This is a genomic window from Brevibacillus borstelensis (assembly GCF_037834415.1).
GTDB classification, from domain to species: Bacteria; Bacillota; Bacilli; order Brevibacillales; family Brevibacillaceae; genus Brevibacillus; species Brevibacillus borstelensis_A.
In genome coordinates this window covers 288,078-402,282 of the sequence record NZ_JAUMSJ010000001.1, presented here as the reverse complement: position 1 = coordinate 402,282, position 114,205 = coordinate 288,078, and the positions used below count along the sequence as shown (strand labels likewise).

Sequence of the window (114,205 nt, the reverse complement as noted above, 5' to 3'; positions counted from 1 at the left end):
AGGTCCCAACGGACAAAATGTGTCAAAGCTTTTCGATCTTGTCCACTGTCCGTCCTTATGCTGCAAATCTCTTGCAGTCACATCGATAGCGCATGTAAACCCGAGAATAAAGTCCTCAGCTTCCTCTGCTTTTACACGATGAGCACGCTTTTTGATGACGACAGCCAGTTCTCCCTCATAATGAAGCTGTTTCGTCAACCGCGGATAAATGATAGGTTCTCCCGGTCCAACCACCGTCGTGGACGGTTTGAGAAACATCAATGGCTCTGCGGGGATTTCCATCCCCATCTCTTCGGCGTGGTCGAAGTAGTTTACTCCAATGCAGACGACCTTGCTCGGTGTGCAGGGAGCCAGCAGGGTTACTTCATTCAGAGGCAGCTCCAAACCAGTCATGATAGGCTTGGCTGACTGGACTTTGTAAATATCGCCTTCGATGACCCTTACCTTTTGCTCCTCTTCCACCATCCAACCGTGCTTAACCTTGCCGTTGCGTTCATACCGGACAATCATCGTTCTCCCCCCGTTTTCCTCTCTGCTCGTTTCATGGAACGCACACTGATTAAATGAAGTTAAAACAAATCGTTCACCACTTCGCGAGGCTTGGAGGTAATCTCTTCAACCACTGTGCGATTGACCGCGTCTTCCACCATTGCATCCACGTCCAGTTTCTCTTCGAAGCGCTCTGCCAAATACGCCTTTGGCCTTGTGACAGGCTTTTTCGGCGTAAAGATCGTGCAGCAATCCTCGAAGGGCAAAATAGACAGCTCATACGTATCGATCCGCCTGGAAATGTCCATAATCTCCGATTTATCCATTGCAACCAGAGGTCGCAGGATCGGAATCGAGACGACATCGTTGATGGTGTTCATGCTCTCAAGCGTTTGCGAAGCCACCTGCCCCAGGCTTTCTCCTGTCGCCAGAGCCAAAGCGTTGTTGTCATTCGCAATCCGCTCGGAAATTCTCATCATAAAGCGGCGCATAATGGTGATCAAGTAGTCCTCCGGGCAGTTTTGGCGGATCGCCGTCTGAATATCGGTAAAGGGAACGACGTGCAGCCGGATGGTTCCGCCCCATTTGGTGAGCTTATGGGCCAAGTCCCGCACCTTTTCCAGCGAGCGTTCACTGGTAAACGGCGGACTGTGGAAATGAATCGCCTCCAGCGTAACACCGCGCTTCATCATCATCCAGCCTGCCACAGGGCTATCGATCCCTCCGGACAACAGCAGCAGAACTTTCCCTCCTGAGCCGACCGGCAAGCCTCCTGGCCCTGGAACGGTTTGACAGCTGATGTACGTTCCTTCCGCGCGTATCTCAATATTGACGACAGCTTCCGGTTGATGGACGTCCACTTTTATGGCAGGGAGATTGCGCAGGATGTGAGTCCCCACCATCCGGCTGACCTCCATCGAGGTTTTCGGAAACCGCTTGTCGGCCCGCCGCGTTTCTACGCGAAACGTCTTGGGCTCCGGCTGAATTTGACGAATCATTTCCAGAGCTTTTTCTTTGATCAGCTCTTCATCCTGTTCCACCTGCACAGTCGGACTGAAGGACGAGATACCAAAAATCCGCTTGAGCCGCTCCATGACGGCCTGGGCGTCTTCTCCGTGAAGCTCCACGTACATTCGCCCGTAATTGCGGCGAACCTTGATCTTGTAAAAGGAGCGCAATACACTTTTTACGCTCCGCACCAGCGCTTCTTCAAACAAATCGCGATTCTTGCCTTTTAGGGCCAGCTCGCCGTATCGAATCAAAATGACATCGTAATTCATTGTCGGCTCCTTTGCATCGTTACACTTTTTCTTTCATATATGAGCGCATGCTGCTGACATCCCCCACTGCAGCAATGAACTGTTTGATTTCTTCGGCAGTGTTCTCTCTTCCAAGGCTGATCCGAATGGCGGACAGCGCCTGCTCCCGGTCCATTCCTGTCGCTGTCAGCACCCTGCTCGGCTCGTCCGCCTTTGATGAGCAAGCCGACTTGGTCGAGACGAGAAAACCGCGTTCCTCCAAGGCGTGCAAGACAACCTCCGCTTTCATTCCGGGAAACGAAACATTGACAATGTGGGGAGCGCTTCCCTCTTCGGGGGTGTTGATCACGCAGCCGGATATAACGGAAAGACCGGCACGCAACTGACGAGTCAGCTCAGTCAACCGATCAGCATCCCGTTTTCCTTCCTCAGTCAGTATCCTGATCGCTTTAGCCATGCCGGCAATCGCCGGGAGGTTTTCGGTTCCCGACCGGAAACCTCCTTCTTGGCCTCCCCCCATCAACAGCGGCTGGATAATCAGTCCTTCACGCTTGAACAGAATGCCTGTACCGCGGGGGCCGTGAAATTTGTGAGCCGATATGCTGGCCAGGTCAATTCCCCACTCTTTCACCCGGAGCGGAAGCTTTCCGAAGCTTTGCACCGCGTCGACGTGAAACAACGTTTTGGGGAATTGTTTGAGCCATTCTCCAATCTCCGCGATCGGCTGGATTGTCCCAAGCTCATTGTTGACATGCATGACAGACACGAGAATCGTATCTTCCCGCACCGCTTTCTTTACATCCTCGACAGACACCCGCCCTGCATGGTCAACTGGCACGAAGGTGACGGAAAAACCGAACCCCTCCAGCTGTTTGCAGACATCGTACACGGCAGGATGCTCGACGCTTGTCGTCACAATATGCTTGCCTCTGGTCTGATATTGGAACGCCACTCCTTTGATGGCGGCGTTGTTGCTTTCCGTTCCTCCGGAGGTGAACAGGATTTCCGACGGTTTGCAACCGAGGTACTGAGCGGCTACCATCCGAGCCTGCTTCAGCACATTTTCTGCCTCCAACCCTTTTTGATGGAGCGACGAGGGGTTGCCGTAGTAGCTTTCCATCGCTCGTTTGACCACCTCAATGACTTGAGGATACGGTCGGGTCGTGGCGCTGTTATCCAAATAAATCACCAGTCCACACCTTCCTGTTTGGCGATTGCCCAAAGTCTACCTTTCATCATAACACGACTTGTTTCTTTCCACATAGAGTGAAAGGCGCTACTTTATTTACTTTCCCCCGTTTGGACAACTGTCACTACCGGTTTGCTGACAGTTCGCGGGAGACGTGAAGAAAACGCTCATGAGTTTCTACGGAAAGCCTGAACGATCTGCTGCATGGTCGCAAATTCCCGAAAAGTCAAGAAACCGTCACAGATACAAGCGCTTACATTCCCAAAGTGCTCTTTACATGCAAGTGCCCATTCGTTAAAATAGTCAGTAAATTTAGATAAAAGATGGCGAGAAGGAGAGAATTCATCATGACTGCACAAGCAATGCAAGAGAAGATCCGCAAAATGGAGGCCGAATTGAAAAGGCTACAAGCGGAGCTGACAAAAATGAATCATGCGAAAATTGAAAAAGCGGAAACCGCTTATCTTAACGAGGTGTACAACGGGTGACAATCCGTATAAATGATTTCTGCTAGCGTGGAAGGACGCACAGTCTGGTGCCGACTTCCACGCATTTTTTGTGTTTCGGCACTGGGTCCGTTTCCCAACCGAGGAAGCATTTATCCAATGAAAGAATCTGTTTCCTCCATTTACAATATTGTTACACTATTTGCGCAACAAGAGATCAACATCAAGGGGGAACGATCATCATGTTCAAAACATCCTGGAAACGCATGACCATCAGCTCGCTTGTGGCGCTCTCGCTTCTTCCCGTTGCCAGTGCTTCAGCTGTTACGATCACGGTCAAACCGGGGGATACATTGGGTAAGATCGCAGCCAGATACGGCGTCACGGTTGAACAGGTCAAGCTGGTCAATCACCTACAGTCTGACAAGCTTCTTGTCGGTCAATCCCTCTCGATACCGCCAGCTTCCCTGGTATACACCGTTCAAGCCGATGACGTCCTGTGGAAGATAGCCGCGCGCTTTCAAACTACGATTCCTGCCATCATTGAAGCAAACAAGCTGAACACCACCGAGCTTCTCATCGGGCAAAAGCTGTTGATCCCAACAGCCTCTTCGAACACCCCTGCTCCGCAAGACAGCAGCTCCCTTTACACGGTCGTAAAAGGAGACATGCTGTGGAAGATTGCCGATCGTTTTCAGGTGTCCATTCAGGCTATCGTCGATGCCAACGGGCTGAAAACGACAGAGCTGTTGATCGGCCAAAAATTGGTCATCCCGCGGAAAGATGCGGATGCGCCCTCCTCCCCGGCCGATACCGGGAACATGGCAGAAAAACCGACCACAGGAAAGGGAGCAGAGCCTTCCGCTTCGGACAAGCCTTGGGTCACCACTGCGAACTATACGGTTGTGAAAGGGGATACTCCCTGGACGATTTCGATTGCGCATGGGATCCCCCGGGACGAGTTTTTGCGGGTGAACAGCCTTTCGGAGAGCGACTACCTGCAGCTGGGACAAATCGTAAAAATCCCGGTTCACCACATCCCGGTCACGTCTACCCCGGGTGCATCCTACGGCGAATATCTGGACTGGTTTGAAGCAGCGCAATACCTGTTTCCGATCAATGCTGTCGCCACTGTAACCGATTTTCACACTGGCAAAAGCTTTCAAGTGAAGCGTACCATCGGCGCATTCCACTCGGATACCGAACCGCTGACGGCGAAAGACGCGGCCATCATCAAGGAAGTATGGGGCGGCACCTATTCCTGGAATGTGCGTCCGGTGCTCGTCGAAGTGAACGGCAGAAAACTGGCTGCTTCCATGACTTCCATGCCGCACAGCATCGAATACATAACAGACAATGATTTCGAAGGTCATTTCGACATCCATTTTCCAAACAGCCTTCGCCATAAGGACAACCTGATCGACCCGGACCATCAGGCAGCGATAAAAATAGCGGCAGGTCTCGGCAAGTAAGCCTGTGAATCCGAACAGCAGGAATGCAAGCTTTACACGGTAGATGGTTTGAATCGCGCTGACCGCTTACACCAGCAAAAAATCCGCCCTCGGCTTTACGCTGGAGGCGGATTTTTTTATCGGCATGGCACGCTGTCGATCAGGCTCTCATTTGACCGTCCAACATCGGGAGCGGCTCTGTGTAAACACCTTGGTACACCTCTGTCGCGGGGCCGGTCATGTATACGCGGTTGTCGCTCTCTCGCCACTCGATCAGCAAATCTCCTCCTGCCAAGTGCACGGTAACTGTCCGGTCTGTCTTTCCGCTGAGACTAGCTGCAACTGCCGCCGCACATGCTCCGGTCCCGCAGGCCAGCGTCACGCCGGAACCGCGTTCCCACACGCGAAACAACAGCTCCTGCCGGTTGAGCACCTGGATAAACTCAACATTCGTCCGCTCCAGAAACCATTCGTGCCGCTCGATGTGCGGGCCAAATACGGTAACATCCTCTTCCTTTACCTCTTCCACAAACAGGATGGCATGCGGATTGCCCATCGAAACGGCGGTCATCGCAAATGTCCGTCCCTGTACGGCAAGCGGATACTCCACGACCTGTTCATCCGGCTTTCCCGTCATCGGAATCGCAGATCGCTCAAAGCGCGGCTCTCCCATATCAATTGTCACCTGTTCTACCTTGCCGTTTTTTCCGATCTGTACCCGGGGAGCCACGATCCCTCCCAATGTCTCCACAGTAAAGGACTCTTTCCTGGTCAGACCGTGGTCGACGACGTATTTGCTGACACAGCGCAAGCCGTTGCCGCAGTTTTTGGCTTCACTGCCATCGTTGTTGAAGACTCTCATGCGGAAGTCAGCCGCCTCGGAGGGCATGATCAAAATCAGTCCGTCTCCGCCGATGCCAAAGTTTCGGTCGCTTACCCTCCGCGCCAATTCCGGCAAATCCACGCCAGAAAGCGGCTCCTCAAAGCAGTTGACATAGACGTAGTCATTTCCGAGTCCGTGCATTTTGGTAAATTTCATCGTTCGTTCCTCTCTCGTTTCGACGTTCTGATTATTCTTTCATGTTATCACAGAAACATCCTTTCTGGGACATGGTATACTACCCCTAATCACACAAGTGGAGGTTGGCTCTGATGGATTTTTCCGTGCTGAGATACGCTTTGGGCACGAAAAACGAAGCAAAGGCAAAAGCGGTGCTTATGGCTACTGGATGTGAACCGCTTTGCATGTCTGTTTCTTCCGGCATCTCCGGGCAGCCCCTTTCCGAGGAAGAGACGGTCAGAGGTGCGATCAATCGGGCGAAAGCGGCCCGAATCCAGGCAGGCGAAGGCTATGTAGGCTTGGGATTGGAAGGAGGCCTCGCCTTTGACGGCGTTCATACCCATCAGTGGTATCTGATCTCGATATGCGCCGCCTGGAACGGCGAACAGCTTTTTATCGGCAAGGGGCTTGCCTTTCCCATCCCGAATGCAGCCGTGGAACGGATCAAACGCGAAGGGATTGAGCTATCCACCGTGATTGACGAGTGGAGCGGCACTTCAGGAAGCAATCATCGCGGGGGCGCTTACGGCTTGCTAACGGAAGGCTTTATCCAAAGGGCCGAGGTATTCCGCGACGCTGTTGTTGCTGCCCTTACTCCGTTTGTATCCCCTTTTTATAAAGAATGACAGAGCGCGCAACTGCGTCTACCGCTTGCTTGTTAAAGCAAAGAAAAGCCCCTCCCGTGGGAGAGGCAATCAAGCGGGACTACCGGGCAACGTAATAGGGATACACGATCAAGGCGCCAAGAATCGCTACAGCCCCAATAATCATTGCCCACGTCCCAAGTGTACGGGCATTTCGGCGAAACGCCAGGTAGCCCAAGACGATACCAACAGGCGCAATCAGATACGGGAGCAAAAAGAGCGACAGGATGGAAAGTCCAAGACCCGTCATTCCCAAACCGCTCGCGCCGTTTTCAGGGTCAGCCTTGGTTTCGGCAGATCGGCGGGTTCCACGGATCGGCTCCGCGATTTCGGCGGCGGTTTCAACGTCGCTTGCCTTGGCAGAACGCTCAACGGTATAATGCGGGCGTTCAGTCTGCTCCTTCGATTGGATCAGCTCGTCATCGAGGTTGGCATGTTGCTGTTCGCCGTTGTACCGTTCGGTGTGCGTCAGCGGGTCGTAGTCGATGTTGCGTTTGGCGTTGCTGCTGTCCAGGTTAAACACAGCACCCATCCAGCTGTCCACAGCAAACTCCGTGTCCCGTTGATCTACCATTTTGGCGGGCCCGTTGTCTGCTTCCTTCTGCTCAGCATTCATACGCTCTTTTTCGTCGTACGCCATGTCAAGCTCAGCCCCTTTTACAAGGATTGTGGTGAAGGAAGTAGCTTTATTCTCTGCCTTGGGTGTACAATTTAAACTGGAGGCGAGAGGATGAAACCAGAGAGAACCCTAACAATTGGCATCGATATTGATGGCACTGTCACGGAACCGAGCAGTATCGTGCCCTTGATGAACGAGAGCTTTGGCAAACATTTGCGTTACGAAGACTGTTTTGTCTACAATTTGGCCAAGGTGTACGACATTAGCGATGAAGCTTTTGCCGACTGGCTGGACAAGCATGGTGAACGGCTGTACGATGAAGCCCCTGTGCACGGAACGGCCGATTCTATCTTGCGCAGCTGGTTTGGCCGCCATCGCCTGATCTACATCAGTGCCCGGGAGGCTCGCCACCGCGACGTCACGCTCAATTGGTTCTCCCGGTACCAAATCCCTTTTCACGAATTGGACTTGATCGGTTCTCACGACAAACTTGCCGCTGCCCAAAAATGGAGGGTCGACTTGTTCCTCGAGGATCGTTTGGAGAATGCCCTGCAGCTTTCCGAAGCGCTGGAGATTCCTGTACTGCTGTTCGATACCCCGTACAACCAGGGAACACTGCCCGAGCTCGTCCACCGGGTTCATTCCTGGGAGCAGGTAGACGCCTTGGTGGAGTCTCTGCCGATCAAACGCCTCCTCGGCTCAACACGACCATAGCGAAAGAAAAAGAAGACGTCTTGAACTGCACTCTTTACACGGCGGGCAAGAACAGGAAAAGACGTATCGCCAGCGCGGGATACGTCTTTTTTCCTTGCTCCATGAGTTACTTTTTTTCCGTTTTCTTCGGTTTGAAGGTGTGACAACAGGTTTGGGAAGAGGTATCTGCCTTGTCCTTGTGTTCGCTGTCATGACCGTACTCGCCGGCAAACTCTTCCTTGAAGTCCGCATTGGCGTGAGCGTCGATTTCCACCATGATCATGTCGGCATTACAGTTGTTGCCTTCGCTCCAATACTCACAGTTGGCTACACTGCACTTTACTACTGGCATGTATATTCACCCCCTAGGGGCTATCCTTCACCACATCCCGGGCACTTATACTTTCCATATCCAGACGCCCTTTGCACGAAAATAACCTTAAAAGGGGGGAGTATTCATGGATAAACGGCAGGTTGTCGTCATTACCGGCGCCACTGGAGGACTGGGCGCCGCATTGGCTCGTCTGCATCTCGCACAAGGAGATCTGGTCGTTGCCACCGGACGATCGGGAGCGGGACTGCAAGCGCTTCGTGAAAAGCTGGGAAACCCGGACAGCCTTGCCAGTCATCAGCTCGATGTCACCGCCGCCGACATGTGCGCGCAATTGGCCGACCTGGTGAAAAGAAACTACGGCAAGTGCGATATCCTTTACAACAATGCGGGCACGGCCCTGTTTGTTCTCTTTGCGGAAATGAACGTAAGCGAAATCAAACAGACGGTTGACGCCAATCTTTCCGGCCTCCTCTACGTGACTCACGCCTTTTTGCCGATGATGCTGGCAGCCAAGTCTGGCCATATCGTCAATATCGGTTCGCTGGCGGGACAAGCAGCGTCCGCCAAAGCCGCTGTTTACGCCGGCAGCAAGGCGGCCGTCATCCGCTTTAGTGAAGGTCTGCGCCACGAGCTGGCCGATGCCGGCATATACGTCACGTGCGTGATGCCCGGGCCGATCGACACGCCTTTTTTGAATCGGGCTGACAAGTCGGGCGCTTATCGGGGCAAGGTTGAACGTTACCTGATCACCCCGGAGCAAGCGGCGAAGCGCATTCTGCGCGCCGTCCAAAACAAGCGGGACGAGGTTGCCATGCCCCGTCGCCTACATCTGCTCTCCCTCTTTTACCGCCTTCTGCCGAGCCGGTTGAAGCGCTTGGCTGCTCCCCTCCTGAACCGCAAGTAGCCCCGGGGTATCCAGGCGGCGCAGAAGCGGAAGGGCAATAAGCCCTATCACAATACAGGCCGCAGACGCAGCGCCAAGCAGCCCTTGCAGCCCCATGCTCGGAATCAGCACACCGGAAAGGCCGGCGCCCGCCGGCATCCCCGTTCCGGTAATCGTCCTCACACTCGTCAGAACACGGCCAAGCATCTCGGAAGGAATGTTCTTTTGCAAGTAGCTGCGATACAGAATGTTGTATGGAGTGAAGCTAAGCCCGGCCAGACCCATGGCAATGACCGCAACATCCGTTCGCGCAAAGAACGCCAGCGGCAGCGTCGTGATCCCCCACAAGACAATGATCGAAGACAGCGTTACGCCAGTGGTTATCCTCCAGGTGATCGCTGAAAACAGGACGGAACCGAGCAGCGCTCCTCCCGCAAGCGCCGACCATAGCAGACCGAGTGAAAGCGATCCCCCCTCCAGAAGCTGATCGGCGTAAAGCGGAAGTGCCACCTCGACAGGGCCGTACGCCATGTTGAAGAAAAAAGTAAACAGAATGAGCCAAACGAGCTGCGCCCGTTTAAAAAGAAAGCGGTACCCTGTCAAAATATCGGACGCAAGCGAGCGAAAAAATTCCCCCGGCTTGCCCGCAGCGCTTTGCCTGGAAACATCATCCAGCGATTCGAATGGAATCCGGTAAAAGCAAAACGCGCATAAGAACATGGCGCATGCATCCACCAGGAGGACCATGCTCTCTCCGATCAAAGAGATCAACAACCCCGCCAGCGCCGGGCCGAACAATCCGGTCATCTGCCACTGGCTTTCCATCAGGCCGTTTGCTTTCACCAAAAGATTTTTGTCCGGAACCAGCCGGGGCAACAGCGCCTGCGCTCCCGAGCTGCTAAGCGGCGAAAGCAGTCCGGCCATGATGATCAAGGCGTAGACAGTCCAGAGCGGCAGCGAATCCGACTGCAGCACCAGGACGAGCGCTATGTAAATCAAGCCGCGCAATAAATTGTCCCAAATAATGAGCTTCCGCCGGTTGAAGCGATCCAGCAGCACCCCGACGACCAGACCTGCCGCAACCGATGAGAGCATGAACGCGAGAACGACGCCCCCCATTGCAACAGGCGAGCCCGTCTTTTTCATCACAAACCAGGAAAGGGCCATCCAGCCAAACGAATTTCCCAGCGAGGACAAAAACAGTCCTGTCCAGTACCAGCGAAAAGCAGAATGATTCCAAAGCTCCTTCACATGCATCTCCCTCTTTTTTCACCACTTTTCAATCATTTTAATTTAAAATATATACTTTTTCAATTACTATGTTTATTAAAATATATAAATGAATTTATTTCAAAGAAAAAACACCTTTTTGCACCGTATGAAAGGCAAAAGAGGTGTCAGTTGTTCGGCGGTTGGAAGGACTATTGCTTAACCGGCTTCTTTGCTCTGTTCTCCAAGGCTCCGAGCCGCCAGCAGCCATATGAGGCCGGCGATCACTCCAAATACCGCGAGACCTGTGGAAACAAGCGAGCTTCCTGCTTTTTCCGCGCCGTAGCCGACGATCAGGCAGCCTGCTGCAAAGCTTCCCATCGTCGCCATCTCGCGGATGGAAAAGACGCGGGCCAGATATTCCGAATCGGCCAGGCGCTGCAGTCGGGTAACCGCCATGATCGAAGAGCTGAAGGAAGCGAACGCGCAAAACAAGGTCGCGACTCCGAGCAAGATGATCGGCCCCGCGTGAAACATCCCGTATACCGAGAGACTCATGGCCACCAAAGCCCAGCCAAGAGCCGTATTCACGCCCTTCTCCCCTGCGCGGTCCGCCCACCTGCTCACGACGACACCGGCCAAAACTCCTCCAAGTCCCAGCGGAATATCGAGCAGGCCGAAGACGTACAAGCCTTCTTTCCGCTCCTGCAGGATATGAAACATCAGCATGATGTAGTAGGCACCAAGTATGCGTTCCGCCATTTGATACATCAGCACCGATTTGATTTTCGGAACCGCGCGGACATAGTCAAACCCTTCGCGCAGACGCGTGAAAAAGCCAGTACTGGTCTTCATCTCCATGCCGCTGAGAGACGGCAGCTTTAAAAGGATCAGGAGCGAGACGAAATAACAGGCGGCATCGAGGAGAAAATTAAATCTGTAGGAAAAATAATAGACCAAAAATGCAGCCACTCCCTGACAGACAATAATCAGAAAAGACGTTGTGCCTTGCATGAGCGAGTTGGCTTGCAGCCTGTCCTCCTGCTTGACCGACTGGACGATCGCCACCTGCATGGCCGGTTGAAAAAAGGCGCTGCAAACGTTGACCAGGATTAAAAGCAAAAAAACGACCCACAGGTAGGTAGGTGTCGTTATCCAGAAAAAGAGGCTGACAAGGACCCCTCGTAAAAAATTCGCAATGATCATCACTTTACGTTTGTCCCTGTTTTCAAGCAGCGCCCCTGAAAACAGACTCGTGATGACATAGGGCAGCATCCGAAAGACCGTTCCGGCCGCAAACGACAGGCCGGAGCCACTGAGATCCTGCAAGAGACCCACAACCGCGATAAAGGTAAATTCATTTCCGACGATATGAATGATGTGCGCCGTGTAAAGACGGCGAAAGACCGGATGTTTAAGTATGGATGACATGCTCCGCTCTTGTCCTTTCACCGTTTTTTCCGTATTGTAACACTATTTGTGAAAAAAAGCAGAATTCACTTGCCCTGACATCCTTTCAATTGTTACAATACGTTCAAGAAAATTTGAACGTTACGAAAATACAACACGATACTTTGTATGGAAAGGCGGATTCCATTGAAACGTTACATGGTTATTGAAAACTTGGAGCAACTGAAAGCCATCGGCGACGCGCTGCGGATGGAGATCATCAACCTGCTGGTCAGAGAAGAACAGACAGGAAAGCAGCTGGCCACTCAACTTTCACTCTCCCCCTCGAAGGTGCATTACCATCTGAAGGAGCTGGAGCATCACGGCTTCATCGAGGTCGTACGAACAGAAGAGAAAAACGGGATCGTGCAAAAATTTTACCGGTCCAAAGCGTACGACTTTAAAGTAAGCGACAAACTCTTGCCGTCCCTCAAAGACGACACCATGCTGATGCAGGAGACGATGCTGAACCATCTGCGCAGCAGCATAACCCGTCTGTACAATGCACCTGAAGAGAGCTTCCTGCTCTTTGCCGAAGAATCGAAGCGTCCGCCTCTGTTTGGCTGCAATGGCGAGGTAAAGGCATCCCGCGACGACATCAAGGCTTGGCTGGACAAGTATCGCGAGCTTTTGAAGGAGCTCGGGGATATCGAGGAAAGACATCTGCAGCGGATTGCTGCGGGAGAAATCGAAGATACGAATGAGGTATTTTATTTCGTTCACGTCGGTTTTATGACGAATGAACGCGTTTACGTATCAGACGACGAGTCGCTGCCGGACGGGTATGAAATTGTCAACGATACGACCGTTGAAAAAATTTGCAGGAGGGTTGAACGGAAGTGACGATGACGGCAAAATCATCACCGAATCCGGTTCTTTGGCGCAACAGCCAGTTTGTCCGCCTCTGGATCGGCAATCTGATCTCGGCTCTGGCTGACGGCGCTTTTTTTATCTCCTTGTCCTGGTTTATCGTCGATAAGACCGGGTCAGAGGCGGTACTCGGGACAACGCTGATGTGCATGTCCATTCCGCGCCTGCTCTTTATGCTCGTTGGGGGCGTCGCCGCCGACAAGTACAGCCGAAAGTGGATCATGTTTGCTTCCATCCTGGCACGGGGGATTGTGCTGGGCGTCTTTGGCATGCTGCTAATAATGCAAGAGACCGGTCACTGGCTTCCTTATTCCGCGTATGTGACAGCCTTCCTGTTCGGTACGGTCGACGCTTTCTTCTGGCCGGCGAGAAGCAGCGTCCTGCCCTTTGTCGTCTCCCGCGAACAGCTTGCCCCCGCCAACAGCCTTATGGAAATTGCGCAACAAATCAGCCTCGTCGGCGGACCGCTTGCGGCAGCGCTCCTGATGCGGTCGACAAGCTATCCTGCGACCTTTCTTACCATGGCTGCCGCTTTTTTTGTCGGCACCCTGATCATTTTTACCCTTCGCCTGCAACAGGGAGAGACCATAAGCCGCGACTCACAAACAAAGGCGGAGCCTTCCTTTTTCCGGCAAATTTTTGAAGGGATTCTCTTTGCCAAAACCATTCCGGTCCTGATGATCATTTTTGGAACCTCTCTGGTCGTGAATATGATGTTTTCAGGCCCTGTCAACATGGGGCTGCCTCTCCTCGTCAAGCAATTGGGATGGGACAGCAATGCTTACAGCTCTCTTAGCACTTCGCTCGGAGTAGGCACCATCATCGGCGGCATTATTACCGGCGTATGCAATGGCTTTCGCGGACGCTTCCTGCTGCTCCCGTTTCTTCTCGGCTTTATGGGCGCCGGCATCGTCGCAGTCTCCTTCATGCACGAACTCCCGTTCGGTTTGTCGATGATGCTGATCGTAGGACTGACAATGGCGATGACGAACATCCCTTTGCTCACCTACATTCAGACCATCGTCCCGGAACACATGCTGGGCAGAGTCATATCGCTATTGACGACCATGTCAATCGGACTTGGTCCGGTCAGCTATGCGATTTGCTCGTTTCTTTTGCAAAAACAGATTCTGGAAGCCGATACGCTCCTTCTCGTCGGCGGGTTCGCCGTTGGCCTGCTCGGAATGAGCCTGATTCTGTTTCGCCACTTCCGACAGGCGGAGCAGCACCCGCTGTGGGCTCAGCAAGGCATCAAAAACAAGCAGGAGCAAGAGCCGCAAACCTCGCTATCCGTCTGACCCGGCCCTGCTGCAGGCTCGCCCCGCCAGCTATCCGATAGAAAGAAAAAAGCCCGATCCGCATTGGATTGGGCTTTCTTACATTACGACGTCTTCCACTTCGCCAATTCGGATGGGAATTTGTCGTTCAGCACCTTGATGTATGTGCCTTTCATCCCGAGCGAGCGGGATTCCAGCACTCCTGCGCTGGCAAGCTTTCGGAGCGCGTTGACGATGACGGAACGGGTCAGCCCGGCCTGATCTGCCAGCTGGCTAGCTACCAGCAAGCCTTCTTTGGCATCGAGCTGCTCCATGATTTTTTCAATGGCGATCTGCTCGCTGTAGGAAAGGGAAGAAAGCGCAATCTTGGCAAAGGTTTTGTCGCGCACTTCATTTTCAATCTGTTCCGTGCGCTGACGGACTATTTTCATGCCAATGACAGTCGCGCCGATTTCGGCCAGGATCAAATCCTCCGTTTCGAAGGTGCCGTAAGCACGAAGCAATACGAGCGTACCCAGACGGCTTCCGCCCGCGTTGATCGGAACGATGGTCGTCATCATTTGCGGGAAGAGCGGCAGCAATTCCTCCGGTACCATGCTGTACGGGCTTTGCGCCCCCTCGTTCGCCAAGGACTGGTTGACTTCCAAAAGCTTTTGATTGTAGCCGTATGGCAGCATTGCGCTTGTCCTGCCCTCTTGCCCCTGTCCGATGCCAAAATCCTCGCGCACGCCATTTCCTAAAATCGTCCCGTCGGCCGTGACGATGTAGACGTTCGCGCCGATCACATCGGCCAGCAGCCGAGCCAGGTCATGGTACCCTACTCCGCTTCCTCCCATCGTTTTTTGAAGCATGACGTTAATCCTTCTTGTTTTTTCCAGTAAATTCATTCCATTTTTTCCTCCTTACGGTTATGTATAGTCGCAGTATTGTCAGAAAAATCCCGGCTTATACATGCAAATCAAAAAATAGACAATAAAAGAACAGGCCCCTTATGGTTTATGCCATAAAGGACCTGTCCGTTCCTCAAATTCGTTTCTTCATATCTTTACCCTGTGGGTGAGCCACCCATTCGCCGAGAGCCGTTTCCCGCAGGGCCCTAGGCATATTCCGCCACCCCCGTCAGCGCAATACCGAATCGCGATTGTGAAGAGGATAAGCGGCACATAATTGGCTGATGGACTCTCGTACGGACGGAGCTTTTTTCCCTTTCAGAACAGCTGCAATGGCTCGTCCGACGGTCTTCATCTCTGCTTCTTTCATGCCTCTTGTGGTGACGGCGGCAGTTCCGATTCGAATCCCGCTGGTGACAAACGGACTTTCCGGATCAAACGGAATTGTGTTTTTGTTGACGGTGATGCCTGCCTCCTCCAACAGTTTTTCCGCTTCCTTTCCTGTCAGTCCAAAGACCCGTACATCGAGAAGCAGCAGGTGGTTGTCCGTACCGCCTGAAACCAGCCTCGCTCCTTCTTCCAGCAAGGTCTCGGCGAGAGCCTTCGCGTTTTTCACCACCTGCCCCGCGTAGTCGCGGAACTCGGGCTGCAGCGCTTCTTGAAAAGAGACTGCCTTTGCCGCGATGATGTGCATCAGCGGCCCGCCCTGGATGCCTGGGAAAATCGCTTTGTTTACGCCCTTTGCCATCTCCTCGTCATTGGTCAGAATAATCCCGCCGCGCGGTCCCCTCAGCGTTTTATGGGTGGTGCTGGTCACGACGTCGGCATGCGGAACGGGCGAAGGATGCACACCTCCCGCCACCAATCCGGCGATATGTGCCATGTCCACCATCAGCTTTGCTCCCACCTGCTCGGCGATCTCCCGAAAGCGGGCGAAATCGAGCGTCCGGGAATAGGCACTGCCGCCCGCGATGATCAGTTTCGGCTTTTCCCGGCGGGCAATCGCTTCCACTTCGTCGAAATCGATCAGATGATCTTCCTCGCGCACGCCGTACGGGACGACGTGAAACCACTTTCCCGAGAGGCTGACCGGGCTTCCGTGCGTGAGATGGCCCCCATGCGACAGATTCATCCCCATAAAGGTGTCGCCTGGCTGCAATAGCGAAAAGAACACGGCCATGTTCGCCTGGGCGCCGGAGTGCGGCTGGACGTTGGCGTATGCGGCTCCGAACAGCCTCGATACCCGGTCGATCGCCAATCGCTCGACTACATCCACATGCTCGCAGCCGCCGTAATACCGCTTCCCGGGATAGCCTTCCGCATACTTGTTGGTCAGCACGGATCCCATGGCGTCCAAAACGTCCTGACTCACAAAGTTTTCCGACGCGATCAGCTCCAACGTCCCTAGCTGACGCTGGCGTTCCGCTTCGATCGCTTCGAAAATTTCTCTGTCGTGATCCCGCAAGCTCATTTTATAGTCCTCCCTTGACTCCCACCTTTCCCAAAGCAAAAAAGGACAGGGAAAGATAGATAGCGCGTAATCTACCTCTCCTCTGTCCTTTTACCTGAGAGTTTAACTCCTGCACGGGAGTCTTCCCCTTGGGTGGCTGTCCGCTCTCTCCAGAGGTGCGTCCCATTGTGGTACCTTGTACCTGAGAGATTCTTTCCCAAGGATTTTTGGGGTTTGCTCCTTCGGTGCCGGCCCAAATGTCCGGTCTCTCCCACAATCGTCATCCGCTCTTTGCAATTACTTCGAATCATACGTTATCAGATCCCCATTGTCAATAATATTTCGAATAGATTATCAATTCACCCGTATTCTTTACCCAAAAATGGGTAGGCGCCCTAACACCTAAACACTCGCCCGTCAATACGATAACAGGGAACCCACTCAAACAAAGGAGGATGCTTGCATGAGCGGTTTATTCAAGAGCGGCGGGTTTAATGGTATTGGTCTCATTCTGGTGCTGTTCATTCTGCTTTCGATTGTCGGTTGCTCAGAAGATTGCTAGCACAGGCTTAGGTATACAGCGCCGATTGACGGATGACCCTTTGTTCAAATGGCTCCCGGGTACCCCATAACGTTATAAAAACGCGGGAAGCACTGCTCCCGCGTTTTCTTGTCAAACGTTCCTAATTTAATGAAGAGCCTCTTTGATGATGAAAAGAGGCCGCCAGGACCAATCATGGTTCCATAGCGGAAATTATGTTCTATCATTTTTCTTTTTTGCGCGGTTTGCTTTTGGCTAGCGCGAATTACGGCGAATGTTTTCCTCAATTTCCTCGGCAATCGCCGAAACCGGTCGGTTCAAATCAGCCTCGGTCAACCGGAAACGGGCATAGCGTTCGTCCAAATTGAATGCTTCCTGAAAGGCTCCGAGAAAACCGCGGGCCCGTTTATCGAGTTCCAGAAGAACCTCCAGCTCTCCCTCCTTCAGATAAAAAACGGTCTCCAGCTCCTCCAAACGGCTCCGGTAGGGGCCGGTCGGTCGGAATTCAAATTCCTGCACAAACGGGTACGTACGTCCGAGATAACGATTGTACTCGCAATCGACTTTATACAATTGAAAGCCCAGGGACTGGATGGCGTCCAGCACTTTCTCCATCAGCGGATGCGGCCTTACCTCGATAAAATCTGAATCCCCCGGATCGATGGCATTTTTAATGTCCAGTCCAGTGCGCAGATAAACGGGCTGCCGGCCCATCGTAAGCGGGGTTTCGTACGGAAGCTGGAAAGAAAACGGGATCGCCTTCTCTTCCTTCGGGTTCAGCGAAAACCGATCGGAAATACGGTATTTGCCAAGTGTGCATTCTTCCTTAACCTTGCGATCATTCGTTTCGCGTTCGTAATGCGTTACGACGTACATATAAATTTCGTCAACATCCTGGGCGACATCTCCGCCTTTGATGTGGACCTCTCCCCTTACCCATTCCCCCGGAATCAACGAATCGTTCTCCAGGCGGGCATCAACTTGGGCAGCTCCTATTCCTACGCTTGCCAACAGCTTCTTAAACATCGACATGGATTCATTCTCCCCTTAACCAACGCGATCGGTTGCCCCGCTTTTTCAAGCAAGAGCGAAGCTTCTGTCCTTTTTATACGGAGAGTCGCAAGAAAGGTTTCGCTGCTGAAATAGATTTCCCGTTTGTCATATATCCTCGCGCTTTACTTCAGCTGTAACAAACAGGTGAAGAATACGGCTAATGGCTACCGTTTTGACACGCACTTCGACCATTGTTCCTTCAATAATGTATTCTCTACGGCGCAGCATTTCATGCAGCATCTCCTGAACTTCCGCCACCTGCTCTACCTTTTTTCCTTTCAACGAGGCCAAATCCTTTTCCAGCTGCCTTGCCACTTGCAGCACAATCGTCTCATGCAGCTTTTTATCCAGGACGGTGACCCGAATCTCGTCGATGACTACCTCTTGTTTTTTCCGCGCCACCTTTGCCGACTGCTTCAAGCTCTGATTTTCCTCCATCAGCTTGTCGTTCAGCAGCTGCAGACTGCGCTTGACAAGCATCATTTGCTCCATTTCCCTGCCGTAGATAAACAGCATTCCTGATCCGCCGAGAATCGCTCCGATTAGCAGAAGGGAGACATACCGCTTCCACAGCTTTACCTTCATGAACGCACCTGAACCAGCCATTGGATCGAAATCGTTCCCATATGGGCGCCGAGGAACGCGACGACGATCATCACCAATTGTTTGAACACGGGAGAAAAGTTGCCCATGAGAATTTTTTCGATTTGCAAAAAGGAATCAAACGTTCCGCCCAAGGCTCCTACAAGCCCCCATATTTTTAATTGATCCGCCAAATCATGAATGGACCAGAGCGGCGGCTTTTCATTTAAAAAGGCGCCTAGCCCGCCGCACAGGGATCCGCCGACAACGATGCCATACGCTACAAAAAAGGTAAAAATGACCTGCCCCATCCCCATCCCTCCGGCTCTCATTAGCGTTAGTCTATCCCTACGCAGAAACGTGGACAAATATGAGGGCCCGGGAGCCTTTGCATACAAAAACGGCATGTCGCGGATGACACGCCGTTTTTGTATGCAGCCCTCAGCCCTTCCTCCCTAGTTTCTTCATTCGCCGAAGCCTCTTTTGAATTTGGGTGGAGTTCATCATCATCAGGTCCACAAACAAATTGACCATATTGGGATTTTGCAAGACCTGCTGAAACACTTCCGGATTTTCCCGGAACCACTGTTCATTTGCCTTGATCCAGGATCGAAAACCATCATTCTTTTTGTAGTGGCGGTTTAACCGGCGAATTGGACGGTATGCGTTCACCTTTAATCGATCCCTTCATCGAAGAAAATGGAGAGGAGAAAAATGATCACCAAAATCCAAATCACTACTTCAAACCCTTCGTGATTTGCAAAAAAGCCTCTCACGTTTGTCCCTCCTTGTCGGTTGACGCAACCTTGAACCAAGTATGCCCACAGCTTTTTTATATTAATAGGTGTATGCCGAGAGTCGCCCGGTGGATTGGACGAATGCCTGCTATCCTTTTCAATTCCGCTTCCGCCTATAATTCGGGTGCATAGACTGGCTACGGCAACATGCATACTAGAAGAAGATTGCCGAAACGAAAGAGGAGGCGGCCCTATGACCGTTGCGGCAGGAAAGCTTTGGCGGAACAAGATATTTGCACTGCTGCTTGTCCTGGTTTTTTTCATGCATCTGGCCTCCTATCTGATCGTGCCGATATTTCCCATCTTCCTAAAAAAAGCGCGAGCCCTGTCTCTCGGGCAGGTAGGCATCATCCTCGGTGTCGGGAGTATCGCTTATCAGGCGGGTAGCCTTTTGGGAGGTCCTCTGTCCGACCGGCTTGGGCGGCGCTCGATCATGCTGGCGGGAGCACTGCTCCAGTCTGTCGCGATGCTCGGCTATCACTACAGCAGCACTTACACCGCTCTGCTGTGTTTCTCAGCTGTAAACGGACTTGGAGTCGGACTTCTGGCCCCGACGATTAAAGCAATGATCGCAGACATGGTCAACAACAGCCAACGGACGGCGGCCTTTTCCTGGAGGGGCATCTTTGCCCACCTCGGCATTATCATCGCGGGACTGACGATCACCTGGATGACCTCCAAGGATATGTATCCGTTTGTACTGGCCGCCATCGTTTTTCTGCTGCTGGCTGCCGGCATCCTGTTCACCCTGCCGAACGATCGCTGCATCGGGCCTGATTGCAGGCGGACACCTTTATCGGAATACCGACATATTATCCGCCATCGGAGCTTCTTGCTCTTTTGCGGTCTCTCTCTTTTGATTTGGGCCTTTTATGCCCAGTTCACGCTGGTGCTGCCATTGCGCGGCGAGTACGTTCTGCATTCCGCTCATTTGATCGGGCTTATCTGGACGATCAATTCCGTAAGCGTGGTGCTGCTACAGGGTCTCATTTCCCGGTTTGTCTTGCTGAAAATCAACCCATACCTGTCGCTCATCGCGGGAATCCTGATGATCGGCGCAGGCTTGTTTGGCATCGGATTTGCCGATCGCTTTGTCACTCTTAGCGCCGCTGCCGTCCTGTTCATTATTGGCGAAATGCTCCTGTTGCCTGTACAGGACAGTCTCGTCGGTCACTTTGCCAAAGAGGAATGGCTCGGTTCCTATTTTGGGATTGCCAACTTCGTATCCGGCATCGGCGGCGCGATTGGCGCCAGTATCGGCGGTATGCTCATTGAACGCCTGGGCGGCATCAAGAGCCCCTATCCCTGGATGGCATACGCTTTCACCACAATCATACTCGCTGTCGTCATGGGATTGTTCGCCCTGTACGCCATACCGCGTCACAAGCAGGGAAAGGCGGATGCTGGCCCGCTCATTTCCCGGCTACTGTCTAAAAAGGAGCGTGTCAAATAATGATGGATGAACTGACCCAGGAAGATCGTTCGCAAATTCCGGAGGAAAAGGTGCAAATGCTTCACCGCATCCCCTTGTCGTCTCTGCTCATTCAAGCGGAGGACAGCATCCGGGATCGACAGTATGCACGTTGGCAGGCCTCTACCGCCAACAGTGGATTTTTTAGGAGGGCATGATGGACGAATCGAAAAAACGCTTGTCGAACAACCAAGAGGTCAGAAGGGAGGAGACCCGACTGCCCCAGTCGGTGCAAGATGATCGTCCGGGGTACGGCAACAAAAAGCTGGAGGGGCCGAACCGCCCCTCCACATAACGAGGAAGGGATGGACAGCGCCATCCCTTCCTTGATTTTTCTGACATAATTCAGCGAATTTATTGAAGGTTAGAGCGATTTCGCCTATTATGAGGAGGAAGAATACCAAATTGCGGAAAGGACGTAGCGCCTTGCCTTCGAAAACGACGCAGACGACTATAACGCGCCTTTATCCACTGTTCCTTATGTTGCTTCCCATTCTTTTTTCCGTAATCGTGTTCTTCGGTTACTCTCAGACCAAGCTGCTCTACTACCAGAACGGCGTACAGGCGATGGACCGTCAGTTGAATTCCGTCTTCCATATCCTGAGCTTGTACGATAAAAGGGTCAAGGACAACTCGGTTTCCGACAAGGAGGCGCAAGAGAGCGCCAAGAATTTGCTGGCCGGAACCAAGCTTCCGGACGGAACCCGCAACGCCGGCGATGTTGCACTTACTTTGATTCCAGGTGATTTTTTTAGCGTCTTTAATTCGCAAGGCAAGCTGATTGTGCATCCGTATCTGGAAGGGCAAAACATGTTTCAACTGTCCGATGCCGATGGTCGCACACTCGTCCGTGAAGTGCTTCACAAGGGAAAAACTGTCATTACGTACCCATCCTTTGACCCAACTATCGGAACTCGCGACACGAAAATCGCCGTGGTGCGGTATTTTCCCGAGTGGGACTGGCATGTAAGCCTGACCACAGCCGAGTCGGACTTCTACCATCAGCTTTCCCGGTTGAAATCCTTGCTGATTATATTGGTCCTTGGCAGCTATCTGATTACCGCATTTCTTTTTTACAACACGAAGCGCAAGGACAAGGCGCTGCTCAGTTCAACCTTGCGCGGCCAGCAACTGGCCGAAACCAATCAAGGGATTTTGAAAACATTGGCCGTTGCTCTGGAAGAGCGGGACTCGTATACGTCCGGGCATTCCCAGCGTGTCGCTTTTTATATGCGGATGATTGGCCAAAACATGAACCTTGATGAAAAGACATTGGATACCATGTACACAGGCGGGCTTCTTCACGATATCGGCAAGATCGGCATTGAAGACAGCATTCTGCTGAAGCCGAGCCGCTTGACGGACGAGGAGTACGAGATCATCAGATCCCATCCGATACGCGGGGAGGCGCTGTTGAAAAGGCTGTACGCCGATTCAAGTCGGCAAAACTCCGCCGAAATTGACGCAATCTTGTGCATTACACGCCATCACCATGAGCGATTTGATGGAAAAGGGTATCCTGACCAGCTCGCTGGAGAGGACATTCCTCTGCTCGCACGAGTAGCCGCTGTCGCCGATTCCTTTGACGCCATGACATCCTCGCGAGCATATCGGAAAGGACTTTCCTATTCCAAAGCTTGCGATGAAATTATTCGGCATTCCGGCACTCAATTTTGTCCGCAAGTAGTCGCTGCCTTTATGCAGTGCATGACAGAGGAAGCGTTCTTCCACGCCCATCATATCTCGCGAGCCACCGAAATGATTGACCGGATTCATGACAACAGCGGAATGTCCTTTATCCAGCGCATAAGCAGTTGATATGATTGCGCTGATCCTGTTTTCCATCTAAGCGCGAAGAAAGCACGAAGAAGAAAAGCCATTTGGCCGACGTTAACGGCTAAATGGCTTTCGTTTTTCTCGCCAAGCTTGCATGGCTCGATACGCTTTCAGGAAATTCGCTGTGTTCTTTCCCTGTTTTTCAATCCAACCGAACTATTTTATAAGGTAATTGAAACTCTTCCAACTGCGAGAGAAAAGCCTCGGCTTCCTCATGAGGCGCAACGAGCTGCAGATAGCGGGAAAAGTAAAACACAATCCGGTCCGCCTCTCCCTCCTGCAGGCGGTAATGCGGAAAAGCGGAAACATCGTTCAGCGTATAAAAAAAATGGTAACGCTCCGGGGTCATCGGGGCCCGAAACTGCCTGCTGACAATCACATCGCCGCTTCGGTTTTCACGCATGTTTTCCCGCGAGGCGCCGAGGGAGAGCAGCCATTCCGCTGAGCGCTTGGCACCCCAGCTGTCAGCCAGCATCTGGTCATTGTATTCGATTTCCAGGTGGGTCAGACGTTGATGGACGCTTTCCAGCATGGCCATCAACACTTTCCGCACAGCCAGATTGCTCGGCGAAAACTTGTTGTCGTAGATGTTGTACTCGTACGAGGTTTCATCGCCCTGCTGTTTTACATAGAAAGTAATGGCCTGCATCGTCCTTTTCCTCCTCTCTTATCGCGGCAGAATGCTTTCATAAGTCGCTTTGTCCAGCCTCCTGACGGCAGCAAAGAGCAGCTTCCTCGCCGCCTCGTAGTCATCGCGGTCGATGATTGCCGCATGGCTGTGAATGTAGCGGGACGGAATGCCAATCACCGCAGACGGTACGCCTGTTCCGTGATACTGAACGACGCCCGCATCCGTCCCCCCTTTGGCGATGTAAATCTGATAAGGGATGTTTTCTTCTTCGCAGACAGAGATAAGGAAATCGCGCAGGTTAGGCGACATGATGTACATCGGATCGTACAGCCGCATCAAAACGCCTCCGCCGAGCTTTCCCCCGTCTTCTCTCACACCGGGGATATCGCCCGCCGGACTGGCGTCCACTGCCAGGAACAGGTCCGGGTCAATCATGCCAGCCGCGGTTTTGGCGCCGCGTGTACCCGCTACTTCCTCCTGAACGGTCGCTCCGACATAGACCACATTCGGATGATCGGGATGCTCGTGGAGCTCTTTTGCCAGCTCGACAGCGAGGCTGCAGCCGTAGCGATTGTCCCAGGCCTTTGCCATGATCCGTCTCGGATTGGCCATGACGGTGAGCGGACATACCGGAACGATTTGCTGTCCCGGACGAACCCCCGCTTTCTCCGCCTCTTCCCGGGAATCCGCTCCGATGTCAATGTACATGTTGCGGACATCCATCGGGCGGTTGCGCTGGTCGTCGCTTAGCACATGCGGCGGGATTGAGCTGATGACGCCTTCGACCGCTCCCTGCGGCGTAATCACCTGTACCCGCTGGGCGAGCAGAACCTGTCCCCACCAGCCGCCAACTGTCTGGAACGAGAGAAATCCTTTCTCCGAAATACGGGTGACCATAAAGCCTACTTCATCCATGTGGCCGGCAACCATAATTTTCGGCCCATTCTCGTTCCCGCGCATGACTCCAAACATGCTTCCCAAACGGTCGTAAACGATTTCTTCCGTGTATGCTCCTATGTATTCCCGCATGATCGCGCGTACGGGCCCTTCAAAGCCGGATACTCCCGGCGCTTCCGTCAGCCGTTTCCATAGATTCCACTGAAACTGGTTTTCCATTCCAGTACCCCCTCCTCTTGTACATCCCTTTTATTATTGATCAGGGACTTACGGGATGCAACCTGCCGTTCACATCGCTCATGCGGGCAGGAATCTTTCTTTTCGGTCGCGAATGGGTAACTGTCGATTGTTACGGATACGTTATGGAAAGGAAGAGGCAAAGATGGAGATCACCTTTCGCAAATTAAGCGAGAAAGCGGATTTGGAAAAGCTGGAGGAATTGGAGGCAGCAGTGTGGAGCGAGTCTTCCGTCGTTCCTTCGCATATGACCTTGACTTTGGCCAAGTTCGGCGGCTTGTTTCTCGGAGCCTTCGATGGCGACCGCATGATCGGCTTTCTCTACAGCTTTCCCGGCTACACGGATCAGGAGCTGCACCTCTGCTCTCATATGCTCGGCTTTCTGCCCGAATACCGCAAGCAAGGCCTGGGTGTCCGGATGAAATGGATGCAGCGCAGAGAAGCCCTTGTCGAAGGCTATCGAAGGATTACGTGGACGTACGACCCGCTGGAGACGGTCAATGCCTACCTGAATCTGGCGAAGCTAGGCGGAGTGGTTCACCGCTATATTCCCAACTGCTACGGCGAGTTGGCAGACGAAATGAACCGCGGGCTGCCGACCGACCGTTTTTTGCTCGATTGGCATATCGCAAGCGGACGGGTCGAGCAGCGCCACGCCGGCAAGAGCGTACAGCCTGACGCCGGAGGGCTCCCCGCCGTCCTTTCTTGTCAGGAAATAAACGGCGTCGTACGGCCTGCCAGCTTGCGGCTCGATCAGTCCGAAGAGCGCTTGTCACTCCCTGTTCCCGCTCATTTTCAGGCCGTAAAACAGGCGGACATGGGAGTGGCCCGTGCCTGGCGGGAAGCCACTCGCGAGCTGTTCCCGCATTATTTTTCCAAAGGGTACGTCGTAACAGGCATTTGCCGGCAGCAGTCGCTGGCCTCCTACATTTTGGAAAAGCGTTCCCTTGACGACGTGCTGCGAGGGTAGAGGCTTGCCGTCGCAAAATAGGCTCGCCTCTTTTCCTGTGCTACAATAGACTTTGCTATTATTCTTGAGAAAAAGGACGAGAACCGATGAAGGCAAGTCACTACGATGTCATCGTCATTGGCGGCGGTCCCGCGGGACTGATGACTTCCATTGCCGCTTCTTCCCAGGGCGCACGCGTCTGTCTGGTGGAGAAGGGCAGCAAGCTTGGACGAAAACTGATCATTTCCGGAGGCGGCCGGTGCAATGTGACCAATGCCAAGGAATTGGACGAGCTGATTAAACAGATGCCCGGAAATGGACGCTTTTTGTTCAGCGCGCTCTCCCAATTTAACAATCAGGACATCATCCGGTTTTTTGAAGAGCTGGGCGTCGCCTTGAAAGAGGAGGATCGCGGGCGCATGTTCCCCATCACCGATAAAGCCGTGACGGTAGCAAGCGCCTTGATCGAGCGGATCAAAAGCCAGGGTGTCGAGCTTCGCTTGAACAGTCCCGTGGAAAAAGTGCTGTACGAAAACGGCCGTACGGACGGCGTGCTGCTGAAAAGCGGAGAGTATCTGAAAGCCCCTTGTGTGGTTATCTCCGTGGGCGGATGCTCCGTTCCACAGACGGGCTCTACCGGAGACGGGTACGAATGGGCCCGGGCAGCCGGTCACACCATTACCGACCTGTATCCGACCGAAGTGCCGCTGAACGCTTCCGATTCCTTTATCCGGGACAAATCGCTGCAAGGCTTGTCGCTTCGCGAAGTGGAAATAACCTTGTACAATCCAAAGAAAAAGAAGGTCAGCACACAGGAAGGCGACATGATTTTTACCCATTTTGGCATTTCCGGCCCAGCGGTCCTGCGGCTTGGACATTACGTGTCGGTTACCCAGAAAAAACACGGCCGGGTCCCGCTCCCGCTGACGATCGACTTGATGCCCGGCAAGCATCTCGACGAAGTAGCCGAGGAAAGCTGGCGCCTGTTGGAGGAACAGCCGAAAAAGGCCGTAAAGAACGTCTGCAAGGGCTACCTGCCAGACAGACTGATCCCGGTTTTATTGTCCATGGCGGGCATTCCCGAAGAAACGACGCTCAGCCATATGCGCAAGCAGCAGTGGAGAGAATTCGCCCAACTGATCAAAGCGTTTCCCATGACGATCACTGGCACGCTTTCCCTCCAGGAAGCATTTATTACCGGAGGAGGGGTCAGCATCAAGGAAATCGACCCCAAGACCATGCAGTCCAAGCTGATGCCTGGCCTCTTCTTCGCCGGAGAAGTGATGGATGTTCATGCTCATACCGGCGGATACAATATTACCATTGCATTCTCTTCAGGATATGTGGCCGGTACTCACAGTGCTCAGGCTGCCTTGGCGGAACGCGGCTGAATCATTTTCTACAGATTTTTTTTCTTGAAGAGGTTTAGGCTTTCACAATACGGGGAAACTAGCTGGTGGGTACTCTTTTTCAATGAAGAGTGAATGGATTTCTACTCCCCCTAGCAGTAGGATTCCAATTCTCACACCTCTACTCCCTTTATCTTCCTAGATGGGCGTCGATCCAACAGTCGACGTTCTTTTTTTTGTCTCCAAACCGCTTTTCCTGTTGCCGATATACGGAAGGTGAGGAATGGGCGCTTGGATAAAAAAGCTTCGCCCACTAGAGGCGAAGCCAGGTTTCCTGCGGTTTATGAAGTTGTCACGCGATACATCAAAGCAAGTCCCGCCAAGATAAACGCAAACCCCAACAGAAAGAAGGTGTTGGCCCGTTGCTTGACCTTTTGTTCATTCCCGTTGAAGTGGGCGAGCAAACGGGTTTGCCACCGTTTCGTTCGAGGCTGGATCATCAGCAATATCCCGCCGGCAAGGAGGAAGATGGGGAGGAGCAACTGCTTCACCCCTTCTTCTTGCGCCGCAGGAGCCAGCCCGTTTCTATCTCTTCCGGTTCGCCTTCGACGACCAAACGGGCTTCTTCAGCAAGTTGGAACGCCTCGGCAAACTGCAGCTGACGAAATGCCTGTTCGGCCTTCGCTAGAAGTTCGTTTACCTGCCGATTCTGCCTTCTGTACCGGTTGGTATATTGGATGGCCCCCTCGGCCTTTTGGCAGTCGGATATCGTCCGTTCAGCCAAACGCTCTGTTTCCAGCAACAAGTCATGGGCATCGTTGATCAATATCGATACTTCCTCAATATCGTAGCGGTACGATTCCATCACCGCCTGTATGCGGGCCAAAATCTGCACCACATCTTCGAACAAATATTTAAGGTGCTCCGGCACCCCCGGCAAATAGCTTCGCTTGATTTGCTGGCGAATCCGCACCAGCGTATTGGAGATTCGCTCCAGTTCATCCAGCGCATCGTCTTCGCTCGCGATCACCAAACGCTCTGCCTCTGGCTCTTCTTCTGCCTCTTCCTCCCACGCCGGTGACATTTTCGGAATCACCAGCTCGTATTCCTCTTCGTCCTCGTCGATGTCCGGCTCTTGACGCTTGGGAGGCGCACCGCTGTCTTTTTTCCTGTCCACAGCATCGTTCAACAGCACTGCTCGCTCCGCGCCGCTGAGTTCGTTGCCCGATCCTGCGAAAAGCGCCTCGTCTGCCCGCACCTCTTGCACCGGAGGCAAATCGCGTTGTGTTTTCTCCATGACGGCTTCCAAGAAAGCGGCACCCGACGCCGCTGCCGCATGTGGCTCAAACTCTTCCAGGGTGGCTGAAGGAATTTCTTCAACGCCGCTTTCCTGCTTTGTCCTTTTTGAGTGCATCAGCTTGTCGTCTTCTTCTTGATCAGAAGCGACTGCTGGCTTCTCCAGTCCAACACCGCTCCTGTCAGGGTCAATCGGCCCTGCATCAGCCGGGTACGCCGCTGCTGCCGCCTGGGCAAAGCCTGTCCCTTCCCGGGCAGCCATAATGGCTTCTTCGATGCTCTGATAGGTGGCGTCAAGCAATACCTCGAATGCCTTCACATGCGTCTCGACCATCTCCAGATTTCCTTCCTCGAGAGCAGCCTTCGCAGCCATCATCAGCTGTTTTGCCTGCAGAAGGGAGTTGTCCAGTACACTCCGGTTCAGGTTGTAGCCGCCGCCTGCCGCCTTCGAAATCCCTTCCTCCAGCCGTCGAAACTCTTCGGGGAGCTCTTTTTGGACGCGATGGCTCCATCTGGGCATGTTCTCGATCGCATCCGTAATTTTGCCGAGGATTTTTTGCGCTTTCAGCGTAAGGTCGTATGCGGCGACATCATCGCCATCAGCCCGCACTTCCTTTATGCGTGCCCGAATGGCATAGGCCTCGTCCAAACCGGACTTCAGCTCATGGAAAGAAAGCCCGTACTCCAGACGCAAATCGGACAAACGGCGCTCCACCTGTTCCAGCTGCTTTCCGATTTCCGGTATAGCGAGCTTGCTTTCCTTCTTCGTCGCCACCACTTTGACGGTATCCTGTTTTAATTCATTCAACTCTTGTTCGATCGATGTCAGCGTTTCTCTCGCCTCGTCCAACAGGCCCAGAGCCAGCTTGAAGCGGAAGCGGTCACAGGCTTCCTCAGCGTCCAGTATCATCATGTCCACGTCAGGTATCCGATTCCGAAGCAGATTTTCTTTGCGGTCTGCGAGATACATGTACTTCTCTTCTGTTTTTCCGGAAGCGCGGCGAAGCGGCTTGTCCATCTCCATTACGCTGATTTTCTCAACCAGCTCGTCCTTCCAATCCTCCACGTCGTCCACTTGGGCAAATATAGAGCGGCGTCTGATCATCGCGTAGATCAATCCGACGGAAAGGGCAGCGAATACGGCCCCGACGGCGTACAACCACCAAGGCAGCTTGGCCCAGGATGAGGTTTCCGCTTTTTTCTCCTCCGCGTCGACGTCCGCCGCGGTGTTATCTGCGGGCTGAGCCTGGCTTTGCTGTCTGTTCAGCTCCGCCACAACCTCGCCGAGAAAGGTCTGGATGCCAGACAAGTATTCCTTTTGATTGCGAAAGGGCTCGTAATAAGCCGCAACCTTGTCGTGCAGCATCGTCATGCTGGCACCCTTCGACTGAAGAGCAGGCCCTGCAAATACACCGAGCTGCTCTGCGTTCATGTCCAATACAACCATCATCGCATCTTCAGACAAATTGTAGTTGTCGTACAGCTTTTGAGCGTATTCGTCGGGACTTTGCGCCTCTGGCTGCGTGCTTGCCACGACGACGACCTTGTATGTACCCGGCAATTGCTTGATTGCCTCAGTAAATTTCTTCTGATCATTTGCTTTCGTATACGAACCCGCGTCCTGTATGACTGCATCCGTTTTATCCGGGAAAGGCGTGGCCAATGCCGGTTGGCTATATAGCATCATTCCTGCAAGGCAGAGCAGGATCCATTTTTTGTTCACGGTTAGGACAACCCCTTAACGTCAAATTCCCTGTAGGTAAAGCTATTCTTGCTTTTGTTCATCGCTCAGGCAAACAGAGCCATGCACGCAAAGAACGCATGATTTCAGCATGGAGCCACTCGGCAAATTCCGCTGAAGCGGGCTCCAGATAGTAAACCTCCCGCACAGATTGGGGATGGAGAAAAGGATATATCAATTGGCTTGCTGTCATCAAGAGGACATGGTCTACAGACACGGGCAAAAAAACGCCGGCGGCAATCCCTTCTTCGATCGGCCTCGCGATCCCGTGCTTCCAGCGGCTTATATACAGTGTCATCACTTCGCGGGCCAGCATCGACTCGACGCTCAGCTCTCGCTGAATCAGCCTTGTCGTCGCCGCGTGCTCGCTTTGGAAAGAAAGGTACAGCCGGATGACTCCTTCCAGTCTTTCCATGGGAGAGCGGTCCATCCCGCCTTCCTCAAGCTGTTCCAACTGTTGAAACAAGGTTTCAAAGTAGTACGAAATCAGCCTTTCGAGAACACCCTGCTTCCCGTTGAAATGATAAGAAATCAGGGCGGCGTTCACTTCGGCTGCTTCGGCAATTTGTCTGACACTGGTACCGTGGTACCCCTTTTGATCGAAAAGGATTGCTGCCGCAGACAAAATGCGCAATTTGGTCTGGTCCATCCTGCCTGCCCCTTTCCTCATTCCGCCATTCCGATGAACTGGCTGAGGAAGTCTCTTACTTCATTTTACAGACCTTTCGGCATAAAAAGATAGTCTCGTAAGTAGTTCGACAAAGTTTTCCAGGATTCCTCCCAGAGAAATTCGCCCTGTGATAAAAGTATGTCAAAGGCTAACCGGAGCTTGCAAACATTTGTCTGACCGTTCCCATTTCTCACTCTCTTCCCGTCCCGCCCTGGTTGCGTGATATCGCCAGTGATGGAGAGACCGGAAGCTTTGCCATAAAGAATTACGGGGATACCCTGATCCGCGTTACATATAATGTGAGCGGCCCGGAAACAAACCGTGCAGTGATATCGCTTCTTTGCGAGGACCAGGCCACCCGCGATTTTTTTGAACATGAAAACGTCCACTCCTTGCCCATGCAAAAGAGTGAACGTTTGTCGAAAGCCGTCCGGTCCAGTCAGCTATCCTGTCGCTCCCGCCGCCGGGTCAGGAACCGGAATGACCTGCCCGTAGTTTTGAAGAAAGGTCTCGACCTGCGTATACTCGCGGACTCGCTGGTCATTCATATCGTATTCAGAGCGAATGGACATGGTCATGTTGGTCGGAAGCATCGTATTTTTGTTGTAGTAAACGGTATACTCGGCTTCCAGCTCCATCTGGTCAATGATCTCGTCCACAGGCGGTTCGGTCGACTGGATCGTCGCCCCTGTTCTCGGCCGGTTCCACGTTCCGTCAGAGAGCTTCAACGCATATTTCAAACGGGGCGGGTGAACCGCTTCCGTCTGCATCACACTGGCGCCGGCCGCAAATGACTCGGTCCGGGCGCTCGCCTGGCTTTTCATCTGCTCCGCCAGCCAGTTTTTCAGTTTCGTCGAATCCATCAAAATCCGCACGGCCTCGATGTCATCGTCAGGGGCGCGATCTTTCAAGGGCAGTACGCTCTTCTTCATTTCGTTGATCTGCTCCATCGCGAAGACGGGGTCCCAGTTGCTCATCTCCTGGCGAAAGACAGTGTCATGTCCGCTTGTATTTTTCCAATCGGGGCTGCCCTCTGACTTGACGTACAGCTGTTCATTTTTACTGAGCAGCGACAAGCTTTTCGCCTGTTTTTGCTCCGGAACGGCAAAATCGACCCTCATCAGCATGTCCCCGCCTGCTTTGCGTCCGGAAAAACTGACCGCATTGCCGCTGGCGGTATCTCCCGTCACAAGCTTTGTCCTCCCGTGAAAAGTAAACGCCTGCTGCTCGGCAAAGCGGTCGCGAACCTGCTCAAAAGCGGAATCCGCATTTTGCTTGACCCCCATCTGATTGCAGCCGGTCAAGCATCCACACAACAGGGCAAGCATCACGATGCTCCATCCTTTGCGCATCTTCGTCCCTCCTCTTCGTCGCCATTAGGGTTTCCGAGGAAGAAAAGGCTTATTCTGCTGCGGGAGCCTGCAAAAAAGCCGCTTACAAGGAGTAGTAGAGAATCCCCTCTTTTTTCCTGCATTGCACCTGATGCAAAATCATCAACAAATCGATATGTCCCAGCGTCTCAGACAGGGTCAAGGGCAGTTCCTTTTCATACAAGCCGGGGAATAGCAGCGCAGTCAGCTCATAAGCGGTCTTTTCCCCATCAGCCAGAATGCTTCGGAGCATATCGGTCCGCTCCCAATTTTTCTGAAGCCGCTGCAGGATCAGCTCGCGATGGCCCACTACCGGCCCGCCATGTCCGGACAATGCCAAATCGATTTCCATATCCGCGCACATTTGCAGAGCAGTCCGGTACTGGACGAGTGTCAGGGGGCGCGCTGTCGACTGGTCGCGTGGCGGTTCGATAAACGCGTTGGACGAGATCCGCTTGATGATGTGATCGCCTGCGATCATGACGCGGTCATCTGCCCTGTAGAGCGAAAGATGGCTTTGCGAGTGCCCGGGGGTGTACAAAACCTGCCATTCGGGAAGGCCGGGAACTGTCTGTTTGTGCTTGAGCGGCACATCAATATGGCTTCTTTCAGAAAAGGTGGTCATCAGTTTTTGATAGTTCTCAATAATGACCAGCTTGTCGTCCGGTACGCCGCTCTCTCTGTACAGCTCATAAAAAAAGCGGTCGTGAAAGGATAAAAAGTCCTGGTCCATCTCTACATAAGGAATCGCCAGCGGATGGGCGAGGGTAGCCGCTCCCGATACCCGTCGAATCCGCTCCAGCTGCCCGCAATGATCCACATGATGATGAGTCAGGATGATTTGCTCGATCTCCTCCGGCCGTATCCCGATTGCTTCCAGGCCCGTCACGAAGGCCTCCCACGCTTCATCCGTCAGCGGACCGGCGTCAACCAGAGTCAGCCGTTCTCCCTTTATCACGTATAGATTCACCGGACCAACTGAAAACGGCGTAGGAATTTCCAATGCATAAATGCCTTTTGCCGCTTCCGCCGGTTGATTGAATGGACGTCCTGTCGTCATGCTTGCCCTCCTGATTGCTGTCGTCTCTGCAAAAGAAAAGAGCCCGCACGGCTCCTACGCTAATATAACCTGGTTTCTCCCTTTGTTTTTCGCCTCGTACAAAGCGATATCCGCCTGATAAAACAGGGACTCTACGCTGATATCGCCGTTCCGTTCCCTGCTCCACTTGGCCAGACCGCAGGAGATGGTGACCCGCGGAGAGGTCTCTTTTTCCACAAATGAGCGTATCCGTTCCGCAATCGCATGGGCAGTGGACTTCTCTACACGGGGAAGATAGACAGCCAGCTCTTCGCCTCCCCAGCGCGCCGGGATATCGCTTTCCCTGATATGGCTCTTGATCAGATTGGCGACCTGGATCAGAACCTCGTCCCCTACCTGATGACCATATGTATCATTGACGACTTTAAAATAGTCAATATCCATCAAAATCAAGGAACCGAAACCGTCCTTTTCAAGCGATGCCTGAACGCATTCATTCAGATAGCGGCGCGTATACAGGCCTGTCAAATTGTCCGTGATGACCATCCGTTCCACTTCGTTATGCAGCATGGCATTGGTCATGGCTAAACTGGCGTGCTGTCCAAAAATTTCCAAAAGTTTATAATCGTCAAAACTAAAGAAATGATGGCGGGAATCAGCAACGATCAGGACGCCTCCCAGTTCGCCCTCGACGACGAGCGGAACGCCCATAAGAGAGGTGATCGGCATTTTTGACACACACGGCAGCAAGGAGAAGGACAACGGCTCGGAACCAGGCTGTACGAGCAAGAGCGACTGCTTGTTGGACAATATCTCCGAAATCGGCTTTTCCCCGGCGCGAATAATCCGCCCCTGACACTCGGGATGGGAGGAAGAAATCACTTCAAATGTATCCCTGCCCTGCTCTTTCCGCAAAATCGCGCAAAACTCGGTGGAAAAGGTCTCCAGCAGCATCTTGGTCACAAAGTCGAGGATTTCCTGCAAATTCAGACTTCGATTCAACTGTCTGGCCATCTCGTTGATCAAGCGCAATTCTCTGATCAGGTTGCGGGACTGCTGATACAGCTGTGCGTTTTCAAAAGCCTTTCCCGCCGTCTCGGCCAAAATCGAGATATATTCCATCTCATGCGGACCGAAAAAAACGGTCCGGTCCGTAACCAGCTGCAGCACTCCGTAAATGCCCTGCTTCCCGAGCAACGGGGCGGCAAGAACGGCCACTGTAGCGCCCTCCCGCTCCTCATAATCCATGACCAGGCTTCCTTCCAAATAAGCGCGGGTACTCGTGGACGAATCTTCGTCATGGAACGAGAGCGGCTTCACCGGTGTCGTCGCGTTTGTTTCAACGGTGAGGAAGAGGTCAACTGCCGCATGCGGATACAAATATCGGATGCTGCTGATGATCTCGTGCAGCACGTCATTGACATCGATGGACGCCTGGATTTTGGTCATTAATTGGTAGAGCAGGTCTTTTTTACTGGCATCCCTGCGCAGGTCGTCGGCAACCATCGTTCTCAGCAGGGCGTAGCTCGCCTTCTCGCCTACCTCTTGCAGAAAAGCCACGTCTCGCTCGTCATACACGTCTCGTTCTTCAGGCGATACATGTAAAAAAAGCGCATACAGCGGTCTCCCCTCGCAAGTTATCGGCAGGATGACAGTGCGATAGCCATCCTCGACGGAAGGCTTCACCGGCACTTCTGCAAAGCGGGAAGCCAATTGCGATATATGGGGGCCTTTTCCATCCGACGCCTGAGTCGTGAGGTGCTCCGGCAGGATCAGCGTGCCGACCTTCGTCAGCTTTATTGCGGATACATGCCCTTTCTGGATAATTTCCGCAATTTGATGAATCAAGCACTCCAGAAGGTCCCTCGTAGTTTCGTGGCGGTTCAGCTTCATGATGATGTCGCTCGTCGCATGCTGAATATAGGCGTCATACCCCATCCGGATCAACGCTTCCAGTCCCCTCATGTACGAAGCCAGCTCAAACTCGATCTCCTGCTGGGGGGCGACCATGCCAATTACCGCTCTGATACGTCCGTCATGCTCCTTTAACGGAAACGCTCCCCAGACCAGATCACCGTCTCCGGGTTTCTGAACGGAAATCTCTCCTGTAAGCAACGCTTGAGAGACGGGAGAGTGGGTATCGTTACTTAGCTTATTGCCCACCTGGAGGTTTAGTCTGTCGGGATTCCAGGATTGGCCGACCTGCATTTCCATGATCGACACCAGGATGCCGGCTGAATCTGTCAAGAATAGAATGCCCGGGCGCTTTTCCGGCCAGGATAGCAGCATGAAGTGGGCCATGTAGGAAAAGACCGTTTCCAACTTTCCCAACATTTTACTTGACACTCGATACTCCCTCTCTCCGCTTTTTGTCAATCTTTTAAATGATCCGTATTATTTACTGTTACCACTTTCCATTGCCGTTCCTCGCAATGAAACACGTTTATCCCCGTATTGTCGATCCGGGTAATCCCCGTTCCCTGCTGGCCGCAGGTCACGTGATGAAGGAAGCTGTTGATCAGTCCTCCGTGAGAAACAACGACAATCGCTTGTCCCGCATGGCGGTCAGCCAGCTCAGCCAGTGCTTTGGCCGCACGCTGCTGCATTTTCTCGAACGTTTCGATTCCGCACGCTGTCTCGTCGGCATTTGCAAAACGGACCTTGATTTCTTCATATGTCAGCCCTTCCCACTCTCCGTAGCAGCGCTCGCGCAAGGCAGACAGAGTGGAAACGGCGCATCCGACATTCTCCGCAATGCACTGGGCCGTATCCCGTGCGCGGGTCAAATCGCTGGCGTAAACGGCATGAATCGTTTCACCGCGAAAACGGACACCTACCTTCTGAGCCTGGCGCCTGCCCAACTCATTCAAGGCAATATCGCTGTGCCCCTGAATTCGGCGAGCCAGATTCCAGTCTGTTTCTCCGTGGCGAACGAGGTAGATGACTGTATGCAATAGGGTTCCTCCTCAGCCGTTGTGCTCGTGTTTACAACTCTTTATTTATTATATAAGATGAATGTTTGCAATTCCATAACGATTCGCGCTACACCGGGACAAAATTCCCATTTTTCTCCTCCTTTTGTTTTTCTTCCATTCTATTGAAACGCTGCTTTTCCTTTCTGCGTCAGATGTTGTAGTGACAAGAAGAAGCAAGAAACACCTTGGGGGGATAAACGATGAAGACACTCTTGGTTCGTTCTGGATCGATTCTTTTGACCGCCAGCCTGCTGGCTCCCGGCTCGCTCGCTTACGGGGAAACAAAGGCGGCTTTGCCTGTCGATGCGAAAGCGTCCAGCGCAGCCTCTCCGGCCATGCCCGCTTCCAAGGGATCAACTGGCCAAACGGTTACAGCACAAGCAGACAAAGCAAAAATCTCCAAGGAAGCCGCCATGAAAATTGCCAGCAAATTTGTCTCGACAGCCGGCTTCGAACTGAACAGGGTCTCCTTCCGCTCCGCCGATCCCTGGCGCACATTTCCGGAATGGACGTTTTCCTGGGTAAAAAAATCAAAGAATGACGACGACATCGAGCTTTCCTACAATGTGAGCATCAACACTGACACGGGGGAACTGACGTCCTTCTCATCGTACGACAGGAACGCGTCCAAGCCTGAGTACGCCAACCGGATTTCGTATGACGACGCCAGAAAAAAAGCAGAAGCGTTCTTCTCCGCCAACGTTCCTGCGAAGTGGAAGGAAACCAGGCTGTACCACGATGATCAGCCGGTCCAAAAGACGCCGTTGAATTCCGACTCTTCGTACACGTTTCGCTTTGTCCGCCTTGTCGACGATATACCGTTTCCTGACAACTCTGTGGACATTGCCGTTGACTCTTCCGGCAAGGTAACCAATTACTCTGTTTCCTGGAACGATGCCGTCACGTTTGAAAGCCCAGGCAAAATGATGTCATCCGAAGAGGCGGCCGAGCTTTTCCGCAAAGCGGTGAAGCCGACGCTGTCCTACACTGTCCCTTGGGAAGCGCAGGGGGAAAACAAGGACAAGCCGATCTTGATTTACGCCAATCCCTTCAACTTCTATCTGGACGAGGACGGCACTCCCTTGACGTCGATGCTGAAGCCCGTGAAGCCGGAAACGGAGCCCGTTCCGGTCAGCGGCAAGCCGCTGTCTCCCCGCCATTCCGGACAGCAGCTCAGTCAGGATGCGGCCGTATCTCTGGTCGATCAAGTATTCGGGCTTAAAGGATTTACGCTGCGCTCGGCCAATTACAACGAAGGCGACTATCGCGGCAACAAGTCCGTCTGGTTCTTCGATTTTGAAAATAAGGAAAAGCAGCTTTTCGCTTCTGCAGCTGTCGATGCCGCTACCGGTGATGTGTTCAGCTTTTACAGCAATTTGGCTGACACCATGAAGACGGCTGACACCAAAAAAGAAATCGATCCAAAAGCCATCGAAAAGAAAGCAATGGACGACTTGAAAAAATTCGCGCCTACTTGGGCCAACCGGCTTTATCTCGACCCGCCGCAAGAAGTATCAGGCGAGCAGCAGCCGGATACGTCCTATACGGTGCGCTTCCACCGATTGGCAAACGGCGTTTCGGCGGCTTCGGGATCGGCCCATCTCACCTACGACAAAAAAAGCGGCGAGCTTATGTCCTTCAACCTCGACTTTGGACGGGAAAGCTACCCATCCCGTCTCGGCGATCACATTTCAGCCGACAAGGCGGCTGAAGCCTGGCTGAAAGAAGCCAAGCCGGAAGCTGTTTACATGCTGGAGGAGCTCCCGGTCAAACCGCTCGAGCAAAAGAGCAGCGTCGAAATCGCCCCTCTGCCGGAGCGGAAGGCCAAGCTGGTGTACCGCATGACGACCACCCCGCTTGAGCAACCGTACTTCCTGGATGCCGCATCCGGGGAATGGCGCAGTATGGAAACAGGGAAAACCATTGAATTGCATCGCACTCCGCCTTCCGATCTTGAGGGTCACAAGGCTGAAAAGGAACTTCTTTTGATGTACGAATACGATGCGCTTTCCCTGATCGATGGAAAAATCATGCCGGAAAAAGAGATTACCCGCGGTGAAATGATCGAAATGCTGATGATCAGCCTGAATCAGGGACGGACGTTTGGGGTATCCGCGGAACGCAAGGCAAGCTTCGCCGATGTCGCCAATACGTCCAAGTACTTCGCTGCCGTAGAAGCCGCTGTTGACCGCGGACTTTTGGACCGAGACTCTTCCTCGCTCAAACCGGATGAGAAAATCACCCGGGAAGAGCTTGCCGACATGCTGGTGCGCGCGCTTGGCTATCGCAAGCTGGCGGATTACTCGAACATGTTCCAATCCGACCTAACCGATATATCCAAGTCCAAGCATCGCGGCGCTATCGTGATCGTCACTACGCTGGGAATCATGAAAAGCGGCGGCGAATTCCGTCCGGATAAGAGCGTTTCCCGCGCCGATGCGGCCATAGCGTTCACGGGCTTCCTGGAGGCCCGCAGCAAGCTGGAGGAGACTCCCCGATTCTGATAGCGATAAAAGGTATAGAAAGAATAGAGAAATTAGAGAGACAGCCGCGTGCTGTAAAGAAGGCAGCTCCCCATTTTTTCTTGACATTCTCCTAGCGAAACAGATAATATTGATTGTATGTGTACAGGGTGGCATTGATTGTAGGTAAAAACGGGAGGTAGACCCTCTTAGTTTCGTCCCTTGCAGGCTGCGGCTGAACTCCTGTCAAGGAGCACGATGCGGAAATGCTGCCGTCCGAAGTTCGTGTAGCTAAAGACGAAACTAGCCTCGCGGAAGTAAACACCTGCGAATCCAATTTAAAGGAGAATGAAAACATGGCACGTTACACAGGTCCACGTCACAAACTGGCTCGTCGTCTGGGCATTTCCCTGGACGGAACAGGCAAAGACATTAAACGCAATTTTCCTCCGGGTCAACACGGTCACAACAACCGTCGTAAACTGAGCGAATACGGTATCCAGCTGCAAGAAAAGCAAAAGCTGCGCCACATGTTCGGCGTAAGCGAGAAGCAATTCCGCCGCACATTCGATCAAGCCGGTAAAATGGCTGGCGTTTTGGGCGAAAACTTCATGAAGCTGCTGGAATCCCGTCTGGATAACGTGGTATACCGCATGGGCCTGGCTCCAACTCGCCCTGCTGCTCGTCAGCTCGTAAACCACGGTCACTTCCTGGTAAACGGTAAAAAAGTAAACATTCCTTCCTACCGCGTACAACCAGGCGACGTGATCTCTGTTCGCGAAAAATCCAGCAACCTGCAAATCATCAAGGATGCTGTGGAAGCACGCAACTTCCTGCCGAACTACATCACGTTCGACGACAACAAACTGGAAGGTACGTTCAACCGCCTGCCAGACCGCGAAGAAATGCCTGCTGAAATCAACGAAGTACTGATCGTTGAGTTCTACAGCCGTTAATCTTTCGGATAAAAAAAAGAGTAGCGCCAACCTTTGGCCTACTCTTTTTTGTTTGCTTCCGTTGATGATTTTGTCGTTTTGCCCGATGGAAGCGGGATTCATGTTCCCCTTAAACGAGAACAAGCCCCCATACGGAGGCTGTCCCTTTACTAAGCAGGAGACGGGGCAGAATCGATCACAAAGAAGTCCGTCAGGTGTCAGGTTGTCACTTGTGAATTGTCACTCGTGATCGGTTTGCCATTTAGCAAGTAAATTCTATCGTAAAGTTGCTCAATACGCCTGAAGCCGCGGTTGCCCACACTCGCCTGCTCCTGCTGGACAAGCCAGCTTTCGAAAGAAAAACGCCTTTGAATGCTTTTCTTCCCAAAGCCGGACTGACCGGCTATTCTTCTAGATAGCTGGCGGCATCAAACGGAATGGAAATGGAGTGGTTGGCCGCTTCGATCTTGCCTGATAACAAATTCGCCCGGCGCTCCAGTTTTTTCCCCCATTCTCTGTACACATCGGGATCATAGGTAGTCATTGTAATCAGATCGCTTCCTCCATCGTACGAACGGGAACGGGAGTGGTAATGAGATGGTGAACGCTCGATCTTTTTTCGGATCCCGAAGCGTTTATATTCGCCCGTTTCTTCTCTTAATTGCTTGGCCAGCTCAATTGCCTCGACCAATGAAATCATTTCCCCGTCCCACTCTACCACCTTCTTTAGATTCGCCTCGGCAATCAGGCTATCCAACCGGCGGTAATCAGCTCTCGCTTTATTCAATTCCCCCGTAATCAATTCGATCGTGCGCTTCGGAAACTCCGGCGTTTCCCCTTTGGCGATCGTTACGGAGGAAAACTCAAACCGTTCGTCCTTCAGATAGTCGATTTGCCGCTCAATCGCTCTCCGCAAAGGAATCGCTTGTGCCAGTGTAATCATATCTTCCACTCCATTTCTTCTAAAGCATTCTACCTATCTGACTCTATGGACGCGGAAAAGTTTCGCAGGATTTTCCAAATTTCTCAGCGGCATCCTGTACGGGATGGGAATCACTCATAAGCTGTCATTTCCAGGAAACAAAAGACTCCCGCGCCGTGTCTAGCACAAGCACAAGGCGCAGGAGCCCAAAAAATCTTTATCCCAGCTTCACTTTGGCAAACTTCCGCTTGCCGACCTGGACGACCATATCGTCCGCAAGCTTCACAGCCGCGTTGATGTCTGCCACTTTTTCCTCGTTTACCTTGACAGCCCCTTGCTGAACCATCCGTCGAGCTTCGCCTTTGGAGTCGGCCAATCCGAGATCAAAGACAAGGTTGACGATATTCGCTTCGCCATTTTCATATGCGGCCGCGTCCAGCTTTGCTTCCGGAATGTCCGTCGGCAGCGCGCGCTGTTGGAACACGGTTTTAAAGTAGTTCTCCGCTGCTTCCGCCGCTTCCGCTCCGTGGTACATCCGCACGAAGGTTTTGGCCAGATTCATTTTCGCATCGCGTGGGTGAACGCTGCCGTCTGCCACTCCCGCCCGGAGCGCCTCCAACTCTTCATTGGTAATGTCCGTAGCCAGCTCGTAGTAGCGAAGCATAAGCTCATCCGGCACAGACATCGCTTTCCCGTAAATTTCGTTGGCAGGTTCATTGACGCCGATGTAGTTCCCCAAGCTTTTGGACATTTTTTGCACGCCGTCCAGGCCCTCCAGGAGCGGCATCGTCAGAATCACTTGCTGCTCCTGACCGTATTCCTTTTGCAGGTTGCGGCCCATCAAGAGGTTAAACTTCTGGTCCGTACCGCCCAGCTCGACGTCGCTTTCCAGCGCCACGGAATCGTAACCCTGCATCAGCGGGTAGAAAAACTCATGCAGTGAAATCGGCTGTTCACTTTTGTACCGTTTTTCAAAATCATCCCGCTCCAGCATGCGGGCAACCGTCGTCTTGGCTGCCAGTTCCACAACCTCGGAGAATGTCAGCGGAGCCAGCCAGCTGGAATTGTAGTTGACCTCGACACGGCTGGCATCCAGCACCTTCCCGAATTGCTCCACATAGCTTCTCGCGTTTTCCTTTACCTGTTCCTCAGTGAGCGGCTTGCGGGTCTCGGATTTTCCTGTTGGGTCGCCAATCCGGCCGGTAAAGTCGCCAATCACCAACTGGATCGTATGGCCCAGCTCCTGAAACTGGCGCATTTTTTGCAGGACAACCGTATGGCCCACGTGGATGTCAGGCGCAGACGGATCAAGCCCAAGCTTCACTTTCAGCGGCTGGCCTGTAACGACGAAACGCTCCAGCTTGCGGCGCAGGTCCTCCTCCGGGATGATCTCCATCGCGCCGCGGCGAATGATCGCCAACTGACGCTCTACCTCTTGCTTTTGCGCTTCGGTTAGCGTAAATTTTTCGTTGGTTTGATTGGTTTGCTCACTGCTCATCACTCTTACAGCTCCTATCAGAATAAGTTTGTGAAAAATAAAAAAATCCCGCCCCAAAATAGGGACGAGATTGAACCCGCGGTACCACCCTAGTTGAAAAAATGAAGAAAAATCATTTTTTCCGCTCGAATACAGGATAACGGCCTGCACCGTCCGGTAAAACCCGGCAAGCTCCCGACGTGTAATTCGCGATGCGCAAGGGACTGGTTTTCACCTGCCACCAGCTCTCTGCGGAAACCCGGCCCGACATTCTCCGCCACTCTCGGCTGGATCATGGCCATTTTCCATTTGTCCGCTTGTCACTCGCTACTGTCGTCGTTCGACGCTATTTTACATGTTTGGACGCAAAAATATAAAGCTATTGTGACACAATGCTTACCCGGTGTCAACTCGGACCTGCTATCCTCGCGGTTCCTCCTATGGTATAATCAGGGTGCTAGGGGGTCGTAGATCATGTCGAACAACCACACTTCTTCCTCTGAATCGACAAAGAAAAAACGCCGACGAGGCCGCAGACGATTGGTGACGCTCATCGTCTCGGGCCTGTTTCTCTTAGGACTCATGGGTGGCGTTTTGGCAGGAGGAATTCTGGCAGGCTACGTTGCCGCCCTTGTAAAGGACGAGCCTGTTCGCAGCAAAGTAGAGTTGGCCGAGAAAATTTTCACCAACTATTTGACCGGCTTTGCCTACTACAATGACGGTACGCTGATCGGTCCGCTCCGTGCAGCCGAGGGCGACCGGCGTTTGGTGAAAAAGTCGGAAGTATCGCCTCATCTGATCAATGCGGTCATTGCGACAGAAGACAAAAATTTCTTTCACCACAAAGGAGTGGTCTTGCAGTCGACGCTCCGGGGAGCCTATCAGGACTTTACCAACCAGCCCGTCGTAACCGGCGGAAGCACGCTCACTCAACAGCTGGTCAAAAACACGATCCTCTCGCAGGAAGTGAGCCATTCCCGGAAGGTCCGCGAAATCTTCACCGCGATCCGGATCGAGCGCATGTTTTCCAAGGACCAGATTCTGGAAGCCTACCTGAATGAAATCTATCTCGGCAAAAACGTGAACGGCTCCGTTGTTTACGGCGTTCAGGCAGCTGCCAAGGGGATTTTCAACAAGGATGTGAAGGACCTCGATTTGGCTGAGGCCTCTTACCTCGCGGGCATGATTCAAAACCCGGGGATGTATACACCGTTTACGAGCGAAGGATACCAGCGCGGCAAGGATCGCCAGAAAATGGTGCTCGAGCGCATGCAGGAGAACGGATACATAACACAGGCACAGTTTGACGAGGCTCTCAAGACTGATCTCACTCCTCGCCTGGCCGGGCCCACAAAGCAGGCCTATCGGGAAGTGCCGTTCCTGATGATGGACATCGAGGAACGCGCAGCGAGAGCACTGGTGGATGCCGATCTGAAAGAAAAAGGGCGCGACAAGGAAACGGTCGGCCGCAACGAGTACCGCCAGTTGGTTGAAGAAAAAAGACGCGACATCCTGACACGGGGCTACAAAGTATATACCACGATCCACAAGGATATATACAAATTCATGCAGGAAATCGCAGCTGACCCGAAAAACTTCGGCCAAAACCGAACCTACACCATCCGCCGTTCCAACGGGAAGACAGAAAAGATTGAAAACGCGCTGGAAGAAGTGGGAGCAATGCTCATCCACAACAAAACCGGCGCCATTATGGGAATGATCGGCGGTCGCGACTTCAAGGTAGAGCAGACCAATCACACGACTGCTCCGCGGCAACCGGGGTCGGCGATGAAGCCGCTGGCAGCTTATGCCCCCGCCTTTGAGCTGGGCATTCTGCAGCCAGGGTCTCCGATCGACGACTCGCCGCTCGTCCTCGCAGACGGCCGCAACGGTTCGCACATGCCCATGAACTGGAACAACAAATACCAGGGCGTGGTCAGCGCCAGAGAAGCATTGCGCCAGTCGTGGAATATCCCCGCGATCAAGACTTACCTCAAAGTGGGAATCCCGACCGCTCTGGAGTACGTAAAGAAAATGGGCGTGACTACGCTGGTTGAGAACGACAATTACGCGGCCACAGGAGTTATCGGCGGTCTGAGCTACGGCCTGACTGTCGAAGAAATCACGAATGCGTACGCGACCTTTGCCAATCACGGTTCGTTCGTCGACGCTTACCTGATCGACAGGATCGAAGACAGCCAAGGAAAAATCGTCTACCGCCACGAAAGCCAGCCTGTGCAGGTGTACAGCGAGCAGACGGCTTACCTCATCACCGATACGCTTCGCACCGTAGTCAACGCAGGTACGGGGAACCACATTCGCAAATACGTGCCGCGCAGTGTAGACGTAGCCGGAAAGACGGGGACGACCAACAACTCCAATGACCTCTGGTTTGTCGGTTACACTCCCGAGGTCTCCATGGGCGTCTGGGTCGGCTACGATGAGCCGTATCCGATGCCTGACAAGGACAAATACGTGCCGATGGTCGTTTGGGGTAAAATCATCAAGGAAATCGGCGCTAAGTACCCCGAGCTGTCGCCGCCGGATGCGGCCTTCCAGAAACCGTCCGGGATCGTCAGCGCCACTGTAGACAGCAAGTCCGGGCTTTTGCCGAGCGAGCTGTCAAAAGAAACCGGGCATTTGATCACCGATCTGTTTAACCGCCGGTTTCTCCCGACAAAAGTGGACGATGCCCATCAGCGGGCGCGTATCGTGGAATACAATAATGTGCGATACCTGGCCAAGGAAGGGACGCCAGACGATTTTGTGACGGAGGGAATTTTCTTCCGCTCTCCCGACCCTGCGCCAGACGGCAAGCAAGTGCTGGAGGTCACCGACAAGAACAGGAAGACCTCGGCGAAGCCGCCTGATTGGGATCAGCGATTGCCGGAGAAAGAAGACCCCCGGACGGAAGTGGCAGGTTCACCGGCCCCTCCAAACAACGTAAAAGCTTCGAGGTCTGGCAGCCAAACGGTTCTCAGCTGGCAATCCGGCTCGGAGCCAGATCTTTTGGGCTATCGGATCTACCGAGCAGATCCGCAAATGGGCTTCGTGCAAATCGCTACCGTCAAAGATCCCGCGGTCCTTACTTACACGGACGCCGCAGGCAATGGCTACTCCGGGTACTACGTTACAGCAGTCGATATCAGCGGCCATGAATCATCGCCTTCTGTCATTGCTTCCGCCGATTCTTCTGCTGGCACCTGGGAGGTTCCTGTACCGCCGGATACCGGCATCGGACTGCCTCCTGACTCGATGCCACCGGATGTGCTGACGCCGCCAAACGGAGAGACGAACGGGGACAACGGAAGCGGGCAGCCTTCCGACGGTCTGCCTTCAGCTCCCCAATCCTTGACGATGTCCACTACGTCCGATGGCTGGAAGCTGCAATGGAAGGCAAACCGCAGCAGCGAACAGGTCATTGCCTACAACGTATACTTTAGTCCCGATCCTGCGAGCGGCTACTTCCTGATCGGCACGGTAACGGGCACCACCTACGTAAACAAATCCGGAGATGTGGCTGGCTCATACTATGTCACAGCTTTAAACAGTTACGGAGAATCGTCACAATCCAACAGTGTAACAGCGAACTGAACTGAATACAGCTAGAGATGAGAAACACAACAGAGATGGTAGCAGGCTTGCCATCTCTGTTTTCCTACTACGGGAGGTGACAGGATGGAATACACCAAGAGATACTACTCCAGGCACATAGCAGTAAACGGCAAAAACCTGCTGGTGGAAGGTCCCGTCCCTGCAGATCGCTTGGCAGCCATGCGGTTTGATGAGGGCTTGAAGGCGTTTCGGATCCCGGAGGAACAGCAGAAGGCGCTGGTGGAGATCGCAGCGCTTCCTGAAGGGCGCATCGTTCTCGTCCGGGAAGACGATCTTGTGCTCGGATACGCCACCTTTCTCTATCCGGACCCGATGGAGCGCTGGTCGGAGGCAAGGCTCCCGGATCTGCTTGAACTCGGGGCGATTGAAGTGAGCCAGAGCGTGCGGGCGGGAGGCGTTGCCAAAGCCTTGCTGGAGGTGGCTTTCTCGGATGACGCGCTGGAGGACTACATTGTCATCACGACTGAATACTACTGGCACTGGGATTTGAAAGGAACAGGCCTGGACGTCTGGCAGTACCGAAAAGTCATGGAAAAAGTAATGGGCAGTGTCGGAATGGTCTGGATGGCTACAGACGACCCCGAGATATGCTCGCATCCGGCAAACTGTCTCATGGCCCGCATCGGAAAGCGCGTGCCGCCGGAAAGCGTGGCTGCCTTTGACGCCATGCGGTTTCACAATCGTTTCTTATACTAGCTAGCAGCCTCAATCCTTCCGGGAATCTGTCCGGCTTTGATCTCACTTACGAATGGAGAGATAATCTTTCATGCGTATCGAAAGCATTATGCGAAGACAGGTCATCACTGCGAGTCCCGCCACCACAATCCGCGAGGCCTTGCAGCTGCTGCGCGAAAACCGGATTCGACACCTCCCCGTCGTAGAACACGAACGCCTCGTCGGGATTGTTTCCGATCGCGATCTCCGGGAAGCGCTCCCTTCCATTCTCTTGCCGAAAAAAGACGACGAGTCCATCCTGAGCAAACCCGTATCCGAGATCATGAAGCGCCAGGTCCTCACTGCACATCCGCTTGATTTCATAGAGGACGCGGCAGTTCAAATCTACGAATCCAAAGTAGGCTCTCTTCCCGTCGTGGAGGGGAACCGATTGGTCGGCATCATCACCGAGTCGGACTTGTTCAACAGCTTGATCGAGCTCTTTGGCGTGAACAAGCCGAGCTCGCACATCGAGGTGGAAGTGGACGACCGCGTGGGGATGCTTGCGGAAGTAAGCCAGGTGTTTCGGGAAGCCCAGGTCAATGTATCCAGCATTGTCGTTTTCCCCGGGTCCAAGCCTGCTAAGAAGAGTCTTGTCTTCCGCGCTCAAACCATTGACCCCCGTCCGATTGTCCAAAAGCTGCGCGACCATGGCTTCACCGTCATCGCGCCCGGGGAAGGAGGGACTCGCCCTTGAGCCGCAACGCTCGTCTGATCTACTCGCCGGATTACACCCAGTACTACTTTCACGATGAACATCCTTTCAACCAGCGCCGTCTTCTGTTGACCTATGATCTGATGAGCGCTCATGGCTTGTTGACTGACGCCGATATACTGCCGCCGCGAATGGCCACGGATGATGAGCTGGCACTGGTGCACGACAGGCGTTACATCGATTTTGTACGGGAACAGGGACACAGCGACAAAGAACTGCCGGCAGCTGCCAGCTACGGTCTGGGGACCGAAGACGTCCCCTGTTTTCCGCAGATGCACGAAGCCTCTGCCCGGATCGTCGGCGGTACGCTGCAAGCAGTAGACGCTGTCATGAACGGTGAGGCGAAGCACGCGTTCAATCCTGCCGGCGGCCTGCACCATGCTTTCCGCGGCCGGGCTTCCGGCTTTTGCATCTACAATGACTGCTCCGTGGCGATTGCTTACATGCGCAAGCACTGGAATGCCCGCGTCCTCTATATCGACACGGACGCCCACCATGGCGACGGTGTGCAATGGGCTTTTTATGACGATCCCAACGTCTTGACCGTTTCGATCCACGAAACGGGAAAATACTTGTTTCCCGGCACCGGCAACCTGACCGAACGCGGGGATGGAAGCGGATACGGCTATTCGGTAAACGTTCCTTTGGATGCGTTTACAGAGGACGGCTCCTATCTCGATATTTATCGGGAGCTCCTGCCCAAGCTGGCAAAAGGATTCAAACCGGATGTCATCCTGACGCAAAACGGTTGCGACGCCCATGCCTTTGACCCGCTTACGCATCTTTCCTGCTCGATGAGGATCTATCAGGAAATCCCGCGGCTGGCCCATCAATTGGCCCACGAATATTGCGACGGCAAATGGATCGCAGTCGGGGGCGGCGGCTACGATATCTGGAGGGTGGTCCCGCGGGCCTGGACGTTGTTGTGGAGCGAGATGAGCGACCAACCGCTGGCGGACGGCCCCACGCCGAAAGAGTGGCTTGCCCGCTGGCAGCCGCTGAGCGAGGAAAAGCTGCCGGACAGGCTGTTCGACACGCCGTTTCCGCCGATCCCTCGCCGGGCAGAAATAACCGAGAAAAATCGGGTGACGCTGGAGCGTGCGATGATGTACGCGCCGATTGGGGACGGGAGCTGAATTGGATAAAATCGCAAGAATAATGAGTAATTTTCAATACGGATATAAAAAAACCGGCCTCTCAGGGACCGGTTTTTTTATGCAGCTTATGAAAGTCCGTCAACCAGCTTTTCCAGCTCTGCCGGCTGGAAGCCTTTTACCGCCTTGTCCCCGACCACTGTCACGGGGACTCCCATAAAGCCAAAGCGCTCCACATCCTCCTGGAATGCCCGGCTGGTCATGACATCACGCACCTCAAAAGCGATTCCTTTCGCAGTCAACCAGTTTTTCACCATGTCGCAGTCGATGCAATTTTTCGTTGAGTACACAATGACTGCGGGGGTCATGGCTTTGAGCATGCGCCTGACGATGGAGTAGGACCGCTCGGAAGCGAGCTTGGTAAACTCCGGAAAATTCACATGTGCCGAACCGTCAGCCTTGTCCGACATCGAACGGACGACGACAAAAGGAATGCCGTTCATCGAGCATACTTGTCCGACGGCGGCACCCTCCATCTCGGTGCAATGAGCCTGAAACTGCTCGTGGAGCTGCTGAACCTTGCTGCGATCGGCGACGAACTGGTCGCCGGATAGAATACGTCCGGTCGTCACCTGAACACCGGCCTCCAGCTCCTCGCCCGCTTTCACTGCCAGCTGGATCAGACCCGGATCGGCTTCCCAGACGGATTTCTCCGTAAACGGGATTTGCCCCGGAGCAAACCCGAGCGGTGTCACATCAATATCGTGCTGGACACAGTCTGTGGAAACGACGATGTCTCCAATATTCAGCTCAGGATGCAGCGCACCCGCTACTCCTGTAAAGATGACGCTGTCCACCTTGTACTGGTCGATCAGGATTTGCGTGGTGACAGCGGCATTTACTTTCCCTACCCCTGATTTGCACAGGACGACCGTCCTGCCTTCCCATTCGCCCTCGCAATAGGTAATCCCGGCCTTTTGGGTAGCCGTCGTACCCGTCATATTTTCCATATACAGCGCGATTTCCTCATCCATGGCGCCGATAATTCCGATTCTCATCGCTGTCCTCCTCTCGCTGCAATGGTGCAGCGTTAGCTGGTGGCTGTCGCCCGCGGTCTGGTGCTTTCCCGGTATTCAATCCGGTGCGGCAGCAGAACCACATGCTGGTCGACCTGCTCGTTGTTCATGTATTTGGTGAGCAGACGCATCGCAACGGCGCCGATATCATACATCGGCTGTACGACGGAAGTCAGGCGCGGACGCACCATTTCGACCAACCGAATATTGTCGTGACCGATGACCTCGAGGTCATCGGGAACCTTGAGACCGGCATCCTGGGCAGCGTGAATCGCCCCGATGGCCATCTCGTCGTTCGCCGCAAAGACTGCCGTAGGCCGTTTTTCCAGCGAGAGAAACTGGCTTGTCGCCCGCAGGCCGGACTCATAGAACAGATTGCCCTGCGTGACCAATGCGTCATCGAGCTTCAGCCCCGCATCTTGCAGTGCTTGCTTGTAGCCCTCGTAGCGCATCAAGCCGCCAAGCGGATCGTTCATCGGTCCGGTAATCATGGCAATCCGCTTGTGGCCGTGATCGATCAATTCCTTTGTAGCGTCGTAGGCGGCCTGGAAGTGATCGATCGTGACCGATGGCAGCGTATTATCCGCATCTCGCGTAGCTGCCAGCACCGTTGGCACAGAAGAAGAGGTCAGGGCTTGCAGATGGTCCTCCTTGATCTCCGCTCCCATGAACAACAGCCCGTCCACTTGCTTTTCCAGCAGGGTGTTGATCAATTGAAGCTCTTTTTCCAGGCGCTGGTCTGAGTTGCACAAAATAATATTGTATTTGTACATCGTCGCGATATCTTCGATCCCCCGAGCCAATTCGGAAAAGAACAAACTGGAGATATCCGGAATGATGACACCGACCGTCGTTGTCTTCTTGCTCGCCAAACCGCGTGCGACTGCATTGGGACGGTATCCGAGGCGCTCAATGGCAGCCAAGACCTTTTTCCTTGTCAGCGGTTTTACGTTCGGATTTCCGTTAACGACTCGGGATACTGTCGCCATGGAGACCCCCGCTTCCCGAGCCACGTCATAGATAGTTACCGGCATCACACACCCTCACTTTCCCATTTTATGGTTTTCATCTTATTTTCAAAAATATATGCACCTATGATACGACAAGCAGTGCCCGGTTGCAATTGTTTTCCGGACACAGCCCCCCGTTATTTCATTAATTTGTTCATTGTTTTCAACAGCTCGTCGATCACTTCGTTGTCGCCTTGTTGAATCCGTTCCATGACACAGCTCTTCATGTGTCCTTCCAGAAGGATTTTCCCGACGGCATTCAGCGCGGATTGAACGGCGGCGATCTGGTTGAGGATATCGTCGCAGTAGACATCCTTCTCTACCATGCCGCGGATGCCGCGAACCTGTCCCTCTACCCTGTTCAAGCGAGAGATCAGATTCGACTTGATCTTGTCTGTCCGCGGAGTCGACCGCTCAGACGAACAGCAATGGCCCTGCTCACTCATAGTCATGCTCCTTCCCCGAAGTCCATCTGTTATGTTTTAGCTTACTGGTTGCTCCGTTTTTCGTCAAATGAAAGGATGTCCCGGCTACACTCGGGAGCGGAAGGGACGGTCATTCTTGTCGAGGTCGTCGCCCTGTCCGGCATGTTCTTCCTTCTCTTCCTTTTCCTCATGAAACTCCACATTGGTCTGTCCGGCCATATAATCGAAGGGAGTGTAGCTGTGGGTAATGCTTTGCTTCCGGACAAACGCCTTGTACCCGACGATCCCGAGCGAAGCGAGAATCAAAAGGGTGAAAGCGATCATCGCTACGTTCATGGCAAGCATATCTCGTCTCCTCCCCGGTTTTCTTCTTTTATACGTTTTAACAGGGGGGAGGTTTCCATTCCATTGTTCCCAATTTGACGAAAGACGGGCAGACTGCCCATCAAAACAGCCTTGCTTCTCGTTCGGGGTCTATTTGACACAAGAGGAATAGGGTGAACCAAAACAGAAATGGGCCAGGACCTTCCGATTTCTGCAAAAAGAGCTTTCCCGATGCGGGAAAGCTCGCTCTGCCTTTTCATAATCGCTTTCATTATCCTTGCGGCGGTTTATCTTTCTACGGCAACCTTTGCTTCTTTGTACAAGCCGGAGGCAAGCAGTTCGTCCACGATTTCATTGAACTGCGGAATGTTTACCTGCTGCTTGGCATCGGAGAGCGCGACATCCGGGTCAGGGTGGACTTCCAGCATGACACCGTCTGCTCCCACAGCGAGGCCTGCCTTGGCGGTCGGGAGCAGCAGGTCGCGACGTCCGGTGGAGTGAGTGACGTCAACGAATACAGGAAGATGCGTCTCCTGTTTCAAAAGCGGCACGGCAGAGATGTCCAGCGTGTTGCGGGTCGCTTTTTCGTAGGTGCGGATTCCGCGCTCGCAGAGCATGACCTGGGTGTTGCCCTCAGACAGGATGTACTCAGCGGCGTAGATGAATTCCTCGATCGTCGCAGACAAGCCGCGCTTCAGCAGAACCGGATGATTCAGGCGTCCCACTGCCTTCAGCAGCTCGAAGTTCTGCATGTTGCGGGCGCCGATTTGGATCACATCGATGTATTTGGTCGCCTTCTCCAGATCGGAAGGCGTCACGATCTCGCTGATGGTGACGAGGTTGAATTCGTCGCCGATCCGCTTGAGAATTTGCAGCCCTTCCTCGCCCAGCCCCTGGAAGTCGTAAGGCGATGTACGAGGCTTGTACGCGCCGCCGCGCAGCACGCGAAGTCCTCGTTTGACGTGATTTTCCGCTACCGCCCGCACCTGCTCATAGCTTTCAACCGAGCACGGTCCAGCGATCAGAAGCGGTTCGCCTCCGCCAAACTTGACTCCTTTGATGGTGAGCACAGTGTCTTCCGGCTGTTTTTTGCGGCTGACCAGCAGCACTTTTTTGTTGTCGTCCTTTTGCAGGTCGAGAGAAGCCTGGAAAATCTGCTTAAAGAGGTGACGGATGGTATTGTCGGTAAAAGGTCCGCTATTGTTTTCCACCAGCAGGTTCAGCATCTCGCGCTCGCGCTCCGGGTCAAAACGATTGATGCCCTGCTTCAGCTTTTCCTTGCCCAGGTCCTGGACAAGCGCTGCCCGCTTGTTGATTAAGCCGAGAATCTGCAGATTGATCTCGTCTATTTGTTTGCGCATGGTTTCGATTGGATCATGTGCCATTCGTCTCCACTCTCCTCTTCTCTTCTGGTTTTGTAGGCTGTTAGAAATAAATTAGGGTTATTATAATGGATCGAACCCCCTTTGTCAGCAGTTTAGCGCCAAAAAGCGCGAAAGTAAATTGTAAAGTATTTTGTAGCGTTTTCAAAATTTTCATTTATGGGCAAGAAGATTCCCTGATTCGACAGGATTCCCCCTCCCTCGAGTCGAATTACAAGTTACATTCATTTCCCGGAATTTCCACCGGTAAGAGGAGTGACATCCCATTGTCAGACCATGAACAATCATCGTCAGAAGAGCTGATTTTTGCTTTGGATATCGGAACGCGCAGCGTGGTAGGACTGATCGTGGAGCCTGCGGGGGAACAATTCCGCGTCATCGACTGCACTGTGCGCGAGCACGACGAGCGCTCGATGCTGGACGGTCAAATCCACGATGTCATCGCCGTTTCCAAAGTGATCGGAAAAATAAAAGAAGAGCTGGAAATAAAACACGGTCCGCTCAAGCAGGTAGCTGTCGCTGCGGCGGGCCGCTCGCTTCGGACAAAGCGCGTCCGAATGGATATTCAGCTGTCGCGTCACGCAGCGATCTCCCGCGACGACGTTCTGACGCTGGAGTTTTCCGCTGTCCAGGAGGCACAGGCGCAGCTGGCCCAGGAGCTGAACGAACAGGACGTGACCCGCTATTACTGTGTCGGGTACAGCGTGGTCAATTACTTTCTGGATGGAGAATTGATCGGCAACCTGATCGACCAGCGCGGTGAAACGGCCAGTGTCGATGTAATTGCCACATTTTTGCCGCGCGTCGTCGTCGACTCCCTGCTGGCCGCCTTGAACCGCTGCGGACTGGACATGCAGGCGCTCACGCTGGAGCCGATCGCCGCCATTAACGTCCTGATTCCGGTCACGATGCGCAGGCTGAACATCGCGCTTGTCGACATCGGCGCGGGTACGTCAGACGTTGCCTTGACCGAGGAGGGAGCGATCACCGCGTACGGCATGGTGCCTGTTGCCGGTGACGAGATTACGGATGCTCTCATGAACGCATTCCTGCTCGACTTCCCCATGGCCGAAGAGGTGAAGCGCGCCCTTACCGGCTCCGATTCGGTAACGTTTACAGATATTCTCGGCCTTGAGCAGACGCTTCCGAGCGAAGAGATCGTCAACGCGATCGACAAAGAGATTAACCATCTCGCCGGGAAAATCGCGATGAAAATCATAGAGCTGAACGGCAAGCCGCCGCAAGCCGTGATGCTGATCGGCGGCGGCAGTCTGACTCCCAAGCTGACGGAGCGGGTCGCGGAGGCGCTCGGACTGCCTGCCGCGCGGGTCGCGGTCAGAGGCGCCGACGCCATCCGCCAGTTTGTCGGCGAGCATCCGCTGCTGAACGGACCAGAATTTGTAACGCCGGTCGGGATTGCCGTCGCTGCACAGCGGCACCCGGTGAAATACGTGACGGTCACCGTCAACGACAACCCGATCCGCATTTTCGATCTGCGGAAAATGACCGTAGGCGACGCTTTGATCGCTGCCGGACTGGATATCCGCCGCCTGCATGGCCGTCCGGGGATGGCCATCACCTTGACTGTCAACGGCCGGATGAAGATGATTCCTGGCGGACACGGAACCGCTCCTGTCATCCTGAAAAACGGAGAGCCCAGCGGTCTTGACTCCCCTATCGCGGAAGGCGACCGGATCGTAGCGGAAGCAGGTCAGGATGGCGAAGACGCCAAAGCTCAAGTAGTCGATTTGATGGACAAGCTGGATACGCTGGAGCTGACCGTAAACAACCAGCCGCTCTCTCTGGGACCGATCGCGCTGGTGAACGGCTTGCCTCACCCGCTTGACGCCGATTTGGCTGATCGCAGCGAGGTTTTCATCCGACTTCCGCGAACGGTCGAAGAGGTTTTGGGCGAATCCGGCATGCTCTCCACGACTGCTGACGAGGCTGTCGAGACGATTCAATTCAGTGTAAACGGCCGCGAGTATGCCCTGTCTTCCGTACAGAAGATCGTGGAAATCAACGGCAAAGCAGCCGCTTTGAGCGACTTTGTCAGGCCCGGAGATGAGCTGGTCTACCGCGAGGAGCCAACCGAGCTCCCGGCGATTCGCGACGTGATTCCGCCGGAGGAATGGGTGCAAGAGTCGATTTCCGTCTCCTTTAACGGCACTCCGGTATCGATCGCGCTCGCTTCCCTGACGATAACCATGAATGGCCGCCCCGCCGAGCAGCACGAGCTGGTAGAGGATGGTGCCATCATCACAGTAAAAGCGACCCAGCCCGCCGCTCCCGTTTTCAGCGATGTCTTCCGCTATGTTGACGTCGCGCTGGAAAAGCCGGCGACGGATGGTCTCACCAGGCTCGTCATGCTCATCAACGGGGAGCCCGCTTCCTTTCATAGCGAAGTGCGGGCAGGCGACAAGCTGGAATTGTACTGGGAATAACCAGCAAAAGCGATCGGCACGAAAAGAAAAAACGGGCTGGCGTCCTGCCAACCCGTTTTTTTCCGTTACCCGTTTACAGCCTCGGCAATCGCGGCTTTGGTAATTTTCCAGTGCGATGTGTGCCATTTGACCTGACCATCCTCCAGCAGAAAAATCTGCGGAGACTCGTGCGTGATCGCAAAACGCTCGGCGACGGCATTGGATACGGGACGGTCTTCCCGTACCAGAATGACCGCTGACGGCACGTCCTGTTCACGTAAAAATGCTTGAAACTCCTCGTAGGCAGTCGTGCTGATCGGACAGATCGTACTGTGCTTGAACAACAGGCGCTTGCCCGTTTCCGCCACGAACCGGTCCAGCTCCTCCAGCGAATGAAGCTGATTTACTGACATCGATGTATCGCTCCTCTCGTCACTCTATGTGGTTCATAGTATACGGAAAAGAAAAGCGGAAGTCCATGCTCCCGGGTGCAAAGCCAGCAAGCAATTCCAAAGCACTCGTTCAGCATGTTTGAAGGATAACAAAAAGAGCCGCCCTGCCAGGAGGACAACTCTCAACCATCAAATCATGATTTTGGTCAAACGCTGCCGAAGCTCTCGCATCCACTCCTGGTCGCCCAGGGATTGCGCAAGCAAAAACAGGTCCAACAGCTCGTTCACTCTTTCTTCCAAAGCCTGCCGCACCGTTGCATCCTCTTCTTGGTTCGCAATCAATACCAGCAAATGAGAGAGCTCTGAAACGTCTTCAAATTCGATGTTCTGCCGCTTTGGATGTTGTCCCAGGTTCCCCATCAGTTCTTTCAAATCTTCCTTGACCACATCCACTACCTGGGAATGAGAGCAGCGATCATTCTGACAGACCTGTACCGGCACGTTCAAGATTTTGACTCTTTTCCGGTACACGACGTTTCGCAGCGTGATCTCCATGTCATTCCCACAGCGGCTGCATTTCTTGTGCATGTGTTCACCTCTATCCCCGCTTATGTATGCTCCCCTACGTATTCGATTCAACAGGGTTCAATCCTGCTAAAAGCGGGGTGGTACATGGTGGATACAGTGGCAGACACAAGCAAAAACGATGTCTTTTGCAAGACACCGTTTTTGTTTGATCACAGGATGCCAGCGCTCCCGTATCTTCGGTTCGAAACCCGTTGCGATCGCCTTTTCGCTGCAGCCATCAGCGGGGATGCTCCCCCCCTTGCCTCCCTTTCCCGATGCTGTATTGGCATGCAGGTCTGGGAGCAATTACCTGCACGGCTTATGCGTAAATGGCGTTCACTTTTTCGCAATGCGAGCAGACGGCGACTTTTCCGGAACGTCCTGCTTCATCTTCCACCCGGTAGCCGGTAATCCTTTCGGAAAAACAAAACAGACACTCCGTATTAAAATCCATATCGTATTGCGCTTTCCACACAATCGATTTGAAGTCTTCGCCCACGTTGATCAAAACGGGTTCCAAGTAATAATGGTCCATGCCGGACAAGGCTTTGCGCATGACAAATGCCATCCTTTCATTTCGCGTCGTACTTTCGTATCCTCTAGCTTTTCCATGTTTTCAGAATAATATACTTCGGAAAAATGGGCGTTTGCCCTTGTTACAGCATTGTGCGAAAACCCATATGTTATGGATGTAAGCACTGACGCTTAACAAACAAAGGAGGATGTTTTATGAGTAGCATCTTTAACGGCAACCTTGACGACTTCACTCTGGTGTTGATTCTGTTCATCCTGTTGGTAATTGTCGGCTGCTCTTGTGACAATTAATCAGCACTAGTGGCACATAAGGGCCAATGATTGCATATATATTAGGACCGGATCCTGAATAGCGCGTTTCATACGCATGCTGCCCTGTCGACGGGTAGCTTTTTTCTTTGTCCGCTTGCGAGCCTGTCCCAAGAGCACAACCCACCGGATCATCGCGATTCGGAAAATTTTTTTTTATAAACCCCGGGCATTTGAAACCCGCTTTCTGGCAAAGCCGGATTTTCTCATGTTACAATACACTATGAACGCAATGGAAAGCGAGGTACACTCACCCATGAAAGATCCCCGTATGGAAAAATTGGCCGATGTACTGGTCAATTACTCGACCCGCGTGCAACGCGGCGAAAACGTTCTCATCTATGCCGTCGGCTCTGTTTCCGAGCTGACCCGTGCTGTCATCAAGGAAGTGTACGCGGCAGGAGGAAATCCTTTCGTACAGCTGATCGACCCTGCGATTCAGCGGGAGCTGCTGCTTTTGACCAATGAAAAGCAGCTGGAAATCATGCGCGAGGCTGACGTATCCTTCATGAAGAAAATGGACGTCTACATCGGCATTCGCGGCGGCGACAACATCAATGAATACGCTGACGTTCCCGGCGACAAGATCCAACTGAGCTCCAGACTGCACACTCGTCCGGTGCTGGATGTACGCGTACCTGAGACCAAATGGGTCGTTCTCCGCTACCCGAACGCTTCGATGGCACAGCTTGCGAACATGAGCACGGCAGCATTTGAAGATTTCTACTTCGATGTCTGCACCCTGGATTACGGAAAAATGGATAAGGCGATGGACAGCCTCGTCGCGCTGATGGAGAAGACGGACAAGGTCCGCATCACCGGTCCGGGCACCGATCTGAGCTTTTCCATCAAAGGCATTCCCGCCATCAAATGCGCTGGAGAAGCCAACATTCCGGACGGAGAAGTGTTTACCGCACCCGTTCGCGATTCTGTCAACGGCGTCATCAGCTACAACACGCCGTCTCCCTACCAGGGCTTTACATACGACAATATCAAGCTGACCTTCAAGGACGGCAAAATCGTCGAAGCGACCGCCAATGATACGAAAAAAATCAACGAGGTATTCGACACAGACGAGGGTGCTCGCTACATCGGCGAATTTGCCATCGGCGTGAACCCTTACATCCAAAATCCGATGAAGGATATTCTGTTTGACGAAAAAATCGACGGCAGCTTCCACTTTACGCCGGGCCAAGCTTACGACGAAGCCTTCAACGGCAACAAGTCCTCGATTCACTGGGATTTGGTCTGCATCCAGCGTCCGGAGTGGGGCGGCGGCGAAATCTGGTTTGACGACCGCCTGATCCGCAAGGACGGCCGTTTTGTCGTACCCGAGCTGGAGTGCCTCAACCCGGAAAACCTGAAATAAAACACGAAAAAGCGAAAGGCTCTCATCCGGACCTTTCGCTTTTTTGCAATTTGTGCTTCGCGTTTCCTTCCCTCGCCTCCCCGCGCAATGGATAGGCCTCGCGAAATGAATCTCTGCGTACAGACAAGACCGCCTTGGTCTCAAAGGCGGTCTTTCCCCTTCATGTCGCCGTCGCTATGGCCGTCATGGCGTTTACGCCATGTACGCGTGCTCCTTTTTCAATAGCGCTGGCATTTTTTGTTCCAGGAAAGCGATCGTCATTTCCAGGTGATGAATCGTATATTCCCAGCAGAACTTTTGATAGTCGTCAAACGTGTCCTTCAATTTCGCGTAAGAATCCCGGCTTTGCTTCAGCATGTTGTGCTGAAGCTCCAGACAGCTTTCCATCAGCTCTCGCTGCTCTGCTTCCGTGCGGCTGTTGCCAAAGAAGATTTTAACCAGCATATCGGAGCGAAGAACCGGCGGCAGGATGGCTGATTGAATCTCCATGTTGAAGGTCGCCTTGCCCGCTTCTGTAATCCGGTACAAAATTTTGTTCGGCTTGCCTGATTGAATGATTTCCTGCTTGGTCACGTAGCCCTCTTCCTCCAGCTTGCGCAGAGCCGGATAGATCGCACCGAAGCTGGCGTCGTAGAAAAAGCCGATGCTGTTGGTAAAAGCCTGCTTTATATCATAGCCGCTCATTTCACCATAATTCAGAAAACCGAGTATGATTGTTTTTACATCCATCCCTCTACATCCTCCAATACCCTCAGCATTTCCTTGTGTTGGCGCGAATTCGTCAATCGGGGAACAGCGTCTGCTTCCGTATTGCGAAATCGCTTATATTGTTCGAAATATTCTTGACCTAATTATAAGCGCTTCATTATAAATATACCAATGCTAATTCTTTATTATATCAATTAAAAATATTGATATATCCCACTGATTATATTTGGGCGCTCCTTACCTCCACACTTGCCATAAGATGATACATACCTATCAGCTGTAGGGGGAGAGAGACGTGAAAAGTAAAAAGTGGAACAACTATGCCAAAGCCAAATACCCTGCGAGCAACAGTTTGCACCCCTTCAACTTCTTCGTTCCCATTATCGAACGGGTAAGGGACGGCGTTGTTTCCATCGTCACTGAAGATACGCATCAGGCCACCAACGTAGAAGACCTGATTCGCAGCCTGGTCTCCGATGAGCCGCCCTTTGCCTCCGAGCGGAGTTACGGTTCCGGCTTTCTCTTTCATCCCAAAGGGTATATCCTGACCAGCGAGCACGTCATCGGAAAATCGCGTACTATCCTCGTCAAACTATACAATGGCCGTGTCTTTGAGGCGAAACGGGTGCTGGCTGATCGCGTCCGCGACTATGCCGTTATCAAGATCGACGCCGATTGCAAGCTGTACCCGCTGCGGCTCGGCGACTCATCTCAGACAAAGGTAGGTGAATGGGTTATCAGCATTGGTTCACCGCCTGTTGCTATAGCGGCAAACCGTCATGTTTGGCCCGGCTGCGATTAGCCCTGTTTCGTTTTTTGCCTTTGCACCTTTACGCACCCGTGTTTCCAGCGCCTTTTTTCTGCCCTTGTCCGGAACTGATCAGATGAAGCGCAAAGGCGACGGGACGGGCGATGGCTTCCTCATAAGTGCGGGCATCCCCCATCTGCCTGAAGATCTCCCGGCCCGGCTTGGGATTTACTTCGATCAGCCAAACTCTCCCGGCCACATCCACGCCCACGTCCAGCCCGAATTCCATCATTTGGCCGAATTTTTCCTCCAGGACGGACGCTACCGCGTGGGCCATCCGGTGGCACTCCCGCTCGATGAGCTGGGTCCGCTCCGAGCCGAATCGCTTGCCTACGAAAGCCGCGAATGGAATGGCCCTGCCTCCTCCGTGCAGGTTGGAAATTGAGCTGCCCGTCTGCCCCAGACGCACGCCGCAGCCAGTCACATCCCACTTTCCCGCGCTGTTCTTTTGGATCAAAAGGCGCACATCCGCGACACGGCCCGGTACAAGCGACAAATCCAGCCCCTGCTGTACGAGGAAGTTCCCGTCCCGAATCCGCTGCTCCCGTACCCACTTCAAAATCCAATTCTCCAAGGCCTCCCTGCTCGCAAAGCTGGCCTGCCGTTTCTTCAGCCTGCGGTCCCGCCCAGAAGCGAGATAGCGTTTCCCTTCCTGCGAAATCTTGACAATGCTTCGCCCCCCCGTCCCGTTCCCCGGTTTTACGTAGACGATCGGGTAGCGGTCCAGCATCGTTTTTACTTTTCCTTTCGCATACACGTACGTATCCGGGATCCATTTGTTCACCCGCTCATCTCTTGCGAGCAGCTCTGTCACCCGCCACTTTTTCCCGAACGGACTGTTGGCAAACTGGAACTGTCCGCTGTGACGCAGCCGCATATACGCGTCGACTCGTTTTCGATACCGGTCTATGACGACCTGCGGCCAGTGATACAGGCGACTTTCCCACCCTCCGCCTTTTGCCGGGACGAACCCCCTGATCTTTTTCTCCGCCGTATTCACGTCCTGGTGGGAAAACAGAAAGGTCTCTGCCCCCATCCGTTTGCCTGCCGTCACCAGCCTTCGCAAATACCCGGGCTCCGCAAAGCGCTTCCCATCTCTCCAGGTAAGGATTCCGATTACCGGTTTTGTTGACATGAAGACCCACCCTCCGTCTATGTTCTCGGATAGTCTATGACGGAGGGAAAAAAGTGGAGACCCGGGGGCCGGAAACGGGCAATCGCCCGCTTTTCTTTGGATAGCATAAACATTTGCATAATCCTGCACACTCTGGATAAAACAATAGGTACCAAGACGCAGAGCGTTACTTACTTTATTCAAGTAGATATGCTACAATAAAAAGAGTAAATCAAGATGTACCACAGAGGTGACACCATCGTGGGTCAAGAATTTGGGAATGAGCAAACGTGCCCAAAATACGAAGGAGCTATCAATATTCTCGGCAAGAGATGGACCGGTTTGATAATCAACGTGCTGCTGCGCGGAGCTGTCCGATTCAAGGATATCCGGGAAATGGTTCCGCATATGAGTGATAAAATGCTTTCTGAGCGGTTGAAGGAATTGGAGGAGCAGGGCATTCTGGAACGCAAGGTGTATCCGGAAATCCCTGTCCGCATCGAGTACGAGCTGACCGATAAAGGGAAGGACCTGCGGCCAGTGATCGATTCCATTCACGAGTGGGGCCAAAAGTGGATGTAGGCTCTTTTGTTTAAATCCAGCTCGCCTGCTGCGTTTTCAAGCTTGAAACGCAGCAGGCTTTTTCTTTTCGCTGCGAGCTCGCTCTATACGGCAAAAACTTTCTGCTGTCCAGGCATATGAACCCCGGCCGGCTTGTAGACTCTAGCAATCCGGAATACGGGAGGTTGGTGCCATGAGGACTGCTGTCTACATTCGCGTCAGTACGGAGGAACAAGCTGCCGAAGGCTTTTCCATTGCCGCCCAGAAGGAACGGCTGACTGCCTACGTTCGCTCGCAGGGATGGACGCTTTGCCATGTATATGCGGATGAAGGATTCAGTGCGAAGGATACAAAAAGACCGGCGCTGCAGCGCTTGCTCGGCGATATTCAGACAGGGAGCATCGATGTCGTCCTGGTCTACCGGCTGGATCGGCTCACCCGCTCTGTTCTCGACTTGTACCGGCTGCTTCAGGAATTCGAGGATTATGGTGTGCGCTTCAAAAGCTGCACGGAGGTATACGATACAACAACCGCGATCGGCAGGCTGTTCATTACCCTGGTAGCCGCCCTGGCCCAGTGGGAGCGGGAGAACCTCGGGGAGCGGGTCAAACTAGGAATGGAGCAAATGGCGAGGGAGCGAAAACGCCCGGGCGGTCCCCCTCCTTTTGGCTACACGCTCCAGCACCATCAGCTCATTCCCCACCCTGAGGAAGCCAGGGTGGTTCGGTATATGTTTCAGCAATATCTTTCCGGCTATAGCCCCGGCCAGATCGCTGAGCGGGCCAATCGGGCAGGATATCCGGGCAAGCACGGCGGGAAATGGAGTGGCAGTACGGTAACCCGTCTCTTGCGCAATCCGGTGTACTACGGAGCGCTTCGCTGGAATGCGGAAGCGGGCGGGCAGCCAAACAAGCGCGACGCATGGATACTGGCGGAAGACGCCCATCAGGCGATAGTCGATCGGGAGACGTTTCTCAAGGTACAGGAACGGCTGAAGCTAAGACAAAGGACGCATCCCCGAATCCTGGCCTCCCCGTTTCTCTTTTCCGGGTTGCTATACTGTGGCCGCTGCAAGGCGGAGATGCGCGGCAAGAATGCGGATATACGGAAAAGCGGCGGTAGGCGGTACCGACACGCATACTACCTTTGCAAAAACAGACAGAGCGGGCTTTGCGAGGCGCCTCTGCTGCGGGAGGATCAGCTTGAGGAAGCCCTTGTCGGGGAGCTTTCCTCTGTACAGGAGGAGATGCTGGCCATCTTTCGCCGGATGATTCAGGAGCTGCTCCTCTCCCCTGTATCAAGGTTGCCGGAAAACCGCAAGCAGCTTCTCCAAAAACGGCAGCGCTGGCTGATGGCCTATGAGGCAGGCGTTATTACACTGGAGGAGCTGGCAGCCAAACAAGCAGCTTGGGAGCGATTGAAAGAGGAGGAGGCTTCGGAAGCACACGCGGCTTTTGCTCCTGAAGACATCGACTGGCAGCAGTGGACGGATTGGAGGTGGATATGGCAACAGGCTACGCGCGAGGAACGCCGGCACTTGGCCCTGCTGTTGGTGGACCGGGTGGAGGCGGAAGCTTGCGCGGTACAAGAGAAAGGGAGACAGCGTACCGTGAAGCTGCGGGCCATCTCTTTTCGGTAACGGTCGATGGCGTCTGTGGCGGACGCTCGGGCAAATCCGGATATCCGAATAGTAAGCCCTCCCGACTTTAAAGCAAGTTTGCCTCTATAGGAACAGACGGTTCACCGCTCGGTTTGGAAAACTCCGTTACGGCGGGGATTATCAGCGCAAAAAATCGCCGCCTCCACGTAGCCAAAAGGTTGTATGACGAAATTTTCCAGACCGATGCCGCCATCAATCCCGGCAACAGTGGCGGCCCGCTGATCAATCTGAACGGAGAAGTCGTAGGGCTCAACGCGTTTATCATTCAGTCCAGCCAATGCCTTGGATTTGCCATCGGAATCGACGCTTTGAAACAGCAATTGGATCAATTCGGGTTCTAAAGGGGAAGTCCCGCCATGTCCCGGCTCCGTTCTGTCGGAGCCCTCGGCCTGGCGGAACAAGAGTCAAAACAAAACCCCGTCACTTGGACGGGGCCTGTTTTTCAAAGGCGATCAGGTAGACATCTGCGCCTTCTTTGGTAATCTCCTCCTCTGCCGCTCGCAAATGCTGCAATTGCTGCTCAGACAGTTGGGCGATCGGCAGTTCGTCAAGGTTGTTTTGTTTCACCGTCATTCCTCCGTTTGGTGTACATATCAGTCTGTAGTTTGTCCACCGCAGGGGGTATGTATTTATGCTCCTTGCACCAAAGCCTTGGCGATAGCAGAGCAGGAGCGTTTACAAAACAGGATCGGCAATTCCCTGTCCTTCGCCTGACTTTTCACCGTCTTGGCCAGGTTGTGGTTGACGAAATCGGTCAGCACCAAGATCATGTGAATGCCCGCAGGAATCTTTACGCCGGTCTGGGAGTTCTTCCGACCCGTTACATGATGAATATTGGTAAAGCCCTGTTCCTCCAGAAAGTCTATAATATTTCCGAGACGGTCTCCGCCAATGACGAGAATCGATGACATGGTTTTTCCTCCTGACTTTGTTATTCGGTTTCGTTCTGTATATCTGACATGGCTTTTTCTAATTGATAATGAATATCAGTCTTATTGATAAATATTATCATTCCCAATTAGCTTTGACAATACTCTCCATGATAAGTTTTTCACCCTGACACAAACTAGATGATACATGCAGATAAAGGTTGCCGGGTTTATTTTTCCAACGGTATAATGAAACAAATCACCTGCAAGGAGGTGGCGTCGGGTGCAAGAAATGTCACAACTGCACGCCATATTTAATCGAACCAGGAGCTACATTGACCGCTTCACCGAAATCATCCAGCCGATCATTGACGCTGCACAGGACGAGCATACACGCCTGTACTACCATCACATCCTGGAGGAGGAAGAGCAGCGTCTGGGCCGTTTGCAAGAGCTGATTCCTTATGTAGGCTCGCTCGATGGGGAAAAGAAAGCGGAACAGCTCAGCGACCGCGAACTGTCCCGCCTATTGTCGGACATCAATCTGGAACGGTTTGGCTTGCACAATTTTCGCGAGCATCTCGAGCTCTCATTATACGAGTTTCAGGACGACGAAACTCGCCAGCTCTTAAGCAGCATGCGTGAAACCACCCAGGAGGATTACCTTCGCGTAAAAGAGATCATGGCTACGCTGAGCGAACGTTTCTCCGATGTGCACAGGCCTGATCTGACTGATCATGACGAAGGCCATGATATCCACCAGGTGGATCATCTGAAAGCCTCTGCTGCCCCGGCAATCGGACATACTGGCAAGGCTGCGCCTGCCTTTACGGAAAAAACAGGCAAAAAGGGCCTGACTGTAGGCAGTTTGAAAGGCATGTAACCGTTGTGCCTGCGCAATCCGGCAGGTATACAGAAACGATTTGGAGGTATATGGAATGGACAAGCTCCGCAAATATCCCGATTCCCCTTTGACCCACGACGAATGGAAACAGCTGGACGACACTGTTATTGATATGGCACGCCGCCAGCTCGTCGGCCGCCGTTTTCTCGACATATACGGTCCGCTCGGGGAAGGCATCCAGACGATTACCAACGACATTTACGACGAATCCCGCTTTGGCGGATTGAATCTGCGGGGCGAATCATTGGAAATGACCCAGCCCAGCAAGCGGGTCAGCCTGACCATTCCGATCCTGTACAAAGACTTTATGCTGTACTGGCGGGATGCGGCTCAAGCCCGGACATTGGGCATGCCGCTCGATATGAGCGCCGCGGCCAATGCGGCTGCAGGCTGCGCCTTGATGGAGGATGACCTCATCTTCAACGGCTCCCCAGGATTGGACCTGCCCGGTCTGATGAACGTAAAGGGGCGCCTCACCCATTTGAAGAGCGACTGGATGGAGTCGGGCAATGCCTTTGCAGACATCGTGGAAGCGCGAAACAAGCTGTTGAAAATGGGGCACAGCGGTCCGTACGCGCTGGTCGTCTCCCCCGAGCTGTACTCGCTTCTGCACCGCGTTCACAAGGGGACGAATGTACTTGAGATTGAACACGTCCGCAGTCTGGTCACCGACGGCGTCTTCCAATCTCCTACCATCAAAGGCCGCTCCGGCGTTCTCGTAGCGACCGGCCGTCACAACCTCGACCTGGCGATCGCGGAAGACTTCGATACGGCCTTCCTCGGAGACGAGCAGATGAACAGTCTGTTCCGCGTCTACGAATGCGCCGTGCTCCGCATCAAGCGGCCTAGCGCGATCTGCACGCTGGAGGAAACAGAAGAATAACGATAAAAAAACAGGGTGCCCGGTCTCTTAGGACTTTGGGCACCCTGTTCTTCTTGCTTTACGTCTTTCTTTATCGTCAGCGTGCGACTGGTTCGCTGTACACCGCAAGAGCTTTTCCCAAGCGGTTGATCGCCAGCTCGGTATGTTCCCGATCCAGCAGCGTATAGTTGAGACGCATCGTATTCGTTTGAGGCTGGTCCGCGTAGAACGGGATGCCCGGAACAAAGGCGACGCCTTCCTTGACGGCTTGGGCCAGCAGCTTCTCGGAGTGGACGTGCTCGGGCAGCTCTACCCAGAGGAACATGCCGCCTCTCGGCTTGTTCCACTTCATGCCGCTCGTTTGACGGCCGAGCAGCTCGTGCATCCACTCCATCCGCTCCTTGTACGAGTCGCGGATTTTTTGGATATGGCTTTCCAAATCAAACTGGGACAACAGCTCATGCAGAGCAAATTGGTCAATCGTGCTGGACTGCAAGTCGATAGCCTGCTTGGCTTTCACCATCATCTGGATCACCCGGCTGTCTCCAATCGCCCAGCCTGTCCGAAGACCCGGAGCGACAATTTTAGAGAAGGTGCTGGTGTATACGACAGCCGATCCGTTCGGATGCTCATCCAAAGAAAAGATGCTGCGATAAGACGCCTCGCCGTCGAACTGGATTTCCCCGTACGGATCGTCTTCCAGAATCAAAATATTGTTTTCCCGGCATTGTTTCAGCAGTCCCAAACGTTTTTCCAGGCTCCATACCTTTCCGGTCGGGTTTGCAAACGTCGGAATGACGTAGGCCATCTTCGGACGATATTGTGCGATTTTTCTGGCAAGGTCCTCCATATCCATGCCTTCAGCATCTCCATCCACCGGAATAGCCCGAATGCCGCGAAACTGGAACAGTTGAACGGCCGCAAGATAGGTTGGATTTTCTACCAGCACGACGTCGCCTTCGTCCAGATAGACACGGCAGAGCAAGTCGACGGCCTGCTGGGAGCCGGTAGTGATCAGCATGTTTTCCACGCCAACATTCATCTGCTTTTGTTTCATGCGGGACGAAACCCATTCCCGAAGCGGAATATACCCGTCCGTCAAGCCGTATTGCAGCGATTTTGCTCCGTGATTAAGCGCCCGATTGAAGGCCTCTCTCATTTCTTCGATGGGAAAGGAGTCCTCCGCAGGCAGGCCCCCTGCCAAAGACAAGATCTGATTTCCCTGTGTCAGCTTCAGGATTTCGCGCACGGCCGAGGAGCTGAGTGCGCTGGTTGATTTGGAAAATGAATACTCCATGTTCGGTTCCCCCTAGATTTAACTTATACCTGTTTTATCACTGCGGCCGTCATAAGTCCAATCTCACAAATCTATCGGCGGAATAGGTTTTAGCTATGTCGAGCGACGGCTCGGTCGAAATTATCGAATTTTCACTTATATTTTCCTGGTGATTGCTGTCGTTGTCCTTGCTTGAACCGAGCTTTAGCGGAGGAGATGAAACAGGAGAAAATGCTCAAGGTTCGGTGGGACGCCTGCGGGGGAGCGGTGCTGTCCGGCTCGCTTGCAGAAGCGGAAGCCGCGTCCAAAAGCAGCTGTTTCAGGGAGCATCTCAGAGTTGGACGCTAAAATCGTGCTTCCGCTTCTGCAAGCGAGCCTGGGCAGGGTCCCAAAGACTTTCGCATTTTCTCCTGTTTCATCTCTACAGCTATTGTGTTTACCGGGTTTTTGAGGGCATATTCGGGGATGGAAGAGACGCGAATGCTCTCACAGGGATGCACGGCAAAACAACGCATATATATCGCATATATATAATGAAGCCGCAAGCTTTTTAGCGCTTGCGGCCTTTGCTTTTCTCCGTTTCGTTTATCTGAACCACTCGGCCACGTTGATCATCTGTTCCAGCGTCATGTCGGAAGTCATCCTATAGGTGATTCCCTTGTCTTCCCAGAGAAGACTGTTAAAATGGGTCAGCTCCGGATTGCGGTAGCTCGACCCGGGGGTCTGGAAGCTGAAGCCCTGGATGGTTCCTATTTTGACCGGTTTGATTGTTTCCGGCTTCGTCACGGATTTCTTTATCTCTTCCAGGCTTTCTTTGCTGACGTCGATGCTTAAGAAATTACTTGTTTTCCCCGGCGTTTGATTGTAAATATCGACAGACGATGATTCTTTGCCCTTGGTGTAGCCGTAGCTTAGCGTGGTACCCGGCGGCAAAAGCGTAGGGACCTTGAACGGAGAGCCGAATTTTTCCTCTGCTTCCTCGCGTGTCAGCTCTTCGGTATTCTCTGACTGCATCTTCACTTCCGGCCATTCGGTCACAGCCGGGTCCCAGACGTCGACGGACTCGGCAATTTTTTTCAGTTCATCGCCAGACAGTCCACTGGCAAGCTCATAAACCAGCCCTTTTTCTTCCTCCCACATGAATACGGTCATGTCGTCGTATTTCTCAGGCTGTTTCCCCACATATGCTTTGCCTTTGGCAAAAGAGACCTCCTTCCACTCTCCCGGATGGATTCGCAGGAAGAATGGATTGCCCGCATTTCCGTGGTATGAGATCACCACCTGGCTGGCTGAACGCTTGTAGGCCAGGGTGGGGTAATATTTGCCCGCGGGCTGATACCTTGGAACTTTAACGGGAAATCCCGCTTGTTTTGTTGCCTCCGCCGGAGTCAAGTCCATGATGAGGTCGCCGGATGCGGGCGAGGATTGAGCCGCTGCAGGTTGGGCCAAAGCCATGGCACCTCCTACTGCCGCATTTCCCCCCAGCAATGCTGCTGTCACCAATAGTACTGTTTGAAATCGTTTCATCATAGGTCACATCCCTTTCGCATTTTGTCCTTTCACCCCTTACTACCGAGGCGATCTCCATTCCCTTACACGCGGAAAAAAATATTTAAAAAAAGGAAATAATTGTGTAACATTGACCGATAACCGCCAGTAGTAGCTAATGACACGCAGCGCTCGCTTCAAAAGAAGCAGGTTTCGTTTGTAGAATTGGAGGAGGTTTCACTTTCGGACGGGATTAGCCCGGAGACCATTTATTTACAGGAGGAGCACTCCGCAGAATTGCATGAACTGATCGATCAATTGCCGGAACCGTATCGCGTCGTCCTGCTGCTGCGCTACCTGGATGAGCTCAGCTATCAGGAGATCAGCGACATCCTGGAGATTCCCCTGCATCAGGTGCAAATCCGGCTGCACAGAGCCAAGCAGAGGTTGCGAAAATACTTCCAGTCGGCAGGGATAGGAGGCGGCTTGCATGAGGTGCTATGAAATCCGGCAAAAGCTGGAGCGCTATGTGGACAAAGAAACGAGCGTGAGCGAAAACATCGAGGTTGAAACACACCTGCTGGACTGCATGGAGTGCAAAGCCCTGCTCGAGAAGCTTGCGGCAGAAGCGAACGTCCTGAAACGCGTTGTGCCGTATTCTCCTTTGACAGATGATTTTACCGCCAGCATCATGGATCAATTGGAACCTTATCCAAGCACAAAGAGCCAGGACGTGACCGAAGCCAGTTCATTGCCGCCGCGACACTCTCGCAGAAAGACTCCGGCACAAAGGCCGAAACGATGGGCTCGCATGGCAGCGGCGTCGATCGCAGCGCTGTTCGTGGTATTTACGCTCGGCATGTTCGTCTCCCCTACCTTTGCCGCGTACATTTCGACATTTGTCAGCCGGATCGGCGGAGAGCTGGGATTGAAAAAGGCTGCGGAGCAAGGCTTCCATACGCCGGTAAATATGGCGGCAACCGACCGGGGAGTGACATTGCGGGTCAAGGAGATCATCGCAGACCCCACGCGGCTCGTCGCCACGTATGTACTGGAAGATGAAAAAGGGCAGATTCTGCCTGACCTGTTCATCCCTCATTACAACGGAAACAAAATCTACATCGCCGACAAGGAAGGAAATATCCTGAACAGCGGACCCGAAGTCTTCAGACGCGGCGACCAATATGCGGATTTTCTGTTTACTTTGAACAACCCGCCAAATGAGCTCGTCCTTCATATTGACATCGGTCATTTCGGAAGCAGCGATCCAAGAAAAGCAGCATGGAAGCTGGACATACCCGTAAATATCCAAAAAAGCATGGGGGCGACGAAAAGCGTCCCGATCAACGCGACCTACGAGACTCCGCAGGGCATTGTGTTTACCTTTGACAAGGTAATCTACGCTCCCAGTGCCACCCGGATCGACTTGACGACCAGCTTTACGCCGGAGAAGAAGGAACAGTTGAGAGAAATGGCTGCCGCGCTCATCGGGAAAACGGACGAGGAAAGCATTCGCGAGTTTGGCACTCACCGTTTCTTTTACCATATCGTAGATCGAAGCGGAAACATCGTCGCCAAGTCTGAATATGAGCCAAACGAGAAACAAAGCCGACGGATTTCCTTCACCCAGTCTCGCGACGTCCGGGGAGTCGATCCCGACGTGGTGAGGTGGCATGGCTCGTATGTACCTGCCGATCAGCCGGAAGAACTGACATTCATTCTGGACGGAGTGGAATTGCTGGAGCCAGCCGATTTTTCCATCCCCTTCTCTCCTGATAGCCTCAAGCAGCAGCCCGTCTCAAAAACATACGAAGAGTTGAGAGAGACTTTTACGATCACCGGGATGGACAAAGGCACGGACCCGGAAACGCAGGAACCCGTCTGGACGATCGAGCTGAAGGGGTTGTGCAAACTGGAGAGCTTCCCCTACTGGAATCTGTATGACGAGAGCGGCAAGCGCTTCGACGTGCGAACCGATTTTGCCAAGACGTACGTGGAGAATTCAGACAAGGGAGTCGCATTGGTCCAAACCTTGATTGTGAAAGGAATGGAGCAGCCTCCGAAAAAGCTGAAGCTTGCTTTGCAAACCATCAAAACGAGGTACATGGATTTGGACTGGCAAGTGCCGATCCCGCCGCGCCATTGACAATTCCCTTCTTTTTACACAAAAAGCCGCGCCGACTCTTCACCTGCAGACGGCGCGGTTTCCTATTAGTACCAATTTAAGAATTTATTCAGCTTACCGACAAATACGGGAGGAAAATAATGGAACGGGAGTGAGTCCGTCAATCTTGCAGGGAAACAAGTAAGTGTACGTATACCTCCCCCGCAAGGACGAGGACAATTAACTATCCAATCGAATATCAACATGGAGACACGGAAGCAGAACAAATTTATAGTTCAATGCTCTGCCGACAAATAATTTTTTACCTAAACCATGTATACGCTACTATCGCTGCAACTACATTAGGTAGTCCTACTAATGCGATTTTTAATGACCACCTTACTCTGGTCTGTCTATCTTCCTTTGTTTCAGAAGAATGATTAGCCCGAATCCTGTCACCACTGTTTAAGGCATTAGAGAAGATTGCCGAAAGCAGGATGCAAATAATTCCTACTATACCCGAATTCTGAACAATAATAAACGAGTTATTTACCAATATTGCCCATATGGAAAAAATTACAACGAACATCAAACCCACTAATAATGAACGATACATGGAAATCCCCCCTTGGAAAAATAGATCATGGTAGATTATTATCTACCATGATCAAGTCATCAAAGGAAATTGTTAGAGAATGTAAAATCCCATGTCGCTCCTGAATTTTTTCTAGTTATCGTAACTTTCATAGTCGCTCCAATAGGACCAGAAGAAATAGGTAACCATGTTGTAGGTGCTGAATAATTAAAATCATTGGACGTAGGTTTAAAATCTTTTTTCTGACCAACTGTGCTCCCGAAATAACTAAATCCACTTGCTCCTAAAGTGACTTTTCGGTTTGATAAACTATATTGAGTATCGCTTATCTCCCATGCTCCTTCGGCACTAACAAGCTTGTAATGCAAATAACCTCGAGAGTCATATACTTTATCAACATAGATTGTCGAATATCCTTTAACTCCCATCGTTTTGTCCCAATCCGAGTCATACTTTGAGGAATCAGATGCAGCAATAGCCAGCTTTGTTACTGCGAAAGTTTCAATTCGATCACCTTTGTTATTTTCCGCTACTTGCAAGAGTTGAGAGGTTTCAAATACTTTAATAGGTAATGTTTCATCGGAATAATTCGGGTCAACTCGAATTAGCTGTACAGTCCCAGAAGTTCCGGTCTTTAGCTCTCCTCTTCCCTGTTTTGCTAATTCGTACAAAACATTCAGATCAGTAATCTCCTTGTTTTTTTGTATTACTTTGTAATCTTGTTTATCGACATGGTGATAGTCAGTTTGAGCAAATGCACTACTTGCAAAAAGTGAGGAGATTAGCGTAAAAACAGACAAGTAAGAAACTAGTTTCTTCTTCATAATCTATCAGACCTCCCTTTTTCTACAATATACCACGTATATTCTTTTTTGGAAATATTTATTTTTTTGACAAAAATAAAAAAGCTCTTTAGACCTATTTTTTGCCAACGGACTTACATTTCCCCTCCTTACTGAGGATATCCCTTTACGTATATATGATCTGTCACATAGACATGCGTCACTCTACTACATACCTAGAAAATAGATCATCTTGAAACACAACTAGCATTGAGTTTTACTCCTTTCATACACGCCAAACAGGAATAACCGTCCGAGATATTCTCGTCCGGTATCCCCCTTGAAGCCTAATGGATGGAGAACCAAATAATACTTCTTACTTTCCGAACAACCCAAGCTTTTCAATCCGCCGCACTGCCTCCGCCAGCCGCTCTTCGCTGGACAAAAGCGCCGCACGCACATACCCCTCGCCCGTCGGTCCAAATCCCACGCCAGGCGCGACGACCACATGAGCCTTTTCCAGCAGCAAATCGGAAAATTCAACCGATGTAAACCCTTTGGGGACCGGCAGCCAGCTGAAAAACGAGCCCTCTGACGGCCTTGCCTCCCAGCCGATCCGGTGGAGCTCGGCAAACAGGACGTCCCGCCTGCTCTGGTAGACGGAGACGAGATCGCACACGCACTGCTGCGAGCCGGTCATGGCTTTTGCCGCCGCCATTTGCACAGCGCCGAAAAGACTGACAAAGTAATGGTCCTGAATCAAATTGATAAGGCGGACCAGCTCCTTGTTTCCGACCATTGCCCCGACGCGCCAGCCGGCCATGTTGTATGTTTTGGACAGCGTATAAAACTCCACGCCCACTTCTTTTGCTCCCGGCACCTGCATGAAGCTGACCGGCTTCTTGCCGTCAAAGCTGATCGCACCGTAGGCGAAATCATGGCAGACGACGATCTCGTGCTTGCGGGCGAAGCGGATGGTCTCTTCAAAAAATTCCACCGGAGCGTTGACCGCCGTCGGATTGTTCGGATAATTGAGGAACATCAGCTTGGCTTTTTCCAAATCTTCCGGCTTCAGCTGGCCGTAATCCGGGAGAAACGAATTTTCGGTCTTGAGCGGCATCATCACCATCCGTCCGTCAGCTACAGCCACGCCGGACCAGTAATCCGGATAACCCGGATCAGGCACCAATGCGACGTCACCGGGATTCAGCAGCACCTGACAAATCTCAACCAGACCTGTCTTGCTGCCAAACAGGATCGCTACCTCCTCCTCCGGGTCCAGCTCCACGCCGAACTCTTCCTTGTACCAGTGGGCGACGGCCTGCTTCAGCTCCAGCCTGCCGCTGAACGGCGGGTATTTGTGATGGACCGGGCGCTTGGCCTGCTCGCTCAGCTCCTCCACGATATGCTGTGGTGTCGGGAGGTCGGGATTGCCCTGTCCTAGATTAATAATGTCATGTCCGGCCGCGATGGTCTTGTTTGTTTTCGCTACCAGCGTGGCAAAAAACTGCGTCGGCAGTCGGTCCACCATAGCAGATGGTTGGATGCGCATTGGCTTTCTTTCCTTTCTTTCGCAAAAATAATTCAGACAGCGAAGCAGGCATGCAAAAAGCCCCTTCTCCTGAACAGAAAAAGGGGCGGATCATACGTCTCCACGTTCTTATCTGTCAGGATGGCTCCTGCTGGAATTGGCACAGCATCTGCAGTATTTCCTGCAGATCCGCTGCCGGGCTTCATCGGGCCAGTCCCTCCACCTCTCTGGATAAGTTAACAGGTAACTATTTACTTTGAATGTCTTCTATACTACTTGAGCAGGTTGGGAGTGTCAATATCCCTCAATTCGGCTAATTTCGGCGTTTGCCTTCACTCGTCATCATAGAGGCGTCCCTCCGGCATTTGCGTTGGCTGTCAGGACCCGAATTTTTCCGGAGCAGGCAGCGCCGTCTTGATCTCGGGACGCTTTACAAAGGAGGTGTAGACAGTAAAGCAGGCGACTGCAACCAAGGCCAAAGCAGCCATCAGGTAGACCATTCCCTTTGCGCCGAGTGCCTCAAAAATCACTGCGCCCATCAGCGGGCCGACCATTCGTCCTCCTGAGCCTACGCCGCCGATGAGTCCTTGAATGAACCCTTCGCGGCCAGCCGGAGACAGCTCTGCGGCAATCGTAGGCACAGCGGGCCACACCAGCATTTCACCCAGCGTAATGACAAACATGGCCGCGAAGAAACCGGCGTACGCCGTCGTCTGCGACAAGATCAGCATCGAGAGCGAAAATACGTAGGCCCCTAAAAGAAGCTGGGCTTTCAACGTTCGCGCGAAGTGCCTGATCACCCAGGAGATAAACGGCTGCCCGAACAAGATCAACGCGCCGTTCAGCGTCCACAGCAGGCTGTACTGTCTGAGCGTAATGCCCAGCGACTGCATATACGCCGACAGCACAGTCGTCCACTGCGAGTAAATAATCCAGCAGACCAAGAGGCCGGCCGACAGCAGCCCGAGCGCGAGCCATGCCACCGGGCGACTGGCTGCCGCAGCGGCATCTGTCGCCAATGCGGCCGGGGGACCTTTTAATTCGCCAGCAGTCTCTACAGAGCTCATTGCTGGCGACGTTGCCCTGCCACCTTCATCTGCTGTTTTCACCGCTGCAGCCATGAGCCGGTCTTCTTTTGCCTGACCGTTCTCAAGATCGACCGAACGGCTCAGAAAGATAAAGAGAAAGAGTACGGCTAATTGCAGCGCCGCATTCCCGAAAAAAGTCCAGGCAAAGGAGATACTGGCCAGCATTCCTGCCGAAGCGGAACCGATCGCCACGCCGATGTTGAGTGCTACGTAAACCGTGTTCAATCCCTTACGGCCGCCGTCTGGCCACAAGAGGCCGATCAGGGCGTTCAGTACCGGAAACATAATGCCGGAGAAAAATCCGTTCAGTAGCAGCAGGATCGTATAAGTAGAAAAGCTGGATGTGAAGCCAAGGCCGACAGCCACGGCTACCGCTCCCGCTGTCGCCACGTAGACCGTGCGCATTTTTCCCCAGCGGTCAAACAGCGCCCCGCCCGTCAGGCTGCCGATGAGGTACGCCCCCTGATTCAGCATCAACAGCACACCCGCTGCGGTGAGCGGCTTCCCGAGAAAATCGTGGATGTAAATCGTTACAAGCGGCCAGATACAGGCCATGCCCGTAGAATGAATAACGGCAGCAATGGCCAAAAGCCGAATGCTGCGCGGATAGGAATTCAAAAGTCGATTCATCTGCTGTTTACGCCTCGCTCCGATAAAAGTCTCCGCTCTTCCCGCCGGTTTTGCTCTGCAGATAGGTAGGGCCGATCACCATTTCCTTGTCCATCGCCTTGCACATGTCATAAATGGTGAGCGCCGCCGCACTGGCCGCTGTCAGCGCCTCCATCTCCACGCCGGTCTTGCCGGTCGTTTTGACGGTTGCCTCGATATCCAATGTCGCTTCGTCCGCATACGAAAAGCGGATGTCAATGCCCGTCAGCGGCAGCGGATGGCACATCGGGATGATTTCCCATGTCTTTTTGGCTGCCATCACTCCGGCTACCTGGGCTACCGCCAGCACATCCCCCTTGGCGATTCGCCCTTCGCGGATACGCTGCAGCGTTTCCGGCTTCATCGCAATTTTGCTGACAGCCACCGCTACCCGCTTGGTTACCTCTTTTTCGGAGACGTCGACCATTTTGGCCCGCTGTTGGTCGTTAAAATGCGTTAATTCGTCGTTCATTTCCCTGTTATCCTCCCATTTGCTTTCCGCCTGGGAACGCCCTTCTTTTTCGCTAATCTAACCTTACATTCAGCACTGTAGAAAATCAATCGGGAATCTGCAAGAAGCCGCTCCCGCATTTGGCAGTTAGGCGCAATTGTGTTATCGTCACAGGTAGAGAGAATCTTTTTTTCCTATTATGATCCCTTTGGAAACGAGGAGTGCCACATGCAAATATCCGTCCTTTTATTTGCCGGTCTGGCCGAGCTGGCCGGCGTGCGAACCATACAAATCACACTGCCAAAGGAAGCTTGCGTCCGGGACCTGCTGCAAGCCGTTTCCGGCCGATACCCTGCGCTTTCCTCCCTGCTCGGCAGCTGCTTTGTCTCCGTCAATCAGGAGTACGCCAAACCGGAAACGCCTATTCAGGCTGGCGACGAGATCGCCATATTGCCCCCCGTGAGCGGCGGCGAGGAGCCTCGTTTTGCCATTACGGCGGAACCGCTGAACGCGGACAAACTGGTCAAGCTCGTGTCCAATCCCCGCGCCGGCGCTGTCCTTGCTTTTGTCGGAGCCGTCCGGGAGTTCACGCACGGACAGCGTACGGTCTCGCTTGCCTACGAGGCTTACGCTCCGATGGCGGTGGAAAAAATGAAGCAGATCGCGTCCGAGATCGAAGAGCGGTGGCCCGGAACGCAAGTGGCGATGCATCACCGGATCGGCGAGCTTGCCATCGAGGAAATCGCGGTGGTCGCCGCCGTTGCGACCCCGCATCGAAAAGCCGCTTTTGAGGCTGGCGAATACGCCATCGAGCGGCTGAAGCAGATCGTGCCGATCTGGAAGAAGGAAATCTGGGAGGACGGCAGCGAGTGGAAAGGCCATCAGCAAGGTCCGTGGAATCCGACTGCGCCCCCGGACGACGCGGAAAGGAGCTGACTTTTGTGAATACGCGTTATTCCCGTCAAATCCTGTTCCCCCCCATCGGACGCGCCGGACAGGAGCGGCTGGCTCAAAGCCGCGTAGCGATCGTCGGCATGGGCGCGCTGGGAACGGTCTCGGCCAACCACATGGTTCGCGCTGGCGTCGGCCTTGTCCGGATCATCGACCGGGATTTTGTGGAACCGAGCAACCTGCAGCGGCAGATGCTTTACGACGAAGACGATGCCCGGCAGCATCTTCCCAAGGCCATGGCGGCCCGCGCCAAGCTGTCGCGGATCAACTCCGAAGTGTCGATCGATCCTGTCGTGGCTGACCTGACCGCCTACAATGCGGAGTCGCTGCTCACAGGGGTCGATCTCGTTCTCGATGCGACCGACAATTTTCAGGTTCGCTACCTGGTAAACGACGTCTGTGTCAAACACGGCATTCCCTGGGTGTACGGCGGCGCGGTGAGTGCCACTGGCACGTTTACCGCCATTCGTCCGGGCGTGACGCCATGTCTTCGGTGCCTGTTTCCGGAATCGCCCAATCCGGGTGAAATGGCCACCTGCGACACAGCTGGGGTGATCGGCCCGATCATCCACATCGTCGCTTCCTATCAAGCGACGGAAGCGCTGAAAATCCTGGTTGGGGACACGGATGCGCTGAATCCTAACGTGGAGCACTTCGACCTGTGGAACAACCGCCACCATCAGATCAAGGTCGCAAACGGCCGGCGCGATGACTGCCCGACATGCGGCCAGCGGCAGTTCACCTTCTTGCAGCCGGATTCGCAAGAGGGGCAAGCCGTCTCTCTGTGCGGCCGGGATACGGTGCAAATCTCGCCCGCCGGCCAGGCGTCGCTCGATCTCGATGCGCTGGCAGAGCGTCTCGCTCCGCTTGGACAGGTGGAACGCAACAAGTTTTTGCTTCGCTTCCACGTAGACCCCCATACGCTTGTCGCCTTTCCGGACGGGCGGGTGCTCGTACAGGGAACCGACGATGTCAGCCTGGCTCGCACCCTGCATGCCAGATATATCGGTGCTTGAGAGAATTAGATAAGCACAGCGGAAAGTCCCCTTTCTGCATGAAGGAAAGGGGACTTTCGCTGTTTTTTTATTCGCTTTTCTCTTCCGGGAGCGTAATGATAAAGGTTGTTCCTTCGCCTGGCTGGCTCTGTACGGCGATCCTTCCCTGATGCAGGCCGACGATTTTTTTCACGATGGAAAGCCCAAGCCCGCTGCCCCCCATGGCCCGATTCCGCGATCTGTCCGCCTTGAAAAACCGCTCAAATATCCGTTCCTGATCCTCCGGCGAAATTCCGATGCCGGTATCGGAAATCTGCACGACTACCTCTCCCCCTGTTCGTTGAGCGCGGACACTGATCTTTCCTCCCTGAGGGGTAAATTTGATGCTGTTGCTAAGCAGGTTGTTCCAGACCTGACTCATCATGTCCTCGTCCGCGACGAGCTCCACCTTCTCCAGCGCTACGTCCAGCTCGATCTCTTTCCCCAGCCACTGCGGTTCGCAGGCCAGGATGATGTTGCGGAGCTGATGGTCCAGACGGTACCGTTTCCGCTCCATCGGATGCTGCTTTGCTTCCAGCGATGTGAGCTTCAGCAGGTTATCGCTCAGCTTCGAGAGGCGCTTGCTTTCCGTCTCGATAATGTCGAGATAATGGAGCTGTTCATCGCGGCTGAGGTTCTCTCTACGCAAGGCGCGGGCAAAGCCGCTGATCGAGGTCAAGGGGGACTGGATTTCGTGCGACACATTGGAGATAAACTCCTGACGCATCTGCTCCATCTCATTCAATTGCTCCGCCATATGGTTGATGTTCTCGACGAGCTGTCCCCACCGGTCCTCCATTTTAATATCGAGCTTGACGCTGAAATCCCCTTTGGCGATGCGCCGCAATGCGTCGATCAGCAGTTGAAACAGCTCGACATGCCGCGGACGGACCAGCCGCGATAGCAGAAACATCGTGCAAAAGAAAATGAAAAAACCGGAAAAGGAGTTGATCAACCCCCTGACAAACTCGGAAGGCGCGATCCCGATTTTTTGATACAACGCAAACGTGAGCCAATATGCCGCAGACCAACAAAGATTGATGTAGATGAGAAAGCCGATCACGCCAAGCACTCTGAGCCAGATTTTTCTGTTAGGGTGCTTTCTCATGGACTGATCTCCAGCCGGTACCCGAGGCCGCGGACGGTGCGGATCAAAAAGCCGCACTCCGGCTCGGGAAAGCGTTCCCGCAGCCGGTTGATGTGTACGTCGACCGTCCGTTCATTCCCCTCGAAATCGTATCCCCAAATCTGTTCGATCAGCTGCTCGCGGGAGATGGTCTGCCCTGGATAGCTGGCCAGCTTGAACAAAAGCTCGAACTCTTTGGGAGGAATCGTCAGGCTTTTGCCGCCCATTCCAATTTCAAATGTCTTCCGGTTCAATTGCAGCGAACCGGCCTGCACTGTATGGGAGGCGGCGATCCGGTACCGCTTTAATAGCGCCTTGACCCGGACGACGAGCTCGGCCGGTTCGAACGGCTTGACGAGGTAATCGTCCGTTCCCAGCTCAAAGCCTTTGATTTTTTGCGCGGTCTCTCCCTTGGCCGTCAGCATGAGCAACGGTATGTCGTAATGTCTCCTGAGCTCGCGGCACAGCTCCCATCCGTCCATATGCGGCATCATGATGTCGAGGACGACCAAATCCGCCTGGTCCGACTCCATGACGGCCAGGGCATCCCGACCGTCGGCAGCCTCCAGAATATCGAAGCCTTCGTTTTGCAAAAAGACCCTGACCAGCTCGCGAATGTGCGGATCATCGTCGACAATCAGCAATTTGGCCATAAGCCTACACCTCCTGTTTCATCCGCAGCTGTTGTGTGGCAAATTCGCGGTACATCGCATGTGTTTCAAGCAGTTCTCCATGTGTGCCTTTTCCGGTGATTCTTCCTTTTTCCATAAAGACAATCTGATCGGCATCGACTACGGTAGACAGGCGATGGGCGATGACGAGCGTCGTGCGTCCCTTCATTAAATTATTGAGCGCCTGCTGCACGATGATCTCGGATTTGCTGTCCAGGCTGGAGGTCGCTTCGTCCAGCATCAGGATTTGCGGGTCCCGCAGCAGCGCCCGTGCGATGCCGATGCGCTGGCGCTGGCCGCCCGAAAGCTTCATGCCCCTTTCGCCGACCTGGGTCTCGTATCCGTCCGGCAGCTCGTCGATGAACTGGTCGGCGTATGCCATCGCGGCGGCTTTTCTCAGCTCCTGTTCGCTGACAGGCCGCGAGATTCCGTAGCAGATGTTTTCCCGGATGGTTCCCGCTATCAACGGGCTTTCCTGGGATACGTAACCGATCTTGCTCCGCCAAGACGATAGCGTAAAGTCGCTGATCGGGTGGTCGCCCAGGCGAATCGAGCCGCCAGTCGGCTGGTAGTACCTTTCAATCAGGGAGAACAGCGTCGTCTTCCCGCTGCCGCTAGGTCCGACAATCGCCGTCACTTTCCCCGGCTCGACCTGAAAGCTCACATCGTCGAGGATGGTCTCGCCGTTTTCGTAGGCGAACGTCACCCGGTCGATGCTGATCGGCAGCCCCGCGTCCTCCAGCGGCCGCCCTGACGCATGGTCTTCTTCGCCTGCTTCCAGCGTGGAGATGATCCGTTCTGTCGCGCCCATTGCCTTTTGCAGCTGGGTAAAGAACTGGGTGAACTGCCCGAGCGGCATCACGATCTGGACCAGATAGAGAATGAATGCGACGAGTTCTCCCGCAGTCAGAGCACCCGTGGAAACGCGCATCCCTCCATACCCCATGATGACGACCAAAAGCACCATCAGGACAAACGAGATGAGCGGACCGATCAGCGCCTGTACTCTGCCCTCCTTCAAGCCGAAGCGGAACAGATTTTCGATTCCCCGCTTGCCGCTGTCGTACTCGTGCGGCTCGGCGTTGGAAGCCTTTACAAGGCGGATTTCCGACAGCACCTGGTTCATGATCGTCGTAAAGCTGGCGGTCTCGTCCTGCAGTCCCTTCGAGATTTTGTACATCTGCCGCCCCAGCGGAACCAAGATGAGCAGCGACAGCGGAACGGCGATCAGCATCGTCAGCGTCATCTGCCAGTCGAGGTAAAGGAGCGTCGCAACCGAACCGATGATCGAGATGATGCCGGTGAAAAAACTTGACAGATGATCCGTGATCAGCCCTTTTACCACACCGGTATCATTCGTCATCCGGCTGATGGTTTCCCCCGTTCGGTGGTTGTCGTAGTAGCTGACAGGCAGGACGAGCAGCTTTTTCCACAGCCGGTCCCGGAGAGCGGCCACGATGCTTTGCCCCACGTGGTTCAACAGGTAGATGGACAGTCCTCCGGCGACGGCCTGGGCAATGAAGGCAGCAACCAGCAGCACGATCTGTCCGGGGGTGATCGAAGCGAGCGTAAAGCTGTCCACGAGATTTCGCGTAAACAGCGGGATTACCAGACTGACTAGCGTTGTGGCGACGCTCATGAACAAGGCGATGCCCAGTTTCAGCTTGGACGGATTTGTCTGTTTGATCAGTTCGTAAAATGCTCGCCAGTTTCCCGTTTTCGTTTGCGTATATGTTTTTTCCATAGGTAGCGATTTCTCCTATCCTGAAATATTTCCGTTTCCTCTAAGCAACACTTTACACCATTTCAGTGCTGGCTCGTCGCTTTTCGCTTGCGTCTCAGCCAGTTTCCGGCGAGGCCCCCCTGTGCTTTTGCAGGCTGGCGCTGCCGAGAATTTCCGGTCAAAATCAGATTTCTGTTCGCTTGTTTCCCGTCTGACATCCATTTTCTCTCCTTTTCCCAGTGTCGAAGCCAGGTCGCCATGGCTAGGCATTGTTCCCATCCGGTTTGTGCGTGGCAAGAGAAAAGATACCGTATGAATGTAAACGGAATGTAAACGGGATAATACAGGGAGTCAAGTTATTTTTCCTGCTTCTGCCATCAAAGCGGCATCGTGTTTTTCCGAGTGATTTGTGTATAAAGGATGAAATTTGGGGTAGAAGCCGGGAAACAAATCGAGTATAATAGGTTCGTAATGAAGAAACGAAACTATGTTTCACCAGATGAAACCCCGAAATGATTAGGGAGGTTATGCACATTGGCTACACACGATGCTTACAACGTGAAGTCTTCCCTGCAAGTGGGCGATAAAGCGTACGCATACTACCGCCTGCAAGGCCTGGAAGAACAAGGAATCGGCGAGATCTCCAAGCTGCCGTTCTCGATCAAAGTCCTGTTGGAGGCGGCAGTACGTCAGTTTGACGGCCGCGCCATTACCAAAGAACACGTACAACAACTGGCAAACTGGACAAAAGGACGCGACGGCAATCAAGAAGTGCCGCTCATGCCTGCACGTATTGTCCTGCAAGATTTTACCGGTGTTCCTGCTGTCGTAGACCTCGCGGCTATGCGCATCGCCATGAAGCGCGCCGGCGGAGATCCGAAGCGCATCAACCCGCTCGTACCGGTTGATCTCGTCATCGACCACTCCGTCATGGTTGACGATTTCGGAAACGACAAGGCTCTCGACAACAACATGAAGCTGGAATTTGAACGCAACCAGGAGCGTTACCGCTTCCTGCGCTGGGCTCAAACGGCTTTTGACAACTTCCGCGCGGTTCCTCCTGCGACCGGTATCGTTCACCAGGTAAACCTGGAGTACCTCGCTTCGGTCATCGCTACCCGCGAAGTAAACGGCGAGCTCGTCGCTTTCCCTGACTCTCTCGTAGGTACCGACTCCCACACCACCATGATCAACGGTCTGGGCGTACTCGGCTGGGGCGTCGGCGGTATCGAGGCAGAAGCAGGAATGCTCGGCCAACCGCTTTATTTCGTAACGCCGGAAGTCGTCGGCTTCAAGCTGACCGGTACCCTGAAAGAAGGCTCTACCGCTACCGACCTGGCTCTGACTGTCACGCAAATGCTGCGCAAAAAAGGCGTTGTCGGCAAGTTCGTAGAGTTCTACGGTCCTGGCCTGTCCAACATCTCGCTGGCTGACCGCGCTACCGTAGCGAACATGGCTCCTGAATACGGCGCGACCATGGGCTTCTTCCCTGTAGACGCGGAAACGCTCAACTACATGCGTCAAACCGGCCGCGAAGAATCCTTGATCAACCTGGTGGAAACCTACACCAAAGCGCAAGGCCTGTTCCGTACAGACGACACACCAGATCCTGCCTTCTCCGAAACGCTGGAACTGGATCTGTCCACGGTAGTACCGAGCCTGGCTGGTCCGAAGCGCCCGCAAGACCGGGTAGAGCTGACTTCCATGAAGGAATCCTTCAACGAAAGCCTGCGTACGCCAATCGAAAAAGGCGGCTTCGGTCTGTCCGAAGAAAAAATTGCTGCTGAAGCGCAAGTAAACTATCCGACCGGTGAAACTGCGACCCTGAAAACAGGCTCCGTCGTCATCGCGGCAATCACTTCTTGTACCAACACCTCCAACCCGAGCGTTATGCTGGGCGCAGGTATCCTGGCGAAGAAAGCGGTTGAAAAAGGCCTGAAAAAGCCTCCGTTCGTAAAGAGCTCCCTGGCTCCGGGTTCCCGTGTCGTTACCCAATACCTGATCGACGCTGGTCTGATCGACTCTCTGAACGCGATTGGCTTCAACGTCGTCGGTTACGGCTGCACCACTTGTATCGGTAACTCCGGTCCGCTGCCGGAAGAAACCAGCAAGGCAATCGCCGACAACGATCTGACTGTAGCTGCTGTCCTGTCCGGCAACCGCAACTTCGAGGGCCGTATTCACGCACAGGTGAAAGCGAACTACCTCGCTTCTCCTCCGCTCGTCATCGCATACGCGCTGGCTGGCAACGTGAACATCGACCTGACCAAAGACCCGATCGGCACTGGCAGCGACGGTCAACCAGTCTACCTGAAAGACATCTGGCCGACTCCGCAAGAGCTGAACGAAGCGATGGGCAAAGCGATGAATCCAGAGCTGTTCCGTGCGCAATACGCAAAAGTATTCACACAGAACGAAGAGTGGAACAAAATCGACGCTCCGACTGGCGATCTGTACGAGTGGGATGAAAAATCCACTTATATCCAAGAACCGCCGTTCTTCCAAAACCTGTCCGGAGACGTAGGCCACATCGACGAAGTACTGAAAGCACGCACCATCGCGCTGTTCGGTGATTCTGTCACGACTGACCACATCTCTCCTGCCGGAAACATCTCGCCGACCAGCCCGGCTGGCCGCTATCTGCAGGAAAACGGCGTAGAGCGCAAAGACTTCAACTCCTACGGCGCCCGTCGCGGCAGCCACGATGTGATGATGCGCGGTACGTTTGCCAACATCCGCATCCGCAACCAAGTGGCTCCCGGCACCGAGGGCGGGGTAACCAAATACCTCCCGACAGGCGAAGTCATGTCCATCTACGATGCGTGCATGAAGTATCAAGCAGACGGTACTCCACTGGTTGTTCTGGCCGGTAAAGAATACGGTACCGGTTCCTCCCGCGACTGGGCGGCAAAAGGCACCTTCCTGCTCGGCATCAAAGCCGTTATCGCAGAAAGCTTCGAGCGTATCCACCGCGCCAACCTGGTCGGCATGGGCGTACTGCCGCTGCAATTCGCAGACGGCCAAAGCTGGAAGTCTCTCGGCATCGACGGCAGCGAAACCTTTGACATCGTCGGCCTCTCTGACAATGTTCAGCCTGGCCAACGCGTCAAAGTGAAAGCTACTCGCCAAGACGGCAGCAGCTTCGAATTCGACGTAATCGTACGCCTCGACAGCATGGTTGACGTAGACTACTATCGCAACGGCGGTATTCTGCAAACCGTTCTGCGTCAGCTGCTCGACGAAGGCAAGCCGGTAACAGCGTAAGCTAAGCAATTTCCATTACAGCACCCACCCATAGCAGGCAGACATCGTTTTACGGTGTTCTGCCTGTTTTTTTGCAAGCCAATCGCTTTGTCCCAAAACGCAAAACGAATGTATGTTCCTCATCCGGTATGGCACCCTACTACTAAAGGAGGGACTTTGAGGATGGACCAACGCGATTTTGAACAAATTTACGAAGCGTACAAGGCTGAAGGCGAACGGCAGGCCCGGCAGGAGAATGGCGGCGGGATGGGTGCCCCTGCTTCCGCCAACGGCAAGGAAAGCATCGTCGCTGTCCGCAAAAATGACGATGGCGACCTGATCGCTTTCAAGACGAATACGGGCCGGGAGCTGGATTATGTGACAGCCCTGCAGGAGGCAAAGGCAGGGCAGCTTGCCCACGTCGATGTCTTTCACAAATACGGCCGCGACATTTTGCGGAGCGAGCCGGACGGAATCAAGGAGAACAATCTGGACAACCTGCCTCCTTTCTAAGCTTGACGGATAGATCACAGCACCACTGGCCCCTTTTTGGCGGAGTGCCGAGACCCGCACTCTGCCCGGAGGGGCTCTGTTGTGTGTTATCATAAGAAACAAGACTATTTCTATCGAGGAAGGATCAAATCCATGAGCTTTCAGTTGACCAAAGGGATCATCACGTCATTGTGCGGCCGAATCTCATCTGACAGGGGAAAAGCTTACTATCGGGCCAGAAAAGTGACGTTCACCCGCTGCGATCCCGAAGCTTCCGTCTATGAAGCCACGGTCAAAGCAGCGAGCAGCAGCTACCAGGTTGCCATCGAGTTTCATCCGAACGGGGACGTGGAGGCCGAATGCTCCTGCCCCTCGCTCGGTTCCTACGACCAATACTGCCAGCACATCGCCGCCGTGCTGCACGGCATCCAGGATATGGAGCGGAACGAGCTGCTGCAGAGCTATTCACAGGCGGCCCGGCGGCGTTCGGAAGCTTTGGCAGGTGCATATGGGGACCCTTCCCCGCAGCTTGCCCCTCGCTCCTCCACCGCCGCCGGCCAACCGACGCGGATTGCGGCGGCGGATGTGCAGCTGGCCAACCGCGTGCTGGGACTGTTTGGCGAAAGGCCGACCCGCCCCAACCATGTACGGCCGCTCTTTGACACCCGGACAGCTCTGGATGTCTCCTTTACCCTGAAACCGGTCGCGTACGGCTTTCGCAAGCAGATGTTCGGCATCGAGCTCAAGGTCGGGCCGAAACGGCTGTACATCGTCCAGAAAATAAGAGAGTTCCTCGAACGGATTGAACGCGGAGAATCCTTTGTCTTCTCCAAGCACTTCACGTACGATCCGAAGCATCACCGCTTTGGGGCGGAAGACGACGCCGTCATCAGGCAGCTGATTCACATCTTTCACAACGAAAAGCTGTACCGCGAAACCGTAAGCGCGCATCTCGCCCAAACCAGGAGCGTGAGCGGCGAACGGATGCTGTTCATTCCCCCTGTCTCATGGGAGGCGCTCCTTCGCCTGCTCGCTGCCGCTCCCAACGTGCAGGTGATGGTTGGAGAAAAGACATTCTCCGGCGTTCACCTGTCCGATGAGCTGATGCCGCTCCGCTTTGCGTTCGACCAAGCCGATGCGGAGGGCTATCAGATGGACGTCCAGGGCTTGGAAGACATCACTGTGATGGAATCGTACGGAATCGTCGTTTCCGCAGGGAAGCTGATCAAGCTGCCTGATGACCAGTGCAAACGATTGGCCGAGCTGAAGCAAATGCTTGAGGCGTCCCGCAAACGGCAAATCATGATTCCAGAAGCGCAAATGGAGCCTTTCATGGTCACCGTGGTACCCGGCCTGATGAAGCTCGGCAGCGTCAACATCGCCCGCTCCGTCTCTGACCGCATCATCCAAACACAGCTGAAGGCAAAGCTGTATCTGGATCGAGTAAAGGACCGGCTGTTGGCCGGGCTGGAGTTTCAGTACGGAGACATTGTGATCAACCCATTGGAGGGCGACGGGCAGCAGCGCGGCTCCGATCGCATCCTGATGAGGGACGGAGAGCAGGAACGGCGAATTCTGGAGCTGATGGAGCAATCCCCTTTTACGCGAACTGAGGGCGGCTATTTCATGGAGGATGAGGACGGGCAGTATGAATTTCTGTACCACGTCGTACCGGAACTGGAGAAGCTGCTGACGGTATACGCCACCTCTGCCGTAAAAATGCGCCTTCACACCGGGTACACTCCTCCCAAGGTAACCGTGAATCTGGACGAGAGGACCAATTGGCTGGAATTCACATTTGAGATAGACGGAATTCCCGAGTCTCACATCCGCCAGCTGCTCCAGTCCGTCGAGGAGAAACGCAGATACTACCGGATGCCGGACGGAGCGTTTGTGCCGCTGGAGAACGAAGCCTTTCAAGAAATCGGCCGCTTGATCGACGATATGGGCATCCGCATCGCAGAGCTGAAAGGTGCGGACTTCCGCTTTCCGGTGACCCGCGGCCTGCATTTCATCGATTCCCCCCGGCAAGGGAATGCCGTCAAGCTGGGCAAATCGTTCCGCCAGCTGCTGGAAAACATGCGCAATCCGGACAATCTCGACTTCCCTGTGCCGGACAGCCTGGCTTCCGTGCTGCGCGACTATCAGAAATACGGCTTCCAATGGCTGAAGACGCTCGCCCACTACCGGTTCGGGGGCATCCTCGCAGACGACATGGGGCTGGGAAAAACGCTGCAAAGCATTGCCTTTCTTGTCTCCGTGCTGCCGGAGATCAGAGGCCGGAGACAGCCGGCACTGATCGTCTCCCCCGCTTCGCTTATGTACAATTGGAAAAACGAGCTGAAGAAGTTCGCTCCGGACATTCAGACGGTCATCGCGGACGGGAGCAAGACCGAGCGCGGCGCTGCCTTGAGGGATGCTTCCGAGGCTGACGTCATCATTACCTCTTATCCGCTCCTGCGGAGAGACATCGAGCTGTATGCGAAAAAATCGTTCCATACGCTCATTCTGGACGAGGCCCAGGCGTTCAAAAACCACGCCACGCAAACGGCGCAGGCAGTAAAAGAACTCCAAGCCCAGTACCGCTTTGCCCTCACCGGGACACCTGTGGAGAATTCACTGGAGGAGCTTTGGTCGATCTTTGATGCGGTGTTTCCCGGGTTGTTGCCGCGTCGCCGGATATTCAACGAGATGTCCAGGGAAGCGGTCGCAAAGCGGGTCCGCCCCTTTTTGCTGCGCCGCGTAAAAGCGGACGTGCTGAAGGAGCTGCCGGAAAAGATCGAATCGCTGCAAGCCTCCGAGCTGCTGCCGGAACAGAAGAAGTTGTACGTCGGCTATTTGTCCAAACTGCAGCATGAGACGCTGAAGCATCTGAACGAGGAGACCTTCGATAAAAACCGGATCAAAATCCTGGCTGGCTTGACCCGTCTTCGCCAGCTGTGCTGCCACCCTGCTCTGTTCATCGAAGACTACGCGGGCAGCTCCGCCAAGTTTGAGCAGCTGCTGGAGATTGTAGCGGATTGCCGCAGCGCGGGAAGGCGTCTCTTGGTGTTCTCGCAGTTTACCGAGATGCTGGGGTTGATCGGGAGGGAGCTGGGCTATCAGGGAGTGCCGTTTTTTTATCTTGACGGGAAAACGCCCGCAGCCGAGCGGATCGAGCTGTGCAACAGGTTCAACGAGGGGGAGCGGGACCTGTTCCTGATCTCCTTGAAGGCCGGGGGAACCGGACTGAATTTGACCGGAGCCGACACCGTGATTCTGTACGACCTGTGGTGGAATCCCGCTGTGGAAGAACAGGCCAGCGGCCGCGCCCACCGGATCGGTCAAAAGAAGGTTGTACAGGTCATTCGCCTCGTCGCCCAGGGCACCGTCGAAGAGAAAATGTACGCGCTCCAACAAAAAAAGAAGCACCTGATCGAAGAAGTGATCAAGCCTGGGGCGGAAGCTTTGTCCTCCCTGACGGAACAGGACATTCGCGAAATTTTGATGATCGAATAGATAAATACCCTGGTCTCATGCGGGTCAAGCCCCCATCAAGCCAGGGTATTTTCCGTTTGCCCGCCGTCAGGGCGCGTCCGGCGTCGGAACGGCGGGGGCGTTTTCTCCCCCCAGCCTTCGCCGGGCGGTCTCCCTTTTGCCAACTGCCGGAACGTGCTGACCGGCTTTCGCCAATCCGTACACAGGCATATTCACATACATGCACTCGTATTTGCCCGCTTCCACCAGATACGTTTCGTGAAAAAATCCGACCTTCCCCGACTTCGCCACCTTTTGATTGAAGTCCCTCCATGCGGACAGATGCAATTCGCCGCCTCTGGCATACTGCTCCAGCTGCTCAAACGAACGCCAATACTGAATCTGGACGGGTCCCCGCGAGCCCATGAGAAAGGCGGCGTCGAGAAAACCCAGCTCCTTGTTTTGATACAGCTCGCGCAGCATCCCATTCATCGCCTTGACGACAGGCAGCCATTGATTCACCGCGAGCCAGCTGTTGACATGCAAGCCGATCACAAACACCACGAACGGACCCTCGAGATCCGCCGTATACCGTCCGGGTATAAATGTTCGCATACGGATCACCTACCTGAATAAAAGTTTGGCATGAAGCTCATAAAATCCGAGAAAGTCTTGCGATTGACAGAGGTGGGCGGTCAAATAGGCACCGTAGAAAATCGTATGCATCCCGATAACCAGTTCATCGACATTGGCATCAGCCGCAATTTCCCTGTCAGCCACGGCCTGCTCGACACAGCGCCGAAACAACACGTCCAGACGAGGGACAATCGAACCCGCCAGCTCTTCTCTCCCCGGGTAGTACAAATGGAGTTCCGCCTCCGTCAGCTCCGGCATGCACGGGTGCATTTTCACTTCGGACAAGAAGCCGATCAGGCTCAGCATAATGCCCGGGTGCCGCTTGGCGCTTTCATCCACCTTTTGAAACACGAAGCGCAGCGCCGGCAGCCCCCTTATTGACGAATCAGCCAGCTCCAACATCCGGTCTGTCACCCACAGCCGCATGTAGTAAACCAGCAAATCTTCCTTCTGCGGAAAGAACTTGAAAAAGGTCACTTTGGAGATTTCCGCCTTTTTGCAAATCTCTTCCACGTACACCTCGCGAAAGGATTTCTCTCCGATCAATTCCAGACACGCATGCAGCAACGCTTGCTTCGTTTTTGCCTTTTTCCAATCCCTGAGCGGAATGCTTCGTTCCATACGTACACCTCCTTCGCGCCAAAAAATGTACTTATATAAATAAATTAACTTGAGTTAACTTTTATGTCAACAAGTTTTCTCCTTTTCCCCGCCATTCTTCCAGCTGAAATTTTTCTTCCCCGCTCTCCGGGCATTTGCATACGTTGGTAGAGAGTGAACCTAAGGAGAGAATTTCGTGAAAATCTGTTTTTCTTGCCACCTGGAAAAATTCAAGCCAAAAGGGAATGTGCTGCAGTTTTTCATCATGCTCCAGGCGATCGACCGGGAAGTGGAACGGTTACCGGCCCAAGAGCGCGAGGGATTCATCCTGCACTGTGTCCTGCCGTTCCGATACGCAGACGGGATGGGCGGCTTTCACTTCCGCCACGTTCGCTTTTTTCAAGCGGAAGAGCTGAACAGCAAAATCATCCGCCTGGATCAGAAGCATGACTACGATTTTATTTTCATCCGCAACCGGACACAGGCCCGCGAGTTTATCAAAAAGAAGCCCTCTCTGGGCAAAAAGCTGTTGTTCCTGTCGATCCACTACAACCTGAACGATCCGGTCATCATGAACAAGGTTGACCACCTGTTCGACAACTCCCGCATGGTGTTTTTTCAAACCGTGCCCAACGCCAGGCGGTACCGTGAGTATCTGGAACGGAAAACGAGGTATTCGGCTCGGGAGCTGGATCGCAAAATTCAGGTTCTTCCCCAGTTCGTGGAAGGATACGCCGAGGAGGAGGAGCCGATTCAGCCGAACCTCCCGCTGGATTTGATCATGGCCGGGGTGATCCGCCCCCGCTACGGGCTGAAAACGGCTGTAGACGCCATCCGGCTGATTCGCAAGGAATTTCCCGGGGCAAAGCTCAACGTGCTCTATCCGTCTATCGTGATCCGCTACCGGAAAGAGGCGCAAAAGCTGCTTCAATCCCGAGGCGTACGGAATCACGGCCAAAAATCGATGTGGGAAACAAAACGGATGATTCTGCAAAGCGGAATTGGCCTTGCGCTGATATACGACAACACCTCGGACAAAAATCCGTCTCACTCGTACCTTTCCCGTGTCCTGGAGTACATGGCGCTGGGTGTGCCCGTCCTCACCACCAAAACCGTCGGCAACGTCCATCTGCTGGGAGAGAAATATCCGCTCTTTGTCAAGAATGAACACGACATTCTGGCGTGCTACAGGCGCCTGTCAGCTCCTGACTATTACCGGGAGATGTGCCAGTACGTAAAAAGCCGAGGCAAGCCATATCTCGCGGAAAACGCGGTCAAACCGTTCTGGAACCTGCTCCTGAACGAATGGAAGGCGATGAAAAAAGGGCGGTCCCCCAAGCAGTAGATAACCTGCTTGAGGGACTGCCCTTCTCTTTCGTTCATTTCAGCATTTTTCCCATGCGATATGCCGATTCCATGATCGGCTTTGCAATTTCCATCATTCTTTCCGGCGTCAGGCGGTTGGAGGGACCCGACACAGCCAGCGCAGCGACCAATTTGTTGTTCCGGTTAAAAATCGGAGCGGCCACTGCCGCTGCTCCGAGCTCCCGCTCTTCCACGCTGGTGGCAAAGCCTTGCCGCCTTATTTGTTCCAGCTGCTCCAGATACGCTTCGCGGTCGATGGATTCGGGCCAAAGCGGGTCGTTCAGCGCTTCTTCCCTGACGGCCGGCTCCGCGTAAGCGACCAGAACCTTGCTCGACGCCCCCACTGACAGCGGCATGCGCGCCCCGACAGGAGCCACCCGTCGAATAGCCTGATTGCTCTGAACGGCCTGGATGCGAATCCGCTCATTTCCGTCGCGGACGTACAAGCTGATCGTTTCCCCGACGACATCCCGCAAGCGCTCCATTTCCGGCAGCCAAAGGGTAGCCGGATCATCGGAATGCGCCAAATTCACCGACAGCTCCCACACGCGAAATCCCAACCGGTATTTTTCCGTCTGTGCGTCCCGGATTAAAAAGCCTTTGTTTTCCAGAGTAGCCAGCAAGCGGTGCACCGTGCTTTTATGCAGACTCAACCGCCCGGCGATCTCGCTCAAGCCCAGATCGGTTGCATCCGTAAAACAGAGCAGGATATCCAGTGCCCGCTCTACGGCTCGCACGTTCGCTTTCTGTTCTTCCATTCGTTCCACCTGCTTCGCTAAAATCGGTTCCGTACGTTTCATCTGATGAAATGATGTTCTATTTTAAGTATACGAAAAAAAGCGGCTAAGAGTAAAGAGCGGATTACAAGACGGACTCGTCGAGGTGTCGTTGCCCTGGCTGGTTAGCGGCGCATTTGGCGAACGTTTCGCCAAAATACGCGAGCGCTACGGCATTATGGCGGGCGCCGCTTCACCTAATTTTCTCCAGAGTGGACACCTCCCCATCGCGATGCGCTGACAGGAACATAGATTGAAAAGGAGCGCACGTTTGACTTCAGCACATGGAGGGATGACCGTTCGTGGGTAAATACAATGAAACCAAGCTGAAAAAATATCGTATCTTGCGACGAAATTCACGTTTGTCCCCTACTCTCCCCCAGACCCGTCTTTTTTCCAAGCACACGCTCCGCGAGTTTTTAAAACGGCATCAAAAAGTCATTGCCAAACCGATCGCTGGCAGCGGCGGGGCCGGCGTAATCCTGGTCACCAGCCTCGGGGACAACCGCTACCAGGTCCACCGGGGCTGCCGCCGTCGCACGATTCGCGGCAAGTCAGACACCTACCGTTTCATCCGCAGCCAAATCACAACAACGTATCTGTTGCAGAAAGGGATCTCGCTGGCCCGCGTCAACGGCCGTCCATTTGATATCCGGGTCATGGTCCAGCGCCGTTTAGGCTCACCGTGGGTCGTCACCGGAATGCTCGCCAAGGTGGCCGGGGCTGGCTACATCATCACCAACATCAAACGGAGCGGAGGAAGGGTGCTGCCGCTGCGTACCGCGATTCAGCTCTCATCGCTTGGGGCCGCATCCGCCGATCAGCTGATCCAGCGCTTGAAAGCGGTAGCCATCGCGGCCGCCAATCAACTGACTACCTACTATGCGAATCAGCGGGAATACGGGTTGGACATGGCTTTGGATTCCTCCGGACGGGTCTGGATCATCGAAGCCAACCTGCGGCCCGATATCACGCTTTTTCTGAAGCTGAAGGACAAGAGCCAGTACCGCCGCATCCGCTCGTACAAACGGTAAAGCGTCCAAAGGAGAACGGACGGAGCCTTTCGTTTTGGTACCCGTTTTCCGAAAATCTCCTAACAAAAAACGCCCCGACTGCTCTCACAGAGGCCGGGGCATTTGTCTATGCTAGAAATCAAAGTTGTCCGGGTCCGGACCAAAGCGCTTGTTTTGGTTCAAAGCGCTGATTCGCTCCATCTCTTCGCCTGTCAGTTCGAAATCGAACACGTCGGCGTTTTGGCGGATGCGCTCCGGCGTGACCGATTTTGGAATGGTGACGACGGCGTTTTGCAGGTCCCAGCGCAGGATCACTTGTGCAGGAGACTTGCCGTACTTTTGTCCGATCTCGGCCAGCACGGGCTGATCGAGATTGCCTTGCATCAGCGGACTCCACGCCTCCATCTGGATGCCGTTTTCCTTGCAATAGGAGAGCAGTTCCGTTTGCGTCAAGAGCGGGTGGTACTCTACCTGATCGACAGCAGGAACGATTTCGCTGTTCTTTTTCAAATCCTCCAGGTGATGCACATGGAAGTTGCTTACCCCGATCGCGCGCACGTATCCGTCGCGGTACAGCTTTTCCAGCGCTTTCCACGTATCCACGTACTTGCCTTGCACCGGCCAGTGTACCAGATACAGGTCGAGGTAATCGAGGCGCAGCTTTTTCATGCTTTCGTCTAACGCCTTCAATGTCGTGTCGTAGCCTTGATCTGAGTTCCACACCTTGGTCGTGATGAACAGTTGGTCGCGGGCAATCCCGCTGTCGCGAATCGCATCGCCCACGCCAGCCTCGTTGCCGTAAACGGCAGCGGTGTCGATCGCGCGGTATCCGGTCTCGATCGCAGACAGGATCGCACGCTGCACCTCATCCCCCTCTTTCACTTTCCATACGCCCAGGCCCAGCCAAGGCATTTTGATTCCGTTGTTCAAGACGGTGGTATCTGCAAGATGCGTTGCCATTCGATTTCCTCCCGTTCTATCGGTTTATGAAGCTCGCTTGGATAGTGTAGCACAACGGCGCTGCCAAAAAAAGGCGCTTCGCCTCTCGGATATGCTTTCGTTGTGCTCCTCTCACCCTGCCCGATGCGCCTCGATCGTCTCCAGAAATTTTTTCATCGTTCCCGCCATGTGTGAGTCGCGTCGGTGGATAAACACTGTCGAGACCGTGGCATAATCATCGGGAATCGAAAAGCAGCGAATCTTCCCATCCTTCTCCAACCGGGACACGGTCGGACGGGGAACCAAAGAAACCCCCAACCCCGACGCGACGACAGCCAAAATCGTCTCAAGCGTCCCGAACTCCATGATTTTTGTCGGCGTGATGCCCTGACTGCCCAGCCATTGCACCAGGCGAGAGCGGTAGCCGCAGCCGGAGCGAAACACCAGGAGCGGCCTTGTGCTGCATTCCGCAAGCGACCGGGGCCCGCCCTCGGCCCTGGCGATCAAGACCAGCTCTTCTTCGATCAAAGGCTCCTGGACGAGCTCCGGGTGCTGGACGGGCCCGCTGACAAACGCCCCGTCCAGCTCGTACTGGAGGACGTCCCGGATCAGATGCTCCGTAACGCCGGTCATCAGCGACAAGTCGACGCGCGGGTACTTTTTGTGGTAGGCGGACAAGATGTCAGGCAAACAGCTGACCGTCTCCACCGAGCCGACCAGGAGCGGGCCGGACGGGTCCTCCTCGTCCTGGAACGCGAGCTTTATCTCTTCCATCATCGCTAGTATCTTCTGCGTGTACCCCAGCAGCTTTTTCCCCTCGGGGTTGAGGCTCATTCCTCTGCGATGCCGATAAAACAATTCGGTCCCCAGCTTCAGCTCCAGCTGCTGAATCCGGGCCGTCACATTGGACTGGACGTAATTTAACTCCTTCGCCGCTTTGCTGACGCTCCCCAGCTCGGCCACCGTCTGAAAAATCCGCAGATCGCTGATCTCCATTTCCGCTCCCCCCTTCTGTGTTTCACCCGCTTTTCTATTCCCATTATTGTATCACCAGAAATGATACATTTCATCATTTTCATTCATTTTACATGATGGTCTTTTCGCAATATGATAGTCATCGTGAAAAATTTGTTAGCACAAGTGAATAGCGAAAGGAAGTCTTCATAATGAACAAAGAGCACATCATGAAAGGGGCCTTGCTCTGCCTGATCGCCAGCATGGCGTGGGGAGCCATGTTTCCCGTCGCGGAAAGCGCGTTCGCCCATCTGGACCCGTTTTTCTTTTCCGTCATCCGTTATTCCGTCGTTTCCCTCCTGCTGCTTGTCTTGCTCTGGATCAGGGAAGGCAGACAAGCGCTTCGTCTCGATGGTCGTGGAGTCTCGCTCTGGTTTTTCGGAACCATGGCGTTTACGATATACAATCTGCTGGTCTTCTGGGGCCAAAACCAACTGGGAACCTCCGGCGTCATCCTCGCATCCGTGATGGAAGCGCTCATGCCGATGCTGTCCGTGCTCGTGCTGTGGATGTACAAAGGACAAAAGCCGCAGTCGTTTACGATTGGCTGCATCGCGCTCGCTTTGGTCGGATGCTTTCTGGTGATTACGAAAGGCGATTTCCGCTCCTTCCTGCTGGGAGGGGGCAGCCTGTTTCCGGTCCTGCTGATCCTTCTCGGAGTGCTGGGCTGGGTGATCTACACGATCGGCGGCAATCACTTCGAGTCCTGGTCGGTGCTGCGGTATTCCACCTTGAGCTGTGTGCTTGGCACCGGCACCTCCCTGGCGGTCGTCCTGCTGCTGACGGCCATGGATATCCTGAATGCACCCTCGCTTCAAACAGTGTTTTCCGTACGGTATGAGCTCGGATTCATGATCGGCGTCGCGGGCATTCTGGCGCTGCTCAGCTGGAATGCGGGGATCAAGCTGCTCACCCCCATCAACGGCATCCTGTTTATCAATTTTGTCCCTGTCACCACGTTTCTGATCTCCGTTTGGCAGGGCTATCAGATCACGGTGTATGATGCCGGAGGAACGTTCCTGATTATTTTGGCTCTGATCAGCAACAACCTGTTTCAGCGAAAAAAGCTCAAACTTTCCGTTTCGGGCGGAGCCGTTTCCAAGAATGCTTCTTTCTGATCGGATACCTGTTTCTGATCGTCCCAGGAGCGCTTCTGGAAACAATTGAAAACGCTCCGACCGCCCCGCAAGCACGAAGCAGCATACAGCAATGAACCGCCCTCTGTCTCAAAGGGCGGTTCTTTTGTTATGGTTTGTTTGCGGTTTTTTGCTGCTCTCGCAATATGCCCCTGCAGCGTTTATCCTTCCAGCGGCGTGACGGCGTCGTGCAAATGCTTCTCGATCTCTTTTTGATACGCCTCTTTTTGCGATTCGCTCCATCCCAGATAGCTGCCCATGTACGCCACTACTGCATCCTTCCATTGTTTCGCTTCGTTAATCCGGAAGAACAGGGCGCCAGTCCGTCTGATGAGGAAATCGACCGGCTTCACAGCCATTTCCGCTTCCATCGCGTAGCGCAAGGAGGCGAACCAGTCAAGCGGCAGCCCGGACTCGGCGGCATCCTGGGCATGCCCCTCGGCGATGCGGAACAGCTCATCTACATTGGAGCCGTAAAAACGGGCCAGTCGCTCTGCTTGCTGGCGGGTAAAGCCGTACTTCGCGCCCTCTTCGGTTTTCCTTGCGATAAAGGCGGGCAAGCTCGCACTGCCTCCCACTTTTCCGCCGGAAATGGGCATATGCTTCGTTGCACAAGGTGCAAATGTGCCTTTCCCCTCTTTTCGAAGCAGATCGGCGACCATGTCGACGACCATCTCGGCCATTTTCCGATACCCTGTCAGCTTCCCTCCGGCGATGGTGATCAATCCCGAACCCGATTGCCAGATTTCGTCCTTGCGCGATATTTCCGAGGCCGATTTTCCTTCCTCGTAAATCAGCGGCCGAACGCCTGCCCAGCTTGATTCGACGTCTTCTTCTTTGATATCGAGCGCGGGAAACATGTACCGGATAGCTTCAAGCAGGTACTGTCTGTCGGCTTTCGTCATCCGCGGATGGGAAATCTCCTCCTTGTAGAACGTATCGGTTGTCCCTACATATGTTTTTCCGTCGCGAGGGATGGCGAACACCATGCGACCGTCGGGCGTGTCAAAATAGACAGCCTGTTTCAGCGGGAACCGGCTTTGGTCGATGACGAGATGGACCCCTTTCGAGAGCTGCAGGAATTTGCCTGTTTTGGAGTTGTCCCGCTCCCGAAGCGTATCCACCCAAGGTCCTGTCGCGTTTACGATTTTCTTTCCGTACAGTCTGTATTCGGCGCCATCCAGCTGATCGACGACCTTTACGCCAGTCACCTTGCCGTTTTCATACAAAAATTCCTCGACCTTGGCGTAGTTTACCGGCAGCGCCCCGCGTTCTGCAGCTTCTTTCATCACCTCTATGGTCAAGCGGGCATCGTCCGTACGGTATTCTACATAATAGCCTCCGCCCAACAAATCCTTTTGATTGATTAGCGGCTCCTTGGCCAACGTTTGCTGGACGTTCAGCATTTTCCGGCGCTCCGAGCCTTTTACCTGGGCCAAGTAATCATAGACCCGCAGACCGACGGATGTCGAGAATTTGCCGAAGGTCCCGCCTTTGTGGATCGGCAGCAGCATCCATTCCGGCGTTGTCACGTGGGGGCCGTTTTCGTACACGATCGCCCTCTCCCGGCCCACTTCCGCAACCATCTTCACTTCAAACTGCTTCAAATAGCGCAGGCCGCCGTGGACCAGCTTGGTGGAACGGCTGGACGTACCCGCAGCAAAATCCTGCATTTCGACCAAGGCCACCTTCATTCCCCTCGTTGCCGCGTCAAGGGCAATGCCCGCTCCCGTAATTCCTCCTCCGATCACTACGAGATCAAAGAGCTGATTATTCATTTCTTGCAATCTCTTGGTTCTCTGCGCGCTTGAAAATGTCTCTGCCATTCCATTCCCTCCCAAGGTTGTACAGAAAAACAAAAAGAGACCCCAGCAAACACTATAGCTAAACTATAATGCAGTGAGGTCTCTCCGATTCTCCAGACGAAATATTAACTTATACAGTAATATAACATAATATACCGCTATTTAAAAGCCAAAGCTGCAAATTACCGCTCGTTACCATCCGGCAAATGATTCTGCCATTTTTGGGAGTCGGGAGCCGCTTCCTGCCCAAGTCCAATGGGAAGCGACTCCGCCTTACGGGGTAAAATGCTCCCATAGCTTCCGGTTGGACGTGGTAATCGCGGTAGCTCCCCCTTGCAACGCCAGGTTCACGTCTTCAATCGTTCTGATCAAGCCTCCTGCCAAAATCGGGATCTTCGTTCGTTCATACACTTCCTTGATGATGGCAGGCATGGCGCCAGGGAGGACTTCAATAAAGTCGGGCTGTGTCTTCTCCAATAGCTGATAGCTTTTTTCCAATGCGTTGGTATCCAGCAGAAAGATTCGTTGGATGGCCAATACCCCTTTTTGCTTCGCTTTCAAAATAACGCCCGATCTGGTCGAAATCAGTCCCGCCGGCCTGATTTGCTGACAAAGAAATTCGGCGGCGTATTCGTCGTTTTTCAAGCCTTGCACAAGATCGGCATGCAAAAACATTTTTTTCTTAAGTTTCTCCGCCATGTCGTACAAGCCCTTTAACTGGGCGATATGGGTATCGAGAAACACCCCGTATTCGAAAGGAGATTCCAAGATATGATCAAAATCCTTCATATGGCGGGCAGCAGGAAGTATCTTTTGTCCGTTAAAATCCATGAAGATCCACCTTTCTTTCGATAACGTCTTCCTACAACTAGGATGCATCGACCAGCTCGATCTTACCGCGAACCAACAGGCAGACAGAAAAAAACCCACCTTTCATCAAACTCCCCTTCATCGGGAAATTCAACAGTGGGTCTCCATGTCTCCGTCACTTTGTGATTAACTTATTTTGATTTAAACAGATCGAGTAAACGATGTCAATCGCTCTGAATCGGGCAGAACCCTCAATAAACGCGCCTCTACTGTTTGTACAGAGGGGCAATCCGGTCAATCCGGTTTGTCCAGATGCCGCCGGTATAACCAGAGGGCAGCCTGTTTATATCTTCGGGAGTGTCAAATCCGCTGGAAAAGTCGCTTCCGTCGCCCCCCACCACGATCACGCGGGTATCCGCCTTGTCCATACGCTCGAGAAAACGGCTCGGCCAGCCCCATAGCCAAGGGCCGATTTTTTCCGGAATATGCAGCTGTGTATGTTCGCATGCCGCCGGGACATACCCTGTCCAGCCTGCAGCTATGTAGGGGATCAAGCAGCTTTTCATGGTTGCTTTCGACATCACCCGAACGCCTGGCAGCCTTTCCTTAAGGGCGTCGATCGGTTCATCTCCGCCGTAGACAGTCAGCTTGTCCAACCTTTCGGCGGGCAAGGCGGACAGAAATGCGGCGAGCTGCTCTCCCTCGGTCGGATCGTTGCTTTTCACGTGGATCAAAAACGATTGCTCGGGAAAATGAGCCAGCACCTCTTCGAGCGACGGCATCAGGCCGGTTCCCTTGCCGCGGAAAGGGTATGTTTTTCCCTGGTCGGCCGTATAGCCATACCCGATGTCCAATCGCTTCAACTCTGCCAAGGTATGCTCCCGGGTAACCCCTTGTCCGTTGGTCCTGCAGCCAAGGGTCCAGTCGTGGAAAACGGCGAACTTGCCGTCTTTGGTGGGCTGAACGTCAAATTCTACAATATCCGCTCCAGCCTGGAATGCCGCTTCCATGGAAGGGATCGTGTTCTCCAAAAACGGATGCTCCGGCTCGTAAATCCTCTCCGCTGTACACGTATCCCCGGTGATTCCTTCCATATGAAAGGTCTGGGCCATTCCCCGGTGCGCCAGCAGCAAAGGGGGTTCATTGCTTCCTTTCGAAAACAGAGAGCTGTTGTTTACGTATGCAAATGAAATCAGGACAAGCAAAACCAAAACGAACTTGCTTTTCAGCAGTTTTTTCAGCCTCTTCATCGGGCCCTCCTTGTTGTTGAATCTATGATGCAAATCTAGCATATCATTAACCCTCTCGGTGTGGCCAACCATCTCGCGGCTTTTTGGCTGTTTGAACAGACGTATGTACGCATTTCTTTTAAGAAAAACACAGGCTGATTGCCTCTGTGAAAAGGGCAACCAGCCTGTACTCGCAACATGCTTCTATTCTGCTTTTCCGGTCCTACGGCAAGAACAAATAAGCGATCGGGGTCGTGATCACAAGCGTAAGAATCGTCCTCTCCAGCCAGATCGCGACCAGCTGCGGGATGCTGATCGGAATCTCCGTCGACAAGATGCACGGAATGGTGGCGGAGAAGAACAGGATAGACGAGACGGAGACCACGGCGATCACAAACTTGGTGATCAGCGGCGCTCCCGTGACAATCAGCGCGGGCAAAAACATTTCGGCGATTTCGATCGCGGACGCCTTGGCCGCGAGGAACGGCTCGGGGAGCTGCAGCAGCCAGGTGACCGGATAGAAAAGATAGGCCAGCCAGTCAAACACGGGAGTAAATTGGGCGAGCACCATGCCGATCAAGCCCACCGACATGATCGAAGGCAAAATGCCCATCGTCATGATAAATCCGTCACGCAGGTTTATCCAAATGTTTTGGCCAAGCGACATGGACGCTTGAGCGGCGTGCATGGCGTCGCTCCAGGCGTGCTGGAGCCTGCGCCCGGCAATCGCTTTTTCCGGGTCCCCTTTGCCGTCGTAATACTCGTCGCTCATCTTGCTGAGCGGCCAAATGCGGACGGTTACCGCCGTCACCAAAAAAGTGACGACAAGCGTTACCCAGAAATAGAGGTTCCAGTACGCCATCAGATCAAGCGTTTTCGCCACCACAATCATGAACGTGGCCGAAACCGTGGAAAATCCGGTGGCAATGATTGCCGCTTCCTTGACTGTATACTTGCCTTCCTTAAAGACCCGGTTCGTGATGAGCAGGCCGATCGAGTAGCTGCCGACAAACGAGGCCACAGCGTCGATCGCGGAGCGGCCGGGCGTTTTCCAGACAGGCCGCATGATCGGCTGGACCAGCACGCCGATAAACTCCAGCAAGCCATACCCGACGAGCATCGCCAGGAAAATGGAGCCGATCGGCACGACCAGCCCGACCGGAATCACCAGCTTTTCAAACAGGTACGGCCCCATGTCCTTGTCCATCAGCCAGGCCGGTCCGATCTGAAAGTAGATCAGGGCCGCTACGATCACACCCAGCACCTTCAGGCAGGAAAAGACTGTATTCACCTTGTTCTTCTTCCAGGTGCCCGTGGCGAACGGATAGATCGCCCCGAGCAGGATCACGAGGAAAGCGTACAGAGGGATGGCGCTCGGGACGGTGCTCCGCAGCCAGGTGACGATGTGGTCCAACGGGATGGAGGACTTTTCGTTTACCGTTATCGGGATGAAAAACATAAAAATGCCGATCAAGCTGAAAATGAGGAACTTCCATACATTGGCCGGTGTAGCAGGCGCAGCGGCAGGGTTCGTCTCTGCAGCAAGCCCGTTTTGCGGATGATGGTCCATAAGGGTCCTCCTCTGACTGAGTTGTCGGTATTTCTCTCCCCTGCCCGATCTAGATAAAGCTGTCTCTCTTTCTCAAGCGGCATCAGTCTGGTCACTTCCTGCCATTCCCCCGAGCAAGAGAGAGTGCCGTCTGCACACTCTCTCCATATCGGGATAAGGCTTTACGGCAACCGCCCTTCTTTCACTACTGTGAGCCCTTTTTTCACAACCGTGTGAACGTGGTTGATACCGTACCGATATTGCAGGGTCATGTAATCAGGCACATCGAAAATGGTCACATCCGCCTGCTTGCCCTGCTCCAGACTGCCGATCTGCCCGCCGCGGCCGATCGCGTGGGCGGCATTGACAGTTGCGGCCGTCAATACTTCCGCAGGAGTCATGCCCATTTTCAGGCAGCCCAGATTCATGATCAGCGGCATGGAAACAGTCGGCGAGGAGCCCGGATTGCAGTCTGTGGAAATCGCTACGGCCATGCCCGCGTCGATCATCTTCCGGCCATTGGCCGATTCCGCCATCAGGAAGAAGGCGGTTCCCGGCAAGAGAACACCGATGACGCCCGCCTCAGCCATCATCTGGATGCCTTTGTCGGAGGCGCGCAGGAGGTGGTCAGCCGAGACGGCCCCTATGGAAGCGGCCAGCTCGGCCCCTTCGTAAGGCTCGATTTCATCGGCGTGAATTTTGGCTTTGAGCCCGTGCGCCACGCCTGCTTCCAAAATGCGGCGGGACTGCTCGGGAGTAAACACCCCGCGCTCGCAAAATACGTCGTTAAACTCGGCAAGCTTGCGGCGGGCGACTTCGGGAAGCATTTCAGAAATCACCAGCTCGACGAACGCGTCCGGGTCGTGCTTGTATTCACGCGGGACCGCATGCGCTCCCATAAAGGTGCTGACGATGTCAATCGCATGCTCTTCGTCCAGCTGCCGCGCCACTTCGAGCTGCTTGAGCTCATCTTCGAGGGTAAGGCCGTAGCCGCTTTTCGCTTCTACCGTCGTAACCCCGTGGAGCAGGAATTGATCCAGCCGCTTCCTGCTCTCGGCAAACAACGTCGCGTGATCGGCAGCCCGGGTCGCGGCAGTCGTCGCGTGGATGCCCCCGCCGTTGTTCATGATTTCCATATAAGTTGCGCCGTTTAAACGCATGTTGAACTCATTTTGGCGGCTTCCGGCATGGACCAGATGGGTGTGGGGATCGACCAGCCCCGGCGTTACCAGCTTGCCGGACGCGTCGATTATTTCCGCGTCATGTGTCCGCTCACGATACGCCGCCTGCAGCTCTTCATCTGTGCCGACCATCGCGATCCGGCCATTTTCGATCCAGAGGCTGCCGTTCTCGATAATTCCCAGCTCATTCATTCGCTTTCCTGTCACTGGTGCGGAAGAACCGCCGGCCAGCGTGACCAATTGGCTGGCCCGACGAATCCATACGGGTTTGTTGTTCATGGCGCTTACTCCTTTAGCATCGGGATTTTGACGCCTTTTTCCTTGGCTGTCTTGACGGCCAGATCGTAGCCCGCGTCCACGTGGCGGACGACGCCCATTCCGGGGTCGGTGGTAAGGACGCGTTCCAGGCGCTTCTCCGCTTCCGGCGTTCCGTCAGCCACGATGACCATCCCGGCATGCAGCGAGTACCCCATGCCTACCCCGCCGCCGTGGTGGACGGACACCCAGCTTGCTCCGCCTACTGCATTGATCAGGGCATTCAGGATCGGCCAGTCTGCGACTGCATCGCTGCCGTCCTTCATCGCTTCCGTCTCCCGGTTGGGCGAGGCGACAGAGCCGGAATCCAGGTGGTCGCGGCCGATCACGATCGGAGCGCTCAGTTCGCCGCGTGCCACCATGTCGTTGATGATTTTGCCGAAGCGGGCCCGCTCGCCGTAGCCAAGCCAGCAGATGCGCGCCGGAAGTCCCTGGAAGGACACCCTTTCGCGGGCCATGCGAATCCAGTTGCACAGATGCGTATTATAGGAAAACTCGCGGAGGATCACTTCGTCCGTCTTGTAGATGTCCTCCGGATCGCCCGACAGCGCCGCCCAGCGGAACGGGCCTTTTCCTTCGCAGAACTGCGGCCGGATGTAAGCGGGCACGAATCCGGGGAAGCGGAACGCGTCTTCCACGCCTTCGTTTTTCGCTACCTGGCGGATATTGTTGCCGTAGTCGAAGGTAACGGCACCCTGCTCCTGCATCTTCAGCATCGCGCGGACGTGCTCGGCGATGCTCGCCGCCGCTTTTGCCTCGTACCCTTTCGGATCAGCCTTGCGGAGCGCCGCGGCTTCCTCCAGAGTCATTCCGACCGGGATATATCCGTTCAGCGGATCGTGGGCGGACGTCTGATCGGTCAGCACATCCGGGATGAAGCCGCGCTCCAGCATCTCGTTCAGAACGTCTACGGCATTGCCCAGAAGGCCGATGGACAGGTCCTTCTTGGCCGCTTTGGCTTCCTTCGCCATCTTGATCGCTTCATCCAGGCTTTCTGTCATCACGTCCAGATAGCGCGTTTCCAGACGGCGCTGGATGCGGGTACGGTCGACTTCGATGTTGATGCTCACCCCGCCGTTGAGCGATACCGCGAGCGGTTGCGCGCCGCCCATTCCGCCCAGACCGGCAGTGACCGTGATCGTGCCTGCCAGCGTCCCGCCGAAATGCTGACGGGCGCACTCGGCAAATGTCTCGTACGTCCCCTGCACGATTCCCTGGCTGCCGATGTAGATCCAGCTGCCGGCAGTCATCTGCCCGTACATCATCAGGCCCTTTTTGTCCAGCTCGTTGAAGTGGTCCCAGGTCGCCCAGCGGGGCACCAGGTTGGAGTTGGCCAGCAGCACGCGCGGCGCATCCGTATGCGACTTGAATACGGCAACCGGCTTGCCGGATTGAATCAGCAGCGTTTCGTCGCTCTCTAAATTTTTCAATGTTTCGATAATTGCATTGAAGCATTCCCAATTTCGCGCGGCTTTGCCGATCCCGCCGTAAACGACCAAGTCCTCCGGGCGCTCCGCCACTTCCTCGTTCAGGTTGTTCAGCAGCATCCGAAGCGCCGCCTCCTGCACCCATCCCTTGGCATGCAGCTTTGTCCCTGAGTACTGCTGGATCAATTCTTGGATCGATTGTGTCTTTGTCATCATTGCACCTGCCCTCTCCCCAATTGGTCTTTGTATATTCAGTATAGAAGAGACCAATCAGGGAAAAACAGGCATGCTTATTTCGATTTCCTTTCGGTTTTTTCGGAGATTTCGGATAATCGGAAGCGCTTCCATCAGAGAAAAGAAAAAAAATTACGATTTATCTATTTTCTTTTGATTTCGAAATGAACGAGGGGTTGTCCCCCGCTTTTCCTTAAAAATCTTGCTGAAATAATTGGCGTTTACAAAGCCTGTCCGCTCAGAAACCTCCTGGATGGAAAGCGGTGTCTCCAATAACAGCCGCTCTGCTTCCCGCAAGCGGATCGTCGTCAAAAGCTGGCGAAACGACACACCTTGACGCTTGGTCAAAAGCGAGCTGAAATAGGCGGGACTGCGGTCCACATGACGCGCTGCCTCCTTCAGCCGCAAATCGGGGCGGGCGTAATTTTCCTCCAGATAGCGGATGGCCTGCTCGATAATATCGAGGCGGGCTCCCTCGCGATTCGTCGTCGCGGAATCGAGCAGCTCGTAGATGAACAAAAGCAGCTCCTGGACGATCCGGTAGAGCACGGGGGTGTACAGGATCGTCTCGAACACCCGGTGATACCAATCCTCCAGCGCTCCTTCATCCAGGCCATGTGACTTCATAAACCTCCTCACCTGGGCCAAAATACTGGTCAGCCGGATACGCAGCAGGCCCGGCTCGGGATAGGGCTCTTCTTTATGAAGAAACTGCCGGTACATCCACTGCTTCACCTGCTCGCGGTCGCCGTCGTGGAGCATGTCAATCCAGGCCCTCTGCTCCGCCGGAGTCAAAAAGGGGTCGATGACGGCCCAGTTCACCTTGTTTTCCACCACCGAAATTTGCCGGTATCCTTTGAAAAAACGGATTTCCAGCGCTTCGACGGCATACCTGTACTTTTGGTGCAGACTGAGCGTTTGGTCCGCAGTGTCGTACAAAACGAGCGAAAGCGATTCCGCATGCTGCGCCTCCCAGTCCATCAATAGCCGTTTCCCCGCTTCCAGCAGCGAAGCCAGCGGCGAGTCGCTCTTCAGATCAAAGAGGCAGACAATCACGTCGCTCAGCGGCAGCAGGGCAGGCTTGTCCCGAAACGGATACGTCTCCAGAAACGTCAGCAGCTTCCCGTGCCGTGCAGTCTCCTCCAGCTGCAACAACATCAGCTGAAACCCCCTTCCCGGCGTTTCCAGGGGCAAAAACAGGCTGCGGTACGAGACAGCCGAGCCGTATTGGTCCGTCTGCACCTCGCTTGCTTCCCTGGCAATCGTCCTGTCCTGACAGCAGCGCGTCAGGACACGCCGGATATGTTCGGGAGTTTGAGGCTTGACCCACAGGTCGACGGCGTGAAGCTCGATGCCCTGCACGGCTCGCTCAAAGGTGGCCTCCGCTGTCGTGACAATGACTGTCGGCCGGTATTGGGAGGTCAGCAGCTTCAATCGCTCCCACTCCTCCTTGGGCACCATGTCCAGCTCGACGCAGACGACATCCGGCCTTGCTCCTTCGAGGGCGCGGAACAGATCGGATGCCGTACCGGCCGTGACAACCTCGTCATAGGGAATGGCACATGTGGAAACGAGCCAGCTGATGCCGGTCCGTTCATTGGGGTCCCGGTCCGCGATCAAAAGCGTCGTCACGCGATCTCCTCCTGTTCCGTGAAAGTAGTGGCGTTATGCCTTGCAATCCGGCTCGGCCGGCAAAATTTCTTTTAGATAAGGGAAGGGCTGCCAATATGGCAACCCTTTTAGTTTCCAATCTTCCATTCTATTTTGCTGCCAATGACGTGATCGAACGGAACAAAGCCGATCTCGCGGGAGTCCAGGCTGTTGTTGCGGTTGTCTCCCATGACGAAGATATGGCCCGGCGGAACGACCCACTTGCCGTCCGCTTCGTTCATCTTTTCCCTGATGTACGGCTCGCTCAGCTTTTGGCCATTCCGGTAAAGCTGATGGTTCTTGATCTCCAGGACATCGCCTGGCTTGCCAATGAGGCGTTTTACATACATGAATTCTTCAAATTCTGTTCCCATAAACAAATGGATGAGGGGATGACTGAACAAATCATCCTGAAAGCTGCGCTCCCTGTTCACCCGACTGTCAATCACCACGATATCGCCGTAGTCCGGCAAATAGGAAAACGTGTGGGACAGCTTTGATACGTAGATTCGCTGCTGATCTTGCAAGGTTGGGTCCATCGAATGCCCTTCTACTTTGAACGGCTGAAACACAAAAATGCCGAGCACAAGCGCAAGTCCTAGCGCAAATGCCAACGAGCGGACCCATTCCCAGATCTCTCTTAGCTTCACCGGCAACCCCGCCTTTCAATTTCAAGATTTCCTTGAAAGCTATCATATCATAAAATCGCGGTGGAGCCAAAAGAATCCCAAATTATGGGATTTATTAAGGTCTTTTCGGACGACCTTGGCCAAGCCGATTTACTTGCCCGTAATCAGCTAAAAGTCCTGCTCACGCTCTCAGCGTCATGGCCTTGTCTGCCAGTCCTTCCTCTGTCCGTGAAAAGAACTCCTCATAGAGCGCAATGACAGCCCTGTCCGCATCCACCTCTTTGACTCCAAACATCATGCTGACCTCGGAGGAACCCTGGTTGATCATCTCCAGGTTGACCCTGGCTCTGGCGAGGGCGGATGTCGCTCTGGCCGAGGTCCCTACGGAACGGCGCATGCCTTCGCCGACGATCATGACGAGAGAAAGGCCTCGTTCGACGATGACGTCTTCGGCCCGCAGCTCCTGTTTCAGCCTGGCTACCACTCGCCGTTCAATTTCCGGCGTAAAATCCTTTTCACGCAAAATAACGGAGATGTTGTCAATTCCGGACGGGGTGTGCTCGTACGAGAGGCCCTCTTCTTCAAAGATTTGCAACAGCCTGCGTCCAAAGCCAACCTCCTTGTTCAGCAAATACTTGCTCACATAAATACTGCAAAAGCCCTTGTCCGCCGCGATCCCGGATACGCGGTTTTCGTGGAATGGCCTGTCTGAAACGATCCTCGTGCCCGGTGCGTGCGGATTGTTCGTATTCTTGATGCAGACGGGAATTCCCGCCTGGTACGCCGGATACAAGGCTTCCTCGTGAAAGACGGAAAAACCCGAATACGAGAGCTCTCTCATTTCCCGATAGGTGATGACCTGGATCTCCTGCGGTTTTTCGATCAGGCTCGGATTGACGACGTACACCGAGTCGACGTCGGTAAAATTCTCATACAGCTCCGCTTGTACGGCTGCTGCCAGGATGGAGCCGGTAATATCGGAGCCTCCCCGGGAGAACGTGACCAGCTCGCCCTCCGGCGTAAACCCGAAAAATCCCGGAAAAATAACGATTCCGGACTGACTTTTCAAACTGCGCAGCTCTTCATACGCTTCCGGCAATACGTGGGCGTTGCCCGGCTCTCCAGTCACGATCAGACCGGCATCCTTGGGATTTACATAGACTGCCTCCCTGCCCTGGCTTTGCAGGTAACGCGCAACCAGTCTGGCGCACGTATCCTCTCCCGCCGCCTTGGCTCTGTCCATGAACCGTCCGGCATCTTCGGAAGGTGTGTAGTGCAGCGCCTGCTTCAGCTGCGCGGCGATCTCCTCCGCCACCTCGACCGACAGGCCCAATTCCCGCGTAATGTCCTGATATCTGCCAATGATCCGGCTTTGTACTTCTTCGACAGGCTGCCCTGCCAGGCGTGCCTCCGCGTACCGTATGAGAAGATCGGTAACCTTCGTGTCTTCCTTGTACCGTTTTCCCGGTGCAGATACAACGACAAGCTTTCTCGCTTCATCCGATTTGACAATCTCGCATACTTTTTTTATCTGTGCGGCGCTCGCCAGTGAGGTCCCGCCAAACTTGGCTACTTTCATCTCCGACTCCTCCATCTGTGTGTAACGATCAAAACTGCATGTGTATAGGTTAAATTATTTACTCCAGAAAGACAAGTGTCCATTTCAGAAGGACATAAATAAAAACCCCTTTCACAAGAATACTGTTCTGCGCGAAAGGGGAATCTCTATCATCTATACTGTTTTCAAGCGGAAGAACCTGTATGATCAGCGATTGGACGGCAGCTGCACAGCCCACGACATTTTTTGTCAGGCACCTGTCCGGAGATCGCCCCATACTATTTTCTATCTTACGAACAATCCATTCATCGTTCATTGTTCATTGTTCTTTTTTCATTTTCCTTCGCAGCTTTCCCCCATTTTTTTAAAACCGGTCCCGTGAAGAAGCATGTTTCCCTGCGGTGCGACTGTGGAGCCCTGCCCCAGCGGAGTGACGATTCGCGTGAAAAAGGAGCGCCACGCTGAATTCGCCTCGAAGCGAAACGGCTTTGGTGTCTCCTCCGCGAATCGCCCCGGAGCGGACAGTCAACCCTCCCTTGCGGACGGAACCCGGAGCTAAGCAGGGTAACATGCTTCTTCTCCCCCCGGCTCGTTTCTACGAACTTTTGTTTTTAAAAAATTGGGGACATTCCTAATCCCCACAGTGAAATACATCCGATATGGCAAAAAAGCCAGGCCAAATCAGGCTATGCGGTCACATCCAGATGGGGATTGTATCGCTTTACGTAATGAAGCAGCTCCTCCTCAGCCAGCTGGCTGGCGAAAATCGCAGGGAGCCGGTCAGACAGGTATTCCCTGATTTGCTCTTCGCCACGCGTCAACCGCTTCTTCGCCGCCTCTGGCAGGGTAAGCACATGCGGGACCAACAGCTGCAAATACCATCTCCCCTGCGCCTCCTCGGAAATGTCGATCTCCAGCTCGATATCATTGCTTTCGAAAGCATAAAGATGCGTAAACAGCTCTTCTCTACCGGCCCCATCCAGGCTGTCTACCTGCAGCCGCCAGACGCGGAGGTAATATTCCTCGTTGAACAGGACCGTACGCTCATCGATTCGTTGATATTTTTTCGAAATGGCATCCATCGCAAACCCGCCTCCTTTTTCTCATACTTTTCAGAATACAACGAACAATCGCTCAGAGCAACCGCGAATGCAAAAAGAGGGCCTGATTCCAGGAACGACATCCCGGTCTTCAGACCCTCTCTTCTTTACGAGCTAAAACAGCGATGCGCCTTCCGTCAACGCTTCCGCGTCTTCGCGCGTGATCAATACGGCGCGAGGCTTGCCGCCGCTCTGTCCGGCTACATAGCCGTCAGCTTCCATCATCTCAATCAGCCTGGCCGCCCGGTTGTAGCCTACGCGGAATCGGCGCTGCAGAGCCGAGGCAGAGGCCTGTCCTTGCTCGGCAACGTAGAGCAGTGCCTCGTGGTACAGCGGGTCGTCCCCCATATCGAATGATTGTACCTGCTGCTCCAGATCCTCTTTGCTAAACAGGTACGCCGGTTTCCGCTGCTTTTTGATCGCCTGGGTAACGGCTTCGATCTCATCGTCAGTGACGTAGTTTCCCTGCAGGCGTATCGGCGTCGTACCGCTTTCCAAAAAGAGCATGTCACCGCGTCCCAGCAGGCGCTCCGCTCCCGATTGGTCGAGGATCGTCCGGGAGTCCACCTGGGAAAAGACGGCAAAGGCCAGACGCGTAGGGACGTTTGCCTTGATGTTCCCGGTGATGACATCGACGGACGGGCGCTGCGTCGCCAAAAGCAGATGAATGCCGCACGCTCGCGCCTTCTGTGCGATGCGGATGATGCAGTCCTCCACATCCTGGGGAGAAACCATCATCAAGTCGGCCAATTCATCGATAACGATGACGATGTACGGCAGAGGCTGATCCGTCGTTTGGTTGTAGCGGTCAATATCGCGCACCCCTGCATCCACGAACAGCCCATACCGTTTCTCCATTTCCTCTACCGCCCATTTGAGCGCGGCTGTCGCCTGCTTCGCGTCGGTTACCACCGGCGTGACCAGATGAGGCAAATGATTGTACGGAGCCAGCTCCACCATTTTCGGGTCGATCAGCAGCAGCCGAACCTGCTCCGGTGTCGCTTTATACAGCAGGCTGACGATGATCGAGTTGATGCAGACGCTCTTCCCCGAACCTGTCGAACCGGCAATCAAGCCGTGCGGCATTTTTTTGATGTCCGCCACGATCGGCTCTCCGCCGATGTCCATCCCGAGCGCAACCGCCAGCGGAGAGGGATACTGCAAAAATTTTTCCGACCCGATGATGCGGCTGATCAGCACTGGCTGGCTTTTCAGATTTGGCACCTCGATTCCTACCGCGTTCCGTCCCGGGATCGGGGCCTCGATCCGAATGTCTTTGGCGGCGAGATTGAGCTTGATATCGTCGATCAGGCTCGTGATCTTGTTCACTTTTACCCCCGGTGCGGGCTGTATTTCAAAACGTGTCACCGAAGGGCCTTTGACGATGCCGACGACCTGCGCGTTTACATTGAAATTGCTCAGCGTCTCTTCCAGCAGCAATTTCTGAATTTGCGTATGCTCGTCGTCATCGTCATCCTGCATCGGAGACGGGGCAAGCAGCTCAAGCGACGGACTCGCATACGGCAAGAGCGGCTCTCCGTCCTGTTTCAAAGGCGGCTGAATGGCAGCGGCGGCTTGCGCCTGCTGTAAGCTGGCTTCGTTCACCTCTTTTGGCGGCGTGGACGGCTTGTCTTGTTGTGCGGCATACGCAGCCAGCCCGGCCGCCACCTCGGCTGCGGACGCGTTCGGTAAAATCGCTTGCAGCTTCTCTGGATTGACAAGGGAATGCGGTGAAACGCTCTGTGAGAGATTATTCATCGTCTCTTTCTGAGCGGAGCCCGCTTCATCCCGGTTTTCCGGGCCTGGCTGGCTTTCGGCTGCTGCAGAAGAAGTTATTTCCCGGATCGTTTGCTCGTCTGCTGCCAGCTTTGCTTCCTCCGGTTTCGCTTCGTTCCCTCCAGCCGATTTGCCCGCAGTCGATGCTGCGACCATGGGTTCCTCTCGGTTCTGTTCCTCTCCTGCAAGTCTTTCAGCAAATCCCTCTGCAATCGGCTCCTGGTCAGCTAATGTTTCAGCGGTTTCCCCCGCCACCGGCTCCTCGGCATATGCCGAGCCTCCTGCAGCCAGCAAGCCATCATCTGGTTGATCGCTGTCGTCCAATCCCCCGTTTCGTGCACCCGCTGCTTCAAGCTTTCCTTCGGCGGTTTCCATCCCTGTCCCTTCCACCAAATGACCAGAGCTTGCAGGCTCCTGCATTTGGTCAGATGTTTCCTGATCAGCGTTCCGATCTCCGGCATTGTCAACGACCAGAAAGAGCGGCGCTGCCTCTTGATCATGACCGACCAGCGCGAACGATTCTCCCCCTGTTTCGTCGTCTTCCGTCCGAACCTCAGCCGCCTTGCTCCCGACAAGACCGGCCGATTCGTTTTCGAACCGCCGCTCGACCGGTTCGCCTGTCGGCTTCGGCCCCAGCTCGGCAGATACTTCCCCAGGTCCATCCGTTTTTTCGCTTTCGGCGAGGCTTGCGGCAGCCAGCTCCCGCATCCGGGCCTGCTCGTTAATCAGCTCCCGGGAAGAATAAACCCCGGCAGTCGTATGTATCCGATGATCAGCATCTTCTGTCTCGGCCGTCACCTTGCCGAAGACAGGTGAAATGACCTCTGAAGGTTTGTAGGGACGCTTGGTCGAGGAAGGCTGGATGGTCCGGTTCACAGTCTCAACCGTTTCTACGGTTTCCACGGCCTCTTCCGCTTGCCTGCTCTGTTCATTGCTGCCGCCCCCGGCCCGACGCCGCTCTGTCTCTCTTTTTCCGGTGCTTGCTCGCGCTCTTTCAGCCGTTCTGCTGACCGCTGTATTCTCCTGCGTTTCTGTCGGCGGAGCCTGCTCCGTCCGCTTTTCGGCCCGTTTCTCATCAGGAATGACCGGAAACTTGAATTCTCGCTGTTTTCTTCTGCGGTACGGCTCAGGCGACTCTTCGATCTCCCGCTCTTTGGGGTAAATGCTCATCGTTCTTGCCTGCACCTTGCCGCCAGACACGCCGGTTGAAGGGCGAACGTATTGCTCGGTCTGCCCTTGCTCCTCTTCACTTTCTTCTCCGCGAATAAAACTCATCAGCTTGTGAAGCCACGACCACATGTTGCAACGTCCTTTCTTGCATAACCTCTTGGCATAACCTTTTGCTCCCTACAATCTTACCACGAAACCACCCGTTGTTTTTGCTCTGTCGAGTTTTTTTTAGGATAATGAGAAACCTTTTGCCAACTCATGCGTAGTACAAGATGTGGAAATAGAATGAAACGATAGAGGAGGAACACTTCATGTGGAAAAAGGGGAGTGCCCTGCTGCTTTCTTTGGGGCTTGTTCTCACCGGTTGTTCGGGCCAAGCTTCACTGGTGCGAGACGCAGTAGTCACATCGATGGAAAAACCGAACTACGACTACCAGGGATCACTCAAGCTGGTCGGTGACGTAGACAAATTGCCAGCAGCACTGGGTGAGCAGGAGAATGCCGAAAGCATTGCCGTACTGAATGCGTTGAAAGCAGGGGTAACCGTAAAAGGTTCCCAGCTCGATCTCCAGAACGTAAAGATGACGCTCGAAGTAAACGACGACAAACTGCTGCGCGACAAGGGCGTTTGGACAGGCGATAAAAAAGCTGGCCTGGACCTGATCGTAAACGGAAGCGATCTGTATGCGAAGTCTCCGCTGGATCAGAAATACCTGAAGTTCGACAACCAGGCAGCACTTGGTTCCGCTGGCGGAACTGCCATCGATCCGGCCAAAATGAAAGACTACCAAGACAAGATGAACAAGCTGATGATGGACTTCATGAAGAAGTACATCGCCAAATACGGCTACAAGCTGTCCAACGTGAAGAACGCGGGCACGGAAACCGTTACCCTGCCTAACGGTGAGAAAGTGGAAACGACTCACATCGCCATTACTCTGGATACAAAAGAACTGATTCAAATGTTCTTCTACACAGCCAATGACGCCGTTGCCAACCAGGACGTAAAAGCATTTGCCGTTGACTTCATGATTCTGACTCAACAATTGGAAGAAGACATGACGAAAGACGCGAAGAAGACGACAGACGCCGAAAAACGCGCTGCTGCCGAAGCGGCAGTGACAGCTGGCATGGCTTCTGCAAAACAATGGCTGGAAACCGAGGGCAAGACCTATACGCCTGAAAATCTCATCGAGATGGCAAAAGAAGAGGGCTTCCACGGTGTCAACTGGACGCTGGACTACTACATCGACAAGGCAAAACTGCCTGTTCGCCAAAAGAGCGCTCTGAACGTTTCGTTCGCGCCTGACAAAAAACAGAAGCCACTGACTGTTGGGCTGGAAGCGGAAACCGTATCGTACAACTTCGGCAAAGCGACCAAGTTTGACATTCCTGGAAAAGACGCTTCTGTAACTGTTCAAGATCTGAAAAAAGATCCAAAAGCGGTCGATGCTTTTGACAAAAAAGGCTTCTTCCGCTCCTTCGTGGAAGCGATGAGCACCGAGCCAAGCTTTGATATGGAAGTAAAGTAAGGCAATCGACAAAAGGCATGACGCCCTGCGCGCCATGCCTTTTGCTTTATCTACCTGCCGCTGCGGCCGAAATCCGCGGGGAAACGTCCCCTGTCCTACTGGGAGACGAATGAACCGGTGACTCGCTGCAAAAACAGCTCCCCTTTGGTTGAGATCGTCGTCCCCGCTCTTCCTTGACGGACGAGCAGCAATTTCAACTGATTCAAAATCTCCAGACGCAATCGCAGCTGCTGGTCTGTCAGCTGAATCCCTCTCCCCTCCAACAGCGTTTTCAGTCTGCTCCTCCCGTACGAGAGCTGCTGCTCCTTTCCGTCCCTTAATATTTCGAGAATACCGACGCTTTCACTGAGGAAGCCGTGCTCCTCGATTTTGCCGACAATCCCGTCCACGTCAAGTTCGCTCGCACGCTGCTCATTCAACGCGTCATGCCCTCTAAAATAGAGCGGCAGCGACCGAAGCTCGATGTTCTTCGTGTCCATGCAGGCGCAGTACGAAACGACATTGAACAGCTCGCGTACATTCCCAGGCCAGCTGTACGTGGCGAAAACCGCCAGAACCTCTTTGGAGAACTGCAGCTCTTCTTTTTTTAGCTGCTTTTTAAACGTTTCGATCAGCAGCTCCAGATCCTCCTTTCTCTCTGCCAAAGTCGGCAGCCTGACGATGTAGGAGGAAATGTACGAGTACAGGTCAATCCGCACTTTCCCCGCTTCCAGCAGCTTGGACAACCGCTTGGATGTCGAGGTAATCAGGCGGAGCTGAACCGGTACGGCTCCCTCTCCGTTCACCCGCTGAATGTCTTTGGATTCCAGCAGATTTAGAAGCCTCCCCTGCAGCGAGCAAGACAGGCATTCGATGTTTTGAATAAACAGCGTTCCGCCGTTTGTCGCCTCGATCATCCCTTGCACGATGACATTCTCTTCTTCCTTGCCGAATAGCTCGACTGCGAGCTGTTCCTCATTTTTTTCCGCACAGTTGTACGTAAAAAACGGACCCATGTGAAATTCGGACTGATTGTGGATCGCTTCCGCCATCAGCTTCTTGCCAGTCCCGGTTTCTCCTTCGATGTGAATCGGATACGGCGTGATCGCAATTTTTTTGGCGATCTCTACCGTTTCCTCCATCAAGGGGCTGTTCGTCATGAACTGCGCAAATGTTCTGTTTTGGTTCTGATCTTCAAAGTTGGAGGTTCCCCTTTTCGTCGAATCTCTGGAGATGGAAACGAGCG

General features: G+C 53.8%; 107 protein-coding genes, 2 riboswitches and 1 other annotated feature (2 of these 110 only partly in view). Of the genes, 41 read left to right on the top strand and 66 right to left on the bottom strand.

All coding sequences use genetic code 11. From position 1 onward, the window contains the following. The 3 genes in view from Q3F21_RS01860 to Q3F21_RS01850 are tightly spaced (at most 59 nt apart) and all read right to left on the bottom strand, a layout consistent with a single transcriptional unit that may run on beyond the window. Positions 1-510: the 5' portion of a fumarylacetoacetate hydrolase family protein gene (locus tag Q3F21_RS01860; protein ID WP_340249576.1), read on the bottom strand. Its footprint begins 267 nt before the window's first position; 510 of the gene's 777 nt are visible here — the first part of the coding sequence; it begins with the start codon at positions 508-510; its stop codon lies beyond the left edge, outside the window. Between the two features lie 59 nt (positions 511-569). Beyond that, the gene (gene thiI / locus Q3F21_RS01855) at positions 570-1,769 is read right to left on the bottom strand and encodes a tRNA uracil 4-sulfurtransferase ThiI (RefSeq protein ID WP_340249574.1); all 1,200 of its coding nucleotides are present in this window, start codon (positions 1,767-1,769) and stop codon (positions 570-572) included. A gap of 19 nt (positions 1,770-1,788) precedes the next feature. Beyond that, complete coding sequence (locus Q3F21_RS01850) at positions 1,789-2,937, bottom strand: IscS subfamily cysteine desulfurase (RefSeq protein ID WP_340249572.1); 1,149 nt, start codon at positions 2,935-2,937, stop codon at positions 1,789-1,791. 347 nt (positions 2,938-3,284) lie between these two features. Here Q3F21_RS01850 and Q3F21_RS01845 point away from each other — a divergent pair, with 347 nt between their 5' ends. Both Q3F21_RS01845 and Q3F21_RS01840 read left to right on the top strand, forming a co-directional pair. Further along, positions 3,285-3,425 (top strand): hypothetical protein, encoded by a 141-nt coding sequence (locus tag Q3F21_RS01845; RefSeq protein ID WP_340249570.1) that lies wholly within the window; start codon positions 3,285-3,287, stop codon positions 3,423-3,425. 200 nt (positions 3,426-3,625) lie between these two features. Then, positions 3,626-4,855, top strand: coding sequence for a LysM peptidoglycan-binding domain-containing protein (locus Q3F21_RS01840; RefSeq protein WP_340249568.1), 1,230 nt, complete (start codon positions 3,626-3,628; stop codon positions 4,853-4,855). Positions 4,856-4,994: 139 nt separating this feature from the next. Here the strand turns inward: Q3F21_RS01840 and dapF are convergent, their stop codons facing one another. After that, positions 4,995-5,873: a diaminopimelate epimerase gene (gene dapF, locus Q3F21_RS01835; protein WP_340249566.1), complete on the bottom strand. Its 879-nt coding sequence runs from the start codon at positions 5,871-5,873 to the stop codon at positions 4,995-4,997. Between the two features lie 113 nt (positions 5,874-5,986). On the opposite strand from dapF, the gene Q3F21_RS01830 reads away from it, so the two are divergent. Then, positions 5,987-6,520 (top strand): DUF84 family protein, encoded by a 534-nt coding sequence (locus Q3F21_RS01830; protein ID WP_340249564.1) that lies wholly within the window; start codon positions 5,987-5,989, stop codon positions 6,518-6,520. A gap of 79 nt (positions 6,521-6,599) precedes the next feature. On the opposite strand, the gene Q3F21_RS01825 is transcribed toward Q3F21_RS01830, so the two are convergent. Next, positions 6,600-7,178, bottom strand: a complete 579-nt coding sequence (locus tag Q3F21_RS01825; protein ID WP_340249562.1) for a DUF456 domain-containing protein — start codon at positions 7,176-7,178, stop codon at positions 6,600-6,602. Between the two features lie 90 nt (positions 7,179-7,268). Here Q3F21_RS01825 and Q3F21_RS01820 point away from each other — a divergent pair, with 90 nt between their 5' ends. After that, entirely contained in the window at positions 7,269-7,871 is a 603-nt protein-coding gene (locus Q3F21_RS01820; protein ID WP_340249560.1) for a 5' nucleotidase, NT5C type, read from the top strand. A gap of 106 nt (positions 7,872-7,977) precedes the next feature. Here Q3F21_RS01820 and Q3F21_RS01815 read toward each other — a convergent pair whose 3' ends face one another. Next, positions 7,978-8,202, bottom strand: a complete 225-nt coding sequence (locus Q3F21_RS01815) for a DUF1540 domain-containing protein (RefSeq protein WP_340249558.1) — start codon at positions 8,200-8,202, stop codon at positions 7,978-7,980. A 106-nt stretch (positions 8,203-8,308) separates the two neighbouring features. On the opposite strand from Q3F21_RS01815, the gene Q3F21_RS01810 reads away from it, so the two are divergent. Next, on the top strand, positions 8,309-9,088 hold the full coding sequence (locus tag Q3F21_RS01810; RefSeq protein WP_340249556.1) for an SDR family NAD(P)-dependent oxidoreductase: 780 nt from the start codon (positions 8,309-8,311) through the stop codon (positions 9,086-9,088). Here Q3F21_RS01810 and Q3F21_RS01805 read toward each other — a convergent pair. Both Q3F21_RS01805 and Q3F21_RS01800 read right to left on the bottom strand, forming a co-directional pair. Beyond that, positions 9,008-10,324: an MFS transporter gene (locus Q3F21_RS01805; protein ID WP_340249554.1), complete on the bottom strand. Its 1,317-nt coding sequence runs from the start codon at positions 10,322-10,324 to the stop codon at positions 9,008-9,010. The genes Q3F21_RS01810 and Q3F21_RS01805 overlap by 81 nt on opposite strands. A 171-nt stretch (positions 10,325-10,495) precedes the next feature. Further along, on the bottom strand, positions 10,496-11,707 hold the full coding sequence (locus Q3F21_RS01800) for an MFS transporter (RefSeq protein WP_340249553.1): 1,212 nt from the start codon (positions 11,705-11,707) through the stop codon (positions 10,496-10,498). Between the two features lie 165 nt (positions 11,708-11,872). Here Q3F21_RS01800 and Q3F21_RS01795 point away from each other — a divergent pair, with 165 nt between their 5' ends. Together Q3F21_RS01795 and Q3F21_RS01790 are read left to right on the top strand one after the other, a co-directional pair. Then, on the top strand, positions 11,873-12,568 hold the full coding sequence (locus Q3F21_RS01795; protein ID WP_340249551.1) for an ArsR/SmtB family transcription factor: 696 nt from the start codon (positions 11,873-11,875) through the stop codon (positions 12,566-12,568). A 2-nt stretch (positions 12,569-12,570) separates the two neighbouring features. After that, on the top strand, positions 12,571-13,893 hold the full coding sequence (locus Q3F21_RS01790; protein WP_340249598.1) for an MFS transporter: 1,323 nt from the start codon (positions 12,571-12,573) through the stop codon (positions 13,891-13,893). An 83-nt stretch (positions 13,894-13,976) separates the two neighbouring features. Here the strand turns inward: Q3F21_RS01790 and codY are convergent, their stop codons facing one another. Both codY and glyA read right to left on the bottom strand, forming a co-directional pair. Next, positions 13,977-14,759 (bottom strand): GTP-sensing pleiotropic transcriptional regulator CodY, encoded by a 783-nt coding sequence (gene codY / locus Q3F21_RS01785; RefSeq protein ID WP_340249549.1) that lies wholly within the window; start codon positions 14,757-14,759, stop codon positions 13,977-13,979. 232 nt (positions 14,760-14,991) lie between these two features. Continuing rightward, the gene (glyA, locus tag Q3F21_RS01780; protein WP_340249547.1) at positions 14,992-16,233 is read right to left on the bottom strand and encodes a serine hydroxymethyltransferase; all 1,242 of its coding nucleotides are present in this window, start codon (positions 16,231-16,233) and stop codon (positions 14,992-14,994) included. A gap of 158 nt (positions 16,234-16,391) precedes the next feature. Further along, positions 16,392-16,496, bottom strand: a riboswitch (glycine riboswitch). A 179-nt stretch (positions 16,497-16,675) separates the two neighbouring features. Between glyA and yjcZ the strand changes: the two genes are divergently transcribed. After that, entirely contained in the window at positions 16,676-16,774 is a 99-nt protein-coding gene (gene yjcZ, locus Q3F21_RS01775) for a sporulation protein YjcZ (protein ID WP_340249545.1), read from the top strand. 234 nt (positions 16,775-17,008) lie between these two features. Here the strand turns inward: yjcZ and Q3F21_RS01770 are convergent, their stop codons facing one another. The 4 genes from Q3F21_RS01770 to Q3F21_RS01755 form a co-directional block, all read right to left on the bottom strand. After that, positions 17,009-17,785 (bottom strand): sporulation protein, encoded by a 777-nt coding sequence (locus tag Q3F21_RS01770; RefSeq protein ID WP_340249543.1) that lies wholly within the window; start codon positions 17,783-17,785, stop codon positions 17,009-17,011. A gap of 126 nt (positions 17,786-17,911) precedes the next feature. Beyond that, positions 17,912-18,391: a hypothetical protein gene (locus Q3F21_RS01765; protein WP_340249541.1), complete on the bottom strand. Its 480-nt coding sequence runs from the start codon at positions 18,389-18,391 to the stop codon at positions 17,912-17,914. Continuing rightward, entirely contained in the window at positions 18,388-18,699 is a 312-nt protein-coding gene (locus Q3F21_RS01760) for a YtrH family sporulation protein (RefSeq protein WP_340249539.1), read from the bottom strand. The genes Q3F21_RS01765 and Q3F21_RS01760 overlap by 4 nt, the downstream gene beginning before the upstream one ends. A gap of 130 nt (positions 18,700-18,829) precedes the next feature. Further along, positions 18,830-19,060 carry a hypothetical protein gene (locus Q3F21_RS01755; protein ID WP_340249537.1) on the bottom strand — a complete coding sequence of 77 codons (231 nt, stop codon included), beginning with the start codon at positions 19,058-19,060 and terminating at the stop codon, positions 18,830-18,832. Positions 19,061-19,378: 318 nt separating this feature from the next. Here Q3F21_RS01755 and Q3F21_RS01750 point away from each other — a divergent pair, with 318 nt between their 5' ends. The 4 genes from Q3F21_RS01750 to Q3F21_RS01735 all read left to right on the top strand — a co-directional run bounded on the left by Q3F21_RS01750 (position 19,379) and on the right by Q3F21_RS01735 (position 22,474). Next, positions 19,379-20,638, top strand: coding sequence for an MFS transporter (locus Q3F21_RS01750; RefSeq protein WP_340249535.1), 1,260 nt, complete (start codon positions 19,379-19,381; stop codon positions 20,636-20,638). After that, entirely contained in the window at positions 20,638-20,814 is a 177-nt protein-coding gene (locus Q3F21_RS01745; RefSeq protein ID WP_340249534.1) for a hypothetical protein, read from the top strand. Before Q3F21_RS01750 ends, Q3F21_RS01745 begins: the two co-directional genes overlap by 1 nt. Continuing rightward, positions 20,814-20,951 carry a hypothetical protein gene (locus tag Q3F21_RS01740; RefSeq protein ID WP_340249533.1) on the top strand — a complete coding sequence of 46 codons (138 nt, stop codon included), beginning with the start codon at positions 20,814-20,816 and terminating at the stop codon, positions 20,949-20,951. Before Q3F21_RS01745 ends, Q3F21_RS01740 begins: the two co-directional genes overlap by 1 nt. Positions 20,952-21,061: 110 nt before the next feature. Beyond that, complete coding sequence (locus Q3F21_RS01735) at positions 21,062-22,474, top strand: HD domain-containing phosphohydrolase (RefSeq protein ID WP_340249531.1); 1,413 nt, start codon at positions 21,062-21,064, stop codon at positions 22,472-22,474. Positions 22,475-22,634: 160 nt separating this feature from the next. Here the strand turns inward: Q3F21_RS01735 and Q3F21_RS01730 are convergent, their stop codons facing one another. Both Q3F21_RS01730 and Q3F21_RS01725 read right to left on the bottom strand, forming a co-directional pair. Beyond that, entirely contained in the window at positions 22,635-23,141 is a 507-nt protein-coding gene (locus tag Q3F21_RS01730; protein ID WP_340249529.1) for a hypothetical protein, read from the bottom strand. A gap of 18 nt (positions 23,142-23,159) precedes the next feature. Next, positions 23,160-24,239: a M42 family metallopeptidase gene (locus tag Q3F21_RS01725; protein WP_340249527.1), complete on the bottom strand. Its 1,080-nt coding sequence runs from the start codon at positions 24,237-24,239 to the stop codon at positions 23,160-23,162. Between the two features lie 163 nt (positions 24,240-24,402). Between Q3F21_RS01725 and Q3F21_RS01720 the strand changes: the two genes are divergently transcribed. Together Q3F21_RS01720 and Q3F21_RS01715 are read left to right on the top strand one after the other, a co-directional pair. Next, positions 24,403-25,227 (top strand): GNAT family N-acetyltransferase, encoded by an 825-nt coding sequence (locus Q3F21_RS01720; RefSeq protein WP_340249525.1) that lies wholly within the window; start codon positions 24,403-24,405, stop codon positions 25,225-25,227. An 86-nt stretch (positions 25,228-25,313) separates the two neighbouring features. Beyond that, a complete protein-coding gene (locus Q3F21_RS01715) occupies positions 25,314-26,597 on the top strand; it encodes an aminoacetone oxidase family FAD-binding enzyme (RefSeq protein WP_340249523.1) in 1,284 nt (427 codons plus the stop codon). Positions 26,598-26,896: 299 nt separating this feature from the next. Here Q3F21_RS01715 and Q3F21_RS01710 read toward each other — a convergent pair whose 3' ends face one another. From Q3F21_RS01710 to Q3F21_RS01680, 7 genes are all read right to left on the bottom strand, one after another. Then, positions 26,897-27,097 carry a hypothetical protein gene (locus Q3F21_RS01710; protein WP_340249597.1) on the bottom strand — a complete coding sequence of 67 codons (201 nt, stop codon included), beginning with the start codon at positions 27,095-27,097 and terminating at the stop codon, positions 26,897-26,899. A gap of 5 nt (positions 27,098-27,102) precedes the next feature. Then, positions 27,103-29,574, bottom strand: coding sequence for a septation ring formation regulator EzrA (locus tag Q3F21_RS01705; protein WP_340249521.1), 2,472 nt, complete (start codon positions 29,572-29,574; stop codon positions 27,103-27,105). 58 nt (positions 29,575-29,632) lie between these two features. Next, entirely contained in the window at positions 29,633-30,241 is a 609-nt protein-coding gene (refZ, locus tag Q3F21_RS01700; RefSeq protein ID WP_340249519.1) for a forespore capture DNA-binding protein RefZ, read from the bottom strand. Positions 30,242-30,705: 464 nt separating this feature from the next. Continuing rightward, positions 30,706-31,614, bottom strand: a complete 909-nt coding sequence (locus Q3F21_RS01695) for a hypothetical protein (RefSeq protein ID WP_340249517.1) — start codon at positions 31,612-31,614, stop codon at positions 30,706-30,708. Positions 31,615-31,696: 82 nt separating this feature from the next. After that, a complete protein-coding gene (locus Q3F21_RS01690; protein ID WP_340249515.1) occupies positions 31,697-32,692 on the bottom strand; it encodes an MBL fold metallo-hydrolase in 996 nt (331 codons plus the stop codon). A gap of 54 nt (positions 32,693-32,746) precedes the next feature. After that, positions 32,747-35,017 carry a diguanylate cyclase gene (locus Q3F21_RS01685; protein WP_340249513.1) on the bottom strand — a complete coding sequence of 757 codons (2,271 nt, stop codon included), beginning with the start codon at positions 35,015-35,017 and terminating at the stop codon, positions 32,747-32,749. A 26-nt stretch (positions 35,018-35,043) separates the two neighbouring features. Beyond that, positions 35,044-35,625 carry a histidine phosphatase family protein gene (locus Q3F21_RS01680; RefSeq protein ID WP_340249511.1) on the bottom strand — a complete coding sequence of 194 codons (582 nt, stop codon included), beginning with the start codon at positions 35,623-35,625 and terminating at the stop codon, positions 35,044-35,046. Between the two features lie 221 nt (positions 35,626-35,846). Here Q3F21_RS01680 and Q3F21_RS01675 point away from each other — a divergent pair, with 221 nt between their 5' ends. Both Q3F21_RS01675 and rpsD read left to right on the top strand, forming a co-directional pair. Next, entirely contained in the window at positions 35,847-38,150 is a 2,304-nt protein-coding gene (locus tag Q3F21_RS01675) for an S-layer homology domain-containing protein (RefSeq protein WP_340249509.1), read from the top strand. A gap of 314 nt (positions 38,151-38,464) precedes the next feature. After that, positions 38,465-39,064, top strand: coding sequence for a 30S ribosomal protein S4 (rpsD, locus tag Q3F21_RS01670; protein ID WP_340249507.1), 600 nt, complete (start codon positions 38,465-38,467; stop codon positions 39,062-39,064). A gap of 382 nt (positions 39,065-39,446) precedes the next feature. Here the strand turns inward: rpsD and Q3F21_RS01665 are convergent, their stop codons facing one another. Together Q3F21_RS01665 and tyrS are read right to left on the bottom strand one after the other, a co-directional pair. Next, the gene (locus Q3F21_RS01665) at positions 39,447-39,986 is read right to left on the bottom strand and encodes a hypothetical protein (protein WP_340249505.1); all 540 of its coding nucleotides are present in this window, start codon (positions 39,984-39,986) and stop codon (positions 39,447-39,449) included. A gap of 196 nt (positions 39,987-40,182) precedes the next feature. Beyond that, positions 40,183-41,463 (bottom strand): tyrosine--tRNA ligase, encoded by a 1,281-nt coding sequence (tyrS, locus tag Q3F21_RS01660; RefSeq protein ID WP_340249503.1) that lies wholly within the window; start codon positions 41,461-41,463, stop codon positions 40,183-40,185. Positions 41,464-41,520: 57 nt separating this feature from the next. After that, positions 41,521-41,747: a binding site (T-box leader), on the bottom strand. A gap of 169 nt (positions 41,748-41,916) precedes the next feature. On the opposite strand from tyrS, the gene Q3F21_RS01655 reads away from it, so the two are divergent. From Q3F21_RS01655 to Q3F21_RS01640, 4 genes are all read left to right on the top strand, one after another. Continuing rightward, positions 41,917-45,036 carry a transglycosylase domain-containing protein gene (locus Q3F21_RS01655; RefSeq protein WP_340249501.1) on the top strand — a complete coding sequence of 1,040 codons (3,120 nt, stop codon included), beginning with the start codon at positions 41,917-41,919 and terminating at the stop codon, positions 45,034-45,036. Positions 45,037-45,120: 84 nt separating this feature from the next. Beyond that, positions 45,121-45,753: an N-acetyltransferase gene (locus Q3F21_RS01650; RefSeq protein ID WP_340249499.1), complete on the top strand. Its 633-nt coding sequence runs from the start codon at positions 45,121-45,123 to the stop codon at positions 45,751-45,753. Positions 45,754-45,823: 70 nt separating this feature from the next. Continuing rightward, positions 45,824-46,468, top strand: a complete 645-nt coding sequence (locus tag Q3F21_RS01645) for a CBS and ACT domain-containing protein (protein ID WP_340249497.1) — start codon at positions 45,824-45,826, stop codon at positions 46,466-46,468. Next, entirely contained in the window at positions 46,465-47,622 is a 1,158-nt protein-coding gene (locus tag Q3F21_RS01640) for an acetoin utilization protein AcuC (RefSeq protein ID WP_340249495.1), read from the top strand. The genes Q3F21_RS01645 and Q3F21_RS01640 overlap by 4 nt, the downstream gene beginning before the upstream one ends. A gap of 86 nt (positions 47,623-47,708) precedes the next feature. Here the strand turns inward: Q3F21_RS01640 and Q3F21_RS01635 are convergent, their stop codons facing one another. The 5 genes from Q3F21_RS01635 to Q3F21_RS01615 form a co-directional block, all read right to left on the bottom strand. After that, the gene (locus tag Q3F21_RS01635) at positions 47,709-48,638 is read right to left on the bottom strand and encodes a 5'-methylthioadenosine/adenosylhomocysteine nucleosidase (protein ID WP_340249493.1); all 930 of its coding nucleotides are present in this window, start codon (positions 48,636-48,638) and stop codon (positions 47,709-47,711) included. Between the two features lie 32 nt (positions 48,639-48,670). Further along, entirely contained in the window at positions 48,671-49,690 is a 1,020-nt protein-coding gene (ccpA, locus tag Q3F21_RS01630; protein WP_340249491.1) for a catabolite control protein A, read from the bottom strand. A gap of 113 nt (positions 49,691-49,803) precedes the next feature. Then, positions 49,804-50,112: a metal-sensitive transcriptional regulator gene (locus Q3F21_RS01625; RefSeq protein ID WP_340249489.1), complete on the bottom strand. Its 309-nt coding sequence runs from the start codon at positions 50,110-50,112 to the stop codon at positions 49,804-49,806. Positions 50,113-50,196: 84 nt separating this feature from the next. Further along, positions 50,197-50,436, bottom strand: coding sequence for a DUF3951 domain-containing protein (locus Q3F21_RS01620; protein ID WP_340249487.1), 240 nt, complete (start codon positions 50,434-50,436; stop codon positions 50,197-50,199). Positions 50,437-50,702: 266 nt separating this feature from the next. Continuing rightward, entirely contained in the window at positions 50,703-51,800 is a 1,098-nt protein-coding gene (locus Q3F21_RS01615) for a bifunctional 3-deoxy-7-phosphoheptulonate synthase/chorismate mutase (protein ID WP_340249485.1), read from the bottom strand. Between the two features lie 263 nt (positions 51,801-52,063). On the opposite strand from Q3F21_RS01615, the gene Q3F21_RS01610 reads away from it, so the two are divergent. Beyond that, positions 52,064-54,241 carry a cell division protein FtsA gene (locus Q3F21_RS01610; RefSeq protein WP_340249483.1) on the top strand — a complete coding sequence of 726 codons (2,178 nt, stop codon included), beginning with the start codon at positions 52,064-52,066 and terminating at the stop codon, positions 54,239-54,241. Positions 54,242-54,306: 65 nt separating this feature from the next. Here the strand turns inward: Q3F21_RS01610 and ytxJ are convergent, their stop codons facing one another. The 3 genes from ytxJ to Q3F21_RS01595 all read right to left on the bottom strand — a co-directional run bounded on the left by ytxJ (position 54,307) and on the right by Q3F21_RS01595 (position 55,735). Continuing rightward, positions 54,307-54,633 (bottom strand): bacillithiol system redox-active protein YtxJ, encoded by a 327-nt coding sequence (ytxJ, locus tag Q3F21_RS01605; protein ID WP_340249481.1) that lies wholly within the window; start codon positions 54,631-54,633, stop codon positions 54,307-54,309. A 168-nt stretch (positions 54,634-54,801) separates the two neighbouring features. After that, positions 54,802-55,200 (bottom strand): hypothetical protein, encoded by a 399-nt coding sequence (locus Q3F21_RS01600; RefSeq protein ID WP_340249479.1) that lies wholly within the window; start codon positions 55,198-55,200, stop codon positions 54,802-54,804. Positions 55,201-55,498: 298 nt separating this feature from the next. Next, positions 55,499-55,735: a hypothetical protein gene (locus Q3F21_RS01595; protein ID WP_340249477.1), complete on the bottom strand. Its 237-nt coding sequence runs from the start codon at positions 55,733-55,735 to the stop codon at positions 55,499-55,501. A 173-nt stretch (positions 55,736-55,908) separates the two neighbouring features. On the opposite strand from Q3F21_RS01595, the gene Q3F21_RS01590 reads away from it, so the two are divergent. Both Q3F21_RS01590 and Q3F21_RS01585 read left to right on the top strand, forming a co-directional pair. Then, positions 55,909-56,004, top strand: a complete 96-nt coding sequence (locus Q3F21_RS01590; RefSeq protein ID WP_024982869.1) for a YjcZ family sporulation protein — start codon at positions 55,909-55,911, stop codon at positions 56,002-56,004. 274 nt (positions 56,005-56,278) lie between these two features. Then, the gene (locus Q3F21_RS01585) at positions 56,279-57,391 is read left to right on the top strand and encodes an aminopeptidase (RefSeq protein WP_340249474.1); all 1,113 of its coding nucleotides are present in this window, start codon (positions 56,279-56,281) and stop codon (positions 57,389-57,391) included. A 192-nt stretch (positions 57,392-57,583) separates the two neighbouring features. On the opposite strand, the gene Q3F21_RS01580 is transcribed toward Q3F21_RS01585, so the two are convergent. Further along, the gene (locus tag Q3F21_RS01580; protein WP_340249472.1) at positions 57,584-58,120 is read right to left on the bottom strand and encodes a PadR family transcriptional regulator; all 537 of its coding nucleotides are present in this window, start codon (positions 58,118-58,120) and stop codon (positions 57,584-57,586) included. Between the two features lie 274 nt (positions 58,121-58,394). On the opposite strand from Q3F21_RS01580, the gene Q3F21_RS01575 reads away from it, so the two are divergent. Continuing rightward, positions 58,395-58,901: a S1C family serine protease gene (locus Q3F21_RS01575; protein WP_340249470.1), complete on the top strand. Its 507-nt coding sequence runs from the start codon at positions 58,395-58,397 to the stop codon at positions 58,899-58,901. A 28-nt stretch (positions 58,902-58,929) separates the two neighbouring features. Here Q3F21_RS01575 and Q3F21_RS01570 read toward each other — a convergent pair whose 3' ends face one another. Next, positions 58,930-60,042 (bottom strand): YheC/YheD family protein, encoded by a 1,113-nt coding sequence (locus Q3F21_RS01570; protein WP_340249468.1) that lies wholly within the window; start codon positions 60,040-60,042, stop codon positions 58,930-58,932. A 216-nt stretch (positions 60,043-60,258) separates the two neighbouring features. Between Q3F21_RS01570 and Q3F21_RS01565 the strand changes: the two genes are divergently transcribed. The 3 genes from Q3F21_RS01565 to Q3F21_RS01555 all read left to right on the top strand — a co-directional run bounded on the left by Q3F21_RS01565 (position 60,259) and on the right by Q3F21_RS01555 (position 62,583). Next, positions 60,259-60,603, top strand: a complete 345-nt coding sequence (locus Q3F21_RS01565; RefSeq protein ID WP_003389158.1) for a winged helix-turn-helix transcriptional regulator — start codon at positions 60,259-60,261, stop codon at positions 60,601-60,603. 172 nt (positions 60,604-60,775) lie between these two features. Further along, the gene (locus tag Q3F21_RS01560) at positions 60,776-62,221 is read left to right on the top strand and encodes a recombinase family protein (protein ID WP_340249465.1); all 1,446 of its coding nucleotides are present in this window, start codon (positions 60,776-60,778) and stop codon (positions 62,219-62,221) included. A gap of 86 nt (positions 62,222-62,307) precedes the next feature. Beyond that, positions 62,308-62,583: a S1C family serine protease gene (locus tag Q3F21_RS01555; protein ID WP_340249596.1), complete on the top strand. Its 276-nt coding sequence runs from the start codon at positions 62,308-62,310 to the stop codon at positions 62,581-62,583. Between the two features lie 79 nt (positions 62,584-62,662). Here Q3F21_RS01555 and Q3F21_RS01550 read toward each other — a convergent pair whose 3' ends face one another. Beyond that, positions 62,663-62,809 carry a hypothetical protein gene (locus Q3F21_RS01550; RefSeq protein ID WP_340249599.1) on the bottom strand — a complete coding sequence of 49 codons (147 nt, stop codon included), beginning with the start codon at positions 62,807-62,809 and terminating at the stop codon, positions 62,663-62,665. Between the two features lie 62 nt (positions 62,810-62,871). Beyond that, positions 62,872-63,153: a DUF2325 domain-containing protein gene (locus tag Q3F21_RS01545; RefSeq protein ID WP_340249463.1), complete on the bottom strand. Its 282-nt coding sequence runs from the start codon at positions 63,151-63,153 to the stop codon at positions 62,872-62,874. Between the two features lie 250 nt (positions 63,154-63,403). Here Q3F21_RS01545 and Q3F21_RS01540 point away from each other — a divergent pair, with 250 nt between their 5' ends. Together Q3F21_RS01540 and Q3F21_RS01535 are read left to right on the top strand one after the other, a co-directional pair. Further along, complete coding sequence (locus Q3F21_RS01540) at positions 63,404-63,994, top strand: IMEF encapsulin system ferritin-like cargo protein (RefSeq protein ID WP_340249595.1); 591 nt, start codon at positions 63,404-63,406, stop codon at positions 63,992-63,994. A 55-nt stretch (positions 63,995-64,049) separates the two neighbouring features. Further along, positions 64,050-64,898, top strand: a complete 849-nt coding sequence (locus Q3F21_RS01535; RefSeq protein WP_340249461.1) for a family 1 encapsulin nanocompartment shell protein — start codon at positions 64,050-64,052, stop codon at positions 64,896-64,898. Between the two features lie 76 nt (positions 64,899-64,974). Here Q3F21_RS01535 and Q3F21_RS01530 read toward each other — a convergent pair whose 3' ends face one another. Then, complete coding sequence (locus tag Q3F21_RS01530; RefSeq protein ID WP_340249458.1) at positions 64,975-66,174, bottom strand: PLP-dependent aminotransferase family protein; 1,200 nt, start codon at positions 66,172-66,174, stop codon at positions 64,975-64,977. A gap of 195 nt (positions 66,175-66,369) precedes the next feature. Here Q3F21_RS01530 and Q3F21_RS01525 point away from each other — a divergent pair, with 195 nt between their 5' ends. Beyond that, entirely contained in the window at positions 66,370-66,501 is a 132-nt protein-coding gene (locus tag Q3F21_RS01525) for a hypothetical protein (protein ID WP_340249456.1), read from the top strand. Between the two features lie 237 nt (positions 66,502-66,738). Here the strand turns inward: Q3F21_RS01525 and Q3F21_RS01520 are convergent, their stop codons facing one another. Beyond that, entirely contained in the window at positions 66,739-67,680 is a 942-nt protein-coding gene (locus Q3F21_RS01520) for a DUF4367 domain-containing protein (protein ID WP_340249454.1), read from the bottom strand. Positions 67,681-67,866: 186 nt separating this feature from the next. On the opposite strand from Q3F21_RS01520, the gene Q3F21_RS01515 reads away from it, so the two are divergent. After that, the gene (locus Q3F21_RS01515) at positions 67,867-68,145 is read left to right on the top strand and encodes an RNA polymerase sigma factor (protein WP_340249452.1); all 279 of its coding nucleotides are present in this window, start codon (positions 67,867-67,869) and stop codon (positions 68,143-68,145) included. After that, positions 68,132-69,787: a DUF4179 domain-containing protein gene (locus tag Q3F21_RS01510; RefSeq protein WP_340249450.1), complete on the top strand. Its 1,656-nt coding sequence runs from the start codon at positions 68,132-68,134 to the stop codon at positions 69,785-69,787. Before Q3F21_RS01515 ends, Q3F21_RS01510 begins: the two co-directional genes overlap by 14 nt. Before the next feature lie 280 nt (positions 69,788-70,067). Here the strand turns inward: Q3F21_RS01510 and Q3F21_RS27375 are convergent, their stop codons facing one another. The 5 genes from Q3F21_RS27375 to moaC form a co-directional block, all read right to left on the bottom strand. Further along, positions 70,068-70,334, bottom strand: coding sequence for a DUF5316 domain-containing protein (locus Q3F21_RS27375; protein ID WP_425341204.1), 267 nt, complete (start codon positions 70,332-70,334; stop codon positions 70,068-70,070). An 86-nt stretch (positions 70,335-70,420) separates the two neighbouring features. Then, a complete protein-coding gene (locus Q3F21_RS01505; protein ID WP_340249448.1) occupies positions 70,421-71,164 on the bottom strand; it encodes a hypothetical protein in 744 nt (247 codons plus the stop codon). Between the two features lie 334 nt (positions 71,165-71,498). Beyond that, positions 71,499-72,674, bottom strand: a complete 1,176-nt coding sequence (locus Q3F21_RS01500) for a pyridoxal phosphate-dependent aminotransferase (RefSeq protein WP_340249445.1) — start codon at positions 72,672-72,674, stop codon at positions 71,499-71,501. A gap of 105 nt (positions 72,675-72,779) precedes the next feature. Next, a riboswitch (SAM riboswitch) is annotated at positions 72,780-72,891 on the bottom strand. Between the two features lie 139 nt (positions 72,892-73,030). Next, the gene (locus Q3F21_RS01495) at positions 73,031-74,371 is read right to left on the bottom strand and encodes an MFS transporter (protein ID WP_340249442.1); all 1,341 of its coding nucleotides are present in this window, start codon (positions 74,369-74,371) and stop codon (positions 73,031-73,033) included. Between the two features lie 7 nt (positions 74,372-74,378). After that, positions 74,379-74,861 (bottom strand): cyclic pyranopterin monophosphate synthase MoaC, encoded by a 483-nt coding sequence (gene moaC, locus Q3F21_RS01490; protein WP_340249439.1) that lies wholly within the window; start codon positions 74,859-74,861, stop codon positions 74,379-74,381. A 207-nt stretch (positions 74,862-75,068) separates the two neighbouring features. Here moaC and moaD point away from each other — a divergent pair, with 207 nt between their 5' ends. Then, a complete protein-coding gene (gene moaD, locus Q3F21_RS01485; protein ID WP_340249436.1) occupies positions 75,069-75,776 on the top strand; it encodes a molybdopterin converting factor subunit 1 in 708 nt (235 codons plus the stop codon). A gap of 5 nt (positions 75,777-75,781) precedes the next feature. Further along, on the top strand, positions 75,782-76,807 hold the full coding sequence (locus Q3F21_RS01480) for a ThiF family adenylyltransferase (protein WP_340249434.1): 1,026 nt from the start codon (positions 75,782-75,784) through the stop codon (positions 76,805-76,807). Between the two features lie 67 nt (positions 76,808-76,874). On the opposite strand, the gene Q3F21_RS01475 is transcribed toward Q3F21_RS01480, so the two are convergent. From Q3F21_RS01475 to Q3F21_RS01460, 4 genes are all read right to left on the bottom strand, one after another. After that, positions 76,875-77,933, bottom strand: a complete 1,059-nt coding sequence (locus tag Q3F21_RS01475; RefSeq protein ID WP_340249432.1) for an ATP-binding protein — start codon at positions 77,931-77,933, stop codon at positions 76,875-76,877. Further along, entirely contained in the window at positions 77,930-78,604 is a 675-nt protein-coding gene (locus Q3F21_RS01470; protein WP_340249430.1) for a response regulator transcription factor, read from the bottom strand. Before Q3F21_RS01470 ends, Q3F21_RS01475 begins: the two co-directional genes overlap by 4 nt. A 4-nt stretch (positions 78,605-78,608) precedes the next feature. Beyond that, entirely contained in the window at positions 78,609-80,366 is a 1,758-nt protein-coding gene (locus Q3F21_RS01465) for an ABC transporter ATP-binding protein (protein WP_340249427.1), read from the bottom strand. A 62-nt stretch (positions 80,367-80,428) separates the two neighbouring features. Beyond that, positions 80,429-80,563, bottom strand: a complete 135-nt coding sequence (locus tag Q3F21_RS01460; RefSeq protein ID WP_340249424.1) for a hypothetical protein — start codon at positions 80,561-80,563, stop codon at positions 80,429-80,431. A gap of 316 nt (positions 80,564-80,879) precedes the next feature. Here Q3F21_RS01460 and acnA point away from each other — a divergent pair, with 316 nt between their 5' ends. The 3 genes from acnA (at position 80,880) to Q3F21_RS01445 (ending at position 87,578) form a co-directional block, all read left to right on the top strand. Continuing rightward, positions 80,880-83,609 carry an aconitate hydratase AcnA gene (acnA, locus tag Q3F21_RS01455; protein WP_340249421.1) on the top strand — a complete coding sequence of 910 codons (2,730 nt, stop codon included), beginning with the start codon at positions 80,880-80,882 and terminating at the stop codon, positions 83,607-83,609. A gap of 162 nt (positions 83,610-83,771) precedes the next feature. Beyond that, complete coding sequence (locus Q3F21_RS01450; RefSeq protein WP_340249419.1) at positions 83,772-84,101, top strand: DUF3892 domain-containing protein; 330 nt, start codon at positions 83,772-83,774, stop codon at positions 84,099-84,101. A 132-nt stretch (positions 84,102-84,233) separates the two neighbouring features. After that, the gene (locus Q3F21_RS01445; RefSeq protein WP_340249416.1) at positions 84,234-87,578 is read left to right on the top strand and encodes an SNF2 helicase associated domain-containing protein; all 3,345 of its coding nucleotides are present in this window, start codon (positions 84,234-84,236) and stop codon (positions 87,576-87,578) included. A gap of 66 nt (positions 87,579-87,644) precedes the next feature. Here the strand turns inward: Q3F21_RS01445 and Q3F21_RS01440 are convergent, their stop codons facing one another. Together Q3F21_RS01440 and Q3F21_RS01435 are read right to left on the bottom strand one after the other, a co-directional pair. After that, a complete protein-coding gene (locus Q3F21_RS01440) occupies positions 87,645-88,151 on the bottom strand; it encodes a DUF4188 domain-containing protein (RefSeq protein ID WP_340249413.1) in 507 nt (168 codons plus the stop codon). Positions 88,152-88,160: 9 nt separating this feature from the next. Next, a complete protein-coding gene (locus tag Q3F21_RS01435) occupies positions 88,161-88,793 on the bottom strand; it encodes a TetR/AcrR family transcriptional regulator (protein ID WP_340249411.1) in 633 nt (210 codons plus the stop codon). 175 nt (positions 88,794-88,968) lie between these two features. Here Q3F21_RS01435 and Q3F21_RS01430 point away from each other — a divergent pair, with 175 nt between their 5' ends. Then, complete coding sequence (locus Q3F21_RS01430) at positions 88,969-90,117, top strand: glycosyltransferase family 1 protein (protein WP_340249409.1); 1,149 nt, start codon at positions 88,969-88,971, stop codon at positions 90,115-90,117. Between the two features lie 34 nt (positions 90,118-90,151). On the opposite strand, the gene Q3F21_RS01425 is transcribed toward Q3F21_RS01430, so the two are convergent. Continuing rightward, a complete protein-coding gene (locus tag Q3F21_RS01425) occupies positions 90,152-90,895 on the bottom strand; it encodes an IclR family transcriptional regulator (RefSeq protein WP_340249407.1) in 744 nt (247 codons plus the stop codon). Positions 90,896-91,215: 320 nt separating this feature from the next. Here Q3F21_RS01425 and Q3F21_RS01420 point away from each other — a divergent pair, with 320 nt between their 5' ends. Continuing rightward, a complete protein-coding gene (locus Q3F21_RS01420) occupies positions 91,216-91,947 on the top strand; it encodes a YheC/YheD family protein (protein WP_340249404.1) in 732 nt (243 codons plus the stop codon). Positions 91,948-92,058: 111 nt separating this feature from the next. Here the strand turns inward: Q3F21_RS01420 and Q3F21_RS01415 are convergent, their stop codons facing one another. After that, positions 92,059-92,886 (bottom strand): aldo/keto reductase, encoded by an 828-nt coding sequence (locus tag Q3F21_RS01415; RefSeq protein ID WP_340249402.1) that lies wholly within the window; start codon positions 92,884-92,886, stop codon positions 92,059-92,061. A 111-nt stretch (positions 92,887-92,997) separates the two neighbouring features. Beyond that, positions 92,998-93,861: a LysR family transcriptional regulator gene (locus Q3F21_RS01410; protein WP_340249400.1), complete on the bottom strand. Its 864-nt coding sequence runs from the start codon at positions 93,859-93,861 to the stop codon at positions 92,998-93,000. 170 nt (positions 93,862-94,031) lie between these two features. On the opposite strand from Q3F21_RS01410, the gene Q3F21_RS01405 reads away from it, so the two are divergent. After that, positions 94,032-94,997 carry a DMT family transporter gene (locus Q3F21_RS01405; protein ID WP_340249398.1) on the top strand — a complete coding sequence of 322 codons (966 nt, stop codon included), beginning with the start codon at positions 94,032-94,034 and terminating at the stop codon, positions 94,995-94,997. A gap of 179 nt (positions 94,998-95,176) precedes the next feature. Here the strand turns inward: Q3F21_RS01405 and Q3F21_RS01400 are convergent, their stop codons facing one another. The 12 genes from Q3F21_RS01400 to Q3F21_RS01345 form a co-directional block, all read right to left on the bottom strand. Further along, a complete protein-coding gene (locus tag Q3F21_RS01400) occupies positions 95,177-96,841 on the bottom strand; it encodes a glycerol-3-phosphate dehydrogenase/oxidase (protein ID WP_340249396.1) in 1,665 nt (554 codons plus the stop codon). Between the two features lie 252 nt (positions 96,842-97,093). Then, positions 97,094-97,651 carry a glycerol-3-phosphate responsive antiterminator gene (locus Q3F21_RS01395; RefSeq protein ID WP_340249395.1) on the bottom strand — a complete coding sequence of 186 codons (558 nt, stop codon included), beginning with the start codon at positions 97,649-97,651 and terminating at the stop codon, positions 97,094-97,096. Between the two features lie 245 nt (positions 97,652-97,896). Then, positions 97,897-98,880 carry a glycerophosphodiester phosphodiesterase family protein gene (locus Q3F21_RS01390; RefSeq protein WP_340249393.1) on the bottom strand — a complete coding sequence of 328 codons (984 nt, stop codon included), beginning with the start codon at positions 98,878-98,880 and terminating at the stop codon, positions 97,897-97,899. Between the two features lie 202 nt (positions 98,881-99,082). Further along, positions 99,083-100,429 (bottom strand): YjiH family protein, encoded by a 1,347-nt coding sequence (locus Q3F21_RS01385; RefSeq protein ID WP_340249391.1) that lies wholly within the window; start codon positions 100,427-100,429, stop codon positions 99,083-99,085. Positions 100,430-100,590: 161 nt separating this feature from the next. Further along, positions 100,591-101,868, bottom strand: a complete 1,278-nt coding sequence (gene hutI / locus Q3F21_RS01380) for an imidazolonepropionase (RefSeq protein ID WP_340249389.1) — start codon at positions 101,866-101,868, stop codon at positions 100,591-100,593. Positions 101,869-101,873: 5 nt separating this feature from the next. Next, complete coding sequence (gene hutU / locus Q3F21_RS01375; RefSeq protein WP_340249593.1) at positions 101,874-103,544, bottom strand: urocanate hydratase; 1,671 nt, start codon at positions 103,542-103,544, stop codon at positions 101,874-101,876. A gap of 153 nt (positions 103,545-103,697) precedes the next feature. Beyond that, a complete protein-coding gene (locus Q3F21_RS01370; protein ID WP_340249387.1) occupies positions 103,698-105,197 on the bottom strand; it encodes a helix-turn-helix domain-containing protein in 1,500 nt (499 codons plus the stop codon). A gap of 107 nt (positions 105,198-105,304) precedes the next feature. After that, the gene (lepB, locus tag Q3F21_RS01365; protein ID WP_340249385.1) at positions 105,305-105,865 is read right to left on the bottom strand and encodes a signal peptidase I; all 561 of its coding nucleotides are present in this window, start codon (positions 105,863-105,865) and stop codon (positions 105,305-105,307) included. A gap of 160 nt (positions 105,866-106,025) precedes the next feature. Next, positions 106,026-107,423, bottom strand: coding sequence for an aspartate kinase (locus tag Q3F21_RS01360; RefSeq protein WP_340249382.1), 1,398 nt, complete (start codon positions 107,421-107,423; stop codon positions 106,026-106,028). 343 nt (positions 107,424-107,766) lie between these two features. After that, complete coding sequence (locus tag Q3F21_RS01355; protein ID WP_340249379.1) at positions 107,767-107,973, bottom strand: hypothetical protein; 207 nt, start codon at positions 107,971-107,973, stop codon at positions 107,767-107,769. A gap of 115 nt (positions 107,974-108,088) precedes the next feature. Continuing rightward, positions 108,089-108,484 (bottom strand): hypothetical protein, encoded by a 396-nt coding sequence (locus Q3F21_RS01350; RefSeq protein ID WP_340249376.1) that lies wholly within the window; start codon positions 108,482-108,484, stop codon positions 108,089-108,091. A gap of 132 nt (positions 108,485-108,616) precedes the next feature. Beyond that, positions 108,617-111,577: a DNA translocase FtsK gene (locus Q3F21_RS01345; RefSeq protein WP_340249373.1), complete on the bottom strand. Its 2,961-nt coding sequence runs from the start codon at positions 111,575-111,577 to the stop codon at positions 108,617-108,619. A gap of 182 nt (positions 111,578-111,759) precedes the next feature. Here Q3F21_RS01345 and Q3F21_RS01340 point away from each other — a divergent pair, with 182 nt between their 5' ends. Beyond that, complete coding sequence (locus Q3F21_RS01340; protein ID WP_340249370.1) at positions 111,760-112,980, top strand: hypothetical protein; 1,221 nt, start codon at positions 111,760-111,762, stop codon at positions 112,978-112,980. 95 nt (positions 112,981-113,075) lie between these two features. Here Q3F21_RS01340 and Q3F21_RS01335 read toward each other — a convergent pair whose 3' ends face one another. Beyond that, on the bottom strand, positions 113,076-114,205 hold the 3' portion of the coding sequence (locus tag Q3F21_RS01335) for a sigma 54-interacting transcriptional regulator (RefSeq protein ID WP_340249367.1). Its footprint extends 568 nt past the window's final position; 1,130 of the gene's 1,698 nt are visible here — the last part of the coding sequence; its start codon lies beyond the right edge, outside the window; the stop codon is at positions 113,076-113,078.

What these genes read in the sequence shown, in the direction of transcription:
- Q3F21_RS01495 (WP_340249442.1), bottom strand. Translation starts at nt 74,371, where the DNA reads ATGAATCGACTTTTGAATTCCTATCCGCGCAGCATTCGGCTTTTGGCC.
- Q3F21_RS01675 (WP_340249509.1), top strand. Translation starts at nt 35,847, where the DNA reads ATGAAGACACTCTTGGTTCGTTCTGGATCGATTCTTTTGACCGCCAGC.
- Q3F21_RS01620 (WP_340249487.1), bottom strand. Translation starts at nt 50,436, where the DNA reads ATGCTTGCCATGAACGTAGCGATGATCGCTTTCACCCTTTTGATTCTC.
- Q3F21_RS01460 (WP_340249424.1), bottom strand. Translation starts at nt 80,563, where the DNA reads ATGTCAGACGGGAAACAAGCGAACAGAAATCTGATTTTGACCGGAAAT.
- Q3F21_RS01615 (WP_340249485.1), bottom strand. Translation starts at nt 51,800, where the DNA reads ATGGCACATGATCCAATCGAAACCATGCGCAAACAAATAGACGAGATC.
- Q3F21_RS01355 (WP_340249379.1), bottom strand. Translation starts at nt 107,973, where the DNA reads ATGTTACCCTGCTTAGCTCCGGGTTCCGTCCGCAAGGGAGGGTTGACT.
- Q3F21_RS01825 (WP_340249562.1), bottom strand. Translation starts at nt 7,178, where the DNA reads ATGGCGTACGACGAAAAAGAGCGTATGAATGCTGAGCAGAAGGAAGCA.
- moaD (WP_340249436.1), top strand. Translation starts at nt 75,069, where the DNA reads ATGCAAATATCCGTCCTTTTATTTGCCGGTCTGGCCGAGCTGGCCGGC.
- Q3F21_RS01600 (WP_340249479.1), bottom strand. Translation starts at nt 55,200, where the DNA reads ATGCACAAGAAATGCAGCCGCTGTGGGAATGACATGGAGATCACGCTG.
- Q3F21_RS01810 (WP_340249556.1), top strand. Translation starts at nt 8,309, where the DNA reads ATGGATAAACGGCAGGTTGTCGTCATTACCGGCGCCACTGGAGGACTG.
- Q3F21_RS01390 (WP_340249393.1), bottom strand. Translation starts at nt 98,880, where the DNA reads ATGAAGAGGCTGAAAAAACTGCTGAAAAGCAAGTTCGTTTTGGTTTTG.
- Q3F21_RS01645 (WP_340249497.1), top strand. Translation starts at nt 45,824, where the DNA reads ATGCGTATCGAAAGCATTATGCGAAGACAGGTCATCACTGCGAGTCCC.
- Q3F21_RS01805 (WP_340249554.1), bottom strand. Translation starts at nt 10,324, where the DNA reads ATGCATGTGAAGGAGCTTTGGAATCATTCTGCTTTTCGCTGGTACTGG.
- Q3F21_RS01760 (WP_340249539.1), bottom strand. Translation starts at nt 18,699, where the DNA reads ATGGGGCAGGTCATTTTTACCTTTTTTGTAGCGTATGGCATCGTTGTC.
- tyrS (WP_340249503.1), bottom strand. Translation starts at nt 41,463, where the DNA reads ATGAGCAGTGAGCAAACCAATCAAACCAACGAAAAATTTACGCTAACC.
- Q3F21_RS01625 (WP_340249489.1), bottom strand. Translation starts at nt 50,112, where the DNA reads ATGAGTGAGCAGGGCCATTGCTGTTCGTCTGAGCGGTCGACTCCGCGG.
- Q3F21_RS01720 (WP_340249525.1), top strand. Translation starts at nt 24,403, where the DNA reads ATGGAGATCACCTTTCGCAAATTAAGCGAGAAAGCGGATTTGGAAAAG.
- Q3F21_RS01725 (WP_340249527.1), bottom strand. Translation starts at nt 24,239, where the DNA reads ATGGAAAACCAGTTTCAGTGGAATCTATGGAAACGGCTGACGGAAGCG.
- Q3F21_RS01405 (WP_340249398.1), top strand. Translation starts at nt 94,032, where the DNA reads ATGAACAAAGAGCACATCATGAAAGGGGCCTTGCTCTGCCTGATCGCC.
- Q3F21_RS01790 (WP_340249598.1), top strand. Translation starts at nt 12,571, where the DNA reads ATGACGGCAAAATCATCACCGAATCCGGTTCTTTGGCGCAACAGCCAG.
- Q3F21_RS01585 (WP_340249474.1), top strand. Translation starts at nt 56,279, where the DNA reads ATGAAAGATCCCCGTATGGAAAAATTGGCCGATGTACTGGTCAATTAC.
- Q3F21_RS01535 (WP_340249461.1), top strand. Translation starts at nt 64,050, where the DNA reads ATGGACAAGCTCCGCAAATATCCCGATTCCCCTTTGACCCACGACGAA.
- thiI (WP_340249574.1), bottom strand. Translation starts at nt 1,769, where the DNA reads ATGAATTACGATGTCATTTTGATTCGATACGGCGAGCTGGCCCTAAAA.
- Q3F21_RS01595 (WP_340249477.1), bottom strand. Translation starts at nt 55,735, where the DNA reads ATGCGCAAAGCCTTGTCCGGCATGGACCATTATTACTTGGAACCCGTT.
- Q3F21_RS27375 (WP_425341204.1), bottom strand. Translation starts at nt 70,334, where the DNA reads ATGTTCGTTGTAATTTTTTCCATATGGGCAATATTGGTAAATAACTCG.
- Q3F21_RS01400 (WP_340249396.1), bottom strand. Translation starts at nt 96,841, where the DNA reads ATGGCAGAGACATTTTCAAGCGCGCAGAGAACCAAGAGATTGCAAGAA.
- Q3F21_RS01845 (WP_340249570.1), top strand. Translation starts at nt 3,285, where the DNA reads ATGACTGCACAAGCAATGCAAGAGAAGATCCGCAAAATGGAGGCCGAA.
- Q3F21_RS01635 (WP_340249493.1), bottom strand. Translation starts at nt 48,638, where the DNA reads ATGAGAATCGGAATTATCGGCGCCATGGATGAGGAAATCGCGCTGTAT.
- Q3F21_RS01815 (WP_340249558.1), bottom strand. Translation starts at nt 8,202, where the DNA reads ATGCCAGTAGTAAAGTGCAGTGTAGCCAACTGTGAGTATTGGAGCGAA.
- Q3F21_RS01750 (WP_340249535.1), top strand. Translation starts at nt 19,379, where the DNA reads ATGACCGTTGCGGCAGGAAAGCTTTGGCGGAACAAGATATTTGCACTG.
- Q3F21_RS01570 (WP_340249468.1), bottom strand. Translation starts at nt 60,042, where the DNA reads ATGTCAACAAAACCGGTAATCGGAATCCTTACCTGGAGAGATGGGAAG.
- ccpA (WP_340249491.1), bottom strand. Translation starts at nt 49,690, where the DNA reads ATGCCGGTAACTATCTATGACGTGGCTCGGGAAGCGGGGGTCTCCATG.
- Q3F21_RS01445 (WP_340249416.1), top strand. Translation starts at nt 84,234, where the DNA reads ATGAGCTTTCAGTTGACCAAAGGGATCATCACGTCATTGTGCGGCCGA.
- Q3F21_RS01500 (WP_340249445.1), bottom strand. Translation starts at nt 72,674, where the DNA reads ATGCGCATCCAACCATCTGCTATGGTGGACCGACTGCCGACGCAGTTT.
- Q3F21_RS01345 (WP_340249373.1), bottom strand. Translation starts at nt 111,577, where the DNA reads ATGTGGTCGTGGCTTCACAAGCTGATGAGTTTTATTCGCGGAGAAGAA.
- hutU (WP_340249593.1), bottom strand. Translation starts at nt 103,544, where the DNA reads ATGACAAAGACACAATCGATCCAAGAATTGATCCAGCAGTACTCAGGG.
- Q3F21_RS01415 (WP_340249402.1), bottom strand. Translation starts at nt 92,886, where the DNA reads ATGGCAACGCATCTTGCAGATACCACCGTCTTGAACAACGGAATCAAA.
- Q3F21_RS01690 (WP_340249515.1), bottom strand. Translation starts at nt 32,692, where the DNA reads ATGACGACAGGACGTCCATTCAATCAACCGGCGGAAGCGGCAAAAGGC.
- glyA (WP_340249547.1), bottom strand. Translation starts at nt 16,233, where the DNA reads ATGAGCTTGCGGGATCACGACAGAGAAATTTTCGAAGCGATCGAAGCG.
- dapF (WP_340249566.1), bottom strand. Translation starts at nt 5,873, where the DNA reads ATGAAATTTACCAAAATGCACGGACTCGGAAATGACTACGTCTATGTC.
- Q3F21_RS01520 (WP_340249454.1), bottom strand. Translation starts at nt 67,680, where the DNA reads ATGAAACGATTTCAAACAGTACTATTGGTGACAGCAGCATTGCTGGGG.
- Q3F21_RS01540 (WP_340249595.1), top strand. Translation starts at nt 63,404, where the DNA reads ATGTCACAACTGCACGCCATATTTAATCGAACCAGGAGCTACATTGAC.
- Q3F21_RS01545 (WP_340249463.1), bottom strand. Translation starts at nt 63,153, where the DNA reads ATGTCATCGATTCTCGTCATTGGCGGAGACCGTCTCGGAAATATTATA.
- Q3F21_RS01650 (WP_340249499.1), top strand. Translation starts at nt 45,121, where the DNA reads ATGGAATACACCAAGAGATACTACTCCAGGCACATAGCAGTAAACGGC.
- ytxJ (WP_340249481.1), bottom strand. Translation starts at nt 54,633, where the DNA reads ATGTCAGTAAATCAGCTTCATTCGCTGGAGGAGCTGGACCGGTTCGTG.
- Q3F21_RS01530 (WP_340249458.1), bottom strand. Translation starts at nt 66,174, where the DNA reads ATGGAGTATTCATTTTCCAAATCAACCAGCGCACTCAGCTCCTCGGCC.
- Q3F21_RS01425 (WP_340249407.1), bottom strand. Translation starts at nt 90,895, where the DNA reads ATGGAAGAACAGAAAGCGAACGTGCGAGCCGTAGAGCGGGCACTGGAT.
- Q3F21_RS01830 (WP_340249564.1), top strand. Translation starts at nt 5,987, where the DNA reads ATGGATTTTTCCGTGCTGAGATACGCTTTGGGCACGAAAAACGAAGCA.
- Q3F21_RS01435 (WP_340249411.1), bottom strand. Translation starts at nt 88,793, where the DNA reads ATGGAACGAAGCATTCCGCTCAGGGATTGGAAAAAGGCAAAAACGAAG.
- Q3F21_RS01765 (WP_340249541.1), bottom strand. Translation starts at nt 18,391, where the DNA reads ATGAAGGTAAAGCTGTGGAAGCGGTATGTCTCCCTTCTGCTAATCGGA.
- Q3F21_RS01350 (WP_340249376.1), bottom strand. Translation starts at nt 108,484, where the DNA reads ATGGATGCCATTTCGAAAAAATATCAACGAATCGATGAGCGTACGGTC.
- Q3F21_RS01665 (WP_340249505.1), bottom strand. Translation starts at nt 39,986, where the DNA reads ATGATTACACTGGCACAAGCGATTCCTTTGCGGAGAGCGATTGAGCGG.
- Q3F21_RS01360 (WP_340249382.1), bottom strand. Translation starts at nt 107,423, where the DNA reads ATGAAAGTAGCCAAGTTTGGCGGGACCTCACTGGCGAGCGCCGCACAG.
- Q3F21_RS01340 (WP_340249370.1), top strand. Translation starts at nt 111,760, where the DNA reads ATGTGGAAAAAGGGGAGTGCCCTGCTGCTTTCTTTGGGGCTTGTTCTC.
- Q3F21_RS01475 (WP_340249432.1), bottom strand. Translation starts at nt 77,933, where the DNA reads ATGAGAAAGCACCCTAACAGAAAAATCTGGCTCAGAGTGCTTGGCGTG.
- Q3F21_RS01465 (WP_340249427.1), bottom strand. Translation starts at nt 80,366, where the DNA reads ATGGAAAAAACATATACGCAAACGAAAACGGGAAACTGGCGAGCATTT.
- Q3F21_RS01410 (WP_340249400.1), bottom strand. Translation starts at nt 93,861, where the DNA reads ATGGAGATCAGCGATCTGCGGATTTTTCAGACGGTGGCCGAGCTGGGG.
- Q3F21_RS01510 (WP_340249450.1), top strand. Translation starts at nt 68,132, where the DNA reads ATGAGGTGCTATGAAATCCGGCAAAAGCTGGAGCGCTATGTGGACAAA.
- Q3F21_RS01450 (WP_340249419.1), top strand. Translation starts at nt 83,772, where the DNA reads ATGGACCAACGCGATTTTGAACAAATTTACGAAGCGTACAAGGCTGAA.
- Q3F21_RS01385 (WP_340249391.1), bottom strand. Translation starts at nt 100,429, where the DNA reads ATGGACCATCATCCGCAAAACGGGCTTGCTGCAGAGACGAACCCTGCC.
- rpsD (WP_340249507.1), top strand. Translation starts at nt 38,465, where the DNA reads ATGGCACGTTACACAGGTCCACGTCACAAACTGGCTCGTCGTCTGGGC.
- Q3F21_RS01565 (WP_003389158.1), top strand. Translation starts at nt 60,259, where the DNA reads ATGTACCACAGAGGTGACACCATCGTGGGTCAAGAATTTGGGAATGAG.
- Q3F21_RS01820 (WP_340249560.1), top strand. Translation starts at nt 7,269, where the DNA reads ATGAAACCAGAGAGAACCCTAACAATTGGCATCGATATTGATGGCACT.
- Q3F21_RS01440 (WP_340249413.1), bottom strand. Translation starts at nt 88,151, where the DNA reads ATGCGAACATTTATACCCGGACGGTATACGGCGGATCTCGAGGGTCCG.
- hutI (WP_340249389.1), bottom strand. Translation starts at nt 101,868, where the DNA reads ATGAACAACAAACCCGTATGGATTCGTCGGGCCAGCCAATTGGTCACG.
- Q3F21_RS01695 (WP_340249517.1), bottom strand. Translation starts at nt 31,614, where the DNA reads ATGCGCAAAGGATGGAGCATCGTGATGCTTGCCCTGTTGTGTGGATGC.
- Q3F21_RS01580 (WP_340249472.1), bottom strand. Translation starts at nt 58,120, where the DNA reads ATGGATGTAAAAACAATCATACTCGGTTTTCTGAATTATGGTGAAATG.
- Q3F21_RS01470 (WP_340249430.1), bottom strand. Translation starts at nt 78,604, where the DNA reads ATGGCCAAATTGCTGATTGTCGACGATGATCCGCACATTCGCGAGCTG.
- Q3F21_RS01655 (WP_340249501.1), top strand. Translation starts at nt 41,917, where the DNA reads ATGTCGAACAACCACACTTCTTCCTCTGAATCGACAAAGAAAAAACGC.
- Q3F21_RS01740 (WP_340249533.1), top strand. Translation starts at nt 20,814, where the DNA reads ATGGACGAATCGAAAAAACGCTTGTCGAACAACCAAGAGGTCAGAAGG.
- Q3F21_RS01525 (WP_340249456.1), top strand. Translation starts at nt 66,370, where the DNA reads ATGAAACAGGAGAAAATGCTCAAGGTTCGGTGGGACGCCTGCGGGGGA.
- Q3F21_RS01715 (WP_340249523.1), top strand. Translation starts at nt 25,314, where the DNA reads ATGAAGGCAAGTCACTACGATGTCATCGTCATTGGCGGCGGTCCCGCG.
- yjcZ (WP_340249545.1), top strand. Translation starts at nt 16,676, where the DNA reads ATGAGCGGTTTATTCAAGAGCGGCGGGTTTAATGGTATTGGTCTCATT.
- Q3F21_RS01800 (WP_340249553.1), bottom strand. Translation starts at nt 11,707, where the DNA reads ATGTCATCCATACTTAAACATCCGGTCTTTCGCCGTCTTTACACGGCG.
- Q3F21_RS01505 (WP_340249448.1), bottom strand. Translation starts at nt 71,164, where the DNA reads ATGAAGAAGAAACTAGTTTCTTACTTGTCTGTTTTTACGCTAATCTCC.
- Q3F21_RS01590 (WP_024982869.1), top strand. Translation starts at nt 55,909, where the DNA reads ATGAGTAGCATCTTTAACGGCAACCTTGACGACTTCACTCTGGTGTTG.
- Q3F21_RS01840 (WP_340249568.1), top strand. Translation starts at nt 3,626, where the DNA reads ATGTTCAAAACATCCTGGAAACGCATGACCATCAGCTCGCTTGTGGCG.
- Q3F21_RS01560 (WP_340249465.1), top strand. Translation starts at nt 60,776, where the DNA reads ATGAGGACTGCTGTCTACATTCGCGTCAGTACGGAGGAACAAGCTGCC.
- moaC (WP_340249439.1), bottom strand. Translation starts at nt 74,861, where the DNA reads ATGAACGACGAATTAACGCATTTTAACGACCAACAGCGGGCCAAAATG.
- refZ (WP_340249519.1), bottom strand. Translation starts at nt 30,241, where the DNA reads ATGGACCAGACCAAATTGCGCATTTTGTCTGCGGCAGCAATCCTTTTC.
- Q3F21_RS01730 (WP_340249529.1), bottom strand. Translation starts at nt 23,141, where the DNA reads ATGCAGGCCATTACTTTCTATGTAAAACAGCAGGGCGATGAAACCTCG.
- Q3F21_RS01770 (WP_340249543.1), bottom strand. Translation starts at nt 17,785, where the DNA reads ATGTCGATGTTTAAGAAGCTGTTGGCAAGCGTAGGAATAGGAGCTGCC.
- codY (WP_340249549.1), bottom strand. Translation starts at nt 14,759, where the DNA reads ATGAATTTACTGGAAAAAACAAGAAGGATTAACGTCATGCTTCAAAAA.
- Q3F21_RS01395 (WP_340249395.1), bottom strand. Translation starts at nt 97,651, where the DNA reads ATGGATTTTAACGGACAAAAGATACTTCCTGCTGCCCGCCATATGAAG.
- Q3F21_RS01745 (WP_340249534.1), top strand. Translation starts at nt 20,638, where the DNA reads ATGATGGATGAACTGACCCAGGAAGATCGTTCGCAAATTCCGGAGGAA.